At 39.6% G+C, this 115,343-nt stretch carries 99 protein-coding genes and 2 tRNA genes (2 of these 101 only partly in view); 58 read left to right on the top strand and 43 right to left on the bottom strand.

The genetic code is table 11. The annotated features are described in order from the left end of the window. The 5 genes from EL17_RS07150 to EL17_RS07140 form a co-directional block, all read left to right on the top strand. Positions 1-1,109 carry the final stretch of an ABC transporter permease gene (locus tag EL17_RS07150; RefSeq protein ID WP_035071892.1) on the top strand. 1,255 nt of this gene lie to the left of the window's left edge, so only the last 1,109 of its 2,364 coding nucleotides appear in the window; its start codon lies off the left edge, out of view; it ends in the stop codon at positions 1,107-1,109. A 226-nt stretch (positions 1,110-1,335) separates the two neighbouring features. Continuing rightward, positions 1,336-2,007 (top strand): ABC transporter permease, encoded by a 672-nt coding sequence (locus EL17_RS22565; protein WP_084166127.1) that lies wholly within the window; start codon positions 1,336-1,338, stop codon positions 2,005-2,007. Between the two features lie 24 nt (positions 2,008-2,031). Continuing rightward, the gene (locus tag EL17_RS22560; RefSeq protein ID WP_164674977.1) at positions 2,032-2,934 is read left to right on the top strand and encodes an ABC transporter permease; all 903 of its coding nucleotides are present in this window, start codon (positions 2,032-2,034) and stop codon (positions 2,932-2,934) included. Positions 2,935-3,262: 328 nt separating this feature from the next. Continuing rightward, entirely contained in the window at positions 3,263-3,646 is a 384-nt protein-coding gene (locus EL17_RS22555; protein ID WP_205623541.1) for an ABC transporter permease, read from the top strand. Between the two features lie 158 nt (positions 3,647-3,804). Next, positions 3,805-4,083 (top strand): hypothetical protein, encoded by a 279-nt coding sequence (locus EL17_RS07140; protein ID WP_051719844.1) that lies wholly within the window; start codon positions 3,805-3,807, stop codon positions 4,081-4,083. Positions 4,084-4,371: 288 nt separating this feature from the next. Here the strand turns inward: EL17_RS07140 and EL17_RS07135 are convergent, their stop codons facing one another. The 4 genes from EL17_RS07135 to bla all read right to left on the bottom strand — a co-directional run bounded on the left by EL17_RS07135 (position 4,372) and on the right by bla (position 8,577). Continuing rightward, positions 4,372-5,469: a type 1 glutamine amidotransferase domain-containing protein gene (locus EL17_RS07135; protein ID WP_035071887.1), complete on the bottom strand. Its 1,098-nt coding sequence runs from the start codon at positions 5,467-5,469 to the stop codon at positions 4,372-4,374. A gap of 80 nt (positions 5,470-5,549) precedes the next feature. Continuing rightward, entirely contained in the window at positions 5,550-6,593 is a 1,044-nt protein-coding gene (locus EL17_RS07130) for a helix-turn-helix domain-containing protein (RefSeq protein ID WP_035071880.1), read from the bottom strand. A gap of 233 nt (positions 6,594-6,826) precedes the next feature. Beyond that, positions 6,827-7,582, bottom strand: a complete 756-nt coding sequence (locus EL17_RS22550) for a hypothetical protein (RefSeq protein WP_164674976.1) — start codon at positions 7,580-7,582, stop codon at positions 6,827-6,829. Between the two features lie 74 nt (positions 7,583-7,656). Beyond that, on the bottom strand, positions 7,657-8,577 hold the full coding sequence (gene bla / locus EL17_RS07120) for a class A beta-lactamase, subclass A2 (RefSeq protein WP_035071875.1): 921 nt from the start codon (positions 8,575-8,577) through the stop codon (positions 7,657-7,659). A gap of 267 nt (positions 8,578-8,844) precedes the next feature. Here bla and EL17_RS07115 point away from each other — a divergent pair, with 267 nt between their 5' ends. From EL17_RS07115 to EL17_RS07105, 3 genes are all read left to right on the top strand, one after another. Next, the gene (locus EL17_RS07115; protein WP_164674975.1) at positions 8,845-10,080 is read left to right on the top strand and encodes a type I restriction-modification system subunit M; all 1,236 of its coding nucleotides are present in this window, start codon (positions 8,845-8,847) and stop codon (positions 10,078-10,080) included. Positions 10,081-10,436: 356 nt separating this feature from the next. Next, on the top strand, positions 10,437-11,135 hold the full coding sequence (locus tag EL17_RS07110; RefSeq protein WP_051719842.1) for a transposase: 699 nt from the start codon (positions 10,437-10,439) through the stop codon (positions 11,133-11,135). A 126-nt stretch (positions 11,136-11,261) separates the two neighbouring features. Further along, positions 11,262-11,987, top strand: coding sequence for a Fic family protein (locus EL17_RS07105; protein WP_240485944.1), 726 nt, complete (start codon positions 11,262-11,264; stop codon positions 11,985-11,987). A gap of 260 nt (positions 11,988-12,247) precedes the next feature. Here EL17_RS07105 and EL17_RS23440 read toward each other — a convergent pair whose 3' ends face one another. After that, the gene (locus EL17_RS23440) at positions 12,248-13,039 is read right to left on the bottom strand and encodes a carboxylesterase family protein (RefSeq protein ID WP_164674974.1); all 792 of its coding nucleotides are present in this window, start codon (positions 13,037-13,039) and stop codon (positions 12,248-12,250) included. Positions 13,040-14,304: 1,265 nt separating this feature from the next. After that, the gene (locus EL17_RS07095; RefSeq protein ID WP_035071869.1) at positions 14,305-14,715 is read right to left on the bottom strand and encodes a helix-turn-helix domain-containing protein; all 411 of its coding nucleotides are present in this window, start codon (positions 14,713-14,715) and stop codon (positions 14,305-14,307) included. 313 nt (positions 14,716-15,028) lie between these two features. Between EL17_RS07095 and EL17_RS07090 the strand changes: the two genes are divergently transcribed. Beyond that, positions 15,029-15,244: a hypothetical protein gene (locus EL17_RS07090; RefSeq protein WP_164674973.1), complete on the top strand. Its 216-nt coding sequence runs from the start codon at positions 15,029-15,031 to the stop codon at positions 15,242-15,244. 59 nt (positions 15,245-15,303) lie between these two features. Next, on the top strand, positions 15,304-16,578 hold the full coding sequence (locus tag EL17_RS07085; protein ID WP_035071860.1) for a hypothetical protein: 1,275 nt from the start codon (positions 15,304-15,306) through the stop codon (positions 16,576-16,578). A 343-nt stretch (positions 16,579-16,921) separates the two neighbouring features. On the opposite strand, the gene istB is transcribed toward EL17_RS07085, so the two are convergent. Together istB and istA are read right to left on the bottom strand one after the other, a co-directional pair. Then, positions 16,922-17,659: an IS21-like element helper ATPase IstB gene (gene istB, locus EL17_RS07080; RefSeq protein WP_035071854.1), complete on the bottom strand. Its 738-nt coding sequence runs from the start codon at positions 17,657-17,659 to the stop codon at positions 16,922-16,924. Between the two features lie 48 nt (positions 17,660-17,707). Beyond that, complete coding sequence (gene istA / locus EL17_RS07075) at positions 17,708-19,246, bottom strand: IS21 family transposase (protein ID WP_035071853.1); 1,539 nt, start codon at positions 19,244-19,246, stop codon at positions 17,708-17,710. Between the two features lie 465 nt (positions 19,247-19,711). Here istA and EL17_RS07070 point away from each other — a divergent pair, with 465 nt between their 5' ends. Beyond that, positions 19,712-19,975 (top strand): hypothetical protein, encoded by a 264-nt coding sequence (locus tag EL17_RS07070; protein WP_035071850.1) that lies wholly within the window; start codon positions 19,712-19,714, stop codon positions 19,973-19,975. A 167-nt stretch (positions 19,976-20,142) separates the two neighbouring features. Here the strand turns inward: EL17_RS07070 and EL17_RS07065 are convergent, their stop codons facing one another. Further along, positions 20,143-20,448: a hypothetical protein gene (locus EL17_RS07065; RefSeq protein ID WP_035071847.1), complete on the bottom strand. Its 306-nt coding sequence runs from the start codon at positions 20,446-20,448 to the stop codon at positions 20,143-20,145. A gap of 323 nt (positions 20,449-20,771) precedes the next feature. Between EL17_RS07065 and EL17_RS07060 the strand changes: the two genes are divergently transcribed. From EL17_RS07060 to EL17_RS07040, 5 genes are all read left to right on the top strand, one after another. Next, positions 20,772-21,395 carry a JAB domain-containing protein gene (locus EL17_RS07060; RefSeq protein WP_051719840.1) on the top strand — a complete coding sequence of 208 codons (624 nt, stop codon included), beginning with the start codon at positions 20,772-20,774 and terminating at the stop codon, positions 21,393-21,395. 259 nt (positions 21,396-21,654) lie between these two features. Further along, complete coding sequence (locus EL17_RS07055) at positions 21,655-22,170, top strand: hypothetical protein (protein WP_035071844.1); 516 nt, start codon at positions 21,655-21,657, stop codon at positions 22,168-22,170. 29 nt (positions 22,171-22,199) lie between these two features. Continuing rightward, positions 22,200-22,367, top strand: coding sequence for a hypothetical protein (locus EL17_RS23435; RefSeq protein ID WP_164674972.1), 168 nt, complete (start codon positions 22,200-22,202; stop codon positions 22,365-22,367). A 272-nt stretch (positions 22,368-22,639) separates the two neighbouring features. Next, complete coding sequence (locus EL17_RS07045; protein WP_035071841.1) at positions 22,640-22,825, top strand: hypothetical protein; 186 nt, start codon at positions 22,640-22,642, stop codon at positions 22,823-22,825. Positions 22,826-23,310: 485 nt separating this feature from the next. Beyond that, positions 23,311-23,700 (top strand): hypothetical protein, encoded by a 390-nt coding sequence (locus tag EL17_RS07040; RefSeq protein WP_035071838.1) that lies wholly within the window; start codon positions 23,311-23,313, stop codon positions 23,698-23,700. Between the two features lie 168 nt (positions 23,701-23,868). On the opposite strand, the gene EL17_RS07035 is transcribed toward EL17_RS07040, so the two are convergent. The 4 genes from EL17_RS07035 to mltG all read right to left on the bottom strand — a co-directional run bounded on the left by EL17_RS07035 (position 23,869) and on the right by mltG (position 26,493). Beyond that, positions 23,869-23,953, bottom strand: a tRNA-Ser gene (locus EL17_RS07035). A 118-nt stretch (positions 23,954-24,071) separates the two neighbouring features. Then, positions 24,072-25,016 (bottom strand): YihY/virulence factor BrkB family protein, encoded by a 945-nt coding sequence (locus EL17_RS07030; protein WP_035071835.1) that lies wholly within the window; start codon positions 25,014-25,016, stop codon positions 24,072-24,074. Positions 25,017-25,037: 21 nt separating this feature from the next. Further along, positions 25,038-25,448 carry an acyl-CoA thioesterase gene (locus EL17_RS07025; RefSeq protein ID WP_035071832.1) on the bottom strand — a complete coding sequence of 137 codons (411 nt, stop codon included), beginning with the start codon at positions 25,446-25,448 and terminating at the stop codon, positions 25,038-25,040. 4 nt (positions 25,449-25,452) lie between these two features. Next, positions 25,453-26,493: an endolytic transglycosylase MltG gene (gene mltG / locus EL17_RS07020; RefSeq protein WP_164674999.1), complete on the bottom strand. Its 1,041-nt coding sequence runs from the start codon at positions 26,491-26,493 to the stop codon at positions 25,453-25,455. Positions 26,494-26,956: 463 nt separating this feature from the next. On the opposite strand from mltG, the gene EL17_RS07015 reads away from it, so the two are divergent. The 7 genes from EL17_RS07015 (at position 26,957) to ctlX (ending at position 34,976) form a co-directional block, all read left to right on the top strand. Beyond that, a complete protein-coding gene (locus EL17_RS07015; RefSeq protein ID WP_035071826.1) occupies positions 26,957-27,586 on the top strand; it encodes an L-threonylcarbamoyladenylate synthase in 630 nt (209 codons plus the stop codon). 226 nt (positions 27,587-27,812) lie between these two features. Next, complete coding sequence (locus EL17_RS07010) at positions 27,813-28,478, top strand: WbqC family protein (RefSeq protein WP_051719864.1); 666 nt, start codon at positions 27,813-27,815, stop codon at positions 28,476-28,478. 68 nt (positions 28,479-28,546) lie between these two features. Further along, positions 28,547-31,075 carry an ATP-dependent Clp protease ATP-binding subunit gene (locus EL17_RS07005; protein ID WP_035071825.1) on the top strand — a complete coding sequence of 843 codons (2,529 nt, stop codon included), beginning with the start codon at positions 28,547-28,549 and terminating at the stop codon, positions 31,073-31,075. A gap of 415 nt (positions 31,076-31,490) precedes the next feature. Next, positions 31,491-31,721 carry a hypothetical protein gene (locus tag EL17_RS07000; protein ID WP_035071821.1) on the top strand — a complete coding sequence of 77 codons (231 nt, stop codon included), beginning with the start codon at positions 31,491-31,493 and terminating at the stop codon, positions 31,719-31,721. A 50-nt stretch (positions 31,722-31,771) separates the two neighbouring features. Then, on the top strand, positions 31,772-32,716 hold the full coding sequence (locus EL17_RS06995; protein WP_035071818.1) for a hypothetical protein: 945 nt from the start codon (positions 31,772-31,774) through the stop codon (positions 32,714-32,716). A 325-nt stretch (positions 32,717-33,041) separates the two neighbouring features. Then, positions 33,042-33,962 carry a hypothetical protein gene (locus EL17_RS06990; protein ID WP_035071815.1) on the top strand — a complete coding sequence of 307 codons (921 nt, stop codon included), beginning with the start codon at positions 33,042-33,044 and terminating at the stop codon, positions 33,960-33,962. A gap of 75 nt (positions 33,963-34,037) precedes the next feature. Further along, entirely contained in the window at positions 34,038-34,976 is a 939-nt protein-coding gene (ctlX, locus tag EL17_RS06985) for a citrulline utilization hydrolase CtlX (protein WP_035071812.1), read from the top strand. 34 nt (positions 34,977-35,010) lie between these two features. On the opposite strand, the gene purB is transcribed toward ctlX, so the two are convergent. Beyond that, positions 35,011-36,354 (bottom strand): adenylosuccinate lyase, encoded by a 1,344-nt coding sequence (gene purB / locus EL17_RS06980; protein ID WP_035071809.1) that lies wholly within the window; start codon positions 36,352-36,354, stop codon positions 35,011-35,013. Between the two features lie 141 nt (positions 36,355-36,495). Here purB and EL17_RS06975 point away from each other — a divergent pair, with 141 nt between their 5' ends. Further along, entirely contained in the window at positions 36,496-38,688 is a 2,193-nt protein-coding gene (locus EL17_RS06975) for a DUF5916 domain-containing protein (protein ID WP_035071807.1), read from the top strand. A 32-nt stretch (positions 38,689-38,720) separates the two neighbouring features. On the opposite strand, the gene EL17_RS06970 is transcribed toward EL17_RS06975, so the two are convergent. Beyond that, positions 38,721-39,608: a dienelactone hydrolase family protein gene (locus tag EL17_RS06970; RefSeq protein ID WP_035071804.1), complete on the bottom strand. Its 888-nt coding sequence runs from the start codon at positions 39,606-39,608 to the stop codon at positions 38,721-38,723. A 96-nt stretch (positions 39,609-39,704) separates the two neighbouring features. Beyond that, positions 39,705-40,427, bottom strand: a complete 723-nt coding sequence (locus EL17_RS06965; protein WP_035071802.1) for a class I SAM-dependent methyltransferase — start codon at positions 40,425-40,427, stop codon at positions 39,705-39,707. A gap of 578 nt (positions 40,428-41,005) precedes the next feature. Between EL17_RS06965 and EL17_RS06960 the strand changes: the two genes are divergently transcribed. Beyond that, positions 41,006-42,112 carry a ferredoxin--NADP reductase gene (locus EL17_RS06960; RefSeq protein ID WP_035071801.1) on the top strand — a complete coding sequence of 369 codons (1,107 nt, stop codon included), beginning with the start codon at positions 41,006-41,008 and terminating at the stop codon, positions 42,110-42,112. Positions 42,113-42,151: 39 nt separating this feature from the next. After that, a complete protein-coding gene (locus EL17_RS06955) occupies positions 42,152-42,646 on the top strand; it encodes a hypothetical protein (protein WP_035071799.1) in 495 nt (164 codons plus the stop codon). Between the two features lie 73 nt (positions 42,647-42,719). Here the strand turns inward: EL17_RS06955 and EL17_RS06950 are convergent, their stop codons facing one another. The 12 genes from EL17_RS06950 to EL17_RS06895 all read right to left on the bottom strand — a co-directional run bounded on the left by EL17_RS06950 (position 42,720) and on the right by EL17_RS06895 (position 58,241). Next, the gene (locus EL17_RS06950) at positions 42,720-44,357 is read right to left on the bottom strand and encodes a hypothetical protein (protein ID WP_035071797.1); all 1,638 of its coding nucleotides are present in this window, start codon (positions 44,355-44,357) and stop codon (positions 42,720-42,722) included. Beyond that, positions 44,357-46,546, bottom strand: a complete 2,190-nt coding sequence (locus tag EL17_RS06945) for a hypothetical protein (RefSeq protein ID WP_035071795.1) — start codon at positions 46,544-46,546, stop codon at positions 44,357-44,359. The genes EL17_RS06950 and EL17_RS06945 overlap by 1 nt, the downstream gene beginning before the upstream one ends. A 227-nt stretch (positions 46,547-46,773) precedes the next feature. Next, on the bottom strand, positions 46,774-47,946 hold the full coding sequence (locus EL17_RS06940) for a BatA domain-containing protein (RefSeq protein ID WP_035071792.1): 1,173 nt from the start codon (positions 47,944-47,946) through the stop codon (positions 46,774-46,776). After that, on the bottom strand, positions 47,946-48,815 hold the full coding sequence (locus EL17_RS06935; protein ID WP_035071790.1) for a DUF58 domain-containing protein: 870 nt from the start codon (positions 48,813-48,815) through the stop codon (positions 47,946-47,948). The genes EL17_RS06940 and EL17_RS06935 overlap by 1 nt, the downstream gene beginning before the upstream one ends. Beyond that, on the bottom strand, positions 48,812-49,801 hold the full coding sequence (locus EL17_RS06930; RefSeq protein WP_035071788.1) for an AAA family ATPase: 990 nt from the start codon (positions 49,799-49,801) through the stop codon (positions 48,812-48,814). Before EL17_RS06930 ends, EL17_RS06935 begins: the two co-directional genes overlap by 4 nt. Before the next feature lie 5 nt (positions 49,802-49,806). Further along, positions 49,807-50,424, bottom strand: a complete 618-nt coding sequence (locus EL17_RS06925) for a DUF4159 domain-containing protein (RefSeq protein ID WP_035071786.1) — start codon at positions 50,422-50,424, stop codon at positions 49,807-49,809. Between the two features lie 343 nt (positions 50,425-50,767). Beyond that, a complete protein-coding gene (locus EL17_RS06920; protein ID WP_035071783.1) occupies positions 50,768-52,084 on the bottom strand; it encodes a TldD/PmbA family protein in 1,317 nt (438 codons plus the stop codon). An 18-nt stretch (positions 52,085-52,102) separates the two neighbouring features. Beyond that, positions 52,103-53,746: a TldD/PmbA family protein gene (locus EL17_RS06915; RefSeq protein ID WP_035071781.1), complete on the bottom strand. Its 1,644-nt coding sequence runs from the start codon at positions 53,744-53,746 to the stop codon at positions 52,103-52,105. Positions 53,747-54,164: 418 nt separating this feature from the next. Further along, complete coding sequence (locus tag EL17_RS06910) at positions 54,165-54,926, bottom strand: TIGR03915 family putative DNA repair protein (RefSeq protein ID WP_035071780.1); 762 nt, start codon at positions 54,924-54,926, stop codon at positions 54,165-54,167. After that, positions 54,926-56,182, bottom strand: a complete 1,257-nt coding sequence (locus EL17_RS06905) for a putative DNA modification/repair radical SAM protein (protein WP_035071778.1) — start codon at positions 56,180-56,182, stop codon at positions 54,926-54,928. Before EL17_RS06905 ends, EL17_RS06910 begins: the two co-directional genes overlap by 1 nt. Before the next feature lie 173 nt (positions 56,183-56,355). Continuing rightward, on the bottom strand, positions 56,356-57,393 hold the full coding sequence (locus EL17_RS06900; RefSeq protein ID WP_035071776.1) for a glycosyltransferase family protein: 1,038 nt from the start codon (positions 57,391-57,393) through the stop codon (positions 56,356-56,358). Next, positions 57,390-58,241: a UDP-2,3-diacylglucosamine diphosphatase gene (locus EL17_RS06895; protein WP_035071774.1), complete on the bottom strand. Its 852-nt coding sequence runs from the start codon at positions 58,239-58,241 to the stop codon at positions 57,390-57,392. Before EL17_RS06895 ends, EL17_RS06900 begins: the two co-directional genes overlap by 4 nt. A 352-nt stretch (positions 58,242-58,593) precedes the next feature. On the opposite strand from EL17_RS06895, the gene EL17_RS06890 reads away from it, so the two are divergent. The 14 genes from EL17_RS06890 to EL17_RS06820 all read left to right on the top strand — a co-directional run bounded on the left by EL17_RS06890 (position 58,594) and on the right by EL17_RS06820 (position 73,510). Continuing rightward, the gene (locus EL17_RS06890; RefSeq protein WP_035071771.1) at positions 58,594-58,791 is read left to right on the top strand and encodes a hypothetical protein; all 198 of its coding nucleotides are present in this window, start codon (positions 58,594-58,596) and stop codon (positions 58,789-58,791) included. Between the two features lie 609 nt (positions 58,792-59,400). Next, a complete protein-coding gene (locus tag EL17_RS06880; RefSeq protein ID WP_035071766.1) occupies positions 59,401-59,769 on the top strand; it encodes an Hpt domain-containing protein in 369 nt (122 codons plus the stop codon). A gap of 173 nt (positions 59,770-59,942) precedes the next feature. After that, on the top strand, positions 59,943-60,320 hold the full coding sequence (locus tag EL17_RS06875) for a response regulator transcription factor (protein ID WP_035071764.1): 378 nt from the start codon (positions 59,943-59,945) through the stop codon (positions 60,318-60,320). Positions 60,321-60,332: 12 nt separating this feature from the next. After that, on the top strand, positions 60,333-61,496 hold the full coding sequence (locus tag EL17_RS06870) for a sugar transferase (RefSeq protein WP_035071761.1): 1,164 nt from the start codon (positions 60,333-60,335) through the stop codon (positions 61,494-61,496). 142 nt (positions 61,497-61,638) lie between these two features. Beyond that, positions 61,639-62,376 (top strand): TolC family protein, encoded by a 738-nt coding sequence (locus EL17_RS06865; RefSeq protein WP_205623540.1) that lies wholly within the window; start codon positions 61,639-61,641, stop codon positions 62,374-62,376. Beyond that, on the top strand, positions 62,377-64,503 hold the full coding sequence (locus tag EL17_RS06860; RefSeq protein WP_035071754.1) for a GumC family protein: 2,127 nt from the start codon (positions 62,377-62,379) through the stop codon (positions 64,501-64,503). Between the two features lie 6 nt (positions 64,504-64,509). Further along, complete coding sequence (locus EL17_RS06855) at positions 64,510-65,955, top strand: O-antigen ligase family protein (protein WP_051719839.1); 1,446 nt, start codon at positions 64,510-64,512, stop codon at positions 65,953-65,955. Next, the gene (locus EL17_RS06850; RefSeq protein ID WP_084166126.1) at positions 65,948-66,922 is read left to right on the top strand and encodes a glycosyltransferase family 2 protein; all 975 of its coding nucleotides are present in this window, start codon (positions 65,948-65,950) and stop codon (positions 66,920-66,922) included. Before EL17_RS06855 ends, EL17_RS06850 begins: the two co-directional genes overlap by 8 nt. Continuing rightward, positions 66,909-67,526: an acyltransferase gene (locus EL17_RS06845; protein WP_035071751.1), complete on the top strand. Its 618-nt coding sequence runs from the start codon at positions 66,909-66,911 to the stop codon at positions 67,524-67,526. Before EL17_RS06850 ends, EL17_RS06845 begins: the two co-directional genes overlap by 14 nt. After that, positions 67,523-68,722 (top strand): glycosyltransferase, encoded by a 1,200-nt coding sequence (locus EL17_RS06840; protein ID WP_051719838.1) that lies wholly within the window; start codon positions 67,523-67,525, stop codon positions 68,720-68,722. The genes EL17_RS06845 and EL17_RS06840 overlap by 4 nt, the downstream gene beginning before the upstream one ends. 111 nt (positions 68,723-68,833) lie before the next feature. Beyond that, positions 68,834-70,192, top strand: coding sequence for a lipopolysaccharide biosynthesis protein (locus EL17_RS06835; protein WP_051719837.1), 1,359 nt, complete (start codon positions 68,834-68,836; stop codon positions 70,190-70,192). Further along, a complete protein-coding gene (locus EL17_RS06830) occupies positions 70,193-71,050 on the top strand; it encodes a beta-1,6-N-acetylglucosaminyltransferase (RefSeq protein WP_035071747.1) in 858 nt (285 codons plus the stop codon). Between the two features lie 33 nt (positions 71,051-71,083). Further along, positions 71,084-72,307 carry a glycosyltransferase gene (locus EL17_RS06825; protein WP_240485943.1) on the top strand — a complete coding sequence of 408 codons (1,224 nt, stop codon included), beginning with the start codon at positions 71,084-71,086 and terminating at the stop codon, positions 72,305-72,307. 36 nt (positions 72,308-72,343) lie between these two features. Continuing rightward, the gene (locus tag EL17_RS06820; RefSeq protein ID WP_035071739.1) at positions 72,344-73,510 is read left to right on the top strand and encodes a glycosyltransferase family 2 protein; all 1,167 of its coding nucleotides are present in this window, start codon (positions 72,344-72,346) and stop codon (positions 73,508-73,510) included. Between the two features lie 83 nt (positions 73,511-73,593). On the opposite strand, the gene EL17_RS06815 is transcribed toward EL17_RS06820, so the two are convergent. The 5 genes from EL17_RS06815 to EL17_RS06795 form a co-directional block, all read right to left on the bottom strand. Further along, a complete protein-coding gene (locus EL17_RS06815; protein WP_035071736.1) occupies positions 73,594-74,529 on the bottom strand; it encodes a DUF4097 family beta strand repeat-containing protein in 936 nt (311 codons plus the stop codon). An 18-nt stretch (positions 74,530-74,547) separates the two neighbouring features. Beyond that, on the bottom strand, positions 74,548-75,360 hold the full coding sequence (locus EL17_RS06810; protein ID WP_164674971.1) for an outer membrane beta-barrel protein: 813 nt from the start codon (positions 75,358-75,360) through the stop codon (positions 74,548-74,550). A gap of 41 nt (positions 75,361-75,401) precedes the next feature. Beyond that, positions 75,402-76,418: a hypothetical protein gene (locus tag EL17_RS06805; protein WP_035071732.1), complete on the bottom strand. Its 1,017-nt coding sequence runs from the start codon at positions 76,416-76,418 to the stop codon at positions 75,402-75,404. A gap of 122 nt (positions 76,419-76,540) precedes the next feature. Beyond that, a complete protein-coding gene (locus tag EL17_RS06800; RefSeq protein WP_035071730.1) occupies positions 76,541-77,272 on the bottom strand; it encodes a hypothetical protein in 732 nt (243 codons plus the stop codon). Continuing rightward, complete coding sequence (locus tag EL17_RS06795; protein ID WP_035071728.1) at positions 77,250-77,819, bottom strand: RNA polymerase sigma factor; 570 nt, start codon at positions 77,817-77,819, stop codon at positions 77,250-77,252. The genes EL17_RS06800 and EL17_RS06795 overlap by 23 nt, the downstream gene beginning before the upstream one ends. An 829-nt stretch (positions 77,820-78,648) precedes the next feature. Here EL17_RS06795 and EL17_RS06790 point away from each other — a divergent pair. Together EL17_RS06790 and EL17_RS06785 are read left to right on the top strand one after the other, a co-directional pair. Then, positions 78,649-80,532, top strand: a complete 1,884-nt coding sequence (locus tag EL17_RS06790; RefSeq protein ID WP_035071726.1) for a CocE/NonD family hydrolase — start codon at positions 78,649-78,651, stop codon at positions 80,530-80,532. A 77-nt stretch (positions 80,533-80,609) separates the two neighbouring features. Beyond that, the gene (locus tag EL17_RS06785; RefSeq protein WP_051719835.1) at positions 80,610-81,071 is read left to right on the top strand and encodes a carboxypeptidase-like regulatory domain-containing protein; all 462 of its coding nucleotides are present in this window, start codon (positions 80,610-80,612) and stop codon (positions 81,069-81,071) included. Between the two features lie 120 nt (positions 81,072-81,191). Here EL17_RS06785 and EL17_RS06780 read toward each other — a convergent pair whose 3' ends face one another. Together EL17_RS06780 and EL17_RS06775 are read right to left on the bottom strand one after the other, a co-directional pair. Beyond that, positions 81,192-83,126 carry a PspC domain-containing protein gene (locus EL17_RS06780; RefSeq protein ID WP_035071722.1) on the bottom strand — a complete coding sequence of 645 codons (1,935 nt, stop codon included), beginning with the start codon at positions 83,124-83,126 and terminating at the stop codon, positions 81,192-81,194. A gap of 117 nt (positions 83,127-83,243) precedes the next feature. After that, entirely contained in the window at positions 83,244-83,573 is a 330-nt protein-coding gene (locus tag EL17_RS06775; RefSeq protein WP_035072158.1) for a PadR family transcriptional regulator, read from the bottom strand. A gap of 699 nt (positions 83,574-84,272) precedes the next feature. Between EL17_RS06775 and EL17_RS06770 the strand changes: the two genes are divergently transcribed. The 3 genes from EL17_RS06770 (at position 84,273) to EL17_RS06760 (ending at position 90,845) form a co-directional block, all read left to right on the top strand. After that, positions 84,273-85,412 (top strand): putative type IX sorting system protein PorV2, encoded by a 1,140-nt coding sequence (locus tag EL17_RS06770; RefSeq protein ID WP_035071718.1) that lies wholly within the window; start codon positions 84,273-84,275, stop codon positions 85,410-85,412. Then, complete coding sequence (porU2, locus tag EL17_RS06765) at positions 85,409-90,454, top strand: putative type IX secretion system sortase PorU2 (RefSeq protein WP_035071714.1); 5,046 nt, start codon at positions 85,409-85,411, stop codon at positions 90,452-90,454. The genes EL17_RS06770 and porU2 overlap by 4 nt, the downstream gene beginning before the upstream one ends. Positions 90,455-90,545: 91 nt before the next feature. After that, entirely contained in the window at positions 90,546-90,845 is a 300-nt protein-coding gene (locus tag EL17_RS06760) for a hypothetical protein (protein ID WP_035071710.1), read from the top strand. 147 nt (positions 90,846-90,992) lie between these two features. On the opposite strand, the gene EL17_RS06755 is transcribed toward EL17_RS06760, so the two are convergent. Next, positions 90,993-91,271, bottom strand: a complete 279-nt coding sequence (locus EL17_RS06755) for a hypothetical protein (protein WP_051719834.1) — start codon at positions 91,269-91,271, stop codon at positions 90,993-90,995. A 441-nt stretch (positions 91,272-91,712) separates the two neighbouring features. Here EL17_RS06755 and EL17_RS06750 point away from each other — a divergent pair, with 441 nt between their 5' ends. Next, complete coding sequence (locus EL17_RS06750) at positions 91,713-92,687, top strand: endonuclease/exonuclease/phosphatase family protein (RefSeq protein ID WP_051719833.1); 975 nt, start codon at positions 91,713-91,715, stop codon at positions 92,685-92,687. 61 nt (positions 92,688-92,748) lie between these two features. Here the strand turns inward: EL17_RS06750 and EL17_RS06745 are convergent. The 3 genes from EL17_RS06745 to EL17_RS06735 all read right to left on the bottom strand — a co-directional run bounded on the left by EL17_RS06745 (position 92,749) and on the right by EL17_RS06735 (position 93,985). Continuing rightward, positions 92,749-92,833 (bottom strand) — tRNA-Leu (locus EL17_RS06745). A 66-nt stretch (positions 92,834-92,899) separates the two neighbouring features. Continuing rightward, complete coding sequence (locus EL17_RS06740; protein ID WP_035071704.1) at positions 92,900-93,199, bottom strand: putative quinol monooxygenase; 300 nt, start codon at positions 93,197-93,199, stop codon at positions 92,900-92,902. Between the two features lie 9 nt (positions 93,200-93,208). Continuing rightward, on the bottom strand, positions 93,209-93,985 hold the full coding sequence (locus EL17_RS06735) for an SAM hydrolase/SAM-dependent halogenase family protein (RefSeq protein WP_035071701.1): 777 nt from the start codon (positions 93,983-93,985) through the stop codon (positions 93,209-93,211). A 106-nt stretch (positions 93,986-94,091) separates the two neighbouring features. Between EL17_RS06735 and EL17_RS06730 the strand changes: the two genes are divergently transcribed. The 12 genes from EL17_RS06730 (at position 94,092) to EL17_RS06675 (ending at position 106,249) form a co-directional block, all read left to right on the top strand. Continuing rightward, complete coding sequence (locus tag EL17_RS06730; RefSeq protein WP_035071697.1) at positions 94,092-95,105, top strand: PhoH family protein; 1,014 nt, start codon at positions 94,092-94,094, stop codon at positions 95,103-95,105. Further along, entirely contained in the window at positions 95,050-95,487 is a 438-nt protein-coding gene (locus EL17_RS06725) for a GNAT family N-acetyltransferase (protein WP_035072151.1), read from the top strand. The genes EL17_RS06730 and EL17_RS06725 overlap by 56 nt, the downstream gene beginning before the upstream one ends. 186 nt (positions 95,488-95,673) lie before the next feature. Then, positions 95,674-97,614 carry a ComEC/Rec2 family competence protein gene (locus tag EL17_RS06720; RefSeq protein ID WP_035071695.1) on the top strand — a complete coding sequence of 647 codons (1,941 nt, stop codon included), beginning with the start codon at positions 95,674-95,676 and terminating at the stop codon, positions 97,612-97,614. A gap of 144 nt (positions 97,615-97,758) precedes the next feature. Then, positions 97,759-98,535 (top strand): enoyl-CoA hydratase/isomerase family protein, encoded by a 777-nt coding sequence (locus tag EL17_RS06715; protein WP_035071693.1) that lies wholly within the window; start codon positions 97,759-97,761, stop codon positions 98,533-98,535. Positions 98,536-98,653: 118 nt separating this feature from the next. Then, positions 98,654-100,573 carry a RecQ family ATP-dependent DNA helicase gene (locus EL17_RS06710; RefSeq protein ID WP_035071691.1) on the top strand — a complete coding sequence of 640 codons (1,920 nt, stop codon included), beginning with the start codon at positions 98,654-98,656 and terminating at the stop codon, positions 100,571-100,573. Then, positions 100,570-101,163 (top strand): hypothetical protein, encoded by a 594-nt coding sequence (locus tag EL17_RS06705; protein WP_035071689.1) that lies wholly within the window; start codon positions 100,570-100,572, stop codon positions 101,161-101,163. Before EL17_RS06710 ends, EL17_RS06705 begins: the two co-directional genes overlap by 4 nt. After that, positions 101,156-101,707, top strand: a complete 552-nt coding sequence (locus EL17_RS06700) for an NUDIX hydrolase (protein ID WP_035071687.1) — start codon at positions 101,156-101,158, stop codon at positions 101,705-101,707. Before EL17_RS06705 ends, EL17_RS06700 begins: the two co-directional genes overlap by 8 nt. 206 nt (positions 101,708-101,913) lie before the next feature. Next, complete coding sequence (locus tag EL17_RS06695) at positions 101,914-102,363, top strand: acyl-CoA thioesterase (RefSeq protein WP_035071684.1); 450 nt, start codon at positions 101,914-101,916, stop codon at positions 102,361-102,363. Positions 102,364-102,398: 35 nt separating this feature from the next. Next, positions 102,399-103,109: a tetratricopeptide repeat protein gene (locus EL17_RS06690; protein WP_051719832.1), complete on the top strand. Its 711-nt coding sequence runs from the start codon at positions 102,399-102,401 to the stop codon at positions 103,107-103,109. After that, positions 103,110-104,060 (top strand): L-threonylcarbamoyladenylate synthase, encoded by a 951-nt coding sequence (locus EL17_RS06685; protein WP_035071682.1) that lies wholly within the window; start codon positions 103,110-103,112, stop codon positions 104,058-104,060. Between the two features lie 45 nt (positions 104,061-104,105). After that, positions 104,106-105,305, top strand: coding sequence for a phosphoglycerate kinase (locus EL17_RS06680; RefSeq protein WP_035071680.1), 1,200 nt, complete (start codon positions 104,106-104,108; stop codon positions 105,303-105,305). Positions 105,306-105,598: 293 nt separating this feature from the next. Next, the gene (locus EL17_RS06675) at positions 105,599-106,249 is read left to right on the top strand and encodes a flavodoxin family protein (RefSeq protein ID WP_035071677.1); all 651 of its coding nucleotides are present in this window, start codon (positions 105,599-105,601) and stop codon (positions 106,247-106,249) included. A 369-nt stretch (positions 106,250-106,618) separates the two neighbouring features. On the opposite strand, the gene EL17_RS06670 is transcribed toward EL17_RS06675, so the two are convergent. From EL17_RS06670 to EL17_RS06655, 4 genes are all read right to left on the bottom strand, one after another. Then, a complete protein-coding gene (locus EL17_RS06670) occupies positions 106,619-106,966 on the bottom strand; it encodes a septal ring lytic transglycosylase RlpA family protein (protein ID WP_035071675.1) in 348 nt (115 codons plus the stop codon). Continuing rightward, positions 106,966-109,641 carry a hypothetical protein gene (locus EL17_RS06665; protein WP_035071673.1) on the bottom strand — a complete coding sequence of 892 codons (2,676 nt, stop codon included), beginning with the start codon at positions 109,639-109,641 and terminating at the stop codon, positions 106,966-106,968. The genes EL17_RS06670 and EL17_RS06665 overlap by 1 nt, the downstream gene beginning before the upstream one ends. A gap of 105 nt (positions 109,642-109,746) precedes the next feature. After that, positions 109,747-110,496, bottom strand: coding sequence for a peroxide stress protein YaaA (gene yaaA / locus EL17_RS06660; protein WP_035072145.1), 750 nt, complete (start codon positions 110,494-110,496; stop codon positions 109,747-109,749). Positions 110,497-110,587: 91 nt separating this feature from the next. Continuing rightward, positions 110,588-115,343 carry the 3' portion of a gliding motility-associated C-terminal domain-containing protein gene (locus EL17_RS06655; protein ID WP_035071672.1) on the bottom strand. It continues 671 nt past the right edge of the window, so 4,756 of the gene's 5,427 nt are visible here — the last part of the coding sequence; its start codon lies beyond the right edge, outside the window — the gene reads right to left on this strand; the stop codon is at positions 110,588-110,590.

Here is a 115,343-nt window from a genome sequence, read left to right as displayed (position 1 = left end):
TTGTGGTCCTACAATTTGCCATTGTGGCCATTTTGATTTCAAGTGTATGGATAGTCAGAGATCAGATGAGTTTTGTCCAGAACAGGGACTTGGGCCTGGACAAAGAAAACATGATCTATCATCCCGTCACAGAACCCATGAAGAAAAGTATTTTGGCTTTAAGGGCGGAACTTTTGGCTATGAAAGAGGTGGAGTCAGTCACCTATACCTTTTCTCCTCTGACAGAGATTTATAGCAATACCAGTTCGATGGAATGGCATGGGAAAATTGAAGATAACCGGGAAAATATAGCCAGAATGGGATCAGATGCCAATTTGGTAGAAACTGCAGGGATGAAACTGATTGCGGGGAGGGATATTGATGTGTACACCTTTCCCAGCGACAGCAGTGCCGCGATCATCAATGAAAAAGCTTTGGAAATCATGGGGTTTGAAGAACCTTTGGGTCAGGTAATCAAAGATGGTAACCTCAGTTTCACAGTCGTGGGAGTTGCCAAAGATTTTATCATGGAATCCCCTTTTGATGAAGTGCTGCCCATTGTGGTTTTTGGACCAATCCGTCAGCCAAATCCAAATTTTATACATATCCGGATAAATCCCGAGAATGGATTGCAAAGTACCATGACAAATCTTGAAACTTTGTTCAATAAGTTCAATCCGGATGCTCCCTTTGAATATAGTTTTGTAGATCAGGTTCATGCACACAAGTTTGAAACCCATGAGCTGACATCCAAATTGATGGGATTGTTCACGGGCTTGGCCATCATCATTTCCTGTTTGGGACTTTTCGGATTGGCAGCTTTTATAGCCGAACAAAGAAGAAAGGAAATATCAGTCAGGAAAGTATTGGGAGCTTCGGTGCTGGGCTTGGTTAGGCTGATATCATCAGAATTTACAAAACTGGTCCTGATAGCGGTGGTATTGGGAATTCCTGTTGCTTGGTATTTTATAGATTCATGGCTGCAAAGTTTTGCTTACCGGACTTCCATTGACTGGAAAATATTTCTTTGGACGTCAGTGTTGGCTTTGCTTATAGCCTTTTTGACCGTCAGTTCACAGGCGATCAAAACTGCTTTGATCAATCCTGCAAAGATATTGAAAGATGAGTGAATCTGTTGGCCCTACAACGGATGATATTGTCCGAAAAACTGCCGTTAGGAATCTGGGCTTTCTTGTCTCACCAGTTATAATATCCGCCGGCTTACTTGCCAATAAGGTGACCATATGAATTCAGTTTACATCCTTCATTCAGATTGAACAAAACAACAACTTTGTCATGATCAAAATCTATTTAAAAATAGCTTGGAGAAATCTTACAAAAAATAAATTATATTAAATTATTAATATTACAGGCTTATCTGTAGGAGTGGCCTGTACACTGATTATCTTATTGTTTGTATCAAATGAGATGAGCTATGATGATTTTCATGAGAATTCTGAAAACATCTATAAAGCCACCAGACATGGAAAATTAGGTGAAAATCAATTTGATTATTCATTTACACCCGCACCACTTGCCGCTGCATTGATAAATGAGATACCTGAAGTTGCAAAAGCCATCCGTTTTAGAGGTTCCGGATCCTGGCTCGTGAGATCTCCTGAAATGGAAAAGAATTATAAAGAATATAATTTGATATATGCCGACTCGAATGTTTTTGATTTTTTTACTTTTCCTTTACTGGAAGGGGATATTAAGACAGCGCTAAATGCTCCCAATAAAATTGCAATAAGTAAAAAATCAGCCGATAAATACTTCCCGAATCAAAGTGCGCTGAATCAGATACTGATTCTTGATGGTAAAGAAACATTTAATGTTTCAGCTGTATATGAAGATATGCCTGCAAATAGCCACATCAATTATGATTTTATGATGTCAATGGCTACTATTCCTGGGCAGGCTGGCAGAACTTCATTTGTAAGTAATAATTTCTATACCTATTTCAGTCTTAGAGCCGATGCCGATCCCAATGAAGTGGAAAGGAAAATAAATGATATGGTCAAAGGTTAAGTGAGTCCTGAACTGCAAAAAAATATGGGAAGAACTTTAGATGAAATCGAGGCACAGGGAGGTTACTTAAAAGTTAATATCATGCCTCTTTCCACTGTTTACCTTGATTCGGATTTTAATTGGGATATAGGGTTGATGGGAAGCCGGGACCATGTATACATATTTTCTGCTATCGGCCTATTTATCATAGTACTTGCCTGTATTAATTTTATGAATTTATCTACCGACCGCTCTGTCAATAGAGCAAAGGAGGTAGGAGTAAGAAAATCTTTGGGCTCCCATAAAGTTCAATTGGTCAATCAATTTCTTACTGAATCAATCATTATAAGTATATTCTCTTTTGCGCTAGGGCTTATCCTTATGTATTTAGCTTTGCCTTTTTTCAATCAGATTACGGATAATAGTTTAATACTTCCTGTTACTGATCCTTATTTTATAATTCTATTTATTTTATCATCAGTATTTGTAGGGATTTTGGCTGGCCTGTATCCTGCATTTTATTTAAGTTTATATACACCTGTCCATACGCTGAAAGGTAAAATGATTGGCGGTTCGGGTAACTCAACAGTCAGAAGTAGCTTAGTAGTATTTCAATTTATGATTGGAATTTTATTGATTATTGGTACGCTGGCGATTGACAAACAGCTTAAATATATCCAAAATAAGGATATAGGTTTTAATAAAGAGCAGGTTATAATTATCAACGATTTATATATGCTCGGAGATAAGTCTGAAGCTTTTAAAAATGAATTGGACCAGTTGAATAATGTGTCATCCTCTTCAATCAGTGGCTACTTACCGGTTACTGGCTATAATAGATCTGAACATTCTTTTTGGAGGGGAGGTGAAGAAGCCAGTGCACAGAATACCGTTAGTATGCAGGTATGGAATGTAGATGAAGATTATATCGAAACCATGGGAATGTAATTAATATCCGGCAGAAATCTGAACAAAGAACTGGCTTCAGACTCTAATGCCATTATTTTAAATGAAACCGCTTTAAGAAGACATGGTTTTGATGTAGAAAATCCAGAACCTATAATCCAACAACAGGCATTTGACCCTGTTACTTTTGTTCCTGTTGAGGGTGTATTTAATGATTTCCGAGTAGTGGGTGTAGTAAAAGATTTTCATTTTGAATCCATCAAGAATAATGTAGGTCCTGTCATGCTCACCTTAGGTAATAATCTAGGAGATATTTCAGTAAGGGTGCAGACACGATGAGTTTGGACAAATGTACATAGCAGAGACAAAAATGAGTACTGCATTTTCAATTTTTGCCGGATTGGCCATTTTTATAGCATGTTTGGGTCTTTTTGCACTGGCCTCTTTTATGACAGAGCAACGCAAAAAAGAGATCGGCATTCGAAAAGTACTCGGAGCATCTGTTAGAGGAGTAGTAGGCATGCTTTCAAAAGAATTTTCCCGACTTGTACTATTATCCTTTCTATTGGCAATTCCGATAGGGTGGTGGGGTATTTCCCAGTGGCTTAACAGCTATAACTATAAAGTAGATATAGGATGGGAAATGTTTATAATCGCAGGGTTATCAGCTTTTGGTATAGCATGGATTACCGTGGCTTCTCATTCCGTAAAAGTAGCTATCAGTAACCCTGTTAATTCATTGAAAAGTGAGTAGTTAATTACTTATTCTTCTTTAAATTCTCTTTCAAGAGAAGATTTAAAAAATTATTATCTTGAATTGATGCAAGCTTTACATTTCGGTTGTCATCTGATATAATGGAGCTGAAGTGCCTTTCAATAGATAAAACATAAAAATAATTAGCTATAGATTTCTTGTTAGATGAGCCAGGATCATTGAATGACCTGATCAATAAACTCAGCATCAACCCTGACGGCTGTTTGACCAAGGAAGGGATTTATAAGGTAATAGGTGAAATTTTATCAGCGTCTCCTGATAATATTAAGAAAGAAATTACCAAAGGGATCAAAGATATCCGCATTGGTGAGAAGCTATCGACCAAAAGGATGGAGCAACTAAGAAAGGTAAAAACTATTTTTTGCAAGGCTAAATTAGTGTTAAAGGCCAATGAAGTAGAAAAATTACTGTCTTAACAGACTTGGTAACCCATACAAGTAAGTTCTTTTTTTAGGTGGATGAATGGATAAATAAAAATTAGTTTAAGTTTAGATAATTTAAAAATATACGCAACTGTTGCGCTATGTATGCCATATGGAAGAAATAGCGAAATTGCGTGAAGCAAATGTTTGAAAAATCTTACATCGGAAAAGGCAGCAAAGTAAAGGACCTTGATATCATCAGGGTATCCATCGCAAGAAAACCTGGAAGAAATCCTGAAAAACTATCTGGTGGACTTTGGGAAATACTTCACCCATATCACATTACGCTAAAGACTTGGCATGCTTTAAAAGTCCGATGATTTTTATCGCCTTTGTAATGTTCCATTGCATGACTGCCACTATACTGTGCATGGCGATAAGCTCTCTGTTCAGCTGTAATTGTTTTACCGCTCGCAATTCAGTCATTGATTCTTTGGCTTTATCATAACCATGGTCCTCTAATATATTCAGAACAACGATTGAATTTTCTTCTCCGGTTATTATTCTCGCCTTTGGTTTATATCCTAACCTGTTAACTACCGCTTCGGCCACTGCCCATGTAGACCATGGGTTTTGCCCTGTAATGAGATTTCCATCCTCACTTATCTTCTCCAGGTACATATGTCCTTCATTAAATATTGCCCCATTTTCTATCAGTTTATCTTGGAGTAAAAATGGAAATATTGACCTCGCATCTTTAATCAGTAAAAGCTCTTCTTTATTGGTAAAGGAGCTTACCTGCTTTCCATCTAATAATTGGCTTCCATCACGAAGGGTTACATTCACAAAAGCGGCTGGACCATGACATACTGCACCAATTACTTTTCCTTCCTCATAATACTCACGGACAAGCGATTGGATATGCTGATTTTGAGGAAAATCAAACATGGTACCTTTTCCACCAACAAAGTAAACAGCCACATAATCATCCGGTACTACATCCTTCATGGCTATAGTATTATTAACTTTAGATTGTGCTTCACTATCATTTAAAAAAGCAAAATCAAATTCTCCCACATCGTCACCATCGATAATTACGGATGGTTTGCCGCCCGCGGGACTTGCTACATCTACCTCGAATCCATTTGCAACGAATACATAATACGCCCTTGAAAGTTCAGTAAGCTCGTATCCCGTAGGCTTCTTGCTTTCACCCATTTCAGAACAACTTGTGACTACTGCCAAAATTTTACCGCGGTATTTAGGCACATCTTCAGTAAGATAGGGTAAGTCGTTGATAGTAATTTCTTTGACATTTGCTGCTGCAGGATCTTTAGCGGGCAGGAGACTTATAAACCAGTATCCAAAACCTGCGGTAAATACAATGAAACTAACGAATGCAATTAATGCCCACTTGATGATTTTTCTCTTCCTTGACATAGTATTTAAATTTATAATACAAATGAAGGAGTTTACCGGTAGAAAGTCATTCGAAATGATCATTACGAAAGACTAAAAGATCATTTGACAGCTTCCTTTCGATAGGACAAAGGGGTTTTACCGATTTGCTTTTTAAAAGCCGTATTAAAACTTGAAATACTATTGAAACCCACTTCGAAAGCTATTGCAGCAATTGTCCGGTGATTGTATTTCTCTTCTTTTAAAAGGTGAGTGGCTTCGGTAATCCTGAAATTATTGATAAAAGTGTTGAAGTTTTGCTGACTCTTTTGATTGATTACCATGGATAAAACCTGCGTACTTACATTTAAAGACGAGCATATGGATTGTAATGTGAGGGTCGGGTTTCTATACTCCTTTTCTTCACTCATCATATGCAATACCTTTACATATAGCTGATCAGACTGGTGATCACTGACAGGCGTGTTTTTATATTTTGTGTGATTTATTTTTTTGAGGTAACCGTTTTTAATCACAATAAAACTAGTCACATACGCTACTATTGAATATAATATCGGACCAACGATATAGGGCACTTCATCATCAAACAGGTTAAGCACATAAACAATCCATATCACCAGCAAGCCAAAGAACAACAATCTTAAAAACCGATAAATATCGGCTTCTAACCCTTCCTTTTTTTTCTTTAAAGCTTCATAGTAACCTTTTACCAGATAGATTAGAAAATGCAGGTAATAGACAGCAAATAAGGAGATAAAGAATTCAATAGGAATAGCATATAAGTGGTTTTCTTCAATCCAAAGACCAAAAGCCAGTGCAAAAGGTAATGGAAGAAAATGCAGCAAATGCTTTTTTTCCAGGTGAAAGCTTTTATTGCTGCTTGCAGCTACAAATAGATAGTAAAGCGGCCCAAGTGCTAAGATGGAGCCCAATCCTGTAAAAATAAATTTAACATCCAGGTTTGTAGTATATTCAAGAAAGACGGATTTTCCAATCCTGAATGACAAGACTATTAAAAGCAGACTAAGTAATTTGTTAGCTACAGAATTTCCTTTGGTGTAGGTCCATAAATATAGGGCAAGAAATACACCATGGACAACTCCTAAACTACTTAAAACAACCAATATGATATTCTGAAAAGACATGGCTGCAAATTACTAAGAAAATTATTCTATTTCTCTATCTTTTTTTCCAGTACCTGTAGTGACAAAATGTTGTTGTTGAATTTTTAAATTTTTGCACTTTACCTCATAGCTTTTTAGCTTCATTCTGAAAATCTCAAATTGATCCTTAAGGGCATTCTTCCCATCCGCATTTCAAATACATCAATATTGAATTACATATAAGAAATAATTAATTTTTTCAAAAATCATCCCCGCTATTTATTTTTATAAAATACAGCATGGAACGATTTCCCACTTTTGATTCGATCAAGGTCTTCATAGAAACTTTCTTTTCGGATCAAAGGAATCACTGCCATCCTGGCACTTTGATAGTTCTCACGGATTTTTCCAGAAAAGAAAGCTTTGTGAGTATCGAAAGTCATCACGTTAAGAATTTTTTCATCAGAAAGTTCGATATTCTCAGGAAGAAATGGTTCTCTATTATCAAGCGTCAAAGCAGCTCCTTCATCAAACCAAACAGGGACTTCATTGAGTATTTTCAATAAACCAACTCGCCGCTGAAGCTCAGCATGGAGCATTTCATGGGCAATAACATCTACATTTTGGCCTTCAGGGCCTAATACAATACAAGAACACCACGGCATCCGGTGCATCGCGCCTGTTTCATTACTACCCCATTTTGCAGCCACAGCAACATCTGAAGTAATCACTATCCGAGGTGTAGCAATAGGGACACCATAAGTTTCGGTTAGGCGTTTAACTGCCAAGTCAATCATTTCGGTGAGTTCATCAATTCGGTCCGAAGAGACGTCAGAAGCCAAAAAAACATTCCGATTCAATTCCTCATACCCCATAAATGGCAGCAGCTCACAGGCCAAAGAATGACGTTGAAAAAATGCGCCAGTCAACATGAAAATCATGATGACTGACAGCAAAATAATCGAAATTCTTCTTTTGACTTGGGTTTTTATCTTAATTGTCTTGTTATTAATGGCTGATATTATCTTCAAAGCTTATTTCCTTTTTATCATCAGTCCAATTTAGAGGACAGTCGATCTTCAAGCAGTGACCCACAAGTCTGATGTTAGTTTTTCTTTATTGTCGTAGTATTGTAAAAGTCATAAGTTGCTTTTGCAATTTCCGATATGATTTTCTCGTTGGTTTCAAAATTCTCCTTTGATTCCGTTACAAACACAGAGAGGATAAAATGCGCTCCACTGGGAAAAAAAACAATTCCGATATTGTTCACAGCAGCAGTGATTCCTGTTTCTTTATTTGTACCTGACCAACCTGTCTTGTGCGCTACAATTGTTTCTTCAGGCAATTGTCCTTTTATCCTGTTTTTTCCAGTTGTAGTATCCTTCATTACGTCCCAAATAAAGTCATAACTTTCCTTGGTTAGTAAGTTGCTGTCATTGTCATAAAACCTTTTAAGTGTCATGCTTGCAGCTTTAGGGGTCGTCCAATTTTGGAACATATTTTCCCACTTTGTTTGCATATCTTCCTCGTTGAAAGTTATTCCAATATCTTGAATACCATTCTTTTTTATATATTCTTCAACTGTATAAGGAATACCAATAACCCTTATTAACACATCACAAGCCGTATTATCACTTTGTGAAATAGAATATTGAATTAACTTGGCTATTGTAAAACTTCCACCATCTGGATTTTCGTCTCTAAGTGGACTCCAAAAATCTTTAGGTAAAAGATCCTCTTTACTTAATACAATTTCTTGGTTCAACGAAAGTTTTCCTTTATCTATCTCAGACAATACGGCAAGGGCAATGTGAAATTTAAAAACACTTTGCATGGGGAAATGCTTATCTCCATTTAGAGAAACAAGATCTTTTCCATTATTGGCAATAATTGAAACTCCCACAATTGCGTCCTTGTCTGAAACTATTCGCTCTATTTCTTTTAACAATAAATCTGTACGTTTAGTAGTAGTTTCACAACTTATCATTACAAATAATAATGTGGTCGCAATTAGTATTCTAATCATATTCTTTGGTTAAATAGGAAAAACTCGTTTGCATTTAATTGATGGGAAATGAAGCTTTTTGGTCAATTTGTATTGGTAAAAGTGAAACCAAATCAATGTATTACTTTAGACTTTGCATCCGACAATAGATCCTGAAACTTAAGAATTCCACTAATCTTATATCGAAAGACAAATTTATTTGTAGTAGATTTTTTAATCGTTAACTTAAGTTAAATTCAGAAAACATTTTTATCACAAGATCAATACTTTGTTTGGTCTGATAAAGCTTTGAATCCCCATAAAGCATTCGCTAATTCTTTCCAAGGGCTATTTTCAGAAATCAATCTAAATTCTGAAAAACTTGGAAAAACCAGTACAGAACGAAATAAAAAGCTCTGTATCATCATTCAGAAAATTTCTGAAGGAATAGCGGATTTTTCTACTGATTCAGATACCCTTGGCGATGCATACGAATATTTAATAGGTCAATTTGCCGCAGGATCAGGAAAGAAGGCTGGGGAATTTTATACCCCACAGCAGATATCCACCATCCTCTCTGAAATAGTAACTTTAGATAGTCAAGACCCTGCTACAGGTAAGAAGAAGAGGCTTGATAGAATATTGGATTTCGCCTGTGGATCTGGATCATTATTGCTAAACGTAAGAACAAGAATAAAAGAAAACGGAGGCAGTGTAAGTAAAATTTACGGTCAGGAAAAGAACATTACCACCTATAACCTTGCCCGTATGAATATGCTCTTACATGGAATGAAAGATTCCGAGTTTGAGATTTTTCACGGTGATACCTTGCTTAATCAATGGGATGAATTAAATCAACTTAATCCCAGTAAGAAGCTTGAATTTGATGGAATTGTAGCCAATCCCCCATTTAGTTTACGTTGGGAACCTAACGACACCTTAGCAGAAGATTTTAGATTTAAAAGTTATGGCCTAGCTCCAAAATCAGCAGCAGACTTTGCATTTCTTTTACATGGATTTCATTTTTTATCCAAAGAAGGTACAATGGCTATCATCTTGCCACATGGTGTGTTATTCCGTGGAGGAGCAGAAGAAAGAATCCGAACCAAACTTTTAAAGGATAATCATATTGATACAGTCATTGGATTGCCATCCAATCTTTTTTACAGTACTGGTATACCTGTTTGTATATTGGTTTTAAAAAAGTGTAAGAAGCAAGATGATGTACTGTTTATCAATGCCAGCGAACAATTTGAAAAAGGCAAAAGACAGAATAGCATTAGTCAAGGTCATTTAGATGAAATTATAAGCACCTACCAATACAGAACGGAGAAAGACCGCTATTCCCGTAAAGTGTCGATGGAAGAAATCGAAAAGAATGGCTATAACCTCAACATTTCACGCTATGTAAGCACTTCTGAAGATGAGGTCCAAATCGATCTCAAAGAAGTAAATGCTAAATTGATATCTATCAATAAAACCATCAAAGAAAGTACTGACATGCACAATGAATTTTTGAAGGAGTTGGGGTTGGATTTGATTTGAGATAAACAGAACAAAGTAAATTGAGAAAATGAGTTTAAATATCTATAATGAATTGAACTAAATGTTTTTTGATGGTGTATATTTCGCTTTTGATTGGACTCATTCGTTATTGTATATTCCGATCCATCTTGACCACCTGTTCCGTTGATGCTGACCACTTTTTTCCGACGATGTTGACCATCCCTTAATGGGGATTTCTCATTAATCCACTGGTTGTTTTCCGGTGATCTTGACCACTGACATTCCGGCAATGCTGACCACCCCAGATGAGTGGTCAAGATAGTCAGAATGCCAGTATTGACCACGGAATTTCTTTCAGTTATCGTTTGCTTTACGGTGTATTTAAACCGTAAAGTATGGCCGGAAAAACGATAACCATGAGTAAACTAAAACAGATAATCCGCCACCGTGACAACGGTATGGCATTGCAGACAATTTCCAAGACCGTGGGGATTGCCCGCAACACAGTCAAAAAATATCTTCAGCTTATTGAGTCCAAAGGGATGGGTTATGGCGATCTACTCGATATGGGTGATGAAGATCTTGACGCCCTGCTTGCCGATCCAGGCCATACTTCGGAACAAAGATACGTGGACCTCGAGGACTTTTTTCCCTATATGGAGGAGGAGCTCAGGAGAACCGGGGTCAACCGCTGGTTTCTGTGGGGCGAATACAGGCAGAAGCATCCCGACGGCTACAGTTACTCCCAGTTCTGTGAGAGCTTCAGGCAATGGCGAATAGGCAGGGCTGTAAGCATGAGGATGGAGCATCTCCCGGGAGACAAGCTTTTCATTGACTTTACAGGTGACAAAATCCCTATTGTGGATGCCCTTACAGGAGAGATAACTGAGGCAGAGGTGTATGTGGCAACCCTGGGATACAGCCAGTATTCCTTTGTTGAAGCCGTAGAATCGCAGAAAAAAGATGATTTTATTGCCTCAAGCGAAAACGCGCTACACTATTTTGGCGGTGCCCCCAAGGCACTTGTTCCCGACAACCTGAAGGGGAATTATTGGACAGAAATTCCGTTCAGTCATCCATACGCGGACAACTAGGATTACAAATTGATGGAAGACGATCAGGTCCCAAGGAAACTGGTGCTTCCCGAATGATGGTGGATCTCTAAAAGTTACAGTTAACCCCTTGAAAAAGAGCGTCTTTTCACCTAGTATCAGATGATCATGAATGGAAGAATTGATTTGGAAATTGTTGGAGGCTACCGAGTTCATGAAGATTCGATGCAGATTGTATCTGGGAGGTTAGATTTGCCCCAAGGTTTCTATGAGGCTCCACCATCTCCCAGAGTGCCAAAAGAGATGGAAAATTATCTCCTTTGGTTCAATCTAGCATACAGCGAAGGCATACCTACTTTAGTTCATTCAGGGTTGGCACACCTATATTTTGAATTAATTCACCTTTTTGAAGACGGAAATGGAAGAATCGGACGTGCCATTGCAGAAAAGGCCTTGGCTATGGGAGCCAAACATTCCTTGATAACTTCTCTGTATAGTACCATAAAGAGAAATAAAAAGGCATATTATCAAGCATTGGAGCGTGCAAATGGCTCTTTAGAGGTTACATTGTGGTTAGTATATTTTTCTGAAAAGGTATTGGAAGCCCAAATCCATGTGCAGAAATTGATTCAATTTATAGTGCAAAAAGCTCGATACTTTGAGGACTTCCGCAATAAGTTAAATGAAAGGCAGTCTAAGGTAGTCCTACGTTTGTTTCTAGAAGGACCAGAAGGGTTCAAAGGGGGGCTGAGTGCCAAGAACTACATTCGCATAAGCAAAACTTCTCCTGCTACTACAACAAGAGATCTAGCGGAAATGGTCTCCTTAGGAGCACTAAAAAAGACTGGAAAACTTAGACATACACGCTACTATCTTACGATGGTGGACATCTAATATTTATTTTTCTTCATTTTAGGATATTGACCAGAAAAAAAGTTTTCGATATGAAGTAAAGGGCGAGATTAGTAATTTGTTTGATTTTGGTGAGTCGGAATTTCCGACTCACCATCTTGCTACGTATAACTAATACTATGACATTAAGTAGGTCTGCTAAAAAAGTCAAAAATGACAATAACAGAATCCTGAAAACAAATTATTGATGTTATTTACGAATATTTAAATGGAAATATATCTGGAACGTAATAATTCAATCCTCAGTAGGTGAATGGAAAGGTAGTGCTTTTCATTAAAGTCAGCGTATCCATCCCATTATCCCCATGAATCTTTTGATCAAAAAGCCAGTCAAATAATTCGGGAGCATTTTCCTCCAGTTCTGCTATTATATTATGACCTTTTTCCGGGAATTCTGAATAACGGGGGCTTCCGCCTGCATCTAAAAGGGCCTTAATCATACTGTGGGAACCTTCTACCGGCACCAATTGATCACCACTTCCATGAAATGCCCAAATTGGTGTATCTATCAGGTTAGGGGTTATGGAAGGATTCCCTGCCCCTGCAATAGGAACAGCCGCGGCAAAAAAACCAGGATGTTTACCTACAAAATTCCAGGTTCCATACCCTCCCATAGAATACCCTACTATATATACCCTGTTTTTATCTATGTTATATTCTGCCGTTAGTGAGGATATGGTTTCGAAAACCAAGGTTTCAATATTGGGAAAACCTTCAATTCCTCCCCAATTGTAGCCTACAGGACATTGTGGAACAAAAACATAAGAAGGATGTTTTATCCTAATTTCTGGTTTGGATAAGTAGTTTGCGGACCATGTTGCGGCAAATTGTTTAAGATTGTCAGATCCTTCCCCGCCGGATCCATGAAGACATATCACCAATGGATATCTCTGTAGGGAGTCAAAATCAACAGGTTCCAACAATCGATAATTCAAAGACTTTTCATCCTTATCAATAAAAGTTTTTGGCATGAAAATTTGCGCCTGTTCACCAGACCATGTTTCAGCAGCATAACTTAAATTAATCCATTTCATTCCCAAGAAGATAGCAAAAACAATGGCTCCAAGACACAAGGAACCTAAATACAGAGAGGCACTTTTTGGGATAGAGAGGCTATCACCCTTAGCAGTGGTAAAGTTAAATTCTTTGTAAAAATAAATTATATAAAATACAGGAACTAAGCTTTTACATATACTAATTCCTTGTAGTATTTCTTCCAAATCTAACCCTTGTATAGTTGTATCATTGATAAATATATAAAAAAATAATCCGGTAAGAATACTAAGGATAACCAGGCAAATGCCCAACGTTTTCAGCCAGATATTTTTTCCAGTCTTAGAGAAAATAAGACTGATGGCAAATAAAATCTCTATGATAACAATACTGTAAGTGGAAAATAAAACAAAATTCACATACCCATTAATTTGAATTATTTCTGACAATCTCAAATAGGTCATCATCGTATGAAAGGAAATGGACAGTGCATATAACAAGCCTGCCCATAGACTAATCCAGTATCTTCGGCGGTAAAAATGATACAGAATGAAGTAATTGGTTATTAGAAAAACAGAAAATTTTAATAGTAGCCAATTCAGGTGTGTTGGCATCGTGATAGCTCCACTACCATATTTTATATGAACAAAAATAGTCCATAATTCCATTGAAATAGTTATCCCGATAAAAATGATTGCATATAAAAAATATCTACCTTTCATAATTTTAGGGATCTTATAAGTTCATGTTGCGCCTAACGGTTGGGCTAAAAAACTGTGGCGGATTAAAAGCCCAAAATTTCAGCGTTGGATAAAGCTAACAAAAAGAAATAAAATTACAATTAACGGCAAAATCGTCAGTATTTTTAGCCTCGTATTATAGCCAGTTATCTCTCTTTTGGCGATAAACAAATTCTATCCATTTATCTTTTTCCGAATAAAATTCATTGTCAAAGGTCATAAATTGTTTTGCTATTTTATCAGAACCAAAATTATTCTTACTAACATAAGCAACAATTTCATGAATTAGCCCCCTTTTCCCGATAATAGGGAGGCATACCTCCGAGGATGCTGGAATAATTTAAGGCCAGTTTTCAAAAAGTGTGTTTTATGAATGTGGTTATTTGAGTTATTGAATCCATCCTTAAATTCTTCATTATCCATAATTTTGTAATCATACTGATTCCGTATTTATATTTTTTTGTTAAGCAATGGTTTTCTGATTTAGAAAATCTACATAATTAATATTTACGAAAGGGCTATTTAATAAGGGACTACCAGAAGCATATCCTAACTATGCCTTAAGCTTATTTGTCTAACATCTTTTTCAAAAGTTCTACTTTCTCCTTTTCGGATTCCAGCAATCGCTCATAAAGCTTTTTGTTATCTTCCAATGATTCAATCAACTTATCAATGGGATTGAAAGTTGGATTGTGATTGTAAATTAAGCCTGTTGCATTATCGTGAGAAGTAAATGAATTGGAAATAATATTTACAACTTTTTCTTCATTAAAATTTTTAATCGCCTCAGCAGGCACTTTTAAAATCTCCGCCACCTGATTTAATATTTCATCCTCAATTTCTTCTTTTTGCTCAAGTAGGCTGATTTTCTTTTGGGACCAGTCTTCACCAAGCTCGAAAGCCAGAACTTCCTGCTTGATCCCCATCATTTCCCTAAAGCGTTTGATATTTCTGCCGTGATGGATTTTTTCGTTCATAGTCTAATATATTGTATAAGGCAAATTAACCATTTATCCCCAAATTATTGGCAAATAGAATGATTTTCTGTTGCTCAATTTCCCCTAGCACCGGGAAATGGAATGTAAATCAGCAAGAATAATTTATTCCCTTCATTGCCTAGAATATCCAAATATGGAATAGTTCATCCCGGCGAAAATTATGAATTTGCTTCAACAATAAACCACCTGATTCATGGGCCTAAGTTAAAATTCCTACTCACAATTCAAGCGCATAACTTGATCGATGTTCCATCCCGTGGATAGGTATTTAAAAAATATAATATTTACCCCTATGGAAGTTTCAGGCTCAATATCCGGACATGCTGCAGCAGATCACTTCAAAAGCATGCTGCAGCAGTTGGATGGGAAATATCAACCTATTAGGATCATTTCTTTTGGCAAACATACCCTGCAACATTTTCTGTATCCCAAAATGATGCATAAGCGCTATATGAAAAGGTTTCCTGCTTTATTTCATTGTGTAGAACCCATGTATAGGAAAAAATAAAAGCACTGGCAGCAGTAAAGATTTCTGAATAAAGACTTAAACTTTAAATACTAAAAAACATGGAAAATCAGACACAACCGCTGGAAGCAAAAACATATTATAGACTGCCATTGGAAATAGGCACATTTTGCCTTCTGGAAGAAACCCTCAATGCCCATTCAAAATATAGGAAACCTCTTTCTCATTATCGTATTGAAACAAAAAAATTACACTTTAGAAATGAAATACTTACCCTATCTGTCAAGCTTCAGGATGAACCAAAAATGCTTGTTTATTTAAAAGTAACTGAGAAGGAACTGCTGGTCAGCTGTAATTTTGATACAGATCAAAACTACCTAAGCCGGTATGCCTATTTTACTTTGCTGGATAGGATGAGATATGATAGGAAAGTTTGTTTTGAGGAATATTATTGGCCTGATTTTTTTGATTCTAATACAGGAAGAAGTAAATATTTGAAAATCATCAATGATAGGAGAGGGTTAGATATAGAATTGAAGCCAAAATATCCCACCTTCTACAAGCCTGGTGATCCTTTGCTTCACTTAAAAAATGACGGGAAAGTACCCATAGCTAAAACTAACAACAAAATCTTTATAGAAGACCTTCCCCATACTGACTATGCCGTAGGATTTTGCCTGGCAGATACTAATTTGGAGTCTTTTCATTCCAATCATTATCCATTTTTAGTACCCTTCCATGGCATACTTTCTAAAGACAGGAAAAATATAAAATCTTTTACTTCTTTCCATAACGATGAAAGCGACATGGATAATTTAACTTTGAGTCAAAAACAAAATGAGCTCTCTAAAATCTGCTTTAAAATGCGGGAATTGGCTCCGATAAAAAATACAAGTCTGTGTAGGTTTAAATTCAAGGAAGACGTTATTGATAAAGGAAAGCAACTTTTTAAACTATGGCATGAAGCATATGAACTCATCCTTTCCCAAAAACATACTTATTTTTTTCATACTTGGGGAATGGTAAATGTTAAGGGAAAACCAAGCCGATCTTGGATGAAGCCATGTGAATTTAAGAATGAAGTACCACAACTGGCTATTAGAAAAATTGATAAAGGAGAATATTACCAAATAGAATTACTTTTTAGGATCAACGGGAAATTGCAAGCCCCCGAGTATCCAAACCTAGCCTTTTTTATTAGGCCCAAAGACAATTGGTTAAAAATATACCTTTTGGGGGACTTCAACGACTATTTGCTTATTTCCTTTTTTGCTAAGACTTATTTCAAACTGGCAGTTTTAAAATGTCATTACAGAGGTGAATTTAAAAATTTTATGGAAAGCTTATCAGCGCAATGTGAAATCATTGAACCATAGATTTTTACAGCAAAACGTTCTAAAGCGAATAGTGAATCCTTTATTAAACCCTTAACAATCAACATTCTGTAAGCCCTGACCACTCAGATATAAAGTGCAGACATCCGGAAATTGGTTAAGATCACTCAACAATATGAAGAAATACAGGACCCATACCTGTTTTTTAATTCGATTTCTATCAAAAGCCTTTTATAAAATGGATCAAACACTGGAAAGTCTTATTGGAGTTCAGCATAAGTAATGTCTATTACGGCGATGGTGGGCCAGTGTTTACGGAGTATGCTGGGCCAGTCATTACGGGAATCACTGGGCCACTTTCCATGTGCAATTATAGGATTTAATTTTAAATGTCCAACTTTTTTTTCTTACGCATGGATTCGCCCTCCAAAGTTATCCTGTGTGAGGAGTATACGACCCTATCGAGTACTGCATCTGCGATGCTATTATCCCCTATTGTCGCATGCCATTGGGCCACCGGGATCTGGGAGGCTATGATGGTAGAGCTTTTCCCGTACCTGTCCTCCATTACGTCCATCAGGGCATGCCTGGCCTGGATGTCCATGGGTGCCAGGCCAAAGTCATCCAGGATCAATACCGGGGTTTTTTCCAGCTTTTTTAGCAGCTTGTGATAGGTGCCCTCCAGCTTTGCAAGCCTGACCGTGTCAAAAAACCTCGAGGTATTGTAATAGAGCGTTTTGTAACCGAACTGGCATGCCTTTACCCCGAGACTCTGGCAAAGATGGCTTTTACCGCACCCGGTGGCCCCTGTAACAATGATATTCTCCCGGTTGCGGATGAAGCCAAGCCCCAAAAGCCTTTCAAACACCGACCTGTCCAGATTACGTGTGGCATGGTAGTCGATATCAGTGGCGGCGGAGGCCTGCTTGAAACCGGCCTGGCGGATAAGGTTGTCAATTGTCCTGTTCTGCCTTTGTTCCCATTCGCTGTCGACCAAAAAGGTCAACAGCTCATCGGCAGAAAACTCTTTGTAAAGGTTTTCGGTGAGCCGTTTGTGGTAAAGTTCGGCCATGGCCCCCATGCGCATCTGTTTCATTTTTTCGATTGTGTTGTATTCGTTCATAGTGTATATGGATTGGTTTTTAATTTAATATATGTGGGTGAAAGGCGCTTAGCTGTAAATCCCCCTGATGTTTTTGTGATCAGGGGTCAGGTGGTCTTCGGGAAAGGGGATCTCCTCCATATCCATTTTGTTCTGCAGTACCCGTTCAAGGGTATGGTATGAGGCTTTTTCGAACCGCAGGGCCCTTTTACAGGCGCTTTCAATGCGTTCCGGTTCATAGCTTTTCAAAAAGGCAAGGATACCCTGGGCCTGCTTGTAGCCGATTTCAGGGTAGTCATACTGCCCGATCAGCCTGCCGATGTATTCCCCTGTGTGTGGGCCGATCTTACCGGCCCTGCGTTGAAAAAACTCGGGGCTCCACTCTTTGTAGTATTGGTGGCTGCTCGGCATGTGGTCGCCGACGGTGATGTAGTGGCCGGCTTTGAAGCTTCTTTTATGGAAAGCTATCCTTTCCTGCCGGTGGAAGATCTCCACTATGTCCCCGTTGTACTGCAGTTCCACGGACATACCGATATAGCGGTGGGGACAGCTATAATAGTTCTTGTCCTCACCAAAGTAGACGTGGGAGCTTTTCTGGACGGTGGCCTTTTTGTAGTTCCTGATACTGTAAATGCCCCTTGGCAGCGGTTGCAGGAACTCTTTCTCAATATCGATGAACTGACTCCTTCTGCTGCTCTCTCCGTGGCTGAACAGGTAATCGTTGAACTCTTCCAATCTGTCGGCAATGGCATTGTTGAGATCGGCCGGACTGAAAAAGGTATGTTTGCTTAAAGGATAGTATATCCGTTGATAGACAATGGTCACCGTCCGCTCTACAAGCGCCTTATCCTGAGCTGAATAAGGGCGTGTTGGATCCAGTGCACAGCCATAATGCTGCCCAAAATCGGCAAAGGTCTTGTTGAGTATGGGGGCATATTTTGAGCTTTTGGTTACCGCCGACTTCAGGTTGTCAGGTATTACCGCATATGGGACACCGCCTATCCAGCCGAGGCAATGGACAAGGCAGCTGATAAAATCTTCACGTTTTTGGCTGGCCACGGCCCTTATGTATGTGTATTGGCTACAGGGCAAAATACCCACAAAAACCTCTACTTCTATCTGCTCACCGGTCTCCCGGTTTACATAAAAGGGTTTCTTGCCGCAAAAGTCCACAAAAAGCTTCTCACCTGCCCGGTGGGTCAGTTTGCCGCTGACATGGTGGCGTTTGCTCCATTGCCTGTAATGCCAGGTAAACTGGCTGTATTTATAGCCCCCGGGGCATTTTTCGATATATTCATTCCAGAGTTCCTGAAGGGTGCAGCCGGGCTTTTTCATCTCTTTCTGGAAGTAAGGGAACTGTCCGGAAAGCTGTTCGTACCGCTCCTTTTCCTTCTGGCTGTTTTGGGTGAAAAGCTCCGCAAGGTCCTTTCCGTCAAGGGTAAGGAGCTTCCCATACCCCAACCCCAGTTCACTGAACCGCTTGATATACTCGTCTACGGTATTCCGGTTGATGCCCATAAGGGCGGCAATCTTACGGTTACTCAGGCCTTTTTGCTTGAATGTTATCAAACTTCTTAATTCCATGATATCTATTCTTTGTCCTGCCATATAGCTTGTTTTTGGTAAACTACAAGGCTAATAATTTTCATGGAAAGTGGCCCAATGACCTCCGTAATCAGCGACTGATTTTTGGCCCGTTGATTCCCGGAATGGCTGGCCCGGTATCAGCGTAAACACTGGCCCAGTGACGTCCGTTTTAGACAACCTTCAACAAGGTGTTTTATTTTCCATCATAATCTTTAATTGGTATCTCTATTAATATCATATATTTATTCCCTTACCGAAAATTTTTAGCGCCATTTTCTATTTCTGTTCTAGCTCATGAAACTATGATCTATGCAAAGATGGTGGCTGCTGTTCACATGCCAAGGGTATGCTACGCCCATCTAAAAAATTTGGGTTTTCCAGAGGAAGCCTTCCACAAATTTTATTTTATGGCCCTTGTCTTTTGTGTCCATGCACTCACCAGTTTCTTGGGCATAATCAAATTTCAACCTTAAACAAAAAAACACAATGGCAACGTTTGAAAAAAATTACATCGGAAAAGGAATCAAAGTAAAAGACCTCGATATCATCAGGGTATCCATTTCCAGAGAAACTCTAGAGGAAATAATCAAGAGCCACCTGGTGGATTATGAAGGTCACGAATTTATGGTCTTCGAAGTAGCGGCGCTCAAAGAAGCTGACCAATACGGCAAAACCCATACTGCCTACATCAGCAAAAAAGTCCCTGCACCAAAAGGATCAGGTAAAAAGAAAAAAGATCCTAAAAAGTAGATAAAAGCCCTTCGGGGCTTTTTTTATGCTTATACATTATTAAAGTGAAGACTAACAAATTTATGAAGCAAATCAACCCAAGTGATAAGGAATTGTCAGATGGTTTTTAAAATAATTTGGTGGCTGGTATAATCTTTCCAAAAAAGATATTATCCCATTTTGGTTAACTATTCTTTAAATTTATATGGGATACAACTCTCGGTACAAGGACCACATTTAAAATTCATTCCGATCCTTTTACCTGTTTCTCTCAAATCTGATTTATGCGTTGAATACCACCAGCATTTTGTGGCGTAGCATTCTTTTAAATCAAAATCTCCTTGAATTGCTTTGATAATTCCATTGGTATCTTTGCCTTCACAGAAATAATAAAAAATTCTCTCATCAATTTCCGTAGGAGGTCTAAATGAATCCCATTCTGCTTGGAGCTGCCTCAAAGCGTCTTCTTTATCTTTTTGTGTGAATGATTTCATTACAGACTTTAAATTACATTTTGAAGATACTTTATTATTATAAAACTAATCTAATTTTTTAAGGAAATATACTAGCACTAATCAATGACACAGCAAAGTTATGTGTCATTTTTCACATGCCTCCCAACTAATTATCTGAATTATTCCACGGAACTACGGCATAATAAGAGGGGAATGACTGAAGGTTTTTTATTCCGTTCCTCCTTGGGCTTAGTGAATAATAACACATGGGATAGGCTTATCATTAATTTTATCCTCCAGCACCAGGAGATGTAAAGTCGGTAAGCTTATCATGAAAAGATCAAATTTGTTATCTGAACCTTGTGAAGTTTTGTACAATACAGGAAGAGCCGGAATGGCAGATTATCACCTGTTGGCAGCCATTGGATGGAAATATCTGTGTAAATAAAGCCATAGAAATCCTTGCGACTGTATATTACAAGTTGAGTGAACTGGCAAAATGGGATCAGGAAAAGTGGTTAAGATTTAAAGGGGTTGGTATATCAAAAGCTACTGCTCTGGTCACTGCCTTTGAACTCGGAAAGAGAAGGATGTTTGAGCAGCCTAAAAAGAGATTTCGTATCACATCCTCTGCAGATGTATATGGATATATGAAACCTTACCTTTATGATGAGTCTGTTGAGCATCTTTATATCATACTTATCAATAGAAACAATCAAGTTCTAAAACTTCATAAGATGAGCACAGGAGGTACAGCGGGTACAGTAGTCGAGCCTAAGTTGATCTTCCAGAAAGCCATTGAATACCTGGCCAACGCTTTAATCCTGATCCATAATCACCCTTCAGGTAACCTTAAACCTTCGATCCAAGACAAAAATATAACCTGCCAATTAAAGGAAGCAGGTAAACACTTAGAAATACCAATTATGGATCTTATCATTTTCACAGATCAAGGTTATTTTATTTTTGTAGATTTGATGGGGTGAAGTGGACGACCGCTTTTTTTAATGGGTTAAGGAGAAATGATTGGACTCAATACCAAACTTTTCGTTATTTTATAAATTAGTCAATTCTTGTTATTTATATTTGTTAGAGATCATTACATTTATTAGATATCAATGCTTTTATAAATAAGTTTAAGATGAAAATAACTGTGTATATTTAATAAATAATCACGTGCATTATTTTAAATGGCATCTATAGTAATGTTTTAAACAGATGAACTTCAGCTAGTTGTATAGGGTTATGGATAAAATTTCAATTATTTTCATTTTGTTTTTTTTATTTGTGGTATCCAATGGGTTTTCACAAACTAGCTATTCATTTAAAATTGAAACCGGATTTTTAAATAGTCGGTATCATTATGTTGATATAGATCCGGGACCCAATTGGCAGGGATATTATTTAAATGGAGAAAATGGAATTGATTTAAATATTATCAATGGGATTAACTATAAGGATAAATTTTTGGTTGGGCTGGGTTTGGGCTATTTGAATTTTGAAGGAATAAATGGAATTTCTGTTTTTTCTGACTTTGAATACTTGCCCATTAAAACAAGAATTGGACCATTGATATACATGAAAGCAGGCTATAGTCACCTTTGGAATCAATATGAGAATGGAACAGGGGATGGATTAGTAGAAATTGGAGCTGGTTTAAATTTTCGTTTATCAAGCGATATACATATATATATTAAATCAGGCTTCATGATGACCCAGCAGTCTACGATAATACCATTTAGATTGGGTTTCAAATTATAACAAGTATTAGGATCACTTTAGAGCATATCATGCAGAGCCACCTGGTGGATTATGAAGGTCACGAATTTATGGTCTTCGAAGTAGCGGCGCTCAAAGAAGCTGACCAATACGGCAAAACCCATACTGCCTACATCGCAAAAAAGTCCCTGCACCTAAAGGATCAAGTAAAAATAAAAAAGATCCTAAAAAATAGATAAAAGCCCTTCGGGGCTTTTTTTCATGCCTTGAAAATATCTTAAGAGGGAATGAAGGGTCGGATAATGAACTCCTTTTTATATATAGATATATCTGTATATATGTGTATATATATATGTCTTTACACATATATAGAAATATACGTGTATCTCTATATACATATATATGAGATTGATAATGAAGTGAGTAAGCTGATAATATCTATTAGAAATTAACTGTGGATGGCTTTATTTTTGTTATTTTAGTAGAGTAATAGAAATTTAATCTCACTGCCATGCAAGTTTTAATAGTAGTCATACTTCTGATTTTGGGATGGATTCTTTCTGAAGTACAGAACCGTCACCTCACCAAACCTTTTTTAAGTAGGAGGGGGTTTGCCTTCGTAAGTTTTGCCTCTTTTTTCTTTTTTATGTTTGGGGCTTTTGTGTCTTTAAGAGTTTTATTTGAAAAATTATTTTAGAGACTTAATCTGAAATCAAATCCTGCAATCATTAGGGTATCAACTCCTATTAAGAATATAATCAAAAAAAAAGTACTTGACCATTTTTGAATAAATCGCCCCTGAAATCGCACCTGATATAAAAAAAATAACCATAATTATCTGGTTTACAGCTAATTGGTATTCTACAGTGCAGAGGAGGAGAGGACCGAGCGTTAAGAAAGGCTCCAGTGGAGCCTTTTAGAGAGGGGCCAGGCCGTGAGGGAGCCCCGACGACTCGAAATGCAAAAAGCCAAGTAGTATGCTTGGCTTTTAATTGCAGAAAAGGGATTGGCTGCGCCCATCCCTGATCCTGGGAATGAGGGAATGCACACCCAAATCCTCCTCACTTCGTTCGGTTGGGCTTTTTGCGTTTCACGGTCATCGGAGCGGAAAAGCTCCATTCCCTGAAATAATATTTTTTTATCGGGAGGAGGGATTGGCTGCGCCCATCCCTGATCCTGGGAATGAGGGAATGCACAAACAAAGCCTCCTCACTGCGTTCGGTAGGGCTTTTTGCGTTTCACGGTCATCGGAGCGGAAAAGCTCCATTCTCTGAAATAATATTTTTTTATCGGGAGGAGGGATTGGCTGCGCCCATCCCTGATCCTGGGAATGAGGGGATGCACACCCAAATCCTCCTCACTGCGTTCGGTAGGGCTTTTTGCGTTTCACGGTCATCGGAGCGGAAATGCGCTCCATTCCCTGAAATAATATTTTTTTATCGGGAGGAGGGATTGGCTGCGCCCATCCCTGATCCTGGGAATGAGGGAATGCACAACCAAAGCCTCCTCACTGCGTTCGGTTGGGCTTTTTGCATTTTCCGGTCATTGGAGCGGAAATGCTCCATTCCCTGAAAACGCAAAAAGCCCGGCGCAATGCGCCAGGCTTTGGTTGTGCAGAGGAGGAGAGGACCGAGCGTTAAGAAAGGCTCCGGGGGAGCCTTTTAGCGAGGGGCCAGGCTGTGGGGGAGCCCCGACGACTCGAAATGCAAAAAGCCAAGCAGAATGCTTGGCTTTTAAATGCAGAGGAGGAGGGATTCGAACCCCCGGTACCTCACGGTACAACGGTTTTCAAGACCGCCGCGATCGACCACTCTGCCACTCCTCTAGGTCTTTTCCGCGTTATAAGACTTTGTTTGTCTTACGGATGGCAAAGGTAAGGGATTGTTTTAAATTTACAATTATTCCTGCCGTAAAAAATTAATGAATATTGATAACTTTCTGATTTAGCGGTCCATAAATTTGGTGACAGGCTTCTTTTCAGCTACTTTGTCCAAGGCCACATTTACTTCAAAGCCTATCAATATAATAATACTGGTAATTAATAGCCACAGCATCACCGCGATCATGGTACCTATAGAGCCATATAATCTGTTATAGGTAGCAAAGTTGTTCAGATAAAAAGAAAACAAATAAAATCCGGCCGTGATGAGCAGTGATGAGGTGATGGACCCCGTGCTGAAAAACCGCCACCGGTCATGCACCGCCGGAGCAAAGCGGAAAATAAAGGAGGTGGCCATCATAAATAGGAACAATAATACCAAGAACCTCAAAAAGGCAACTAAATAATAGGCAAATGCATCGGTAACGATCCCCTGATCTATCAAAAGATCTAGTAATTGGCTCCCAAATATCATTACTAGGGCGGCCGCACAGAGATCCAACACCAGTACCAATACTACTGATATAGCAATGGCTCGGGTAGTAAAAAAACCCCTGTTTTCTCTGGTCCTATAGCAGGCATTGAATGCATTCATCATGGACACTACTCCGTTGGTAGAGAGAAACAGGGCCAGAAAAAAACCAAAAGACAGCAGCCCCTGTCTAGGGCGGCTGACGATATCCATGATCGTGCTTTCTGCTTCCAGATAAATGGTGGAGGGTATGATCTCCTGGATAAAACCAAGTATGTTTATAGTGGATACATCTGGAAAGAAAAACTGGATATAAGGGATGATGTTCAAGAGAAACAGCATGAGCGGAAACATGGCTACCGTAAAGTTGAAGGCTACCGCTGAAGCCCTCTCCACGATTTCATCCTTTTGGAGCTGGGTAATGAATACCTTGCCTACATCATATAAGTTTTGGTCTGGATTACCAAAGTGAACGGAACGAAGCTTCTGGGCCTGCTTGTCAAAACTGCTGATATATCCTTTGATCCGTGTTTTCACTGTTAATTTTTTATCCCAAAATTAGTCCTGGAAGTAAGGTTGTAATAAAGCTAATAAATCCTTGGGAGGCCTGCACGGTTTATGGCTGTCTTTTTTGACAAAGGTCAAAAGGGTGTGGCCCTCATTGATGATTTCACCGGCTTCGTTCAATATGGTACAATCAAACCTTATGCGTACCCCAGGCATTTCCCGAACAGTCACCTGTATGGTCAGCAGCTCATCATACCTTCCTGGTTTGAAATATTTACTGTAGTTTTCCAAAGCTGGCATCATGATACCATCCTCTTCCATTTTTTTATAAGAAAAACCGATGTTTCTCATGGCTTCCACTCTTCCTACTTCGTAATAAGCCGCATAATTTCCATAGTAGACATATCCCATCTGGTCCGTCTCGGCATACCTTACCCTTACCTGTGTTGCTGTTTTAAACATATCTTCAATAGTTAGCCTGGTTCAGTGCCTGCTGATACCTTCGCGCATTACGGAGGTGTTCATCATAATTTACGGCAAAGGCATGGTACCCTGAAAAATCCTCTTTGGCACAGAAGTACATATAATTATGGTCCTCGTATTTGAGCACCGCATCGATGGCGCTTATATCAGGGAGATTGATCGGACCGGGAGGAAGTCCTGCGTTTTTATAGGTGTTATACGGACTGTCTATTTCCTTATGAACGTTTAGCACCCGCTTTAATCCAAAATCCTGATGGGCAAAAACCAAAGTTGGATCTGCCTGTAGGGCCATACCCAGATTTAACCGGTTGAGGTAAACCCCTGCCACCCGGGGCCGCTCGTCCGCCTTTTGGGTTTCTGCCTGTACTATGGACGCCAGAGTGGATACTTCCTTGCGGTTAAGATTTAAATTTGCCAGCCTTTGGGTCCTTTCCTCATTCCAAAATTTTTCGTATTCCTTATGCATACGGTCAAACAGCCCCTCGGCAGTCACATTCCACCAGACTTCGTAAGTATTTGGGATAAACATACTCATGACCGTTTCAGGCTCAAACTCGAATTTTTTGACATACGTGGTGTCCGTCAGCAAAGCATAAAAATCTTCAGTGCTCATTTCAAGGTTCCGGGTGATTTTTTCAGCCAGCTCTTCTTTGGTTCTGATGTTATTGAAAGTAAGCTTTACAGGAGACTGTCTGCCGGACATAAGTAATTTTACAAGATCGTGGTTGTTCATTTTGGGTTCGACCTTGTATAATCCCGGTTTTATGTCTTCCTGATAACCGCTTACTTTGGCTACAAAACTGAATGTTAAGATGTCATTTAAGATATCGTTCTGTAACAGACTATCAGTGACCTGACGGAATGTTGCATTTCGTGGTATTTGTACATATGCCGGTTCGTCTTTATCTATCAGGGCATTTGGGCTGAAAAAACCCTGATAGAAATAGAATGAGAGGGTGATTGCCAGTATCGTAAAGGCAATGACCGCGACTATATATCTTTTAGTTTTTTTATCGTTCATTATATTTTTAACGGTATGACTTCGGTTTGTTTTCCAAAAGTAGGCAATTTTAATGAATCTGCTTTCTGCTCTCCAGCCAATAGGTGGAATCTTACGTACCCTTTAATATAGATGAGCTATAAAAAGTTTAATGACAAAATGATTTTTTTATAATTGTTTAATGGGATCAATGGTAGGAGGGACATCCTCATTTGAGCATCAATTGTTATTTTGTACTGTACGATGCTCCTCCTCTGCCTGTATATGGGGTTCTTGTCCATAATATACCAGCTCTTGGCTTACGCTCAAAATAATGAAATCCTAAAAACGTAAAGGGAGGAATCTATGGAACTATAGTGACCAAAGGCTTTTGCTAATGCTGATTTAGTGAGTTTGAGCCTATGATATAGTGTCCAGGCCATATATGCGTACGTTTTTTGCTTATATTTATGCTGTTCTTTTTTTTATCGAAAAAACCTGACCTATTATGCCTGCAGAATTTATTAAACTTTACCCCGAAAATCCAGATCCCAGAAGGATTCAACATATCGTAGATGTCTTACGGGACGGCGGGATAATCATATATCCTACCGATACCGTATATGGGATCGGATGCGATATATTTAACCAGAAGGCGATACAGCGAATCTGCCAGATCAAAGGGGTAAAGCCAAAAGACCAAAACTTTTCTTTTATATGCTATGATCTTAGTGATATTTCTGACTATACCAGGACGGTCAGTACACCAGTGTTCAAATTAATGAAAAAAGCACTTCCGGGACCGTTTACATTTATTCTTAATGCCAACAATAATGTCCCAAAACTGCTGAACAGTAAAAAGAAAACAGTCGGTATCAGGGTGCCTGACCATTCTATTCCCCGTATATTGGTTAAAGAACTGGGAGGTCCTATCGTGACCACCTCCATCCGCGATGAAGATGACGTGATCGAGTACAGCACGGATCCCGAACTGATTTATGAAAAATACAGGGATATGGTAGACGTAGTCATAGATGGTGGTTATGGCAATAATATTGGTTCTACCATTTTGGATTGTACGGGGGAGGAAATTGTGATCGTAAGAGAAGGTTTGGGAAATGTGGACGACATAGTTTAATAATGGAAGGAGCCAGGCACCAAAGATTGGTTTGATAGAATGTAGGGTCACTGACGATGATAGGAATATAAGTGTAATTTCATGAAAACTTTCTAATGGGACAGGGAGATAGGTTTAAGTTGGGTATAGGCAGCACATATGCCTTATCATATGCTTATTAGGTATAATTACATCTTTTTCGAAAAGGCCTTCATAACTGAAAGTATAGCATAAATGGATAATGAAAATGTCTGATAGTGAGAATGATGTTAAATTGAAAAAAATTGGGGTGGATTTGTTATATTTACCTCCGATAGAATTTTTTGTGGCGATTGATGGGTATGATACCCTGATCATTGAAAATCAGGACCACTATCAGAAACAGACGTACCGGAACAGGGCCTCGATATTGATGGCAAATAAGGTGGGTGATTTGAGTATTCCAGTACGGGGAGGGAACAGGAAAGTCTTTTATAAGGATATATTGATTGACGAGGACCAGAATTGGAAGAAATTACACCTTAGGGGAATACAGAGTGCCTATGGGAAAGCCCCTTTTTTCGAATATGTTTTCCCTGATTTGGAAGCCATCATAAGCGGACATTCAGACTACTTATTTGAGCTTAATTTAAAACTACTGACATATTGTCTCAAGTTTTTGCGTGTACCTGTCAATTTGGAATTGACTGATGTGTATAAGGAAAAAATTGAAATCAAAGATATTCGTGGGAAAATACATCCCAAGACGTCTTTTGATCGTAGAAATATCTATTATCCATCAGAATACATGCAATTGTTTGGCTTAGACTTTGTTCCTAACCTTAGCATCATCGATTTGATGTTTTGTGAAGGGCCTAATGCAAGAAAGATAATTGCTTCCTCTAATAAAAAGTTATTGAACAATACGAGGTAGGATTGTGTTTTTACAGCAAAATCCATTACATTAAACGAAAGAACGACAATATTTAAGAAATCAAATAAATGGAAGCAAAATTTTCAAATAGAGTTAAAGAGGTGATCTCTCTCAGCCGTGAGGAAGCTTTGCGGTTAGGGCATGATTACATCGGTACAGAACACCTCTTACTCGGAATGATTCGAGAAGGTGAAGGTGTTGCTGTTTCCATATTAAAGAAGTTGGGTGTTCCGTTAGAAGATTTACGTAACGCCATAGAGCGGGCCGTAAAAGGTACAGCCAACCACAATGTAAAAAACCTGGCCAACATTCCACTTACCAGGCAATCAGAAAAAGTATTAAAGATCACTTATCTGGAAGCAAAAATCTTCAAGAGTCAACTAATAGGCACAGAGCACCTTCTGCTGTCCATATTAAGAGACGAAGATAATATAGCTACCCAGATACTTCAAAAATTTGATACCAATTATGATGCAGTAAAGGAAATGCTGGAATATCAGACGGATCAGAATCCAAGATCAAGGGCTGAAGCTGATGATCCGGATGAGGACAGCAGCAAGCTGTTTGGTTCTTCTAGCAGCTCCACGAGCTCTTCTAAAGGCAGTGCAGAAAAATCCCGAACGCCTGTTTTGGATAATTTCGGACGTGACCTTACCCGGATGGGGGAAGATGATAAACTTGACCCTATCATAGGCAGGGAAAAGGAGATCGAACGTGTAGCCCAGATTCTATCCAGAAGAAAGAAAAATAATCCTATACTGATCGGTGAGCCCGGAGTAGGTAAAACAGCCATCGCTGAAGGACTGGCTTTAAGAATCATCCAGAAAAAAGTATCCCGTGTGCTGTTTAACAAGCGTGTGGTAACTTTGGATCTAGCCTCTTTGGTAGCAGGAACAAAATATAGGGGTCAGTTTGAAGAGCGGATGAAAGCCGTCATGAACGAGCTGGAGAAATCACCAAACGTTATCCTATTCATAGATGAGCTACATACCATAGTAGGAGCTGGAGGGGCCAGCGGTTCGCTGGATGCTTCCAATATGTTCAAACCTGCATTGGCAAGGGGTGAAATCCAATGTATTGGTGCCACTACCTTGGATGAGTACCGTCAGTATATAGAAAAAGACGGTGCATTGGCCAGAAGATTTCAGATGGTGATGGTGGATGCCACCTCCCCAGAAGAAACAGTACAGATCCTAGAAAACATCAAGGATAAGTATGAGGATCACCATAATGTGAATTATACCAAAGAAGCCATAGAAGCCTGTGTGCATCTGTCAGATAGGTATATATCAGATAGATTCTTACCGGATAAAGCCATCGATATCTTAGATGAAGCGGGAGCCCGTGTCCATATCAATAATATCCACGTGCCTGATGACATCATCAAGTTAGAGGAAGAGGTAGAAGAGATCAAGGTTGAAAAAAACAAGGTCGTAAAAAGCCAAAAATATGAAGAGGCGGCTCAGCTAAGGGATCGGGAAAAGAAACTTTTGGAACAGCTCGAAAGTGCCAAGGCCAGATGGGAGGAAGAAAGCAAGACCAAACGCTATACCGTCGAGGAAGATAATGTAGCCGAGGTGATAGCCATGATGACCGGGATTCCTGCTAAGCGGATAGCACAAAATGAAGGTGCGAAGCTGCTTAATATGAACCAGGTATTGAAAGGTAGGGTAGTGGGCCAGGATGAGGCTATCAAAAAGCTTACTAAGGCCATACAAAGAACCAGGGTAGGTCTAAAGGATCCTAAAAAACCAATAGGAAGTTTCATATTCCTAGGACCAACAGGGGTAGGTAAAACAGAGTTGGCAAAAATGCTGGCTACCTATCTTTTTGATAAAGATGAAGCTTTGATCAGAATAGATATGTCTGAATACATGGAGAAATTCAGCGTATCGAGACTGGTAGGAGCCCCTCCAGGTTATGTAGGATATGAAGAGGGTGGCCAGCTTACAGAAAAAGTAAGAAGGAAGCCTTATAGTGTGGTGCTACTGGATGAGATAGAAAAAGCACATCCGGATGTATTCAATCTCCTGCTTCAGGTACTGGATGACGGTATTTTGACAGACGGATTGGGCAGACGTGTGGATTTCAGGAATACCATCATCATCATGACTTCCAATATTGGGGTGAGAGACCTGAAGGATTTTGGATCGGGGATCGGATTTGCTTCTAAAGCCAAGATAGAGAACCAGGATGATGTAATGAAATCTACTATCCAGAGTGCATTGAAAAAAGCATTCAGTCCTGAATTTCTTAACAGGTTGGATGATGTGGTGGTATTTAATTCACTTACAAAGGAAAACATCCATGAGATCATTGATATCAGCCTTGCCAAACTGTTCAAGAGGATTACAGATCTTGGATACAAGATAGAATTGACGGACAGGGCAAAAGATTTTCTATCAGAAAAGGGATATGATCAGCAGTATGGAGCAAGGCCACTCAACAGGGCCATTCAAAAATATCTTGAAGATGCCATAGCTGAAGAGATCCTAAAAGGAGAATTGGTAAGTGGAGATGTTATTATAGCAGATTATCCTGGAGAAGGGGATGCGCTTAGCATTACGGTTACCAAAAAAGAAAATGCAGATAAATAAGCAATCAAGTCTTTAATACCTAAAAAAAAGCCAGACATTTACCTGGCTTTTTTTGTTTTCTTCAAACGCTGTTTGAAAACGGATTACCTTATGTTATGATCATGTCCATACATAATATGTTGTTTATTTGGGGTCAGGAATCTGAGTGCATGATTATGGCTGTACCTTCAATACTCATACATCCAAACGTCATGTTAAAGGAATCAGAAGTTATATAGCAAAATCATGAATAATTTTTCACTTAAAATGATCTTAACAATTTTATAATCCTGAATAGGGTTTATTAGCTCCAGTTCATTGATCCAATACTAATGGATTAATAGAGTTTTATCCTTCCAATGGTACTTTAGGTAGAGATGGTGGGCAACCAAGACCTATCACTGATATAGCTGGGGGTGTAGGTGAGAATAATCCTATGTTCGTAAATTATCAGCTAGGATCAGGTTTCAATATTGAAGCCGCTAGAGAAGGTAGTTCTACAGCACCTATGGGTGAAGCAGATTTCAGACTAAGTCCAGGTTCTCCTGCATTAACTGGTGGAAACGCTAATTTCGAACCAAGATTTGCTTCATATGAAGTGAATGGAAAATCATACCTTACGCCTAGACCTGCTGCTCATTTTGGAGCATTCGGTCAAGGTAATTAATCATACTTTAAGGATTCCTCGAAAAGGGAATCCTTTTTACTTACTTCCTTATGTCCATTTTTAAATATCGGTATTTACTGCTGCTTTTGTTTTCCTGCTCTTCAAATGAAGAAAATCCTATGGACCAACGGCACACCCATATTCCATTTGAATCCACCTATCAGGAGAGCGATTTAATTTTTGCCGATCAGTTTATCTCAGAAGGAGAAAGCAAAGGCGCTTCTACACTATTAGAAGCTTCGGGACTTGTCTACAGCAGAAAAAATCCAGGCTATCTATGGTCGCATCAAGATAAAGGGAATGACAGCCGTTTGTTTTTATTGGATAGTAAAACAGGTAAGACAGTCGCTTCTTATAGAATAGCGGGTATAATAAACCGGGATTGGGAAGATATAGAAATAGGTCCAGGACCTGAAGCGGGGGTAAACTATATATATCTGGGTGATGTAGGAGATAATGATCAGGTATATCAAGAATATACTATATACAGGTTTAAAGAACCACTTTTTGAAGAGACACATAGAGGAAAAATTACTGACCTTTCTATGGATTTTGACAAGATCATTTTTAATTATCCAGACAAAAGTCATGATGTGGAAGCTTTAATGGTAGATCCTGGAACTAAAGATATCTATTTGGCTACCAAAAGGGATTTTTGGTCCATGCTTTTTGTCGCTCCATATCCTCAGCCTATAGATCAGAGATTTACTGTGTTGCATGCCGGAAATTTTTCTTTTAGAAGGGCGCTTGCGGGAAATGTGTCCCAAAATGGGGAGCATGTTCTTATCAAAAACGATGACAGAATTTTTTACTGGGAAAGAGAAAAGAATGAGAATTTTACAGAGATGTTATCAAGAGCACCAAAGTTGGCGCCTTATAATCCGGTAGAAGCACAGGGGGAGGCCATCTGTTTTGACCCTTTGGGAGGATATTATACTTTAAGTGAATTCAGTAATGGAATAATTCCTGAATTATATCATTATAAGAAGAAATAACTTTTATTTTGGTTTTTGTATTGATCTATATGAAATGGCACCAACATTAAAGTATAAAGCTTATCTATCACGTCTATTTAACAAGATCAATATGTTAAATATTGACTGAATAATACTTAAATTTTCCTAGGTCTTCGTTTGTTAGAGGGAAAATATTGTCAGTTACTAAAGTGATGAATAGGGCTTCAAATATAACATACAGGAAATATCCAAAAAATTAAATCAAGGTTACTCCCATTATCAATACATAATTTAACAAATTATCTTGCTGCTACTTGAACCAAATTCATAATTTGTGGCTTTCTTTTTGCAAAACCGCTTTTATATGCGACTATTGTTTTCAGATTTGATCTTTAAGCTCTTTTTTCTGATTTCCCTTATTCCGTTTATCATATCGGAAAGGGTGCAGGAAAAATTTGATTTGCGCTTAAACAGTAATATTGAAGATTCACTTTTTTCTTCTGGAAAAAAAGTAGCCGTGATGGAGAAAGCTTTTCTTTCTGAAACCAGTGGTATAGTGGTCTCCCGTAAGCACCCCGGAATCATGTACATCCATAATGACAGCGGGAATGACCCTGAAGTATACCTGCTGGACAGTTTAGGGGATTATGCAGGTAGGATTACACTAAAAAATACCATCAACAGGGATTTTGAAGACATAGCGATTGGTCCGGGACCGATAAAAAATAAGGATTATATCTATATAGGGGATATAGGGGATAATGCTTCCAATCATAAGGAGCTTTACCTGTATCGATTTGCGGAGCCTAACAAGCTGCAGAAAGATCTGGAAATAGAACCGGAAAAATTTACCATAAAATATCCAGATGGACCAAAAGATTCAGAAACCTTGATGGTAGATCCCTGGAACGGGGATGTGTTTCTGCTAAGTAAAAGAGATTCAAGTAATGTACTTTATAAAGCACCCGCGTCAGCATTTAATACAGAAGACCCTATTGTCCTGGAAAAGGTGATGACCTTGCCGATTACGATGTCTACTGCAGGGGACATCTCTGCTGACGGAACACAGGTTTTAATAAAAAATTACTGGACAGTTTACTATTGGACCAGAGAGGAAGGACAATCCTTAGAGGAAGCCTTGGCCAAAAAGCCTACCATGCTTCCCTACAAACCGGAACCACAGGGTGAAGCTATTGGTTTTGCCCCAGATGGCAACAGTTTCTTTACCCTGAGTGAACAACGGTTTCGAATCACCCCTGTCCTCTACAAATACACCAGAAAATGAAGTCTTCCAGTCGCCATTGTTTCATCAACATGGCAATTAAGGAGATTTTTAACATAATTATAAATTTTCGCATCTATGCCAGAAACCACCAGTAGTACTTTGCTTATGGTAAGGCCTGCGAATTTTGGATTTAACCCTGAAACGGCAGCTTCCAACTTTTATCAGCAACAGGATGAAAGACCTGTGGCTGACCTGCATGAAATCGCTCGGCAGGAATTTGACGGCTTTGTCGATATGCTCAGGTCATATGATATCAAGGTAATAGTGGTAGAAGATATACCTGTTCCTGTAAAATCCGATGCGGTTTTTCCAAACAACTGGTTTTCTACTCATGAGGATGGTAGACTGGTACTTTATCCCATGGCTTCGCCTTCCCGTAGACTGGAAAGGCGAAGCGATATAGTAAATATCTTAGCCGAAGCGAAATTTACCGTAGATGAAATTGTTGATCTCTCCTTTTTTGAAGACCATGATCAATTTCTAGAGGGTACAGGGAGCGTAATCTTGGACAGGGAAAACCAGGTCATGTATGCAGGATTATCTGAAAGAACACATAAAGTACCTTTGCAATACCTGAGTCAGTTGCTCGGTTACGAACTTGTGACCTTCCATACCTTGCAGACAGTACAGGGAGCTGAATCCCCTATCTACCATACCAATGTAATGATGCATGTGGGGACAGATATAGCCATAATATGTCTGGAGAGCATAGCAACTGAAAAGGAAAGATTAACCGTCAAAGATCATCTGATACGGTCTGGCAAACTCATTATCCCAATCACTGTTCATCAGAAATATGCCTTTGCCGGTAATATGCTGGAGGTAAAGAACGCAAGGGGAGAAAAATTTACCGTGATGTCCCGTACTGCATTTGATCATTTGAAAATCGCCCAAAAGCAGGCAATCATGAGGTTTACCAAAATAATAGCACCACCCCTACCGCTGATAGAAAAGCTCGGTGGGGGAAGTGCCAGGTGTATGCTCGCTGAGATATTCTTACCTTCAGCTTACTGAATGGGTGAATGTCTTTTTAAAGATTTCACATTTGCTATTTTCCGGTATAATTAAACGGGGTGATCACCCGAAGTTCTGTTTTGATCTGCTCGTTTACCTGAAGGGTCTCAATAAAATCCTTTATAGCATCTGCAGTAATTTTGGAATTGGTCCTCGTCAGTTCTTTGAGCGCTTCATATGGTTTGGGATACCCTTCTCTTCTTAGCACCGTCTGAATGGCTTCAGCTACCACTGCCCAGTTTTCTTCTAAATCGGCCTCTATAGCTGCATTGTTGAGTTCCAGTTTTCCCAGGCCTTTTTTCAGTGATTCAAAGGAAATAAGCATGTGGGCCAGAGGCACACCTATGATGCGCAATACTGTACTATCGGTGAGGTCTCGTTGCAGTCTGCTGATGGGGAGTTTGGCAGCAAGGTGCTCCAGCAGGGCATTTGCTATTCCTAAATTTCCTTCTGCATTTTCAAAATCAATTGGATTAACTTTATGCGGCATGGCTGAAGAGCCTACCTCACCTGCTTTGATTTTTTGTTTGAAATAATTCATCGCCACATACTGCCACACATCTTTAGAAAAATCAAGAAGGATGGTGTTGATCCGTTTTAAAGCATCAAATATGGCCGCAAGGTTATCATAGTGTTCTATCTGCGTGGTAGGAAAGCTTCTTTGGAGACCTAGATAATCAGAAACAAATTTCGCAGCAAAGGCATGCCAGTCATGATCCGGATAGGCTATATAATGGGCATTCATATTTCCCGTCGCCCCACCAAATTTAGCAGCATGCGGGATCTGAAGAAGTTGGTCCAATTGGTTTTGGAGGCGGATGACAAATACCTGCATTTCTTTTCCCAGACGGGTGGGAGAAGCAGGCTGCCCATGCGTTTTGGCCAGCATCGGAATATCTTGCCATGCTTCTGCATTGTGGGTCAGTTTCCCGATAATATCATTGAGGGCAGGAATAATCACCTCTTGCAAACCTTCTTTAAGCATAAGAGGGGTGGCGGTATTGTTGATGTCCTGGGAAGTTAATCCAAAGTGGATAAATTCTTTATAGGCTGATAGGTTCAGTTCCTCGAACTTGTCTTTAAGGAAATATTCTACCGCTTTGACATCATGATTGGTAGTTTGTTCTATTTCTTTGATCTGTTCTGCATCTTTTTCGCTGAATTGGGTCACAATTGACCTGAGTTTTGGGAATACCTCTTTGGAAATATGGTGGAGCTGGGGAAGACGGACCTCGGTTAAAGCGATAAAATATTCCACTTCTACATGAACACGATATTTTATAAGGGCATATTCGGAAAAGAAGGGGCGTAAAGATGCTGTTTTGTTTCCATACCTCCCGTCTATTGACGAAACTGCAGTCAGGGTATTTAAGATCATTGTTATTTAAATTGATGAAAGTTTTGCAAAGTTAATTTATACTGAGTAATATACCTTTTTGAATGAAAATAAATGTGACCAAACGTCTTTCTTTTTGATAAAAATAAGCAGACAGGTAGAAGAAGGATAGGTATACAGGGTATGAAATATAGATTGGTTTTTTTGTTATTTTTTGTTTCCATTGTAGCTAGGGGCCAAAATGGTAGGGCAGATTCGGACCATGAGGTAAATATTTTTAAAACAAATGAGTCTATCAAAATAGATGGGCGGCTGGATGAACCCGCTTGGAAGGAGGCCAAAAAGCTTACCTCCTTCAGGCAGCAGTTTCCCGATGAAGGAGATCTTGCCTCTCAGCAGACGGAAGTTAAAATCATGTATGACAAAAATTTCCTATATATCGGAGCCAGACTTCATGATACTACGGAAGGTCCACACATCATTTCTTCTCTTAGGAGAGATTATGAGTTTGATGATAATGATGCCTTTGCAGTCGCTATAGGTCCATTTGATGATGGAATGAACGGGTTTTATTTTTCTGTGAATCCATTAAACATTCAGACAGAAGCACTTATCACCAATGGCAATAATCTGGAGATAGTATGGGACAATTTTTGGTTTTCTGATGTACAGGTTTTCGAAGATTATTGGGAAGTAGAAATAGCCATTCCCTTCAAAACTTTAAGGTTTACCACAGGAACGGAATATTGGAAAATAAATTTTTTGAGGAATGATCTGAAGAATTTTGAAACCAGCTCATGGGTACCTGTGCCCATTAATCAGAGTATAGCCCATTTGGCCTTTACAGGATTTATGAACTGGGATAATCCTATTGAGCCTCAAGGTCCCAATATAGCTATCATCCCCTATACATCTGGGCAGACGGTTAAGAACCATGAAGCCGGGACACCCTCCCAACAGGATGGTTCCATCGGTTTTGATGCAAAGATAGCCATCACGCCCGCCCTCAACCTGGATCTGACCGTAAATCCTGATTTCTCTACCGTGGAAGTGGACCAGCAGCAGACAAATTTGGACCGGTTTGAATTGTTTTTCCCGGAGCGAAGGCAGTTTTTTCTAGAGAATGCGGATTTGTTTGGGGACTTTGGTTTTACTAATATAAGGCCCTTCTTTTCCAGAAGGATAGGTCTGGTCTCAGATACCCTTGGGAGAACCAGGGAAAATAGGATCCTGTATGGTGCCAGGCTGAATGGGAAAGTGGGTGATGATCTTAGAGTAGGACTGCTCAATATGCAAACAGAAAAGGAAGACGGAATAGGAGTGCCAGGCCAGAATTTTACAGTGGCCACCTTTCAGCAAAAGATGTTTACTAGGTCCAATATAGCTGGAATATTTGTCAATAGACAGACTACCAATGCTATAGAGGGCGGAAGCACTGCTCCAGCTTATAATAGACTGGTAGGGCTGGATTATAATCTTGCCTCACCAGATAATAAATGGAATGGTATATTTTTTGTCCACAGGACTTTTAGTCCTCATTTGGATGGGAATGAATACTCACATGCCAGCTATCTGAGGTATAATATTAGGAACTGGGAACTGAACTGGAATCATGAGTTTGTAGGAGAACATTTTAATGCAGAGGTGGGCTATGTACCCAGAGTGGGGTATTGGAGGTTTGAACCCAATGCTGAATTTCGAGTATTCCCACTTAAGTCTGGCATACTGGCACACAGGTTTAAAATTTATTATAACCTGTATAAAGATGTGAATTTTGACCTGAAAACGGATGAACAGATAACCTTTAACTATAGGCTGGAATTCAAAAACACCTCCTATTTGAATTTCCGGATCTATAATCAGTTCATCTATTTGTTCTTTCCGTTTGACCCTACCCGGACGGGAGGGGAGCAGCTAGCGGAGGGGTCTACCGTTAGTTACACCCGTGCGGGAATTACCTATGGATCAGATGCCCGGAAACAATTAAACCTGTATTCTTCGGCTTATTATGGAAGCTTTTATAATGGAAAAAGGTATTTTGCAAGGAATGAATTGATTTATCGTATTCAGCCTTATGGCTCAGTATCCCTATTTACTGAGTTCAATAGAATAGCACTACCTGATCCCTATAATACCGCCAATCTCTGGCTGGTAGGGCCCCGTGTCGAACTTTCCTTTACAGATCAGCTATTCCTCAGCACATTTATCCAATATAACAACCAGATCGATAACATTAACCTGAATGCCAGGTTTCAGTGGAGGTTCAGGCCTGTATCTGATTTATTTATAGTGTACACGGATAATTATTTTCCTGAAAATCTGCAGGTTAAAAACCGTTCATTGGTACTGAAATTCTCCTACTGGTTTAATATTTAGTGTGCGGTATAAAGCCTGATGTCTTTTAGATTTTAAACAAGCTTTTCTTTAAAAAACCGGATAGTTCTTTCCCATGCCAATTCAGCAGCTTCTTTATCATATCTAGGGGTAGAATGGTTATGGAACCCATGGTTTACTTCTGGGTAAAAATGGACGGTAAAATTTTTATTATTGGATATTAGCGCGGCTTCATATGCTTCCCAGCCGGCATTTACCCTGGTATCAAGCTCAGCAAAATGAATCAGCAGGGCAGCCTGAATGGATGGGACATCTTCGGATGAAGGTTGCCCTCCGTAAAAAGGTACGGCGGCGGGAAGGTCTTTCAGTCGAACAGCCATCATATTGGCAATCCATCCACCAAAACAAAACCCTACCACTCCTACTTTACCGGTACAGTTTTCATTTTTTTGAAGCATTTCATATCCTGCTATAAAATCCTCAAGCATTTCCCCTCTCTCTCGCTCAGCCTGCATGGTCCTGCCTTCATCATCAGTACCGGGGTAGCCACCAAACGGTGTGAGTGCATCTGGGGCAAAAGCGATAAATCCATCTAATGCTGCCTGGTGCGCCACATCTTCTATATAAGGGTTCAGCCCTCTATTTTCATGCACTACAATTACTCCCGGTAATTTACCGTTTTGTTCAGCAGGTCGGGTGAGAAGTCCTTTCATAATACCTGCCCCGATTGGAGAACTGTATTCAATATATTCAGCGATGACCCTCTGGTCGTCCTTTTTAAATAGGCGCGCACTTGCATAGTTGGGCAATAGGTAGGATAGTAAAGCAGAAACGGTCAAACCTCCTACGGCATATTTGGAAAGCTTATTGACAAAATCCCTCCGATTGATTTTGCTATGTACGTATTCGTCATATAAATCAAAAATATCCTGATTCAGATCATCTTTATTGATAGGTTCCATATGGTATTTTTTACTGAAGTTAAATATAATTCCACTCCCGCCAAATAGTTATACATAAGTCACTGATAATGCAGGATGGGTGGAGGTAGCGTGTTTCTAGTCTATTTCAAAAATCAGAAAATGTTGGATATTCATAAACTGACCGTTATGGCTTAATTTAAATCCATTAGCATTTAGTTCTTTAGTGATCTGATCTACAGACATTTTATGTAATTTTTTAATTTTGACCTTTGGGTCTTCTTCCCTGTACTCTATAAGTATTAATCTGCCATCGGGCTTCAGAGATGATTTAATATCCTGGAGTACTTCATGTGGAAACAATAACTCATGATAAACATCCACCATGATGGCCACATCCACCGATTGCTCAGGTAAATTGGTTGATTTTTCACTGCCTTTGATCACCTCTACATTACCATGTCCCCATTCGAGGCTGCGTTCTTTTAGGTATTTGATGGCAGCATCTTGGATTTCTACTGCATAGACTTGACCCTCCGGCACTGCTTCCGCTATCCTAAAGGTATAGTACCCCGATCCTGCACCGATGTCTGCTACAGTACTTCGATCCGTAACAGGGAGGTTTGAAATGGCTAAGGCGGTATTTTCTTCTTTTGGCCTGCTTGGCCGTTCCAGCCAGTCTTTGCCGCTAAAACTCATGACAGATGCTATTTCCCTGCCCATATACACTTTTCCAGTACCATCCTTATCTGGTTTCTTATAAGAATAGTACGTGGTATCCACTTCTTGCTTTACTGATTGACTAAACCCGGTAATCCAAATGCTGCAAAAAGAATAAAATAGAATCAGGGTGAACTTCATATCATAACTTATTAAAATTAAAGGAAATATGTATGGGAACTGCCTTTATAAGCTTTTGTTTACAAGATACAGGAACCCATCAAATTAGTAATTTATATTATATAGCTTTTGGGTTTTTATAGGTTATAACTTGTCCCGTAATAAAGCTAGGGATGGCCTCGACGTCATTCCCGTCTGCAATGCTACATAAAAGCTATGGGTACATCCCCGATGTGACCTTTCCGTCATGCATGATTTTATCCTATTAGCATTTCTGTATTTTACATCAACTTGTCTGTCAAAAAATGATGATAACATGTAAATGGGGTAGCGCTAAGCGGAGGCAACAAAAGCTGAATGGAAATACATACAGATATGAAGTTTTAAAGAAGTTGAACTGTTTTTAGGCACGAGTGTTCCATAATAATCAGCAAGTAAGCTTCAAATTAAGGGTCGATTTGGATCGGCAGTTTTAACTGTTTTTGGATTTATTTGGTAATTACACAGATAATTATCTTTTGGAAACCTTACTTATTAGAAACTGCTCGTTAATTTTGGAGTTGTGTTATGGAATCAATGTATAAAGGATAGTTATTATCATGTTCAACATATTTAAAAGAAAAAAAGAGGAGCCGAAAAAGAACAGTTATTATGCTTCCTTGAAGGTGAGAGAAGTAGTGAAGGAGACATCAGATACGGTGACAATTTTTTTTGAGCAGCCAGAACCATTTTTGGAATATAAACCTGGGCAGTTTCTTACCCTTATTCTGGAGATAAACGGTAAAGAAGAAAGAAGGTCCTACAGTTTATGCACCTCTCCATATGTGGACCCTTATCCAGGGGTAACGGTAAAGCGTATAAAAGGGGGAGTGGTGTCCAATTACCTCAATGATCACATCCATCCCGGAAAGACGGTCAATATTCTTAAACCAATGGGTAATTTTACAACAGATTTTCACTCCAAAAACAAAAACCATTTTGTGATGATCACGGGTGGCAGCGGTATTACCCCCATCATGGGGATTACAAAATCTGTGCTTATAAATGAACCCAATTCAAAGATCACCCTGCTCTATTGTAGTAGATCTGAGCATGAAATCATATTTGATAAGCAGCTAGATCAATTGGCAGCCGCCCATCCTGATCGGCTGGAGGTACTGATGAACATCACGAAACCTGGTCCGGACTGGACAGGACTGAAAGGAAGGATAGATGCAGCAAAAATCAAAGAAACTTTGGCCAAAAGTGCCAGTGCTGAAACCACTACGACCAAATACTTCATATGTGGTCCTGAAGGTTTGATGGACATAGCCAAAGAAACACTGCATGGCATGAATGTACCTCAAGAAGATATCATCAAAGAAAGTTTCTATACAGCAGCTTCCGAGAATGCAGGTGATCCTGATGCTCAGGGATCGGACAGGCCCTTTCTTACCAGAGAGGTGACGGTGATCCTGCAAGGACAGGAATATTCTTATGCTGTAAGTCCGGATAAAACCATTTTGGAAGCAGGCCTGGATGAAAATCTAGATATGCCGTATTCCTGTCAGAGTGGTTTGTGCACGGCCTGTATGGGGCGCCTCCTATCGGGGGAAGTAAAGATGGATGAAGACGCAGGTTTATCTGATAATGAGAAAAAAGAAGGATTTATCCTTTGCTGTGTATCCAGGCCGATGTCTGCTGATATTAAAATTAAAATCGAATAACCTGCCTCATGTTCAACATACCCTTATAGGATATCTCTAATGGAGAAACAACAAGATATTAAATCTAATTTTAGAAAGCTGGAAAGGAATGTGTTGATCCTTACCGGTCTTCCGCTACCTCTTTTTGCATTCGCTTATCTCTATACGACCAGTAGAAGTATGGAGATTGACCTGCCATCATTTCCAGGGATATTTGATGCGCTGATGATGGGTATGGTGGTAGGTCTATTGGTGGTACAATGGCTACAGTTTCATAGGGGGATAAAAAAAACCAGGATAAGTACCGCAAGCCTTGATGAAAAACTTAAAAATTATGAAGTCCTCACCATTTCGCGTTTTTGGAAACTTTTTGCTATAGGCATGATGTGTGCGGCGGGGCTTCTTTTTTATGAAAATCCAGGATATACCATAGCTTATGCCGTCACGCTTATATACGTCTCTTTAGGCAAGCCTACTCCAGATAGAATCGCAAAGCTTCTAAGGCTGAAAGGAGATGAAAAGGACCTGGTTTATACTATAAATCAAAGAGAATAATAAAGTTTAAGTGTAAAGATACTTTGCTTTTAAAGATCCATAATTCATCACTTTATTATGCAGTTTGATAATACTAAGCGTTGAACCGTGGTTCCATCCATAGTAGGGTGGCCGAAAATATGACTAATCCAAACCACCACCAGTGGGAAAGCTGCTGTATGTGGAAAATAGGATCTTTTGCCAATTTTCTCTGTTGCCGGTGGTATTGGATAAATTGATTTATCTGGTTTTTTTGGCGAATAGCGCTGAACCCATCTTCCTGGCCGTAAACATATACTTCTAGCGTATCGGCCAGCGTATTCCAACCTGATGAAAATGCTTTATAAACAGCTGTATGGTTTAGTGGGTTTATGGAAGAAGGTATCAAGAAAATAGAATCACTGGCTACAGTCAATAAATGCTCTATCTCCAACGGACTATTGACACTCCACTCCGGAGAACCAATACCTGTAAATAAGGGGTGTGGCACCTGAAAGGTAATACCTTCTGCAGGACGCATGGCATATAATATATTGTCCCATACATCTGCGTATCCTAAGCTGTCCCCCTGCAGTGCTATGGGAAAGGTGGCTTCTAATAGGCTCACACCAACATTAGCCCTTCCGACACGCTGAAATCCCACTGCATCATCTAAAAGTTTCCACTGGTGCGGCTGGGTGATGAATTTGTAAGGAAGTGCCGTTAGGGCCCCGTCTATAGTCCTATTGCTTTCGGCATTGGTTTTATTTACAGCCCAGTCCGTTTCTAAAGTCCTATTGACAAGCAGCAGTTCTTTTTCTACGTCGCTGAAATTTGTAAAAAGGACCGAAGCACCTGATTCAATAGCCGCTTTTACTTCACTACTGCCTGCATAAGCAGGTTCCGTAATGATAAATTGCAGTGTATCTGTTTTTTCTATATTCGTGCTTTGGTGAATGACAGAAGTGGAAGTATAGACATAAGTGGATATGCCTTGGCCTCTTTTGCCAAGCCATTCGGACAGATGTCTGATTTCCATGTCTGGATAAGAAAAGAGCATTTTATAATGGACAGGATTATTTTGGATTACATAAAACCTGATTTGACCCAGTTCCTTACCTTCAGAAAGGAGAGTAAGGTTATTTCGGCCTAAGGCTTTGGGTTGGACAGTGAAAGTGAAGGTAGTATGATGAGGCCCTACGTGGACAGTATCTAGCATTTCCTCTCCATATCGGATAGACAATATGGCATCTTCATCCCCCAGATAGGTTCCATATATTTTTTGGTTCTGACCCTGTCTGAGTACACCATTCCATCTTATATCAGAAATATTGATACCTGTCCTATTGGGGAGCCAGGTAATCTGTGAGGCATACTGTAATTTTGCCATTTGAACAGGCGTATAATGTTGCCCCACTAAGTGAATGTTGTCCGGACCGTTTTCGTAATGATCTATAGATAGGATTTCCGTTAGATTTAAGCTGTCTTTGATGAGGTTAAGATCATGTTGGGAAACTTGCCCATCATGGACCAGAATATTTTTCGGAGTATATGCCCTGATCCAATAGGGTCTGAATAGAAGCAATATTATGCTGAAAACAAACAGCAGGTTAAATGTAAACCTCACCGTTTTTCGCACAAGCGATAAGCCGTTATTTCTTATTATGAGGATGAGCTGTACAGCCAGAAGTAATGTAAGTAAGCAGGTAATGGCTACCGCCCATCCCATGGGCCATTGAAAGTCGATCTGCATTATCTGATTTTTTTCCAAAAGTTAGTTTCGAGTTCCTGGTGAGCAGCATAGGTAGATCCTAATTTCTGTTGGGTCTGTATCAATGGTAAGAGCTTAGTTTTCAGTTTTGTTTGGGTTTCTGAACTGATGGCTTCTCCTGTAGCCAACTTTTGAAGGTCCAAAAGGGTAGCCCAGTCCTGAAGGCCCGAATATTTTATTCTCTCTGTCCATATTGAGCCGAGTTGGTTTACCGTTTCTTGCTCGGAAGGGGAAGCTTTGCCTTTTTCTGTTATGCCCAACACTTTTGCCACCAGTTGCTGAAACTGGGCTGAAGAATAACTGACGTTACGCATTTCCTGTGTAGCCATGTCCTTAAACTCACCGGTCAGCCTTTTTTCTGCTTCTCGGATAGGAGGTGGGTCGAAGCCTGTTTTTCGGACATAGGCCCTGGATTTTTGTTGCACAGTTTTCAGATACTCCAGGGCTTTGTTTTGAAATGGGAGGGCCTTTTCAGGTTCAAAGAGGCGTAAGTGCAGCTCTGACTTCCACATTTGTTCCAATGCCATTTTTAACAATGAGCGGGTAGATGCTTCATAAAAGGTGTTGGCTTCGGCATCATCATGGTTGTGAAGGTATTGTTCCAGCAGTGCAGATAGCCCATCATCTTCATTTGGGGTCGTTGATTTATGGTCATGTTCATGGTCATGCTCATGATGATGGTCATGTCCTCCAGGTTCATGTTCACCTTCATGGTCATGCAGGTGCATAAAGCTTTCCAGCAGGTCTCCTCCCTCTTCTGTGCTCATATTACTCCCTCCGGCGCTGCTTTCAAATTCTTCCCCCAGATATTGTCCGTATCTCATCCGCAATAATTTCTGGTCAAAGCCGATTTCATTGGAAGTTTCATTAAACGTTTTTGGGGTTTGTTTGGCTTTTTCCTTAATCAATCTTTCAGTGTCTATGATGATCTGTCTTTGGCTTCGAAAGTATTCTGGCATCACCTGAATGGCCATGGCAGTCAGCTCGCCCTCACTCAGCTTGGTGGTATCCTGATATTTGATAAAATAGGTTTCTGATCGGGAAAAATTTGAATCAGGCTGACGGTTATCCCGCGCTGCCCAGTAATAATAAAGTTCATCGCCGGGCTTCATTTCAATCCTGTTCAGATCTATTTCTTTTCTTAAAGTTTTACTTTTAAAATTCTTCTGGTCAAAAGGCAGTTTGGTTTCCCTGAATTTTACATTTTCTCCTGAGCCTCTGGCCACAGTTGCCACGATGTAAGCTTCAGTCACCAAGAAGTCATCACTCACCATGGCTTCGAGCTGGATCTTTTTGTTGTCTTTTAAGAAATGATAGGTATAGAGGTCCTCCTGCTGTGGTTCGATGACAGGAGGGCTGTCCAGTAAGGCCTCCAATTTATAAAAAGGTGACCTGTAGATTTCCTCATCTCCTAAAAATGCCTTGATAGCATATATTCCTGAGGAAACCAATTTATCCGTTAAGGTGAAATAAATATCATCGGATTGAAAATTAATCTCTTGTCCGTTTGAATGTACTAAACTTACCCGCAGATTATCGGTATGTTCAAATGTAACCGTCCAGGTCAATCTGCTTCCGATCATCGCTGATATGTTCATGTCATTACTTTGGGTTGCCTTGATGCCGGTGTAGGATGGTGGCTGTATGTCGATTTCTGCCCCTACGAATTGGGGAACACGGCCTTCCGTGGCAGTTTCAGCTGTTATTTTCCCCTCCACAGTCCTCTGTGGTGGAGTAGTATGGTTAGCATTTGGCAGGAATGTGACGATCAAATAAACCGATATAGTGATGCATAATCCTATTACGTACGGATAAATTTTGTGATGAAGGATCAATGGTGTAGCTATAGGGGGGGACTGGCTTATCCTTTCTAGCTGTAGTTGTTCTGCCACCGAGAGGCGGGATTTATTCAGCAGCCCTAGGCTAAATTCCAAATCACTGGAAGACTTATGCAAGATCTGTACGGCTTGAGTCTGCCTGTTGGTAAAAGCACCAAACAATACCGAGGAGCCTATGAAGCCTACTGCTGCCACACCGGCAATGATCCAGAATGCGGATCCGAACAATAACAGCAGCAGGCAGATAGTCACTGCCAGTAGCATCGCCTTGATCAAGGCATTCAGCCTTAACTGCCAAGTGATTTGGGATATAGCAGATCTGATGTGGTTCATAGATTATCTTTGCAGGGCTATGGCTTATGTTGACTATCAACAATGAAGATTTGTCATTCCCTTCATTTATGAATTAAAGTTAATTCAATTCCCTAAAAAACAATAGTTATATAATAATAGGTATCTATTTATCTGAAGAACAGCGTCCAGCTAATTTGGTTGGTAAATTTGATGGGCTATAGACCTATATAAGCTTTTGGGCAAAATTACCGCTTTCATTTTCCTTTTTATATCCCCTTACGTAAAGCTAATACTCGCTCAGCTATAATAATGATTAGTAAAAGCACGATTATCAGTTCATTTAAAATTCCGGATTGGACTATTGTCTCCGTGGGGGTTGATATAAACTGACGTTCGATCTGCTGTCGGCTAACTTGTTTTTCGCTTATAGTTAAATTCTTTTGCCGGAGGATGTGGTCTAATAAATATTCGGGTAACCTGCCTGAAGCTACTATGTCTGATAATTCTTTTATAAATGGGTCAGGGGAGATCATGACATTGTGGGCATCATGATCCATATAACCTGAAATAAAGATCATTTGGTTCGAAGGCACTTCAGACGGTATTCTATAGCTAAAATACATGTCGGCTTCAGTAGGACGTTCTGATGCTTCAAAGGATATTGTGTAAATTTCACTGATGGCTTGTAGGGCAGCGATTACATTATCGTTTTCCTGCTGGTTTTTGAAATCTATCCAGTAAGTAATAGGTGCAGAATGGTCTAATGCTATTTTATTATCTGGGCGTGTGGTGGCTGCTTCCAACTGTCCTTCCTTATTAATATGTAAAAAACTTGATGTACCGGTTTGTAAATAATTACCAGTGGTAGTAAGGGGGGCATACTCGCTAAAATGTATGGTAGGTTTGGCCGGGGTGAGTAAAAAAGGAGGATCCATATACATGCTATGGGGACTTATATATAGATGCGGTTTGTGCTTTAGCCGGTCAACTTGGTTTAAGCCATTAATTAATGCCTGGGCATTATGTGGTTCTAAATGGCGAACTTCATCTAAAGAGGATATGGGCGCTAGATCAGCATTTAGCCAGAAAATTTCTTCGCCATTAGCTAAAGCCTGCTCTAGTTCAAATCTAAATTCATTTACCAAGGCTGGATTCACCTCAACCAAGTGCCAATTCGTTCTTTGGTCATTATCAGGGTTGTGTTTTAAATAGGGTTGGCTTAGGAAAAAAACAACCAGTAGTATGATAGCCATTCTTAGGAAAAGTAGGAGCAGGTGGTCAGGTTTCAATCCTTTTTTCGGTTGGTCTTCTTTGTCCATAAGCCAACGCATGGCAGCCCATGGAATCTTTTTTCCACGGCGCTTCTGCCAAAGGTGTATCAGTAGGGGGATGGAAACAGCCGCGGCACCCCACCATAATAAGGGTAGTAAAAATCCCATTAAGATAGCTTACGTTTGTTTAGATATTTTTTAATCAAATGCGGTATGGGTTGAGATAGTGTAGTCCGGAGGAGGTGTACCTGAGGCAAATGCAAGCTCCTGTCCAGTTCGTGAAGGTATTCATGTATGCGTTCGTTGTATTTTTTTCTGGCGGCCCGTGTTTCTAGTGCTAATGTTTTGCCTGATTCCAAATCTTCAAACTGGTAGAAGCCATCAAGGTCCAATGTCAACTCTTGGTCTCCCAATATCTGAAAGATGACTATTTCTCTTCGGGGATGGCTCATAGAAGCTATTAAATCCACCCATTCCCGGTCGGTCTGCAATAAGTCGGAAATAAATATTACCAATTCTTTTTCGCGGTACTGTAAATGGGGAAATTGGGGATGCCTATCCGGCCAGCTTCCCTCTGCTTTCACCTGATCCAATGTATAGAGGATTCTTTGGAAGGGTTTTCCCCTATTTGCCACCACCAGTTCAAGGTTTCCATTTTTTAAAGTATATAAGGACATTTTATCATGCTGTAGCATGCCTATGTAGGCAAGAGAGGCTATCAGGACATTGGCATATGCCAGTCTGCTCACGCCTTTTTCCTCATAATTCATAGAGCCTGAGAGATCCAATATAAACCTGATATTCAGATTGCTTTCTATTGTCGATTCCTTAACCAGATATTTATCTGATCTAGCGAATAATTTCCAGTCAATCCGCTTGGGGTCATCCCCCGGTTCGTAATGCCTATATTGTTCAAATGCAGTACCCGTGCCTATCTTTTTACCCAGGTGAACACCTTCCTGAAGTTCTTCACTTACTATTTTTGCAGCCAATTGCAGGTTTCCTAGGCGGATCAGTTCCAGAGGTGATTGGTTCATTTGAGTGGAATGGCTTTAATAATTTCTGAAATTACCTGGTCTGTATTGATATTTTCAGCTTCAGCCTTGAAATGCAAGGATAACCTATGCCTCATTATCGGAAAGATGAGCGTGGTAATGTCTTCGGGTATCACAGCATATCTTCCTTTGATTATAGCCCTGGCTTTTGCGGAGAGCACCAGTGCCTGGCCTGCTCTGGTCCCGGCTCCCCATTCTACATATTTTTGTACAAATGGAACCTTGCTCGTTGATCCGCGGGAGTTTCTAATCAATAGATTGATATGACTCAGAAGCTCTGGACTTATATGGACTTGGCGGGTCAGGTCCTGTAAAGCTTTGATTTCCCTGGCAGAGAAGACAGTGCTTTTTTCTGATGTATATGTGCCTGTAGTCCTTTCTAAAACCGCTAACTCTTCCTTCTCAGAGGGGTATCCTAATTTAATATAAAGTAAGAACCTATCCAGTTGGGCCTCCGGTAAGGGATAGGTACCGGATTGCTCTATTGGGTTTTGGGTGGCTATGATCAAAAAAGGATCTGGCAGCTTGTGGTCATTTCCAGCATAGGTTACCTTCTTCTCCTGCATGGCTTCCAAAAGGGCTGCCTGGGTTTTAGGCGGGGTCCTGTTGATTTCATCTGCCAGCACCACGTTTGCAAATATGGGGCCTTTGTTAAACTGGAAAAACTTCTTTCCAGTGTGATGGTCTTCTTCCAGCATTTCTGTGCCTATGATGTCCCCTGGCATCAGATCTGGCGTAAACTGGATCCTTTTAAAATCCATATCAAGGGTTTCAGCCACTGTTTTTACCATGAGCGTTTTGGCTAGACCTGGTACTCCCTCCAATAGACAATGGCCTCCGGCCAAAAGGGCAATCATAATTTCTTCTATGGCCTCTTCCTGACCGACAATTACCTTAGCGATTTCAGTCTTAAGTTGGGGCAGTTTAGCTACCAAAGTTTTATAATAATCCAATGAAGTCGTTTCCAAAATATTCAGACGGTTAATGCATAAACAATTATATTCACCCCAAATCGGGTGTTGTCTTCTCTTAGGAAGCGCTTGTTTCTAAAATCATAATCCCACTCGCAGCCATAATCTTTATTACTATACAGTACTCCTATCCTTCCATTTACCAAAATGGCTTTAAGGTAGTCATGTACCAGGTCGTCTCCCCAACCGTTTAGCTCAAATGAAGAGGTAGGAGGTCCATCTTCAAACTTGAAAAAACTGCTATAAATAGGATGGTTGTTAGGGATTTTATGTAATGCATCTTTGCCAAAAGTAGTGGCCATTTCCTCTTCGAAGCTTTTGGCAAAAAGGCCATCAATGTCATGGTTACAGTCATCAGCAAAGACAAAGCCTCCATTGTTTACATAAGTTTTAAAATTCTTTCTTTCCTGCTCTGAAAATTCGACCAGCTTATGTCCACTGATATAGCAAAATGGGCTTCTAAATATTTCCGGGCTGCCCAGTTCTACTACTTTTTCTTTTTCATCTATCGGTATAGTAGTATACTCCACCAGTGAATGCAGTAAATTTGAAGGCATTCTTTGGTCCGTATCCCAATTTCCTGAGTTATACTTTATCCTGGTGAAAAAGAATTTTCTCATCTTATGTTATCTTTATGCTATGCGCTGTATTTGTTATCGGTTTGATAGGTGTGTAAAGGTTCAGTACTAGGCGATTTTGTGATGTCCTAAAGTCGATCAGTGTTTATATGATTAAAATATTTACTGGCTTTTGATCAACAGGGCCTATGTAGGTCAAATGCTAATATCTATCTACCTTAACTTGTGGCATGAATGCTAGAAGTGTCTATTACCTGATAAGTTAACGCTATATAGGCATATTCTATTCTTTATCGGATCGGTTTTGAAGATCAAAACCAGGGGGATAAAAAACTCAGTACTGATCCAAATGGAAGAGTACTGAGTAAATTAAAAGCAGGTTTATTTATACAGCATCAGAGAGGCTGGTAAAAGTAAAGTCTCTGATTTTCATAGCAGGGATCATACTTCCCCCTACTCTTTGCTGTTGTCCGAGCTCCTCTATATTATTGAGCATGATGATGGGGCTTTCATTGAACCTGAAATTTTTGACCGGAAATTTGATCTCTCCGTTTTCTATATAGAAAGTACCATCTCTGGTTAATCCAGTATAGAGTAAAGTTTGAGGATCTACAGCTCTGATATACCAGAATCTAGTAACGAGTATTCCTCTTTCAGTACCCCGGATGAGATCAGCTAAGGTTTTGTCCCCTCCCTCTATGATGATACCACTAGGAGGTGCTACTGGTTTTACCCCTTGGCGCTCTGCCCAATACCGGCTGTAGTACATGTTTTTAACCACTCCGTTTTCTACCCATTGGGTTTTCTCAGCGGCAAGACCTTCATTGGTCCAAGGGGTGGCCGGGATCTCCGGATGGGTAGGGTCAGAATATATGTTTACCCGCTCATCAAAAAGTCTTTCTCCGACTCTGGTGCCTCCGCCTCTTTTACTAAGGAAGCTTCTGCCTTCATCTGCGCTTCTGGCATCCATACTTCTGGATATCAGTCTCAAAAGATCTCCTGCGGCTGTAGGTTCTAGGATCACCGTATACTTCCCAGGTTCCAATGCCTGGGCATTTTGGGAAGCCTGGGCTTTTTGCATGGCGATTTGTGTCACTTTGCCTGTGTCAAGTAGGGACACATCATTGAAATCCCGGATGGCATATCCCGAACCTGTGCCGTCTTCTGTCCTGACTGTAACGGAAAAATCTACAGAGGTGGTCTGATTATACCCAAACATGCCCTTGCTGTTTCCCATAGCGGTGAATCCGGAGAAATCTTCCAGATATCCTGCAGAGGAAAGGTTATTGGCTGAGGTAGGGTTGATGCTATCTGCAGCTGCCTGTGCTCTGAATTCAGGATCGATCTTATGTGTGCTTTCTGCATATGTTCTGGATTCAGCATACTGCTGCGGTCCAAGCATAGGCATATATTCTGGATTTTCGGGCGCCAACTCTGCGATTTCCTCAGCTCTACGAACGGCTTTTTCAAGTGATTCGTCATCGAGCTCATTGATAGTGGTAGATCCGGATCGTTTTCCGTAAACGGATGTCACTGATAGTGTTAATTCCTCTGACTCACCGCTGGTGTTTACCGTACTTCGGGCATATCGGATGTTTCCCGTTTTGCCTCCATATAGGGTCACACTCATTTCATCGGATTTTGAAAGGGCGAGTGTCTTATCTATTATTGATTTAGCTTCTTCTCTTGATAAAATTGCCATGTCTATGGGGTTTGATCATTAAATCCTTCTTCCTGTATTGATGACATTCACCCCATTAAATCGGGTGGTAGAACTGCCGTGTGATACCGCACTTACCTGTGAGGGCTGGCCTTTTCCGTCAAAGAAAGTTCCGAACAGGCGGTAATCATCCTCATCGCAAATCTGTACACAGGAGTTCCAGAATTCTTGGGTGTTTGATTGGTAGGCCACATCATCCAGCATCCCGACAATTTCACCATTTTTGATCTCGTAGAAAAGTTGACCGCCAAACTGGAAATTGTACCGCTGCTGGTCAATAGAGTATGATCCGCGACCTACAATGTAGATGCCTTTATCCACTCCTTTGATCATATCAAGGGCGCTCAGCTTTTCTTTTCCCGGTCGCAGGGATACATTGGGCATCCGCTGAAACTGCACTGAGTTCCAATTGTCTGCATAGGCACAGCCGTGTGATTCTGTTTCATTGATAATGGAGGCTTGGTCACGGATGGCCTGATAGTTGACCAGCACGCCATCTTTTATAAGATCCCATTCTTTGGTCTTTACCCCCTCATCATCGAAGGCTGTTTTTCCCAGGGAGTAAGGTTGTGTTTTATCCGCAAATATGTTGACCAGATCACTTCCATATTTGAAATCGCCTGATTGCCATTTGTCGAGCGTGGCAAAACTGGTTCCTGCATAATTGGCTTCATAACCCAGCACACGGTCCAGTTCCAGTGGGTGGCCCACAGATTCATGGATGGTAAGGCCTAGATGATCAGGATCTAATACCAGGTCATATTTCCCTGGATCCACTGATTTTGCTTTTAGTTTTTCATTGGCATGTTTGGCAGCAGCTGTAGCATCTTCTACCATATCATACGAATTTCTATAACTGATCAGCCCTGCTGGTCCACTTGTTTTTTCTGAGGCCAGTCCATCCAGGTATTCATATCCCATCCCCATAGGCGCACTGAGCGAATCCCGGGTTTTAAACTTTCCTTCTGCTTTATCTATGGCAGTGACTGAAAAAGTAGGCCAGATCCGGTGTATGTCCTGATCTATATATGATCCGTCTGTCGAGGCAAAGTATTTTTGCTCATTAACCATAAATAGGTTAGATGTGACAAATCCGGCACCGTTATCCAAAGCAGCATTATTTACTTTGAGCAATAGGTCAATTTTTTCCTTAACAGGAATGTTGAATGCATTTTTTTCTATAGGAGTCTCCCAATTCACTTCACCCGCACCGACTACAGGTGCGAGTATGACCGGTTCCTTTTGAATTTTTGCATTGGCTTTGGCTATGGCCACTGCTGTTTCGGCGCATTTGGAGATGCCTTCTTTCGTCACATCATGGGTAGCGGCAAATCCCCATGTGCCATCTGCTATTACGCGTATACCTACCCCGAATGATTCGGCATTGGTAATGTTCTGAACATTTTTTTCGCGTGTAAACAGGAACTGTCTAAGATATCTGCCTATCCGCACGTCAGTATAAGTAGCTCCTTTTGACCGTGCTGCCTGTAATGCGGCATCTGCCAGTTCTTTTTTGGCTGATCGCATTATTCCTGGGTTCATCAGTTCCTCCGCAGTCACTTCCCTGCCAAATGCTGCAAATCCCGGAATCATGAGCGCCCCCAGTCCTAGACCGGTAAGGTTAATAAATTCTCTTCTTTTCAATTGACCTCCTCTTTTTTAATTAGGGTTCGTATTTAATGCTTGGCTTTTTATCCCTTAGTATGGATGTGTAGCTAGTTCTAAATTTATATGTAAACGTCGAGTAAAGCAAATAGGCAACTTTACTCAGCGCTATAAATCTTTTGAACGGTGGACTAGAACCACTATAAGCCTAATAATAGGATAAAAGGAATGCACACCCTAAAAAAAATAATATATATATATAATAAAGATAAAATACAGGTCTGATAAAGGGGGGGATGTAGATATAGAAAGGGGGCGCCACACTATTTATTTGAATGGTTTAAAATTACATACATTGAATGTATTTTATGTAATCCTGAAATGATCGGATAGGTGAAGGCGGGTCCGAATAGAATTATTTTTATGGTTAAATGTAATGCTTACCATTATTTAAACTTCATTGTTTTTCTATTAAATATTTCCAGTATCTGCGTGGCACATGCTGGAGATGTAACTTGGTGTTTTTTCTGGATACAATATTTGTGGCTTTAAAATAATTTTTCCAGAGGTTCTGGAATTCTTTTTCGGTTTCATCCCAGTCAAGCCTCATCAGGGAAGGGCTATTATCAGGCAGGGTTTGATGGACTTCTACCGTAATGACTCTTTGGAGGTCATAAAATATTCCATAATTTCTTTTTAAATCAAATATCAGCCATTTCTGATCCGCATATCTTTTACGGAAATGATTTGAAATTAAGGGCAGCACATCAAAATCCGGTTCTATGGTGGCATAAAATACCCCGTCCTGAGCCAGTTCAAATCTTACAAAAGCCGTCATCCGGTGCTGCTCCCTCCCCAGTTTTTTGAGGGTTTCCTGAAGCGCCAACACAGCGGGATGTCCATAATCTTTGATCACATTCTTGCCCGTACTTATGGCGTACTTGACTACTGATAAGATGATATCGGCTGTTCCAGGGAGCTCAGACAGCATAGCTTTCCAAAGTGATCGGAATCCCGTACTGCCCAGTATATTGGTGATTTTTTTAGCTACCTTGTTTGCTTTGTCGTCATTGGTGGTGATCATCATTTCGGTAGAGAACAATTGACTGGATTCCTCTTTTTCTGTTATGATCCTTACATCGACTAATTTTAATGCATAAACTTCATATATGGCAGTAAGCAATCCTTCAAAAGATCCATCGTATATTAAAAAGGTCATCAGAACAGGGAAAGTTGGGGGGAAAAATTTGCTTTGAACTTACTGCTTCCCGCGTTAAGAATTAAATTTTTTAAGCGTAGACTATCTATATCCGTTGCTAGCAGGTGGCCATTGCAGGTAATAAAGTGTTGTGCACGGTTCATGGCTATACCCAGTTTTTTAAGTTTTTCTACATTGAGAGAACCGAATTTTCGGGCAGCTATAATTTTTTTAGCAGATTTCACTCCTACTCCAGGGATCCTTAAGATCATATGATAATCTGCCCTGTTAATGTCTATAGGGAAATAGTTACGATTGCGAAGGGCCCAGGATAACTTGGGGTCAATGTCCAGATCCAGGTTAGGGTGAACCTCATTGACTATTTCATAAGGATCAAATTCATAAAACCTCATCAGCCAGTCTGTCTGATAGAGCCTGTTTTCCCTAACTATGGGTACTGGAGTTCCCAGCACGGGCAAATTTTTATGTTCGAGTACAGGGACATATCCTGAGAAATAAACCCGTTTTAGGTTAAATTTAGAGTAAAGGTGTGTGCTGGTTTTAATGATGTCCAAATCCCGCTCTTGCGTAGCACCTATAATCATCTGACTAGATTGTCCTGCAGGAGCAAAAATTGGAGTAGATTTTATCAGTTTTTTCTCATCCTTATATTTAATGATATCTTGATGGATAGCACCCATAGGTTTTAACATGTCCTTATGGTCTTTATCAGGTGCCAATAATTTAAGTCCAGACTTGGTGGGCAGCTCCAAGTTTACACTGAGTCGGTCGGCATATAGTCCAGCTTCTCTCATCAACTCATCTGATGCACCTGGTATGGTTTTAAGATGTATGTACCCATTAAACTTATGCTCCTCACGAAGTTTTTTGGCTACCCTTACCAATCGCTCCATGGTATAATCCGAGTTTTTAAATATGCCAGACGATAGGAACAAACCCTCAATATAATTTCTCCTATAAAAATTAATGGTCAGTTCTACCACTTCTTCTACCGTAAAAGCGGCTCTTTTTATATCATTGCTTTTGCGGGATACACAATACAAACAATCAAAGATACAATGGTTGGTAAGAAGGATTTTTAAGAGGGATACGCATCTGCCGTCTTCTGTATAGGTATGGCATATCCCCATACCGGTGCTATCGCCCAATCCTTTATTATCATTGATACGGTTACTTCCGCTAGAAGAGCAGGACACATCGTACTTGGCTGCATCGGCTAGAATATTAAGTTTTTCTTGTAGTCTTTCCCAGTTCATCTGAGACTTACTAACATTGAAAAAGGGAAAATGATTTTAATTGAATAATTATTTTGGGACATATGGCATCAAAAGGTAATACTTGGATAGAAGTAATTTACTTTCAAACATATGATAATCCCACTTCCCTTTTAAAAATGTGACTTAAATTGTCTCGAAAATTTAATTATTGACTAAAGATTAATCCTGCTATAATATAGGGCTGGAATAGGTTTCATGATCGCTGGCTCTACTGATGTGAGCACTTTGTTAATTAAGGCATCTGTCTGCTCTGGGTAATTTATTTTAAGAGCCGGTGGACTGTTAAGCCATGAGAGTATGTCCTGATGGGCATCAGCAGTTAAGGTTTCGATTACCGTCACACCCAGTCCTCTCAGGGCAGCTGCATTGCAGGATTGCTCATATTGATGCTTTGTGGGAACCACAGCCAATCTTTTTCCCATATAAATAGCTTCTGCGGGAGTTTCAAATCCCGCGCCGCAGAGGACTGCATAGGAACTGCCCATGCTCTGGATAAATGAAGTTCTCTCTAGGGGTAAAAGCTTGATATGCTTATATTTTCGCACCACAGGACAGGTATTGGTAAATATTTCCCAATTTACCTGCGGGTAAGCTGCAAAGAAATTTAATAGGTATTCTTCAGAGTATGCTGAAAGATATACCGTTACATGATCTCCTTTGGTAATATTGGTTTCTCTAATTACCCGGCTGATGACTGGTGGGTGAATTTGGTTGTTGTATGATTGGAAGTGAAAACCAAAACCCATTTTACTGGGAGCATAATATTTTAACGCTACAATCCCTTTAAGGTCTTTTTGTTTAGGCTGAGGAGCTTCCGGTGAAAGTACCGCATACTGATGGCTCAGAGAAATGCAGAGCTTATTTCTCAAAGTGCAAGCCCATGCGGTTATAGGTTCAAAATCGTTGATAATCAGGTCATATTGGCCTATGGGTACTTTACGTATGTCGTGGTAAAGTGAGCTGAGCGAAGCCTGTTGTATTGTTTTTTTAAAATCAATTCCCCCATTATGCCCTAATTGGTAGCTTAGCCCCTCCATACGGTATTTGATTTTATGTGGAAGGCTGAGATCCGATTTTGTCCCACTGATAAGCAGGTCGGTAGTGGCATAAGATTGTAATGCCGGTATAATTTCTAATGCCCTACTGATATGGCCATTTCCGGTTCCTTGGAAAGCATACAGAATTTTCATAGGTTCATCTGGTTAAATTCTAATTGCATTAAGTTAAAAAGTTCAGTTTTGTTAAGTTCCACGAGAGGATCCTCCGATTCAGATAGGGTAGTAGCTATATGGTCTATTTCGTAGCTATATAGTTTCCAGACGCCCAGGTGATATTCCAAAGCCGTAAGATTTTCTATCCAATCACCTGAATTGAGATAGGTGGTTTCTCCGAGTTTGGTTTTGATTGATTTTATGGCTGGTTGGTGTATATGGCCGCAGACCACATAATCATACCCATTTAAGATGGCAATATCTGTAGCGGTCTTTTCAAAATCGTTGATGTAACTGACTGCACTTTTTACACTGTTTTTTATTTTTTTTGACATAGATATAGGTCCTTTTCCAGCCAGTTTCCCAACATAGTTTATTAACCTGTTTAAGAGAATCAAAAAATCATAGCCCTGGGAACCTAGTCTAGCCAGCCATTTGGAATGTTGCATGGTCACATCAAATACATCACCGTGAAAACACCATGCGCTTTTTCCGTCCAGATCCAATACTACTTTGTTTTCTATGCTGAAACTCCCTAGTTTAAATCCGACAAATTTTCTCAACACCTCATCATGATTGCCCGTGATATATACCACTTCTACCCCCTTGGCGATCAGCCCCAAAATATGCTTCACTACTTTCATATGGCTGGTAGGCCAGTATCTCTTACTGAACTGCCAGATATCTATAATGTCACCATTTAATATTAGTTTTTTAGGATGGACACTCTTCAGGTAACTCAGGAGTTCTTCAGCATGACACCCGTATGTACCCAAATGTAGATCTGAGATAATGATCAGGTCTACTTCACGTTTTGTTTGATGCATATAGTTTGCCTTAAAAATTGTTGAAAGCAATCTAATTCATTTGTACGTAAGTAAGATTAATTGGCTATTAGCAAATTATGATGATTAATAGTGGTATGTTAACAAAAAGTATTGGTTTGAACGCCAGTGCTTTGCTTCATTAGGAAATTTAAGGATGAAAAATGAGCATTGCTGTGGTGGATATTAGAATACGCTCTTATAACTGCATATTTTCCTTATTTATGGATTTTTTTAAAAATGAAGAAATCTTTAATTTCTTTCCTGTGCTTAATGATTGTTGTAAAGTAATTTTTTTGGGATTACTGTCTTTGCTCAGGTAGGTTTCGTATATTTGGCTCAGAACGAGAATTTTATGGAGACCCTATTTTCCCTGTTTTTGTTTACGGTATCGTATAGTTTATTGATCCTATCTACCTTTCCGGATGAATATTTTATGAGTGCAAATAAAAATGCCCCTCTTATTTCCAGATATGCCCATACCGTTCCCATTTTGATTTCATTTTTAGGAGGCTATAGTATAGCGGCTATAGTAGTAAACATATTTATTTGAAGTACTCTTTAGTAAGAATGCTATGTGAGGGGCCTTCCATTTTTGTTATATTCAATTGAGTATAAATTTAATCTAAATATTGGTCCATATCTTTGAAGATATCTTTTAAGATCCGGTGAAACTCTTCCCTGCAGTGCAGGAACATAAGCAACTTATTAATAAGTTGTATTTTTTAATACTATGAAGTTGATATGCCAAAACCTAATGCTGAAAGTCAAGTAAAATCTCACAATATTTTATAGCTATAAACTGTACCTTCTTAGGGCTGATTTCATAGTGTATTTGCATAGAAACAGTAATTAATAATATTATTTTTATGGGTTTATTATTGCTCAATAAAATAATGGTGCTACTATTGCATGTAACGGATAAAAAAACTGAATTATATTTTTTATCTTATACTTTAGTCTATTTATTTATCAACTTTAAAATGAATATAAATTACATTTTTTTATATATAATATTTTTTGTTCCAGTTGGATTTTTTATTTGTATAAATAATAAAAATTTATAATAAAAATTTTTATTAAATTGTATATAGTATTTAATATTGCGTCGCAAAAGACGGTGTGATGATCGTTTGTTTTATATATCATAAATATGTTCGCTATGGATGTTTTACCAACTGCTAATAAAAATGTATTTGATTTTGCAATGCTGGGAGGTTTGCAGGATGATGAGGAGTTTGTATTACTATTGAAAAATATCTTTGTTACCACAGTTCCTGATAAGCTTGACCAGCTATCAACGGCCATTCGGATGAAGGATTGGGATACTGTGACATCTGCTGCTCATTATTTAAAATCAAATTTTGGTAACATCCAATCTAAAGACGCCTATAAAGCGGTGAAGCTGATAGAAGAATATGCTATACAAAGAACCAATTTAGATCAATTGGAAGATTTATTCCTAAAAGTCACAGAATCAATCGATCCAGTGATGTCTTGCTTTCATAAGGATATAAACAATGATCAGTAATTTATTAAATGTATATAACAAATTGGTGGTGGTTTTTTTATAGTTAGGCCATTAAATGCTTTTTATGTATGTATTATTGGATTACATTATTTATTAACTATTTATTTTGTATTATTTTATAAAAAATGTCATTTTATAGATATTAAGTCAGCATATTTCAGTTAATTTGAACCATGAAAAAGAAATTATTAATAGTTGATGATGAGCCTTCTATAAGGTTAATATTAGAACACTATTTTAAAAAAGAATATGATGTAACCATTACATCAAATGGACAGGAGGGTATGGATTACCTTGAAAAAGGGTTTGTTATAGATGCCATCATAGCAGATTATGATATGCCAATAATGAACGGTCTAGATTTTATTAAGCAGCTGCGTGCTAGTACCTTATTCAAAAATCTTCCTCTCATTATGCTTTCAGGAAAAGATGAAACCAGTAATAAAATACTATGTCTAAAACATGGAGCGGATGATTATGTAAGCAAGCCATTCAATCCCGAGGAACTGGATCTGCGAATAAAAAATATTCTACGAAGAATAAATAGCTAAACTTTAATGTTTATGAAAATTATCTACCTTACTCCAGATGAAAATGAATTTCTAGATTTTCAGAGAGATTACATTGATGAATTTGATGTTATCCACTTTGATAATGCTGTTCATTTTTTAAATTATTTGTCATCAGGAGAATCATCTTTTGAGGCGATCATTTTCTCTCACAATATGGGGGCAGTAGGATTGAGCCTTATTCAATCCGTAAGAAGGGACATCGGCATTACCTGTCCGATCCTTTATTTTACTGATGGGGTACTTTCACCTAAAATACAGCAAACGATCATCAATTCTGGTGTTTCAGATATATTTATTATCCATTCTGATAAGGAGAAATTGATTACAAGATTAAAATATCTTGTAAACCCTAAAGTTGAACAAACACCGCAGCCTACCCATATCCGTCCATTATATGCCATTCCATTAGGAAAGCGTCTATTTGATATTGTTTTTTCGGGACTTGGGCTTTTGGTCTTATCTCCCTTCTTCTTGTTGATTGCACTTTTGGTCAAAATGGAATCAAAAGGTCCTGCTTTTTATTACTCCTATAGAGTAGGGACAAACTACAAAATTTTTAAATTCTGGAAATTCCGGTCTATGCGACAGGATGCCGAACATTTACTCGCGGGTATGAAAGACCTCAATCAGTATCAAGAGGTCAAAAAAGACACTTATCAATCTGAGAACGTTTTGTGTGACGAATGTAAAGCCTCTGGCCTTACCTGTCTAAATGTCCTATATGATAAAAAGGGAGAGGCAATATGTGAAAAGCAATATCAAATCATCAAAAAATCAGAGAGCTTACCTGCTTTTATCAAAATAGCAAATGATCCCCGGATCACCAGAATTGGTAAGATCCTTAGGAATACCAGTATTGATGAGCTTCCACAGCTATATAATGTATTGAGGGGAGATATGTCCATAGTAGGCAACAGACCGCTTCCTTTATATGAAGCTGAAAAACTTACGATGGATTACTATGCCACCCGGTTTTTAGCACCAGCTGGCATTACCGGTTTATGGCAGGTAGTCAAAAGGGGAAAAGGAGGGGATATGTCCGAAGAAGAACGAAAATCCTTGGATATAGAATATGCAGAAAATTTTTCAATCAAAAAGGATATAGATATAATTCTAAAAACGATACCTGCTCTATTTCAAAAAGAAAATGTCTGATGATCTATAGCGTGATTAAAGTCTTCACCCCGACAGATGCCCCCATAGGCCGGAAAATTTTCGGAAGGCCAATATGCGAGATTCCATCCTCTTTCCTTCCTCACAGGACAAGTTCCGGTTATTGAAAAACAATTATAGACAGATGAAAATCCTGTATTTAATTCCACTTGTTATATTACTCTCTGCTAGAAGTAGTTATGGTCAGACTTCTCAGATACCAGACCTGTCTGCTACGGAAAGATTCTTTCTTCAGCCTGATGTGGCCATAGCCAGACTTACGGAAGCTGCACTAGCTAGAAGCGCTTCAGTAGAAGCCCTTCGTATAGATAGAGATATTATTGGAGAAGACCTTCAAATAGCGCGAAAAGATATTTATAAAAATTTATCGCTTGCAGGGGATTATTTATATGGTAATCTGGGCCTTTTGTCCATTTCTGAGGGGTCTCAGATAGGGATAGGGACCGGGCTGGCATCTAGATACTCTGCAGGCTTCCGTCTGTCCCTTCCTTTGGACATGATCATCAGTCGCCCCAACCGCATTAACCGTGTACAGCTTCAGTTAAAACAGGCTGAATTTATTCAGAAATCAAGAGAAGAAGAAATCAGCCAATTTATCATAAACATGTATCAGGACGTAGTACTTGCCAGGCGCACGCTGAAGGTTCATACCGAAGCCAGAGAGTCGGCACGCATTAACAAACAGTTATCTGAAAAGTCCTTCCGAGAGGGTCAGGTTTCCCTGGCCGATATGAGTGTCGTTACTGAAGCATATACCAGGGCAGCTATAGATTATGAATCCAGCTATACAAATTATGAAACTGCAGTTAGGATTTTAGAAGAAATAGTAGGAATGAATATCATAGAATTAATGAATCCATAGATGGAACTAAAAGAAATCCGCCGTCTGCTGTTATTAAATTGGAAATGGCTCATAACTGTACCTTTTTTATTGGGTACATCTATACTGTTTTTTATGCTCCATGGGCAAAAAAGGATATATGAATCCGATACTACACTATATACGGGTATAGCTTCTGGATATTCGATAACGGGCAATGCCGAACTGGATTATTATGCTACAGGCACTGCTTTTGATAACTTGATCGCCCTAATTGATTCCAGGGAAACCAAAGAAGAGGTAGCTATTCAGCTATTGGCCACTCATTTAACTTTAAATAAAGAAGATGTACGCTATTTGAATGCCAGTTCTTTAGAAAACCTTAGAGAGATTTTACCGGAAGCATTACGAGTCTTCTTACAGGCTCATGATGTCAATACTACCTACAGAAATGTAATGTCGTATTATAAAGCTGATAATAGGAATGAAATCTATAAACTTCTAAATTCAGAGGAGGCATTTTATTCCTTTAATGCCTTATCTAATATACATCCAAGTAGAATAAAAGATAGTGATGTCATAAAAGTGGCATATGAAAGCTCAGATCCTGCTATCTGCAGGCATACGCTTGAGCTGCTGACTGAGGTGTTTATACAAAGAAATAGATTGTTAAGAGAAGGGCAGACCAATTCTGTGGTAGACTACTATGAATCCGAAGCTAAAAGTGCCTATGAGAAATTAGCAGATGCCGAACAACGTTTTTTAGCGTTCAACAATCAAAATCAGATAATTAATTTTGAGGAACAGTCCAAGAATATATCATCCCACCGAGAGTCGCTTTATACAGATTATACAGAAGTAGAGATGCTGTATGTAGCTGCTATTTCTGCCCTATCTGCTATAGAAGAAAAACTGTCCACCAGATCTATGACCACCTTGAGCAGCAACGAACTCTTAGACTTACGAAGTAGAGTCACAGGGCTTACTTCCCAGCTGGTAGACATAGAATTGTTAGGCAAATCGGATGCAAGTAAATCTCCATCTGCCCAATCAATCGACCTAAAAGCAGATTTGGAAAAAACGACCGGTAACATACGTCAAAAGTTAGGTGAATATTATGAGCAGACACATTCTATAGGAGGTATTCCCAGTCAAGGGCTATTAGACGAATGGGTGAAGAACGTGATCTTGGTAGAGGAAGGTGCTGCCAAACTTGAGGTCATGAACAAGCGAAAAAAAGATTTTTTAAACGAATATCAAAGGATGGCACCCTTAGGTGCAGCTTTAAAACAGATAGAAAGAGAAATTGAACTGGCTGAAAAAGAATATCTTTCCATTCTAAACAGCCTAAATTCCAGTAGGTTAAACCAGCAGAACATTGCCCTTACAGCTCCGCTGAAAATCATAGATCCTCCTTATTTGCCGGTCAAACCGAAAAGTTCAAAAATTGTTTTTCTGGTATTGTTGGGATCAATAGCGGGATTTATCTCTGTAGCCAGTGTGATACTGGGGAGGGAATTGATAGATGATACCATTAAAAACCCATCAAGGGCTGCCAAAAAAACAGGTTTAGCGGTGGCTGGTATCGTGCCTAACATTACAAAAAGACATAGCCTGACAGCCACTTCAGTAGAAGATCAGGCCTTGTCGGATCTGGCCAGTCAGCTTATTCTTAAATCTATTGATAGCCCACTTGACGGACCATTTGTTATAGGGTTTATAAGCCCCTTAAAGGGAGAGGGCAAGACCACTGTTATCAATAAGCTAAAGGCGAAATTTGGTTCTTTGAACATTCCAACTGTTTCCTATCATCCAAAAGATGCGTCTATGGCCAAAAGGCTTACATCATTGGATACGTTTTACTATAAACGTAGCCACTTTGCCGGAATGGGACTTAGCCAATCTGAAAAAAATCCCGTAGGAGGCCAGAGCAGTAAGATGGTTTTGGTAGAATTTCCACCGATAACCGATAATATTTTCCCTTTCAATATGATGGCCGGCCTACATCTGATAGTGGTTACAGTGAGGTCTAATAGAGAATGGTTACCTTCTGACAAGAGGGCTGTGGATGCCGTTCTGAAGGTGGCCAATGTACCCGTCGAAATCGTCGTCACGGGTGTTTCCGAGCATTATTGTGAGGATTATTTGGGTTATTCGCACGGTAGATAAGGGAGTATGAGATCCTCGGCATTTGAACCTACATATAGCTTTGCTAAATATTCACTTCCTTTAATCGGGCTCATAATATTGGGCCTGGGCTGGTTGACCGCTCAGGTAGGTATAATTGTACCGGGGGTTTTGATTGCTTTGCCTTTTATAGTGGCTTATGTTACCATAGTTTTTTATAAGCCAAAAGCCGGATTTGTCTCCTATATAATACTTTGCTTTTTTGTTGCTGGATTAAGCAAACATGTTCCTTCAGTACCATTTGGACTGGGATTGGAAGGTATACTTTTGCTGACGTGGCTGGCTGTAATCTTTCATAGGTCTGAAAAATACCAGCGTAGGTTTCTGAAAAATGATTTGTTCATTCTTTCTCTGGTATGGTTTGTCATTACAGTTTTGGAAATACTCAATCCTGCCGGTGCAAGTTTTATGGGGTGGGTGTTTGAGATGAGGTCCACTGCTTTGTATTGGATATTGACCGTGCCGCTGGCTTTTATGCTTTTGAGAGAAATTAGAGATATAAAGCTGTTTATATATGCGATTATAGTATTGTCATGCCTTGGTGCTATCTATGGTGCCAAACAATTATATTTTGGTGTAGACAGTATGGAGCAGTTGTGGCTTGATGCCGGGTCCAGTAAAACGCATGTATTATGGGGCAAACTCCGGGTTTTTTCATTTTATAGTGATGCAGGTCAGTTTGGAGCTTCTCAAGCACATGTGGGGTTAATCTGTTTAATATTGTCTTTGGGTCCTTATTTATGGTGGAAGCGCCTTTTGGTAGGTGCAGCAGGGTTGTTGATTTTATACGGGATGTTAATATCTGGGACTAGAGGATCGATGTTTGTACTGATAGCAGGTGGTTTTGTATATCTGGTTTTGAGTAAACAGGCAAAAATTCTGATACTCGGCTCAGTAATGGCCATCAGTGGCTTGTTTATATTAAAATATACCACATTGGGCGAATCAAATGCCCAAATAGCCAGAATGAGAACATCACTGGATCCAAAAGACCCTTCATTACAGGAAAGGTTTAAAAATCAGAATATTCTGAAAGATTATCTTTCCAGCCGACCCTTTGGAGGAGGGGTCGGGGTGATAGGGACTTGGGGAATGGAGCACAATCCGGATAAGTTTTTAGCAAACATTCCTCCGGATAGTTACTTTGTAAAAGTTTGGGCGATGTATGGTATTGTAGGATTTATCCTTTGGTTTGGTATAATCTTATACATTACGGGAAAGTGCTGTGGCATAGTATGGAACATCAGAAATGAAAAACTGAGGCAAGTGCTTATAGCCCTGGTGGCCGGAATATCAGGAATCATTCTCAGTAGCTATGGCAATGAGGTCATTAATACCATGCCTTCAGCCATGATCGTATACATATCCTGGGCATTGGTTTATCTGGGCCCCCACTTTGATCAGCAACTAGCAAATTCTCCTTCTCATGCATAATCCACTGGTATCTATCATATCCATTAATTACAATCAGGCTCAGCTTACTTGTGATATGGTTTCTTCGTTACAGAAAATTACTTATCCTACTATAGAGATAATAGTGATAGACAATGCTTCTCCAAGCGAAGATCCTCAAATAATATCAGATAAACATCCCCATATCACCCTGATCAGATCTGATAAAAACCTGGGTTTTTCCGGTGGCAATAATCTAGGAATAAAGGCTGCAAGAGGTAAGTATTTACTTTTTTTAAACAATGATACAGAAGTGGATCCAGGTTTTTTGGAGCCATTAGTAGAACATTTTGAAGATAATCCCAAAACGGGAATAGCTTCACCTAAAATTATCTTTTACGGGACTGACCAGCGCATACAATATGCCGGTTGCACAGGCATAAATGTATGGACCGGCAGGGGTAAAATTATAGGATATCTGGAAAAGGATCTGGGACAGCATAATGGATGCTTTAATACAGGACTTATACATGGGGCGGCCATGATGGTTTCCCGAAGTGTAATTGAGAAAGCTGGGTTAATGCCAGAACTCTATTTTTTATATTACGAAGAGCACGACTGGGCCCTTATGATCAAAAGGGCAGGCTTTGAGAGCCATTATATCGGCACTTCTACCATTTATCATAAGGAATCTATGTCAGTAGGTAAATCTTCAGTTTTGAAGACATTTTATATGAACAGAAACAGATTGGTATTCATCAGAAGAAATTATAAGGGGAAGCATTTGTTGGCGAGCAGTCTGTTTTTCTTTGGGTTGGCATTGCCCAAAAATATAATGAAACATATGGTAAAGGGTGATTTTAGTCATGCTAAGGCCATTCTAAAGGGGATTTTGTGGAATGTTAATACTAAGTCGGTGAATCAAAACCATTATTTACCTGTAGGGACAGAAACTGCTGCTCGTTATCCTATAGACAACATGAAAAATGAGCGATATGGATCGATTTAAAAGACTTTTGGCAGACAGGATCACTTTATTAAAGAAAGAAGACCCCACATTAGCAGGTACACCTTTATATACCCTGCTGGCTAAGGATCTGCTGGGTGGTGCATATAAAGTGGCCTATGCTAAATACAAACTTAAAGGTACGGATTTGGGGAAATTGGTTTCTGTAAATGGGAATATGCTATTCGAAAACAAAGGGGAAGTCACTATAGGAGACCATACTAAAATATGGTCCAGAATAGAAAGGACTAAAATATTTGTAGGAAAATCAGGGGTTTTGGAGATTGGCAAAAATACATTTATCAATGGGGCCCATATATCGGCCAGTACGCGTGTCAGTATAGGAGACCATGTGAACATAGCGCCGTATACCATTATCATAGATGATGATTTTCATGATGTCAATGCACATGATGCTCCCGGGACCAAAGCACCTATCACCATAGAAGACAATGTATGGATAGCTACCAGGGCCATAATACTTAAAGGAGTTAGAATCGGGGAAGGGTCCATCGTGGCTTCAGGGGCGGTAGTGACCAAGGATGTAGCTCCATATACATTGGTAGGTGGCGTACCGGCTATTCCCATTAAAAAATTAAAACCATGAATATGATTTTCGGAATTTTAAATGTAATCTTTTATTGTTTAGGGATCTACCTATTGGCGAACGTTCTCTACCTGCTTTATTTTGCTATAGCAGGGTTTTTCAAGATAAAGCTACCGTATGCTCCTACCCAAAATCATAGGAGAATATGTGTCTTAATCCCGGCGTATAAAGAAGATGCAGTAATTATTGAGTCTGCGCTGGATGCTAAACTGCATCAGTACGAAGGGGAATTTGATGTATGTGTCATAGCCGACAAGCTTATGCCGTCCACCATAGAAACCCTCAGTCTTCATAATGTCAAAGTCATAGAGGTAAGATTTGAGAAAAGTACTAAGGGAAAGGCATTATCTACTGCCCTTTCCGCTTTGCCATTAGATGCATATGACCTAGCGGTAGTATTGGATGCGGACAATATAATGGGGCCAGCTTTTTTAGAAAAAGTAAACAGTGCATTCGAAGCTGGATACAAAGTAATCCAGGGACATCGTACTGCTAAAAACCAGGATACTCCCTTTGCACTATTAGATGCTTGCAATGAAGAGATCAATAACCACCTATTTCGCAGAGGTCATCAGAGATCAGGTTTATCTGCTGCTCTGATTGGTTCGGGTATGGCTTTCGATTACCACTACTTAATAAAATTACTGAGCGGAATAGGAGAAACAGTGGGGGAGGACAAAGAAATTGATTTTAGGATCATCAAAGATGGGATAAAGATCGCTTACCTCGAAGACGCATGGGTCTACGATGAGAAAGTAGCTGATTCAGGTGTTTTTTTAAATCAAAGGACTCGCTGGATAGCCGCACAGATAGAGTTTTTGAAAAAATATTTTATAGAAGGATTTGTGCTCCTGTTCAGGAATGGAAATATAGAATTTTTCAACAAAATGATTCAGACGCTATTGCTTCCCAGGATTTTGCTCTTGGGGGTACTAAGTTTGTTTGTGGTCATTTCATTTGCCCTTCCGGTTGGTCCATCCCCCTTATTTTGGCTGGTCACTTTAATTTGCTGTGGGGCCGCACTTTTGCTATCGCTACCAAAGCGGCTGTATAATAAAGATTTAATCAAAGCTGTGGTCCGGTTACCCTTGGCTTTTATTACCATGTGTATAGCTTTATTGAGCATAAACAAAGCTAAAAAATCATTTATCCATACTCCGCATACCTCTAATTCAAAATTACCGATAAACAAATAAGTATGCCTTGGGAATATATTGCTCTACCAGCCATTATAGCCTTCTCAATAGGGATATTGAAAGGATTAAAAGCGGCAAAAAAAAATTAAACAGTACCTGCTCCAATCATAGATGATGCTTAATAATATACGTGCTAAACTTTCCAACAAGCATTTTCTCTCTCTGGCGGGAAATGGAGCTATGGCTATGTTTAGCGTGCTTACTTACATTATCCTTTTTAGGGTGCTTTCTCCTGAGGATATGGGAAACTGGGTGTTTTTTCAGTTTGCTATCATATTTATAGAGACTTTTCGGACAGGATTTCTTCAGAGTGCTTTAATCATATTTTATTCAGGCACCTCCCAAAAAATGGCAAACAATGTGGTAGGCTCTTCCTGGTATATTGGAATAGTCATCACAGGAGTATTCATAGCTCTGAACGTGGTAGGGGTTCTTATATTTGGATATATTGGGACTGAAGATCCCAGTGTGATTTTGCTGTTGAAATGGTTGGGAGTTAGCTTATTAACTACTTTGCCTTTCAATTTAGGCTCTTGGATTCAGCAGGCAAAAGATAGATTTGACCATATCTTGTATATACGGCTTATTAATCAGGGTTCGTTCATACTGTTTATCATCATTTTTTATGTTTGGGGGAATATTGACCTTAATACTATAGTTTACAGTTTTATAGCCAGTTCTGCACTCACGAGTATATTGACCCTGATTTTTGGGTGGAGCAGTTTTAGAAATTTAAAAGACAGGTCTAAGGAATGCATCCAGAAAATATTCGATTATGGGAAGTATAGCGTCGGGACTGTTTTAAGTTCTAATTTATTGAAAACTTCTGATTCCTTTATTATCAAGATAATGTTAGGCCCGGCTGCTCTGGCTATTTTCAATGTTTCTCAGCGCTTGCTGGATATTTTGGAAGTACCACTGAGAAGTTTTGTAGCGACTGCCATGCCTGAACTTTCAGCTGCTCATAATCAGGGAGATAAAAGTAAGGTCAGTACAATCATGCAAAAATATGCGGGGATGTTGACCATGCTCTTAATACCCTTATCCATCGGGTCTTTGATTTTTGCAGACTTTATCGTACTGATTATAGGTGGTGAGCAGTATGCGGGAACTGCGTCTGCCAATATTTTCAGGATATTTATGGTATTTGGAGTCTTTTTTCCAATAGATAGATTTTTAGGGATTACACTGGACATGGTCAATCAACCTAAACTCAACCTGATCAAAGTAATCATCATGCTCACCGTAAATGTAGTAGGGGATTATATTGGAATAGTACTGTTTGATAATTTATATGCAGTCGCAGTAGTTTCGGTTTTTACTTTTTTGGCAGGGGTAATATTTGGGTATAAAGCTTTGAGAAGATATCTGGTTTTTACCCTCCGAGATATAATAACCACCGGTTTCCGGGAATCTGTTTCACTGGTCAAAAACCTTTTGAATAAAAATAAATTACATACCAATTCTTAGATGAAAATAGCACATTTAATCATAGCGCACAACGCACCGCACCAATTAAAAAGATTAGTGCAAAGTTTGCAGCATAAGGATGTAGATATTTTTATTTCTATTGATTTAAAGACTGATATAAGCCCATTTTTGATTTTCGAAGAATTTGATAATGTTTTTTTTATTAAAAAAAGGATCAATGTTTATTGGGGAGATTATAGTCTGGTCCAGTCCACTTTGATAGGATTTGAAGAAATACTATCATCAGGTCGTGACTATGGATTTTTAAATTTTATAAGTGGAAGCGATTACCCGCTTACATCTCCAGATCTTTTTATAGAATTTCTTAAGAAAGAACCGAATACTGCCTTTATGGAATATTACCCTATAGAGGATGAATGGCAAGAGGCCATACCTAGAATCAGGAATTATCATTTGGGATACTTTAGGATAAAGGGAATGTACACAATCCAAAAATTAATGAATGCCGTTTTGCCAAAGAGGGTTATGCCCTATCAGATGATAGCAGTCGGCAGATCCCAATGGTTTACTTTACCTATGGCATGTGTGAGGTATATACTGGATTTCCTTAGACAAAACCCTAAAGTAGAAAGGTATTTTAAAATGGTATGGGGAAGTGATGAAATTATCTTTCAAACAATCCTGTATAATTCACCCTTTAAATCCATTCTGAAAAATGATAACCTTCGATATATAGATTGGACAGCAGGAGGGGTGAGTCCGAAGCAGCTGACCATGGAGGATAGGGATGATTTACAGCAATCCGGGAAATTTTTTGCACGCAAGTTTAATATGGACCTTGATGCAGTCATATTGGATGTCATAGACCGAGATATGCTTATCAAAAAGAAAATATAAACTAACAATAATCCAGAAGTATATTAAATAATATTGAAAGCAACCACTACTAATATGATCATAGGAAGGGATATAGTAATAGTAAGTATGCAATCTTGGGATGTAGAGATAGGCAGTAACTGTAAAAATATAGCGGCAGAGCTGGCTAAGGATAATCGTGTACTATACGTTAATTATCCCCTTGATCGTATCACCGTGCTTAGAGATAGAAAAGACCCTAAGGTGAAAAAAAGGTTATCTATTTTGGCTAAAAAGCAGAAAGACATTGAACACATAGGTCCGAACCTATGGAATCTTTATCCGCGTACTATTTTGGAATCCATCACCTGGCTACCGCCCGGTACGCTGTACCAAAAACTGAATTATCTAAACAACAGCAGGTTCTCCAAAAGGATAAAAGAGGCAGCAGATTATCTAGAATTTAAAGACATCATAATTTTTAATGACAACCTCATAGAAAGAGGACTTTATTTAAAAGAGCTTTTAAAACCAGCCAGTTATATCTACTATTTGCGAGATAACCTGAATTATAACCCTTACCACCGTAAGCACGGTGAAAAAGCAGAAAAGGAACTTATCTCAAAAGTGGATGTGGTAGTGGCCAATTCTGATTTTCTAGCCGATTATGCCAGGAAATACAACGGGCACAGTTACATGGTAGGTCAGGGATGTGAAATCGACTTGTTTAGGGATGAAGATGATTCGATACCTATTGCAGAAGAAATAGCTTCTATCCCCAGCCCGATCATAGGTTATATAGGAGCGCTGACTTCTTTGCGCCTGGATATTGCGCTGATGATCGGAATAGCAGCATCATTGCCTGAGATGAATCTGGTACTGGTGGGGCCAGAGGATGAGGCATTTGAAAAGAGTGCTTTACATGAATTAGAGAACGTTTATTTTCTGAACAAAAGGCCACCTGAGCAACTTCCCAATTTTCTCAAAGGATTTGATGTGGCGCTCAACCCACAGCTGGTAAATGACCTTACTATAGGAAATTACCCCCGGAAAATAGACGAATATTTGGCTATGGGTAAGCCTACTGTATCTACTAAAACACCTTTCATGGATTATTTTAAAGGGGATGTTTACCTGGCAGCCACCCTTTCAGAATATGTCCAAATGATCAAGAAGGCTTTGGCAGAAAACACCCCAGAGCGGATAGCCAGCAGAAAGAATACCGCTTCTCTTCATACCTGGGCAAAAAGCGTGGAAGCAATCGGTGAAAGTTATCTCAAATCGATAAAGAATAAATAATTCAATGAAACAGACAAAAATCCCAAGTATATCTATATGGAATTTATAAAAATTATCTTTTGGCTTTCTTTTTTCCTTATTTTCTATGCGTTTATCGGATATGGCATCGTGGCATATCTATTGGTAAAGATACGCAAGAAATTTTCAGAGACTGCTGTACCTTCCGATAGTGAACTGCCGTCCCTTACCCTTGTCATCCCGGCGTACAATGAAATGGATTGTCTTGCGGCCAAGGTAGAAAATTCATTATCACTGCTTTATCCTTCGGATAAGATCAGGATTCTTTTTGTAGTAGAAGGTTCTACAGATGGATCCACAGAGTATCTGAATACTATACCGGGTATAGATCAAATCAGTGGGCCAACGAGAAGGGGCAAAATAGAAGCCATCAATATGGCTATGACATCTATTACCACTCCTATAGTGGTCTTTTCCGACGCCAATACCCAATTGAATCCTGAAGCATTGAAAATGATTGTAAGGCACTACCAGGACCCTACTGTAGCTGCTGTGGCAGGGGAGAAGCGAGTGCTGATGAATAACGAAGCCAAAGCCACAGGGGCAGGAGAAGGGATATATTGGAAGTATGAATCTTTTTTGAAGAAAATGGATTCTCAGCTCCAGACGATAGTGGGGGCGGCTGGAGAATTGTTTTCCATTCGTACGGCTTTATTCGAACCGGTGGAGGCGGATACTATTTTAGATGATTTTATGATCTCCATGAGGTTTGCAGCCCAGGGTTATAGGGTGATCTATGAACCGGGTGCATATGCTTCTGAAAAGCCGTCTTTTTCTATGGGAGATGAGAAGAAGCGGAAAGTACGGATATCGGAAGGCGGGTTTCAAGCTATGGAAAGGATGAAGCATGTATTGAATCCCTTCCGCTACGGTTTGCTTACATTTCAGTACATATCTCACCGTGTATTGAGATGGGCGGTGACGCCTTTTTGTCTGCCTTTATTTTTCATAGCCAATTTCTTTTTATTGGGACAGCATTGGGTTTATGAGTTCCTCATGGCCGCCCAGTTTGGGTTTTATATGTTAGCTTTTGTGGGGGCTATACTATCAGATAGTAACTTGAAAATCAAAGTGTTTTTTGTTCCTTATTATTTTTGTTTCATGCATTATGCGGTTTTTTTAGGATTTATAAAATACCTCAAAGGAAATCCCTCCGGTATATGGGAAAAGGCCAGGAGGGCTTAATAAGAAAAAGAGGTTGTTGATATTTAACAGCCTCTTTTCCTTAAAGTTGAATGATATAGATGGGTGCATTTATCAGATAAATACTATTCGTTTACGATAGCTATCATTCCTGAACCGATATTACCCATAATTGTATTTTGGCTATAGTTGTTGATTTCAAGATGTTTAGCTTTAGACACATCTCCTACTCTTAAACTCCCGCTGCCGGCATTTAGATTATAATTATATAAGTTTAAGGCGGTTGGAGTTTTTATCCTTATAGATCCCGAGCTTCCGTTTAATCTGGTATTTGCTCCTATGCCTGCGTTTTCCGCTTTGATACTTCCTGAGCTTAAGGAGAGGTTTCCTAGTTCTGCTACATTTTCCAGACTTACAGACCCTGAGGACAGGCTTAAATCTACTTTTCCACGAATATCTTTTGCGGTAAGCCTGCCGCTGCTAGAGCTGAAATCTACAGGCCCATCTATATTATTTAAATCTACTGATCCTGAACTGATTTTACATTTTACAGCACCTGTGATATTGTGGGCTTTGATTCTACCTGATGATCCAGTAAGCGATACTTCACTCTTGATATTTGATAGGTTAAGATTTCCAGAAGATACTTTGAGGGAAGTCCGCTCTGAATGAATATTATTTAAAGATACCGTTCCCGAAGAGCTGGATAGCGTTATCTTCATATTTTCAGGCCCGGTCATATTGATATGCCCCTTTGTTTTTTGGTTTGAGTTATTGAAGTTCTGGGAGTTTGACTTGTATTTTATCTTCAGTGTATTTCCAATAGTGACAAAAACTATATCTTGTCCCTGGTCGTTATTGGATTCAAGAAATGCTTCAAGATCAATGGTGGCAGTGTTAGCTTTCCCTACGTAATTTACAGCAAGCATGCTATTTTCTATTTCTATGTGGGAAATACCGGAATATTCTTTTTTCATATCCACCAGTGTCTTTAACTGTGCGGATGACATGAGGGGCAAACAGATCAAAATGCTTAATGCCCATATAATTTTCTTGTTCATATTGACTTTGTTTATATGTTATAAAATAATACCGAAACTGAAGGCATTGACTTCCGGTCCCCTGCCATTTTCAAAAACATGGTTGAGATCATAATTGAAAAAGAAGTCAAACCAGCTGGCCCCTATTTCTCCTCTTAGTCCATACCGGAAGTTTTCCAAGTACATGTTACTGGTGTCAAAATCTTTGTTTCTTCCTCCATCTCTATACACAAATTTGCTTCTTCCTCCCAACCTGTATCCTGCATATGGTCCCGCACCGATCCGGAAACCATTATGTCCAGTGCTGATTTTCGGGATAATGGCCAGCGTAAGATAGGATGCCGCTACTTTTGATTTGATGCCATTATCTCTTTGGAGGAAGTCTACTCCCTGATCTCCTCTTACTGCCTGGATACTATTATCAGAAAATTTGAAGTTATGGAAGTGAAATCCTGCCAGTGATTTGATATAAAAATGGTTGGTGACTTTGCTCTGCCTCACAAAATTCAGCCCCACCATCCAGCTGCCCCATGCTCTTACATCTGGAGCGGCAGCATCTCCCTGCCAGATTCCCTTACCAAGATCCACATTAAAATATGATCTGGAGATCAGATTTTTTCCCTCTCTATAGATGGCTTCACTACTATGTTCGAATGAAAAGTCTATGTCTGTATTACTATTGTTATTGTTTTCTTTTTCATAGGATTTTGTGTTGATGTGAATTTTGCTTCTAAACATCCTCACATGCAAATCAGATTCATGTATCACGGAATCGGATGTGTCTGACTTGGCCCAAACATTGGTCATTATACCACATGATAGTAAAAGTACTATTAAAATTTTCGAGTTCATGTTGCTGTTATTTAAAGGCAGGTTATGCCTGTCTTATAGATTTAAAATACTAATCCAAAAGTAATAGGGGTAACACTTGGTCCCTGGCCAGACTGAAATAGTTCATTAAAGTCATATGTAGAGTAGAATGTAATGCTTCTAAAGCCTACTTCTCCTCTCAGGCCATACCTAAGGTTATTTAGGTAAGGTCCTGCACTTTCTTTTTCTTTACTTCTGCCTACGGAGTTGGGCTCACGGTATACGAATTTACTTCTGCCACCCAATCTATAGCCCGCATATGGACCTACTCCTATTCTCAGCCCATTCCTACCTGCATCATTCATTTTACCAAAATCTAATTTGAACATGGTCAGTGCCGTAAGGTAGGAGGCGGATATTTTACTTTTTATCCCGTTCACATCATCTCTGAGTATCCAATCTACACCTTCTTCTGTGTTCAGTGCCTGATAGTTGGTATTCTCAAATTTAAAGTTGTACCACTGTACCCCTAGGCCAAAATCCCAATAGGCACCTTTGGATACTCTTTGGCTGGCCATCCAGTTCAATCCCACATTCCAGCTGCCCCAGCCTCTGACCGCATGTGGTTCGCTCCCGGATGGAAAGCTACCGTCTTCTAAGTAATTATTTACCCCTATGTCAAAATTGAAATAGGTTCTGAATGAGGGTTCTACTCTCTTTTTTGGTTTGGAATCCACTTTTACTCTCGTACGGTCTCCTGATTCATCCACTAATACCCGGATTCTGCCGACAGTAACCTCGGTTTCTGGTCCATCTTCCCGTACCGTCACTAGATCACGTCCCCTTACTTCTACCACATGTAGTTTACCGGTAGACTCATCAAGTTCCAGATTCAGGTCTCTGATAATTTGGTTTACATCCAGGGATTTTAATCTTTCAAAATCTTCTTTATTGTCTATGGAAAGCAGGATTTTACCTGTTCTTCCAAACTCAACTATGATGCTGTCCCGCTGTACTTTGCGATCTGTCTGGCCTTCAGTCTGACCAAAAGCCAGTTGTACGATGGCCATAAAAATTACGGCTAAAAGATATTTTTTCATCTTGTTAAATTTTGTTTTTTAAAGGTCTTAACTTGTCCTGTACCGAGGTTTGGGAATGAATTTCTTTAGTTAATCAATCACCTATCTGGAGGCACTTTTTCTATGATCTATTAATGAACATATTAGTTACTGTTTCTTTCTCTTCTTGAAGTAATGGAGGCGAAAAGGTTGTTTTTTGCATCCTGCAGGTCTGCTAGTCCCTGGTCCACCTTATTGATAAGGCTTCCCACCTTTTCTATTTTTTCCCCCAGATCATCTATCAGATTTTCCTTTTGGGGCTTTTCTACTATGCCACTGGATATGATCTTTACCCTCACTTCGGGACGGTGCTCTGCTAGATACACCTCTCCGCTCGAAGGAAGCGATACCTCTGGCTGTACTCTTTCTATCGTTTCAATAGGAGTAATAGCAGATTTTTCTTTGATCACCGGCGCTTCATTTTCTGCTACCAAATTCGGTTTAGAGGTTTCAGTCTCTTTGACAGGTGCTGTAGCTGAAGGTTTCCTAGGAGCGGGGGCCGAAGCTTTTGGCTCTTCTGATATTTTCGGAGTCTCTTCTTCTATAGCCTTTTCAGAGGGGACATCGGCTGGGATGTCTTCTACCTGCGCCAAGGGGAGCTCTACCTTGGATTTGGTGAAATCTATGCTTAGCCATATAAGGCTTCCCATTGTGAGCAGGAGCATCACTGAGGCCGCCACTTTCATCCATGGATAGGCAGGTTTTTTATTTTGATCTAACTTCTTTTCCAGTCTTTCCCAAGCCAGTCCCGATGGTTTGATTTCATGGTTTTCCAGTTGGTCCCTGAATTGTTTGTCGATATTCTTATTTGAATTAGCCATTGATTCTCCTTTCATTTAAATTTTGATCGGCTATTTTTTGTTTTAGTATAGCCCTTGCCCTGCTGAGCTGGGATTTGGAGGTGTTTTCGGAGATGCCCAGCAGTTCTCCGATTTCCAGATGGTTAAATCCTTCTATGGCATAGAGATTAAAAACCGTCCGGTATCCTACTGATAGCTCCTGGATCATGTTCATCAGGTCGGCCGTTTCCATATCGGTAAATTCATAGCCCGATCGGTCAAATGCACTTTCGCTGTCAGCGTTCACCTCCATGATCAGACTTTTATTGTCCCGGAGTGCGAGCAGGGCTTTGGTGACGATGATCCTTTTCATCCATCCTTCAAAGCTCCCTTTGCCTTCAAATTGCGCCAGTTTTTCAAAGATCTTCATGAACCCCTCGATCATGATATCCTCTGCCAGATCGCGGTCCTTCACATACCGGATGGCGATGGCGAGAAACTTGCCGGCATAGGCATCATAGAGTGCCTGCTGAGCCTTCCGCTCACCTTTAAGGCAACCTTTGATGATGTCTGCTTCTTCGGTAAAAGTCTTTCGGATAAACATTACTATTGGTTTTCAAATAGGTAGATACAAAGAAAGGAAAAAGGGTTGCAAGGATATTGAAAAAAAATTAATAAATTTTAACAGGAAGGGTAGGGCACTGTGAAAAGGGAGGAACTCATCTGTTTTTTTTAATTCATTATTTGATAATCAGTGTTCTCCCTTTTGGCCATAGGGATCTAAATCATTGTACTGAAGGCAGAAGAGGAAGGTAGACAAAATTGGTATAGAAGAAGCTGTTTAATGTTTTGTGATTTATTGATTTTTAAATATTTATAATTGTTTTTCAAATGGCGGAACTTGTCCCGTACCGGAGGTCGGGATAGCCTGTCTCGAATTTATTCGGGACAATCTCACATGGTTATCATCATTCCGGTTTGTGAGGTTTTCCTCATGCCCGATTTCATATATAAAAAACGATAAAATGAAGAAGTTGAAAAATCGAATTACATACATGAAAGATTCTTCCAGATCTATTTTTTGGATTTGTAGGTCAAACGTACAATGCAATGGGGAGGGATAAGCCCTCCATTGACACCTTCCAAAAATTGATAAAACATTTCATGTAATATAAGGTAATCGGCATAGGAATATTTAACGCCATAGGAAAAGCATAGTTCTTTTGCCATGCATTCGTCTTCGTTCGTTTACATGATAAATTTTAACTATTGATGTTACAGTGAACTTTCAGCAAAATATATAAGATTTTCACTTTGGTAGATAGCATATAAGATATTAAAGCCATTCAAGTAATAAAAAAGTATCATTTACTTTTTTTATCTTAATTTACTTTTCTAAGTAGAAGGAGTATTTTATTAATTGTTTTATTATCATGGTACATTCCAAATATTATTTGCTGATCATCTTAATGATGATATATTCCGATCTATTTGCGCAAGACCAGGATATCCTCGGAAAACTGCAGGAAATAGCCATAGTAGACCAGAAGGTCATGATGCCAATGAGGGATGGTATAAGACTCGCCACTGATATCTATCGACCCAAAGGGGATCGGCCGGTACCCATTATTTTTTCAAGGACACCATATAACTTTAATCCTTACCGTGACGGGGAACTAAACACCAGGATGCTTCAAAGTGCCTATGATGCTGTGCAGAAAGGCTATGCCTATGTGGTGCAGAATGAAAGAGGCCGGTTCTTTTCTGAAGGGGAGTGGGATATTCTCGGCACGCCGCTGACTGATGGCTATGATGCCCTTACCTGGATGGCAGAGCAGGAATGGAGTAATGGAAAAGTGGGCACGCTGGGCTGTTCCTCCACGGCTGAGTGGCAGATGGCGGTGGCTGCCATGAATCATCCTGCACATGCTGCCATGGTTCCTCAGGGTTATGGAGCAGGCGTAGGGCGCATCGGTGATTATTATGAGCAGGGCAATTGGTACCGTGGAGGTGCCGGGCAGATGCTTTTTACTACCTGGCTCTATGGTACCCAGCATGATCCCATGGCACCCAAGCTAGCGGAAGGCATCGGACAGCAGGACCTTCAGCGCATACAGCGTTTCTATGACATGGCTCCCCGCTATCCCAAAGTAGACTGGAAAGAAGGACTGGCCCACCTGCCGGTGATGGATATCATCAAAAATGTAAACGGCCCCCAAGGGATCTATGAAGAAATGATTACCAGGAAACCCAATGATCCAAAGTGGTATAAGGGCGGGCTGTATCACGATGATATGGATTTTGGTGTTCCCAGTTTTTGGTTTGTTTCCTGGTATGATGTAGCCAGCAGTCCCAATCTGGCTCTTTATAATCATATAAAATCAAATGCCTCGGATGAATCGATAAGAAACAACCAGTTTCTATTGATAGCGCCCACTTTGCACTGTGCCTATACACGTGCTACTGAAAACACCATAGTAGGAGAAAGAAGCATGGGTGATGCAAGGCTTGCCTATGATGATATGATATTTGCCTGGTTTGATTATTGGCTCAAAGGAGAAAATAACAATGTCACTGCCGAAATGCCCAAGGTTAGATATTATACTATGGGAGCTAACCAATGGCAGACTGCTGATGCCTGGCCTCCAAAAGAAGCAAGAATGACTACGTATTATCTGAACAGTAACGGCAATGCCAATACCAGAAAAGGGGATGGAAAGTTAAGCACCAAAAAAGCCGGCAAAGACAATCCAGACACTTTCCGATATGACCCTATGAATCCTGTTGGCTCTTACGGCGGTAATGTCTGCTGTACAGGCAATGCGATTAATGGCGGTGCATTTGACCAACAGGAAATGGAGCTACGGGAAGATATTCTGGTTTATACCTCAGAGCCATTTCAAGAAGGCACAGAGATCAGTGGGTTTATTAATTCTCGACTTTATTTATCCTCCGATGTAAAAGATACCGATCTGACCATCAAGATTATCGATGTCTACCCTGATGGCAGGGCCTATAATCTGGATGAAACCATACAGCGGGTAAGGTACCGGGAGGGTTATGAAAAAGAAGTGTTTATGGAAGCAGGCAAAGTTTATGAAGTAAACTTGACACCAATGTCCACCAGTAATTATTTTGATAAAGGTCACAGTGTAAGGATAGAAATATCCAGTTCTAATTTCCCTCGTTTTGACAGAAATATGAATACCGGAGGGAACAATTATGATGAAACTGAAGGTGTAATAGCAACCAATAAAATCCACCACTCCAATCAATACCCTAGTCATTTAACATTACCGGTCATCCAAAAGAAGTAAATCGACTAATATATTAAACTAAATCATGGTTTATGGATATGATGGAGTACATTTGTGTAGGATAATCCCAAAATAATATGTTAAGGTTAACTCTTTTTATAATGGTGACAGTGCTGTCACTGAGTGGGTGTAAAACAGTACAGTTGGAACAGGATCAGGGGATCATCGGGCAGTTATATTGGCTGGAAGGAAACCACATGCCCCAGGTAATAGAAGATGACAATCCAGCCGGGAGGTCTTCTGAACGCAATATTCAACGCACATTACTCATTTATGAACTAACCCGGCTAAACCAGCTGGAACAAACTAACGGTTTGTTTTCTGAACCACCTACACCATTGGTAGCCCGGGTGACCTCCGATAAAAGTGGGCAGTTTAAGGTCGGACTTCCTCCTGGAAACTATTCGGTTTTTACCCTAGAAAAAGAAGGTCTGTTTGCCAATATCTTTGATGGGGAAATGAATGTAAACCCCGTAGCAATAACTTCAGAAGAATGGGTGATCATAAATATAAAAATTGATTATAAGGCATTTTATTAAGAATGATAGAAATCTGGTTCTAGATTTTCCGTTATGAGGAAGATAATGTGAGGAGCCTATCCGATTTTTATTGATATCAATTATGAAAGCCTTCTGGAATTTCCAGAAGGCTTTGTAAATTTATCTTATGGTCAGATTTTGAAACAATTCTCTACTTTCAATGTCTGCTTCCGTGTTTTTATGATCGCTGGTACAGGTAAGACACAACAATCCGTTTTCATTAAAAACCCAGATGTTTCTTGAATTGACATCTTTAAGTTTATATCCGTTTCTATACAGGGTATGTTGTAGTACAGACAGAACTGATTTTTCTATGATGAAAGGCCTATTGTAGGGAATCAGCAACTCTTGATCTAAGCTTTGCGCCCTGAATTTTCCCCATGAAGTCAGCTGTATGTTTTTATCTATAAGAAGGATGCTGTCCTGAATTTCATAAGCATATTCTATTTCACGTAGGTTAGCTCTGGCATCTTCCTGACTTTTTCCTCTGGAAGTGAATTTCTGGATTAACTTCACTTTATCTTCATTATGACCTGATAGTTTTAAACTTATGGTATTGTTAAAAATGACTTCATCATCTCCAAATTTTTTAGCTGATATATTTATTTCTTGTTGGGTGTCCCTTGCCCTTATCACCATGGTGCCTTCACCCATTGCCAGTTCTGTGGTTTCATTGATTTCTGCCTCAGAAGAGAATTGGCTGATGGTATGGGGCAGTGAAAAGCCTACTATGGCTATACTGATAAGCCAGATGACCAAAGCGAACAACCCTATCCTGCCATTTATCAGATTCCTCCGCACCCAGATGCTTACCCCCATGATCGTGATTATCAAGGCAGGAATAACTATGGTCATGACTACTGCTACTGCCAGCCAAAAAGGCACCGTTTCAGTTATAAAATCCATAGGAATATCGCCGGAATGAAGACCAAAGGTTTCCCCATGGATGATATGAAAATACGTACCTAGGAAGATCATGCAGGTGAATATGAGCGAAATCCCAATGAGAAAGATAAGTGCGCCAAACAGAACCCTGAATATGGTCAGGAGAAACTTCCCAAAAGGACCTAATGCTTTACCTATTTCATCAATAGCATTGCCCATCACCCTAAATGGAGCAAGGACCATTTTCCTTCCTTTGGATTCTTCTTTTGCATATGGAGGGTGCTGATTCTCTAAAATTGTATTTTCTATGTTACTCAAAGTAATAGCCCCACCCTTCATTTCTATCCTTTCCGTAATGGATTTAGCTACTGGGGTAATTATCCAAAGAATAAGATAAATCACCAATCCAGATCCTCCCGCAAATAACAAGGCAAGGAATAATATCCGTACCCAGATGATTTCAATGTTAAAGTATGCCGCCAATCCGCTTCCTACACCCCCTATTACCCGGTCATCCGGATTGCGGTATAGCTTTTTTATATTTTTGTCTTCTATATCTTCATAGCTTACCGGTAATATCGCCCATAACACTACATAGGCTAGTACTGCCCATCCAGCGAGAGAGATTTTAAACAACCAGTCACCCGGAAACCAGTCCAGGCCCGGGAAATTAATCCGGCCACTAAATAGCAATAGGATGGCTATCAAACGGGTCCACAAGGGGTCTATAGCAAGATAGTGAGCGATTCCGGCACAAACACCACCTAAAATTTTGCGGTTTTCTAGTCTGCTTAATCGTTTGTATCCTTTTCCAGCTTCGGTCATGGGGGGAGTTATGTTTTTATAAAAATCATACTCGCTATCGACTTTTTCATCTTTGTTATCCGTGTCATTCAAAGTTTCTTCGGAAGCTTGAAAATCTGCTATAGTGCCCATTTTTTCAATCAGCATTTCCACGTTTTCACTGGTAATGACCTGTTTGTTGTTCTTTAGCGTACTTAGGAATATTTCAGCTATGCGGTTCTCTATATCATTGATGATTTCCTGGTTCCCTTCATAATTTGAAAAATGGGTATTGATCGCTTCTAGATATTTCTTGAGTGCTGTATACCCATCTTCTTCTATATGAAAAAGGATTCCGCTAATATTTATACTTATAGTCTTTTTCATGTGTTTATAATTAGTTTTTCAAAGTTCACACGGAATCTTGCATATTTGTCCATAATAGTTATCGGGGCTTTTGGGCAGAACACCATGGGACGTAAATCATGTACAATTTCATTGTGCTTATCTTTTAGAGGTAATCAACTGTGTGGAATGGATTAAGGAATGCCAGGTTTGGTCCAATAATTCCAGAAAGCTTAAGCCTTCAGGCGTGATAGAATAATATTTCCTAGGAGGGCCAGTTTCTGACTCCACCCACTTATAAGAAACCAATGAGGCATTTTTCAGTCTATTAAGTAAGGGATAAAGGGTTCCTTCTTTTACTATTAATTCCACACCTTTTAACTCTACCAACATATCAGAAGCATAAACTTCCCCCCTAGATATAATATGGAGGATGCAGAATTCCAAAATCCCTTTCCGCATTTGTATTTGAGTATTAGTAGCCTTCATGTTAAACCTTTTTAGAAAGTAATATGAGCATATTTTAGGTATGCTTTCCATATCACTATCAAAATTTAATACCAAAGTAAAAAAAGCTACCTTGCAATACCTATTACATGCTTTGATTTGTAAGGTGGACTATCAAAAAATGCCTTCTAATAGGTCTGAAGTGCTGTTTTATCAGTTAAGACTTTATTTTAAGTAAATTGGATCTACTTTAAATCTTGGTCTTTACCAGAAGGCACCTGTCTTTCGAACGGACGCATGAGTGTCCAAATCCGTGCAGGTCAAATGGTGTTTTTTCATGCGCGTTAGAGCATGAAAACCATGGCTTTTGTAAAGAGTTTTGATGTAGTGGGAGTGACAAGGATTATGTCAGATATTTAGGGCAGTATTAAGTATTTAATTTTACAAAATATATTTACTTATTTTATATATTTCTGAGGTAAACATGGATATGGTTTATGAAATGCTTACAAAATGTTTTATAATTATTTTTATTCTTTCATCTGATTAAATTTTGTCTTTTAAAGCTCAGGTGGAATTTTACATGATTTTCCCGATAATTATAGGGGCATGTAATCGGGCGCAGCCTAGGGTTGTGCCCTGTTTCATCTGAAAAGGAGACAGGTGAGGCTTATTAAAAATAATCTGTATAAACCGAAGTAGGTAAGGTTCGAAGATTTTTTAATTACTCTTATCATCGATATGTGGAAGACAAGTACTGGAAAGATCAGCTGCCTTTCTTTTTTGGCAGGGGTACTGATAGGTAGCTCCGTAAATGGACAAACGTTGACACCTAAGTATTCAAATGAATTTTTGAATATAGGGATCGGGGCACGTGCCCTGGGAATGGGCGGGGCCCAGGTTTCATCAGTGAATGATGTAACTGCAGCCTATTGGAATCCTGCGGGTATATCGGGGATCCAGTTTGAGCATGAATTTTCATTGATGCATGCCGAATATTTTGCCGGTATAGCCAAATTTGATTATGCCGGATATTCTACTGCTATAGACGGAAAGAATCAGGTTGCGTTGACACTTATACGTTTTGGTGTAGATGATATTCCAGATACCAGATTTTTATATGATGCCAACGGCGCATTGAATTATAACCATATTCAGTTTTTCAGTGCGGCTGATTATGCGATGATCCTTTCTTACGCCAAAGCTTTAAGCGATAAGTTGAAAATAGGCATTAATACCAAAGTTATTCATCGCAATGTAGGGAAATTTGCCAGTGCATGGGGATTTGGATTAGACTTAGGTACTATTTTTCAATTGGAGGAATGGAGATTTGGATTGATGTTAAGAGACATTACCACCACATTTAATAGCTGGTCCCACCATCCAGATATGGTGAGAGATATATATGTCCGGACCAATAATCCTGTACCTTTAAATACTACAGAACTTACCATGCCCAGAGCAACTTTCAGTGTTGCTAAATTTATAAATGTGAGTGACATGATAAGTTTTCAGCCTGTAATCGATATAGATATGACCTTTGACGGGAAAAGGAATTCACTGCTGAAAAGTAACCTAGTGAGCATAGACCCAAGGATGGGGATCGAGATGGGATATAGAAAACTCGTCTATCTCAGGGGAGGGGTAGGCAATATTCAGAAAATTAAAAGTTTTGATGCTGATTACCTCACTTTTCGTCCCAGCTTTGGTATTGGAGTTTTTTTGCATGAAACTGTAAATATAGATTATGCGCTTTCAGATATAGGGAGTATATCTGAAACTCCATATTCACATGTGTTTAGTTTAAAGGTGGGGTTGAACGCCCACAAGGATGAATTTAGGACTCATAACTGGGAGGGAAATAATGTCCAAAAACCATGAAAAAATACTGTATCTGGTTATTTATAATAGTGGATTTTCTTGTTTTTGAAGCAGTTGCTCAACATGAATGGATAGATTTTTCGAATAGCTATTACAGAATAACTACTGCTGAGGATGGTGTTTACCGGGTGGGTTATGCCACTTTATCTGTTTCGGGAATTGATGTAACTACTATAGATCCAAGGGATATCCGCTTATATCATAGGGGTAAGGAAGTCCCTATATACGCATATGGTCAGGAAGATGGTCGGTTCGATCCTGAGGATTACATAGAATTCGTAGGAAAAAAGAACGATGCCACTCTGGACTATGATCTTTATAAAAATTCGGAAGATCTTCCCAATCCATATTTTAATACACACAGTGATACCACAGCCTATTATCTTACGGTTAATCCCGGCGTAAGAGGGCTGCGCATGTCTACGGTTGATTTCGTTTCGCCCGCTCTGCCAGGTGCAAGTGTTTTTCATGCAGAAAGTTTGATGGTATTCAGTGATCAGTATCATCTGGGGCAGATGTATGATCTAGGGGTGCGGCTACCCATTTATGACAAAGGGCAGGGATGGATGGGACCTGTTATTTCTAAAGGGAATCAGAGAGATTTCGTATTTACTTCATTGGGAATGGTAATGAATTCAGGAGCGTTTTCAGTAGATATAGGGTTGGTAGGAAGAGCTGGAGCTACCCATACTACAGCAATATTAGCAGGTCCAAGAGTCGGCACCATGCGACAGATAGAGGTGGCATCCTATGGTGAATATGACGTAAAAAAAATAAGCTTAAAACTTCAATATGCAGATTTCAATGGGGATGGAAGTATAATCATCCGTGTAAGATCTTTGGGAAACGAAACCACTACAGATAATATTTCTGTCAGTTTTATCAAAATCCACTATCCATCTAAAGTTACCAATGGGGATTTTTTGAAAAAAGTTATAAGCTATAATTTACAGGGGAATGATTTTGAAATCCCTGACATACATGCAGTGTATGCTGGATATGATATTACGGATTATGATATGCCTAAGCGGCTAGATTTATCAGTAGAAGGTGGTGTACTTAGGCTTCCTGGAGGGTCAGGGAATGGTCAAGCCCGTATCATCCTCCAACAGGCGCAGTCCATAACCCAAATAAGCAATATACAAAAGGTAAGGTTTAGGGATATACTGAACCAACCGGCTAGTTATGTCTTCATCACTCATGAATCTCTCCGTAAAGCCAGTGCCCGCTACCGTGATCCTGTGGGTGCTTATGCCGCATACCGGAAAAGTACTGAGGGAGGTAGCTTTGATACATTGGTCGTAAATATGGATCAGCTTTATGACCAGTTTTCATATGGAGAGAAAACCCCCTTGGCCATTTATAATTTTATTAAAGCTTATTACCTCAGGTATCAGCCAGAATACCTTTTATTGGTAGGTAGGGCCTTGGGCATCTTATCTTCGGTAAGGCAAAATAATGTGAGTTTAAATTACAGACATCATCCGACCGCTTTTCCTTTCCAGGAACTGGTACCATCTGCAGGCTATCCTTATTCTGATGCAGCTTTTGTACATGGATTGGATACGGAATTTCCTGAACTGGAAAGCCTACCGCTCGGTCGGATCCCTGCTCGTACTCCTGATGAGGTAGAGGCTTATCTGAATAAAATCAAAGAAAAAGATGCTATGGGGGTAAAGGAAGAATGGCAAAAAAACCTCATACACCTGAGTGGTGGATTGTCTGCATTAGAGCTCAACAGGTATTATATTTTTATGAACGGGTTCAAAGATATAGCAGAAGAGGTGTATATGGGCGGGCATGTAAAAACATTTCGCAAAAGGTCCAATGCTACTGTGGAACTTATAGATATCTCTAAAGAGATTAACCAAGGAGCCTCATTGGTTACTTTTTTTGGCCATGCGGCACCATCACTGATAGATATAGAAATAGGGTTTGCGTCAGATCCTCAGATGGATTATATCAATAAGGGGAAATATCCAGTGCTCTTGCTAAACGGTTGTGATGCAGGTAATGCCTTTGGCACCGCTTATACATTTGGTGAAGACTGGGTACTTACGCCTGACAAAGGTGCATCCCATTTCATCGCCCATACCAATGTGGGTGTTGATGTTATCCTAAGAAGATATTCAGAAAATTTTTACCTGAAGGCTTTTGCAGATTCATCCATGATCCATCAGTCCATAGGAAAAGTAAGGAGGGCAGCAGAGCAGGAGTTTTACCGGAGATATGGGACAGATCCTTTATATACCTCTCTCCCTTCTATGATGGTGATGCTAGGCGATCCTGCAGGTAAGATTTTTCCAGCACCTCATGCTGATTATGAAATAAAAAGTACGGATGTAACATTGGAAGGACCGAATGGGGAAGTTTTAAATGCCTTTCTTGATACCCTACATCTTAAAATGGTAGTAAGGAATCTGGGTAAAGTAAACCTTGATTCCTTTGATATCAGTGTGAGCAGAAGACTTCCTGATGGGGTATCTATAGATTATGAAAATAAGCGTTTCAGACCCGTCTATAGAAGGGATACTATCATATTTACCATTCCAAATAGAGCAGTAAATGCCTATGGTGAAAATACATTTACTATTGAGATAAATAAAGACAAAAACATACAGGAATTGAATTATTTTAACAACAGCATTACTACATCGCATTTTATACAGATGAACGGTGTGTTTAATTTATTCCCCCTTAATTTTTCTATAGTTCCTAATACCAAAGTAGATTTGATAAGCCAAACTAGCGGAACTGATGCCGAGAGCAGCGTTTTATGGATTCAGGTGGATACTACACACCAATTTTCCAGTGCTGCTCGAAAAGAAATACAGATTACCTCAAATGGATTGACTACATGGTCTTTAGATTACTCTGATATAGTGGGATTAAAGGATACAGTAACCATATATTGGAGAACAAAGATTTTGGAGCCAAAAGAGGGAGAAGCGGAAGCATGGTCAGTTTCTAGTTTTTCGTATATTAAAAATGGCTCAGAAGGCTGGACTCAGAGGGAATTATCTCAGTTTATTGAAAATACCAAGCATCAACTTTTCCAAGATCTAGTTAAAAATGAATGGAAGTTTGAAAGCCTAGGCATGGATCTCGACATATTTACTTTTGGCAGGTCTGCTCCTAGCCTTACTTATCAAAACACTCAATTATTAATGGACGGTATTCCATATATTTTGAACAATGTCAATAATGTGAACAGCAGAATGTGTCCAAATGGGTCTTTGGGATTATTGTCTTTTCAAAAAAAAGATTTGACACCTTACCTGGTCTTTCCACCGGATGGGTTTGATGTATTGGATGGAAACACCTGTGGTAGGGTGCCGCAGATCATCCAGTCTATCAGGAACACGGCGATCTTAAACAATACACAGTATTTAATAGACTACGTGAATGGTGTAGGAGAGGGAGATTATGTACTGATATTTTCTGTGGGTAACGTGAATTTCAGTAATTGGCCAGATATAGCTTACCAGAAACTGACAGAGTTTGGCGCCAATGAAAGTACATTAAGAAAATTGAAAACAGGAGACCCCTATATACTTTTTGGCAAGAAAGGAATGAAAGCTGGTGAGGCTATAGAAATGGTAGCAGATTCAGAGCTGCCTGAACCTACAGACCGTCAGGTGCTCCAGTTCAATACGCGATTAGAAGGTCATTTTACATCTGGGAGCATAATTTCACCAATGATAGGGCCTGCAAGTGAATGGAAGGAGTTTTTTAGCTATTTGATAAAAAAGGATGTTTTTAATAATAATAATTTGGGGCAAATGGATATAATAGGCATTGCACGAGATGGGAATGAGACTTTACTGGTGGAAAATGCTAGACCAGAGCATTTTTCGCTTGAGTTCATCAATTCTATACAGTATCCATACATAAGGTTGAGATATGCTATGGATGATCCAGAAGCTGAACTCCCCGGCCAGCTGATGAAATGGCAGGTTAATTATACAGGAGTGCCAGAGGGGGTTCTGATCTATAACCAGGCCGAAAGAGCTATACAGCTGAGAGAAGGTGAGGAGCGTGGCTTTAAATTTGAATTTGCTAATATTTCCCCGCATGATTTTACCGATTCTTTGGTGATAGAGTGGATATGGAGGAACAGGGACAAAAGTAAAGCAGACAGGTTTTTTAAAAAAATAGCACCGGTTCCTGCAGGGAAGTCGACTGAGTTTCTTATAGGCTTTAACTCTATTGGTATGTCAGGTTTGAATAACCTGCATGTTTTTGCTAACCCCAGAATCGCATTAGAGCAGACTTATCAAAACAATATTATAGATATTAAAGAGTATGTCTCTGTGCTTCCAGCTGAGCATAATCCTGTTTTAGATGTGCATTTTGACGGGATTTATATCATGGATGGTGATCTTGTCTCCCCCACAGTGATGATTTCAGCAGTCCTAAGGGATGCAGGGTCCTTGATACGGAAGAAGGATACTGTCGGAGTGGAGATTGCCATACGCTCAAACTGCGTAACGTGTATTTACAAAAGGGTCTATTTCAATGAGCCCAAATTAAAATGGTATCCTGCCACGGACACCCAAGATTTTAAAGTTGAGTTTCAGCCAGGGCCTTTGGAAGATGGCAAATATAGTTTAATGATTACTGCCACAGATGCTTCAGGAAATAAAGCTAGTGATAAGCCATATGAAATCACTTTTGAAGTAGTAAATGATTCCCAGATCACTCATTTTTACCCATATCCGAATCCATTCAGCAGCAGTGTAAGATTTGTTTTTACTGTCACGGGTTCTCAGGTGCCGGATCAGATAAAAATTCAGATTATGACCGTAACGGGTAAAGTGGTGAGGGAGATCTTTCAGGATGAGCTGGGTCCCATACGGATAGGGCATAACCTTTCAGATTATGCCTGGGACGGAAGAGATGAATTTGGGGGTCAGCTGGCAAACGGGGTTTATATCTATAGGGTTTTGGTACTTAAAAACGGTCACTTTATGGAGCATAGGTCCACTGCCGGTGATAAAGCCTTTAAGAAAGGGTATGGGAAAATGTATCTGTTAAGGTGATGTGGCATAATGGATTTTATAGTATGTTACATTTTTTAGAGGCACAGGAATTGCTTAAATCAATACATAAAGCGACCAAATTTTTATAAATATGAGATCATTGACTGCTAATGAAATATCCAAACTGATCCAAAATCAAAAACAAACTGAATCAGATTTTAAAAATCAATTTCCTGATAGAGAAATGCATCCTTTTATATATTATGTGCCGCAAGATTATATGGCATTTTTAATGGAAGACAATAAGGGGATTCCTCCAAAAATAAATGGAGATTTTCCATTTATTGATGATTTACTACCCCTCCCAGAGGCCCAGCATAAAGGCCAATATATAATAGTGGTAAATGGGGAAAAATACTTTTATAAGCTACCTTTTGAAGGAAGGCCTTGAAAATCGTTATATATAGAAAAATAATCATTTAGATGTAAATTCTATTTATTAATGATTAATAAAAAAGGGATACCAGTTCTTTCGAATTGGTATCCCTTTTTTATATCAGATCTTGGTCTAAATTGGTCTTAGATAAACCAGTATCATTTAATGCTTCTTATCGTGGCCTAGTTGTTTTACCAGTTTATTATAAATACCTAACAATAGGAAAGATGGAGCCCATTGGCCGACAAATAATGCGGTTTTATCATTACCTGTTATCTTTAAAGCCAACGATGCTGCCATAGAACCTAAAGATGCCCATAAAAACACATCAGATGGAACTTTGGCGGTTTGCTCTTCGATCATACTGGCCACTCGACCTTCTTCTTTGTCAGGATTAGAATTCTGCATTTTCGATTTCAATTCTTTTTCAATGTTTTCCATAATTATATAGGTTTAGTTTTGTGGTTATAATACTATTGAAACACAGGTAAGTTATTAATGTTTATAAATGTTCTACAAAAATTTAAAAAATTGGCTTAAATGTTATTAAATAAGGAAATAACTCTGACATCTTAAAAAATGAAATGGCAGTAGGAGTTTCATGGTATACTTTAAAAGCATAGCCATTTTGGCAAATGATGTATTAGGGTATGACTGCCCATATCCTAAATGGAATTTTATAAATCGAATACGGATAAATCATGGTGCATGCATTTAAGCCTTCTTTTAGGTGATTTATAATCAAATTCTAATATATTTGGCACAGTTTTGTAAACTTTTGCTGGACATAGGATTTATTTATACAGTAATTATTGCGGTATATATTCACCCATTTAATAATTGGCTTAATTTTTATACGCATCAGCACATATATTTATTTTCATGCGTATATTCTTACATATTCTCATTTTTATAGTGGTAATCACTACTGCATTACCTATTATCAATACAGATCACTGGTGGATCAGAATATGGGATTTTCCCCGAGCACAGATTACTGTATTCACTTTATTGGCTTTGGTTTTGACCATTTATCATTATCGCGGAGATAGGTTTCGTCTAGTCGGTATTTCTATATTTCTAGTGGCCGCTATAATCTACCAGTCCAGGATGATGGTGAGGTATATATCTTTATATCCCACAGTGGCCAGAGATGCTGTGGATCCAGTGAAGGAAAACAGTTTGTCTATATTAATGTATAATGTAAAAATGGACAATGATAGGTATGGTGATTTTTTAAAATTGGTGGAGGAGTCGGATCCTGATGTCATATTGCTGACAGAGCCTGACCAAAAATGGGCGGATGAAGTATCTATGCTGGATAAATCATATCCTTATAATGTAATATATCCATTAGACAATACATACGGGATGATAGTGTACTCAAGGCTGGAGTTAATGGACACAGAACTTAATTTTTTAGTAAAAGATGATATTCCTTCTATATATGCTAAGGTAAAGTTACCTTCTGGTGAATTTGCAAAAATCCATTGTCTTCATCCTGAACCTCCTAAGCCAGGTACTGATACCTATGAAAGGGATACTGAGATATTAAGAGTGGGCCAAAGAATCATGGACGATGGCGGTGCTGTAATTATAGCCGGAGATCTAAATGATGTAGCATGGTCCAGGACCTCAGAGCAATTCCAAAGGAAAACAAATATGCTGGATCCCAGAGAAGGTAGAGGCTTTTTCAATACCTATAATGTGTTTGTACCGCTTTTTCGATATCCTTTGGACCATTTTTTTTATACCAAAGATTTTTATCTTATTTCACTGGAAAAACTTAAACCCATCGGGTCGGATCACTTTCCGCTGATGATCCGTTTGGAATTATCAGCTAAGGATGAAAATTGAGGGCTGTAGGTTTTGGATTTACCCATATATAATAAAAAAAGCCCGCTTTTCAGCGGGCTTTTGGTACCCAGAGCCGGAGTCGAACCGGCACGCCTTGCGGCATTGGTGTTTGAGACCAACGCGTCTACCGATTCCGCCATCTGGGCAATTCGACAGGCCATTAATCGCTTATCGGGATGCAAATATGGTTAAAGAATTTTTTTCCTGCAATTTTAAAGGCCTACTTCTTCAATTTTTTTTTGGCTAAGAGCGCGTGGTTTTTCAGCAAACAATACCTTGGTTTGTCCCCATACTTCCTTAAATAGCTCTGATTCACGGTATTGGTCCAATGCTGCTTCATCCTCCCAATAACTGAAGGTTGTAAAAATATTTGTTTGGCAATGGTCCTGCCACAATTCAAGGTGATGGCATCCTTTGAATCCACGTATCTTAGTTTTGCTATTATTGAAAATTTCTAAAAAACCTTCTACATTTTCTGGCTGAAAGGTCATTCTTACTGTCCTGATTAACATAGCTGTTGATTAAGATTCCAATTCGAAATTGATAAATACAGGGCTATCATATCTTAAGCCTAATAGATTGGCACCATCACCATGGTTTATACCAATTTCAAGTAGCCCTAGGCTGTTAAAAAAAGCAAAACAATCTCCCGGTTCTACATGGTCATAGCAGGTATTGAGTTCTGTGAGCACTTCTCTGCTAAACTCCAAAGTAAATTGGCCTGGGTTTAAAGTTTCAAATACTTCCTGCCTGATGTTTGTGATCAGGTTGCCATAATTATCTACACGAACTACATAGCCTACAATCTGTTTTTTGGTTGCTTTGAACTGTCTTGGCAGCATTTTACGTATATTTGCCAGAGGACCTCCAAAATCATGTATGGCAGCTCCGCTGGCCACCTTGGCACAAATTGGCCCAAGTATATCTTTGGCAGGGAATGTGCTGTGCTTTATGTGGATATCGGCAAATTGTACCACTATCCCCGGATCGTAGTCTGAAAGCATGCTAAGCACCCCGTTATTTGGTCCTACAAAGATGTGTTCTTCCAGTTTGATGCCGATGAAGCCATCAGTAATGGTACTGGTGCTGTTAATGGCCACGAGATGAACGGTTCCTTTTGGAAAGTCTTTATAGACAGATCTTAGAACAAATGCTGCATGGGCTATATCATAAGGTTCTATCTTGTGGGATATATCTATGATGTTCAGCTGAGGGTTTATGGATAGCATCTTCGCTTTGACCGCAGGTACGTAATAATCTGCATCACCAAAATCAGAAGTGAATGTTACTAAAGCCATAAGTGGATATATTAATTATTTTGTATTTTTGTTATGAGATATAGACAAAAATAGCGTATTATTCTTGAAGATTTAAGCAACTCAACAGTAAATAGAGACAAAAGGATTGGTAGAAAAAATAATTACATTAGAAAACATACCGCTACTGGAATTTCTGGGGACAGAAAATGAGAATATACGCCAGATAGCAGCAGCTTTTCCCCAAAGTAAGATTGTATCACGTGGGAATGAAATCAGAATTCAGGGAAGGGCACCGGAGATCCTGAGGATAAATGATATCCTTAATATGCTCCTTCAGCATTTTAATAAATTTGGTCAAGTGACACCTGATCATGTCAAAGAGTACATTGATATGGAGGGTGTGCCTTTTGAGACGGACAAAAGAAACGATATAATAGTATTTGGGAATAAAGGTTTGGTCATTAAACCCAAGTCCGAAAACCAGAGGGCACTTGTAGAGTCAGCATATAAAAACGATTTGGTTTTCGCTCTGGGGCCAGCCGGTACAGGCAAAACTTATATTGCCGTAGCCCTAGCGGTGAGGGCACTAAAAAATAGAGAAGTCAAAAGAATTATCATCACCCGTCCGGCTGTAGAGGCGGGAGAAAATTTGGGTTTTCTTCCTGGTGACCTTCAGGAAAAATTGGACCCATATTTGCGACCAATATATGATGCATTAGGTGATATGGTGCCTGCAGAGAAATTAAAATATTATCAAGAGACCAGAGTTATTGAAATAGCACCTCTGGCATATATGAGAGGTAGGACACTTCATGATGCATTTGTTCTGCTAGATGAAGCACAGAATACGACGAGTGAACAGATAAAAATGTTTTTGACCCGTATGGGGCCAAATTCTAAAGTAATCGTAACAGGTGACCAGTCCCAAGTGGATCTGCCGACCAGACAGAAGTCAGGTCTCAGTGTAGCTTTGGGGGTACTACGAGATGTAAAAGGTATAGGCGTGGTCAAGTTGAGTGGCAAAGATGTCATCCGCCACAGATTGGTGAAGTCTATAATAGAAGCGTACGATAAGGATGACCTAGAAAATGAAAGGAGAAAAAATGAATATAGAGGTAACAAAAATAAGGACAGAGGAAGCACTGACAGCACTGTTTAATATAAGGCAAGAAGTTTTTGTGATAGAACAAAACGTGGCACCGGATGAAGAATATGATGAATATGAAGAGACATCCACCCATTTCTTAGCCTTATATGACGGTATTCCTGCAGGTACCGCCAGGTGGAGGTATACTGATAATGGCGTGAAGTTGGAAAGGTTTGCTGTACTGAAGGAGTATAGGGGCTTTGGTATAGGAAAAGCGCTAGTAGAAGCCGTGATTGAGGATATCGCTAGGGAAGAAACGGCCAAAGGTCAACTGCTCTATATGCACGCCCAATTACCGGCCGTTCCGCTATATGAACGGTTCGATTTTAAAAAAGATGGTGAAAAGTTTTCAGAATGTAATATTGAACATTATAAGATGAAACGATATCTATAAAAATTTACTTTTATCATCTATATAAATTAAATTAGAAAAGATTCCGAATTTGGTATCTATGGTAAAACTGTCCACCTTAAATGTGGGCAGTTTTAAGTTTAAAAGTATTTTTTATATATTGGCTTTATCAGTACTCAATCAGTATAGTATTGATTCAGTGAGCGGGTGTAAATAATTGTCTATCTTATGGCATTTAACGAATTCCCTTTTTTAAGATATGCCGTATTTTTCATATTAGGCATTATTATTTACCCCTTTCTAGAAGCCCCATTTATAGAGAGGCTATTCTTCTTTTTTATATTCATATTCTTGATATACAATTTACTGACCCTATATACGAGTAGGCTCCGCGAATTTAAAAATAGAGGGTTAATTTCATGTTTAGGTCTGACATTATGGGTGGCATTAGGTGTTTTGGTTAGTTATGTGAAAGATGTGAAAAATGACCCTTTGCATCTTATGTACCATCATGATTATGATGGCTACATGGGAATCGTACAGCACCATGATGAAGTTAAGCCCAAATCCTTTAGAAATACCATTTTCCTTACCCATATTATGGCAAATGATAAGATTCAAAAGGTAAAAGGTGAAGTGATTATTTATCATCAGTCCAAACTATCACCCGGTCAGGTGATTGCCGTTATAGGTAGACCCAATCGCATAGCACCACCAGAAAATCCAAACGAATTCAATTATGCCCAATTTCTTTCCCGTTATCAGATTTACCATACCCATTTTGTGGGGAAAGACATTGAGATTATAGGCTGGACAAACCACCGGCCATTAAATTTTTTCTTCCTTTCGCTCAGAAAATCTATCCAGCATCATATGGACCGAACGATCTTGGATCCTCGTGCCAGGCAAATAGCACAGGCATTGTTACTGGGGCAGAAACAAAATTTAGACGCGGAAGTGAGTGAAGCCTACAGTACAGCAGGCGCTATGCATATACTAGCGGTCTCAGGGCTTCATGTCGGCATAATTTATGGTTTTTTCTTTCTTTTTTTTAAACCATATCAGTTGCCCCCCTATAAAAGAATGGCATATTTATCCATAGTAATTTCGATCATTTGGATTTATGCTTTTCTAACAGGAATGTCTCCATCCGTGATGAGATCAGCCACCATGTTTACGATAGTTTCGATGGCCCAGATGAGATCCAGCAGTCCCTCTATATATAATGGGCTGGCAATATCCGCTATTCTTTTATTGCTTTTTGATCCTAACTTGATTTATTCGGTGGGTTTTCAGCTTTCTTATGCCGCCCTTACTGGGATATTGGTTTTACAGCCTGCGATAGTTAATGTGTGGTTGCCTCAAAATAGAATTATATATCGGTGCTGGGAAATCACATCAGTAGGTATAGCTGCCCAATTGGCTACCTTTCCTATTTCTGCCTATTATTTTCATTCCTTTCCTTCCTATTTTTTCATGTCAAATTTGATCGCCATTCCAGGTGCTTTTGTGGTTATGGCGATAGGCATTCCCTATATGTTGCTTGCGTTCCTGCCATATGTGGGTATCGGTTTAGGTCTGGTGTTGAATCATATTATCATCATTCTCAATAGGGTTATTTTTATTTTACAAGATCTGCCCTTTGCAAAAATTTCCGATATTAAAATAGAGCCATGGGAGGTGATATGGTATTACGGGGTATTGATTCTTATATTTATCATGCTTACATCAAGAATTAAAAAATTGGCCCAGCCGCTGATATTGGTTATGGTAATGGGGGTATGTATCATTTGGATTGATTTTCTGGGGGGATATCATAAAAATGAAATATATCTATATACTGGTCCATCAGGTAGGGCTGTAGATTACTTTTACCGTCATAACATTTATTCATGGAATGAAGGGTGGGAAGATCAGGATGTCAAATATAAATTAAGTCCAAATAGAATTGCGCATGGTATTCATTCAGATGTGAAAGAACTTCATTATGCTGATGGTCAACTGATTCTTCCAAAAGGTTATATAATTTCCACAGAAGGGAGGTTCCTTTCATTTATAAATTTTATCCCAAAAGAAGTGGCGCGATATAACGGAACGAAATGGCTGGCCGTTTCATCCGATAGCCTGACTTGGAAGGATAATACAGCCTACAGAATACTTTTGGAGTAAATAATCTTTATTTTTGATAAGTAAGCTTCAGTGTAATTATAAACTAATGCTGGGCGGTAAAGGTTGTGATGGCATATAGCTTAAAATCCTTGATTGCTTTTCGAAAAAGGGATATATTCATATGAACTTTCAACCCTAATAATTATGACTGAACAAATCCTGACTGAGATCCGAGATAGGATAGGGTATATTACCTTAAATCGACCCGAAAAGAGAAATGCCCTAAACGCGGAGATGGTCCGGGAGCTGAAAGCTGCTCTTATTTCAATGTTAGAAGAAGAAACCGCTAAAGTAATAGTAATAAAAGCTGAGGGCAAAATTTTTTGTTCAGGAGCAGATTTGGAATATTTAAGGTCCTTACAGCTTTATACTTTTGAAGAAAATTTGGAAGATAGCAGAAATTTAAAAGACCTTTTTTATCTGATATATACTGCTCCTAAGATCATTATAGCCCAGGTTCAGGGACATGCATTAGCTGGTGGATGTGGGCTGGCCACGGTTTGTGATTTCTCATATAGTGTAAAGGAAGCAAAATTTGGGTATACAGAAGTTAAAATAGGATTTGTACCCGCTATTGTGAATGTATTTTTACTCAGAAAATTAGGTGAGGGCAAAGCTAAAGAACTTTTATTAGAGGCGGATTTATTGGATGCAGAAAGGGCCAAGGATATGGGGCTTATTAATAAAGTAGTGGCAGGGGACTCGCTGGATCGTGAAGTATATGAGCTGGCCCAAAGGCTGATTGACCAAAATTCTGGACAATCTATGGCCTTGACTAAAGAGATGATTGCAAAGGTACCAGAAAAATCTTTGGAAGAGGGTTTGGAATATGCTGCTATGATGAATGCCAAAGCAAGAGGAACCTCTGACTGTCTAAAAGGGATAAACGCATTTTTAAATAAAGAAAAAATAAATTGGTAATTTGAAATCGAGCACGAGGATAACCCCCCACGAAAGGATGATTATCGATTGCGAGTATCCATATCGTTTCCCTAGTCGTGGGACAAGGTCAGGCCTCTAAAAAAACAATTATAAACAGATGAAATCTCTCGCATTACAAGTACTAAAGACCGTGTATGGGTTTGATGATTTCAGGCCACAGCAGCTGGATATTGTTTTATCTGTTGCAGAAGGAAAAGATACCTTGGTGCTTTTACCTACCGGTGGGGGGAAATCAATCTGTTTTCAGGTACCTGCATTGATGATGGAGGGGATTTGTCTGGTGGTGACTCCACTGATAGCTCTGATGAAAGATCAAGTGGATGCGCTCAGAAAAAAAAGGGTGCTGGCAGCAGCTGTGTATTCCGGGATGCGTAAAAGGGAGATAGATACCGTTTTGGACAATTGCATTTATGGTAATTATAAATTTTTATACGTCTCACCGGAGAGATTGAAAACTGATCTGTTTCTTACACGGTTTGCTAAAATGAAGGTCTCGATGATAGCTGTAGATGAAGCACACTGTATCTCTCAGTGGGGATATGATTTTAGGCCGCCTTATTTGGAAATAGCCAAACTCAGGGAAATACATCCCCAGGTACCGATAGTGGCACTTACTGCTTCAGCTACCAAAGAGGTGCGGGAGGATATTGTAGACAAGCTGGGAATGAATGGTCCGGCTTTGTTTACCCAATCTTTTGCCAGGGTGAACCTATCATATGCTGTCCGAGAGGTGGAAAACAAAATAGAAAAAGCAATGGAGATCCTACATAAAATACCAGGGAGTTCTATTGTTTATGTCCGTAACAGGAAGGGTACAAAAGAAATAAGCCAAACTTTAAATTCCCTGGGCATCTCGGCTACGTTTTATCATGCAGGTCTGGATAATGAGACGCGGGATGTACGGCAGTCGGATTGGAAAACGGGGAAAGTAAGGGTCATGGTAGCTACTAATGCATTTGGTATGGGTATAGATAAACCAGATGTACGTACTGTGATACATCTGGATCTGCCTGAAAACCTAGAGTATTATTACCAAGAGGCCGGAAGGGCCGGTAGAGATGAAAAAAAAGCTTTTGCCGTGCTCCTGGTAAATAAAAAAGATATAGAAATACTTGAGGACCGATCTGAGAAAAGCTATCCTCCAATAGATTTTTTGAAAAAAGTGTATCAATGCTTGGCTAATAATTTCAGGATAGCCGTAGGCAGCAGTATGATGAGCAGTTATGATTTTGATATCAATCACTTCACTTCAAATTATCAGCTTGATTTATTGTTGACTTATAATGCACTCAAAGTTTTACAGGAAGAGGCGCTTCTGGAACTTTCTGAAAGTTTTTATGTGCCATCTACAATCAGACTGCTGGTAGACCAGAGTAAGCTTTATGAGTTTCAGATATCATCTCGAAAGTTGGATCCTTTCATTAAAATTTTACTGAGAACATTTGGAGGTGAACTTTTCGTAGAGTATCTAAAAATTCAGGAAAAGAAGCTGGCTAATACTATGCAGCTCAGCGAGCAGGAAATTATTGACTATTTGGAACAGTTAGATAAAATGGGTATTTTAGCCTATAATAAAAGGAAAGATCAGCCCCAGGTAACCTTTTTAACACCAAGAATGGATGCAGGAAAGCTGCCCCTGAACCTAAAAAGGATCGAAGAAAGAAGGCAGGTAACCGTTTCCAAAGCTAAAGCCATTATTGCTTATATTCAAAATGGGCACTTGTGCCGAACTATCCAGATATTATATTATTTTGGAGAGGAATCAGATAATCCCTGTGGAGTATGCGATGTTTGTATTAACAACCGGAAAAATGATGCATTACCCGATAAAGCAGTAACACTTAAATCGGCTTTAGAAAATATCCTTCTTACATATGGGCCTATATCAATAGAAGCACTTACAACTCATATGGGTAAAAAAAATGACCACTTAACAGTAGGTTTTTTAAGGTCTTTAGAGGATGAAGGGTTTATAAGGACAATGGATGATGGGAAAATTAAACTGAATAAAGCATGACCTATTGGGATGATATATATAATAAATTATTTGGTCATAAAAATAGACACATATCCCATAAAGAAAACTTTTCCCAGACTGATGACAATGACGCTAATGTAAAAGCATGGTTGAGCTCACCACAAGGAGTAGAGTATTTGGAGCTGGTCTATAAAAATTACCATTTTAAAAAAGCTAATATCAATGCAAGCCCACGTGTTCAGATCATGAATACTCCTTATGCCAATGGATTTGTAGTATATTTTAATCATCCATTTACCGAAAAATCCTTTTCAAATCTATTTTTTGCGTTGGGCTTTCGGATACTTGATTTGGGATATCAAAAAATAAGTCTGGACCGGAGGATGCAGGAAATCAATGAACAGGTAAAGACAACAGAAAAACAATATTTCAAACCTCCTTTCAATAAAAAAGAAGAAAATGATAAAATAGACCAACTTTATGGTAATATCAGTGTGGAGAATGTATACTTTGATAATAAACCAAGTTATATTACCGTTTTAGTTACGGTCTACTCAGATAGGCTTTACCAGAAAGCCAAATCATTTGACGAGCTTATTGAGTTAATATTTAACCCCCTATATGGATAGACATCAATTAAAAAAATTGCTGAAGAATTACAGAACCCCTTTTGATGAGGAACAAAGTTTCATCAACGATTTTATAGAGCTTGCCGATCACGAATTGGCTTTTTATAGGCAAAAATTGGATAGCCATTTTACTGCGTCCGCCTGGATCGTAAATAAAAGGAGGACCCATACCTTAATGACCCTTCACAGCAAACTCAACCGTTGGTTACAGCTTGGTGGCCATGCAGATGGGAATGAAAACCTTGTAGAAGTGGCGATGAGAGAAGCTATAGAAGAAAGCGGTTTGGCGTCACTTCGGATAGTGGATATATCTATATTTGATATAGACAAACATATTATACCCGGTAATACTAAAGAGCCTGAACATTTTCATTACGATGTAAGGTTTCTGCTAGAAGCCTCATTGGATGAGCCGTTAGTCATATCCCATGAAAGTCAGGATTTAGCCTGGATTCCTTTTGATTCAGTGGAAGAAATGGTAGGTGGGGATGATTCTATCATGCGGATGTGGGAAAAGACAAGCAAGTCTGGTATCCTTTTATAATATGATACCATCCTACTATTAAGGTGTTTATACGGGCTTCATCCTGTCCGGTCAAGACATAGCTATGGTGGTCAATTAGAATCATAAACCATCAAACACTGAAGATGTCAAACCCTCAAAATTATCGGGGGTAAATGCAACTGTTCCAGCTCTCGCCAGTAATTGGTAAGGTTTAATTTGGGGCCTGCAAAAAAAAAGAATAACAGATGAAAAAATACAGCGTAGAAGAGGTGAAAACCTTATTCAAATTTAATATATCCATACAGGTAAAGTTTTCTGATATAGACGGGTATCTCCATGTAAACAATGGGATATATTTTAATTATTTAGAACATGCCCGGGCGATATATTTATCTAAGATATGTGACTGGGATATCATGTCCACCGGAGCAGTGGTAGCCAATTTAAATATAGATTTTCTTCGGCCGATCCATTTGGAAGATGCTCCCCAAGCTTATGTAAGGTGCATCCATTTGGGTAAGTCATCTATAGTACTGGAGCAGATCATCATGGGGAGCACAGCCAATGGAGAAGAAATCATCTTTGCTTCAGGTACCACCACGATGGTGACAGTAGATATGAAAAATATGCGTCCTACCCACGTCCCTGAAACCTACCGAGTAAAGATGCAGCAATTTGATCAGGTAAATCAGTAGATTTCCTATATTTGTCAAAAAAATCTTAGGTAATTGTGAAAAAAATCTGGAGTATTAGCCTTCTTATTGCTGTTTTATTTTCTTGTGCACCGTCTGATGAAGAGCTTTTTCAGGCTGGTGTAGATCGGATAGAATCCGGAAATTATAATGATGCCATAGACTATTTTGATAGGGCCATAGAAAAAAATCCTGACCATACAGCAGCTCGAAATGCTAAAGGTGTGGCCTATTTTAACATGGAGCAGTATGATGAGGCTATTGCAGCTTTTAATTCATCTATACAGATAGATTCAACTTCATATAAACCTTTTTTCAACAGAGGTAACGCCTATCTGGAAAAGGGAGAATTTACCAAGGCTATCATAGATTATAACTATGCAAACAGCCTGGACCCCCAGCAAGTGGATATTTATTATAACAGGGGAGTAGCACTTTTGGCCATGGAAGAATATGAAGATGCCATCTTGGATTTTGATATGACCCTACAGGCTAATCAGACTCATGCACAGGCATATTTTAATAAAGGCAAAGCCGAACTGGGCAATAATATGCCTATGGCGGCACTGGAATCACTTAACTATGCAGTGGAGCATGACAACAGAAACGGAGCTGCCTTTTACTTATTGGGTGTTACTGAAATGAGTGCTCTGGGCAAAACTGAGGAAGGTTGTGCTAATTTAAAGATTTCACTCTCCCTTGGTTATACTGATGCCAAGGAGTGGTTGGATGAATTTTGTGGAGAATAGATGGCGGAGATAGGTAAGGATATAGCTAAGGCCAAAGCCATTTTAGAAGCAGGCGGTCTGGTAGGTATTCCTACAGAGACGGTCTATGGATTGGCGGCAAATGCACTTGACGCGGAAGCTGTTGCCAAAATATTTGAGGTTAAAAACCGTCCGGAATTTGACCCACTGATCATACACGTCAGCAGTATGCAGCAGGTAGTCAAATATACGGAAGGTATACATCCAATATTAGAATCTTTGGGCACTATATTTTGGCCAGGTCCCCTGACTTTATTGCTGCCAAGAAAATCGATCATCCCTGATCTGGTGACCAGTGGTCTGGATCATGTGGCCGTCCGTGTACCCCAGCACCCTCTGACACTTGGTCTTTTGGCCAATCTGGATTTCCCCCTTGCTGCCCCCAGTGCCAATCCATTCGGATACATCAGCCCTACTACTGCTGCACATGTAGATGACCAGCTTGGAGATATGATCCCCTATGTATTGGATGGAGGCAATAGTGAGGTAGGGCTTGAAAGTACAATCATTGGGTTAGAAGAAGAACAAATAACGATATATAGGTTAGGGGGAGTAGATGTAGGGGATATAGAAAAAATAGTAGGCCCTGTCACCATCATGTCCCACTCCAGCAGCAATCCCAAATCTCCCGGAATGCTTAAAAGCCATTATGCTCCAAGAAAGAAAGTTATCCTTGGAGATATTGCGAAAAATTTGGGAGTATATAAAAATGAAAAAATAGGGATTTTGTCATTTACTTCCCAATATACAGGCGGTCAGGAAAGCTTTGTGCTAAGTGAGCGGGGGAGTTATGCTGAAGCTGCGAAAAATTTATTTACTGCCTTAAGATTTTTGGATCAAGCTGATGTTTCACTTATTTTAGCAGAACTTTTGCCAGAAGAAAATTTAGGGAGAGCTATTAATGACCGCCTACGTAGGGCATCTGTTAAATAAAATGCTCACCTTTCACTATAAGTTTTAAATTTTAAAACCATCAATATGAGCACTAACATCACCACTGTAGACCAAGTAGATTTTAAGGGCAGAAAAGCCTTGATCAGAGTAGATTTCAATGTTCCATTGAATGATCAATTTGAGGTAACCGACGATACTCGGATTCAGGCTGCTTTGCCTACGATTAAAAAAATATTAGCTGATGGAGGATCGGCCATTTTAATGTCTCATCTGGGAAGACCTAAAGGGGGCAAAGAAGATAAATATTCTCTCCGGCATATAGTTTCAGCCTTGGAATCTGCAGTAGGTACCACGGTAAAATTCGCTGATGACTGCATAGGCAGTGAAGCCGAAGATAAAGCTGACAGTTTGGTGGAAGGAGAGGTTTTATTGCTCGAAAACCTAAGGTTTTATAAGGAAGAAACAGCTGGGGACGAAGCCTTTGCGGAGAAACTTTCCAAGTTAGGTGACATTTATGTAAACGATGCATTTGGTACAGCACACCGTGCACATGCCAGCACATCTATCATAGCCCAGTTTTTTAAAGAAAAAGTGAGCGGGTACCTCATGCAGGCTGAGTTGGAAAATGCTGATAAAGTGATGGAAAAGGCGGATAAGCCTTACACGGCCATCATGGGAGGAGCCAAAATTTCTGATAAGATACTTATCATAGAAAGGCTTTTGGATAAGGTGGACAATCTGATTATAGGGGGAGGTATGTCCTACACTTTTGCCAAAGCACAAGGGGGGAAAATAGGGGATTCCCTAGTAGAAAACGATAACCTAAATCTTGCTCTTAAGCTGATTGAAAAGGCCAAAAACAATGGGGTGAACCTATTATTACCTTCAGATTCAGTGATAGCGGATAAATTTGATAATGAAGCCAATATCAAAACCGCACCCAACAATGATATCCCTGATGACTGGATGGGGTTGGACATTGCGGAAGAATCTAGAAAAGAATTTTCTAAAGTAATCAGTGCTTCAAAAACCATTCTTTGGAACGGACCTATGGGTGTTTTCGAAATGAGCAATTTTGAAGGAGGTACCAAAGCCATTGCAGAGGCAGTGGTAGAGGCTACCAAAAATGGTGCTTTCTCCCTTATAGGGGGCGGAGACTCTGCTGCAGCCGTAAATAAATTTGGATATGGTGATGATGTTTCTTTTGTTTCTACCGGTGGAGGTGCATTGTTGGAATATATGGAAGGCAAGGAATTACCGGGTGTAAAAGCTTTGTCTGAATAATAAAAAAAGAGCCATAATCTTAAAAAGGGGAATAAGCCAATCTGTGCTGTTCCTCTTTTTTTGTGCCTTTTTTTACGATACGGTTTAATGGCAGGCTTTTAAGTTTGATAATGATAGACATTTTGAAATTTATTTTTTTCTGATAAAAAAGTAAGGGCTTAAGTAATTTGAAAAGTAAGTTTTACCAGATTGTTTTTTGGGGATGGGGATTTTTATGCGAATATATTCTTTGACCTATAACAAAAAATATTCTCGTCAGGTTAATCATTCAGACTAACTCAACCACACCAACGATGAAAATAAAAGCCATTATTATTAACTGTACACTTAAGCCGTCTCCGGCAGAATCAAATACTGAAGCTCTAATCAATAAAGCGGTAAGGCTTTATAATGAGCAAATGGTAGAGTGCCAGGTCATCCGGGCCATAGATCATAATATAGCATTTGGGACGACCTCAGATGAAGGAGGTGATGACGCATGGCCTTCCATTTTGGCAGAAATAAAAAAGTCACACATAATTATATTGGCTTCTCCTGTATGGTTAGGTGATAAATCATCCATCTGTAAAATGGTCATCGAAAGGATAGATGGTAGTACCAGTGAGCAGGATGAGCAAACAGGTCAGTATCCCCTATATAACAAGGTAGGTGCGGCCCTGGTTACGGGTAATGAAGATGGGGGCAAAAAGGTATGCTCGGAAATTCTTTTTAGTTTAAATCATTCAGGGTGTACACTGCCTCCAGCTCCTATGGCATATTGGGTAGGAGATGCAGGGCCAGGCCCCAGTTATATAGAGGGTGGGGGAGACAATCATCTGTTTACCAATCAGAATCTCCGATACCTGATTCATAACACTGCCTATATGGCGAAATTATTAAATGACAATCCTATCCCTACCAATCTCCATAAGCTATCAGAGGCTGCCGAAAAGGAGAGTGAATAGGCTTTATCAGTTATAAATATATAGGGATTTTGGTCTTTATACATCTTTTAGCCTAAAGACTGAATTCCCTTCCATACCAACGTCCAAAGGTAACCACTTTGAAATAAAGCCGGTATTAAATCCTGAGTCACAATTTCAATTTACCAATCATGCAGAAAATGAAGAAGGTGCATTAAAATAAAGGGAACTCCTCCCCCAAATGACAGCCATTTTTGCTTGGCCAGGGCTCCTCTAAGCTTCTATGGTATCTTTGAGCCCAGGATTACCGAAAAAATCCTAATCTATTAGTACGGCAATATGATAGGATAAAAAATCTTTAAAGCTAATATGAGATGCGAAATAGCGGCTTTTAGACATAGATTGGTGTTTCTACTTTCTATATTTAACTTCCACTGATACTACACCATCATTTACCATATCTAACCGCCTGGCAGCCTTTTTAGATAGGTCGATGATCCTACCTGATACAAAAGGGCCGCGGTCATTGATCCTCACTTTTACTTTTCTGCCATTTTTAACATTGGTGACCACTACTCTGGTACCAAAAGGGAGTGTTCTATGGGCAGCGGTCATTTTACGATGTCTATAAGTTTCACCGCTGGATGTTTTCCTGCCTTTGTATTTATCAGCATAATAACTAGCCTTACCATGTTCTATCACTGGTTTACTACACGAAATTAGAAACAGGCACAATAGTACAGCAAGTAGTTTATACATTATTTTGGGACTACAATAAATTTATTGACCTGATCAGATAGGGTTGTACCAGGTATTTTATATTTGATGGTGACCGGATAAGTACCTACCATAAGTTTTGTGCCGTTTACAAATCCATCCCATATGCAGATGGCATCAGAGTTGGGATTATTTGGAGATTGGCAGTAATAAATGAGTTCACCTAGTTTATTGAAAACAAACACTTCTATCTCAGATATCGCCGGATTGGCAAATATACGAAAATCCCTTTCAGGATCTCCTGATACCATGGCATTGGGCATAGAAATTAATTGGGCACATATATCTTCCACCTCAAAAGTAGTAGATACTTCACATCCATTAAAATCAACAATGTATAGTCCATATTGCCCGGGTGCTCTTGGGGTGAAAATGGGATCAGTACTTATTACATTCCCATCTCTGCTCCACTCATATATTTCAAATTCTCCAGGGTTGAGTGTATTGTATTGATTTTCTTCTATACAAATAAACTGTTTTGCACTTATGCCTAGACGAATATCCAAAATCCGGCCGACATCATATGTGGCCCTACCTAATTCACAATAGATATCACTTCTTACTACTACTTCATAAGTACCCTCAAATGGCACATCTATGGTAGCTTGATTACCAGGATTATTCAGTAGCAAACTAAACCCGTCTTCATCTATATAATACCATTCAATAGATTCTACTGCATCAAAATCAGTATTTACACTTAATGTGGTTAAGGGATCGTTGAGGCCGCAAAATGGCGAGCCTTCAATCACTACATCTACTGAAGTCTGTACCGACATGACTTCAAAAGGAATAGGGGCAGCAGGACACTGGGAACTGGCCCTTGGCTGTACGTCCAGGTAATAGGTTTTGTTTTCAGTAGGGAAAAATACCAAATCTCTACCTAAAATAGTGCTTTGATCAGAATCTAACCACCGTATAAATACAGTGGAAGGATCTAAATCATTAAGTTCTGCTGTATAAAGTTGATTGCCCAGACAATCTATCTGCCGCATAGAATACTCAAACTCTATCTGTTCATTAATTTCTACTTCAAATACTTTTAAATTAGGACAAAGAGGTGAATCCGAATCCTGAGAAAACCCCAGAATTTCATAAGTGCCTGATGTGGTTAAAGTAAAACCGCCGTTTTCAAAGGGAATATTCTGTCCATTTGGCCCTGTAAGGGTATATTGAAGTGATTGGGTACTTATAGGTAGCAAGTTATAAGACTCACATGCCCTTATGGAAGGAGGGATTGAAAAATTCACCTGGGCCGCGCCTCCTACACTATAGGGCTGCGAACTTATACTCACACAATTATCTGCATCACTTACTTCTATGAGGTAATCCCCGGCAGGGGCATTGAGGGTAACAACAGGTTCATTGACAAATGAAGCCCTTATAGCTCCTCCAGCAACATTGATAAGGCTAACATTCATATCAGGAGAGAATTCCTCTAGAGTGATGGTAACCATCCCTGGATTTATTCCAGTATCGGAGCAGGTTTGATCATTCGGAGACACTGTGAAAGGTACTGCATCATCAGGGTTTAAGTTGTCAATTGATACAGTAGTACTTGTAATACATCCAGTAGATTCTGCTATCACTGTATATATTCCTGGCCATAAGTTTTCTACAAAAGTGTCATCAGCAATAGGTCCATCATTAAAAATGGAACCTTGAGGACCAAATACTTGTATGGACTGTAACCCTGTACCTCCATTTATTTTAAATGATCCATTGGGATTGTCACAACTTTCAGCATTGGTAATGTCCGATATAATTAGATTGACAGCTTCTGTTACAGTCAGGTTTCGCTGTTCTTCTACTGAACAACCCGGCCTTTCCCTATCTTCTACGGAAAAATAAATGGTATACTCTCCTGGACCATCCAATGCATCTGTATCAAGTGTAAGTTCAAAAAATTCTCCAATTTCTGTTCTTACCAATTGATCCGATTTTTGGTAAGCCCACATACCATTTACGGGTACATCAGGTGTAAAAGTTACATTTTGACCCAAACAAACATTATTTTCCGTCTGGTTTAATTCTACTTCTATGGAAGGGCCTACAAAGGTGAAACCATCTATACTGCATGCTGCTGAAGTAATGGTAACCTGGTATCTCCCCTTTATATTAGTAAGAATGGTATTGCCTGTACCTACTGCATTGCCGGCTTCATCAAACCATTCAATCGTCACATTCCCAAGCTGTGGATCATCTGGATCCAAAGCAGTCAGGGAAACATTTTCACTGCCACACAATATTACATCTGGAGGTAAGATAAAAGTTGGTCCTCTCTCTACTAATACATTAATGGACTTAGTGTCAAAATTCGGGTTCTCACCTCTTGCTACCCTTAGGGTTATGGTAAAATTTCCTTCTGAAGTGTATGGGATAGAGACTGTAGCTCCTCTTTGATTTGAAATTTCAAATCCTGTTTCATCCCGCATGCTCCAAAAAAATGTGTCACCTGGCGCTCCTGATGTAGAATATTCTTCAAAAACAAAGGCACTATTTAAACATACAGCTTCAGGGCCCTCTATTTGGTGTTCTACCAAAGCGGCATTTGGTTTGTTTAGATAGTATAGTGTTTCTCCTACTACCTCACCTATATAAAGGGAAAGTAATATGATCAGAAAACTGAAAGTCAGTAATTTAACGGGCGGTTTCATCTAGTCCCCATGGGTGATAGTATAAAAATTTAATGTGGATAGCTAGTAAGTTTAAAATTCCATACAATATGTATTCCAAATTATATACAGACAGCATTCCTGATATTACCGGATAAAAACATATTCATCTTCAGTGCTTAGCTTTTCTGAATATTCATATCCCTCTTCGTTGAATATTTTTAGTTTATCGGGGAGGTCTATTTTATTTTCTATAATATAATTGGTCATCATGCCCCTGGCTTTTTTAGCAAATATGCCCACGATTTTATATTTACCATCTTTATATTCCTTAAAATTTGGGGTTATGATCTTAGGCTGAAGCGATTTTTGATCTATAGACTTAAAATATTCCTGAGAAGCGAGATTTACAAGTGTATCTGCACCCGTATCATTTAGAGCTTTGGCTATCTTGGATCCCCAAAATTCATATAGGTTTTTACCTTTTTTGTTTTCCAGTTTTATCCCCATTTCTAACCTATATGGTTGGATAAGGTCCAGGGGACGCAAAAGACCATAAAGGCCTGAAAGTATGCGTACATGTTCCTGAGCAAATTCAAATTCTTTTTCAGAATATTGATCAACACTGAGCTGCTGGTATACATCTCCTTTAAATGCCAGCAGGGCCTGTTTGGAGTTATCTGGAGTAAATTCTTTTTCAAAAGATTTGAATCTTTCTTCATTGAGTTCTGCCAGATTATCACTGACCCCCATTAAAGCTTTAATGGATGAAGCTGATTTTTTTTTCATGATGCCTACCAGTTCTAATATATCCTTTTGAAAAACAGGTGTAGTGGACGTAGTGTATTCAGGAGTATTTAAGTCTAATGTTTTAGCAGGTGATATAAGCGTAATCATCATATTACATTCTCGGGGTTTTAATGATAGGGTAAAAATGTGTTATGTTTTTAACCCATATCAGTGGAGAATTTGTTCCCAGCGGCTTCAGTTATTCTAATATTAGAAGAGCTCGTTTTATTTCCCTATCAAGGTTTTGGCTGTCACTTCTGTACCTGATGATGACAGGATATGTACCTATAGGTACATTTTTGCCTCTTACAGAGCCATTCCATGGAAGTAATGGTGTATTGGGGGCGACTTCATTAGTTTCATCCACATGGATAAGTTCACCCCATCGGTTATAGATCAATACCTGCACATAGGATACAAATTCATTGACATATATCACAAATAATTGGTCGTTCCTACCCAGCTTCATTGCTGTGGGAAACCGGACAGCAGGTTCGCAGTCTTCAATGATCATAAAGGCTTCTGTAAGCTCACAGCCAAAACTATCCCTGACCCTCAGTTGATACTCTCCAGGTTGGGTAGGGCTGTACATTCGTTCTGTACTGACTATATTTCCGTCAAATATCCATGCATAGTTGTCATATTCCCCAGGATCCAATGGAGTGGTAATGCCCTCTAAAGCACAGATGGTATAGCTTTCTTCCAGTACAATGGGAGCCAAATCAGATTCATATAGTTGATAACTATCTTCGCCTAAAATACAACCGTTTATATTTAAGATTTGAACGGAATAAATCCCATCCGCCACAGATGTAATTTCAGTTAGTCCTTCAAAAGCGACCAGTTCTATTCCATCTAAAAACCAAGAAATGGTTAATTCTTCATTAAAATTTCCATTGGCTGTTATATATGCTCCATCAAATGCACACGAACTTGGTGAACTCAATTCTACAGGAACACGTGTGGGCAGGGTAGGGACTGTAAAGGCTATTGGAGTAGCTGCACAATTGGATGATCCCCTTAAGGTTACTTCTAAAGAATAGTTGCCTGCCGCTCTCGGATTGAAGTGTTGCCCTCTGCTCACAATTTCTCCTACTTCATTTCTCCATCGTATAATAAATTCTTCTGATGGCCTTCCATTAAGATTTGCTATATAAGCAAAGGGGCCTTCACAGACGTTGATCGGTTCCTGTAAATCAAATGGAACAGCTGGTTGAATAGTCACTGTAATCAGTCTTTCGCGAGGGCAAAAGTCAGTGGCTTCACCTATTACAGTAAAGGTCCCTGCTTCCAATAGGTAGCCCCCGTTCTGTAGGTTTATATTATTCCCGTTAGCATCAAGTACGGTGTAGACTGGGTTTTGATTACTACTTGGTATAAGCTGAAACGGTCCGCAGGAAGTTACTGATGAAGGTATACTGAAATCAACCTGATCAAATGCTATTGGATAGAGATCAGGATCAGGTATGGAACAGCCATCTTCAGTGAAAATCTCTACGGAATACTCTCCTTCTTCCAGATCAGGAACAGTGACTACGGCGAGGTTGGCAAATGTTTCTCTGATGGTAATACCGTTACTCCCTTGCCGGGTGATTTCATATGCACCGGTAACAGGTCCATTGGTAAACGTTATTACGAGGCTTCCTCCACCCATTTCACAGTCCTGAATAACTGCCGCCTGGTATTCATAAGCTTCAGGTATATTGGCATTGGGGATGGTTACCGTTCTGCTATAGGTACAGCCCCCGTTGGAGGCAATTAGGGTATAATTACCTGGAGCCAGTTCTGTAATCTGGACCGACTGACCAGCAGTAAAATTATAGGTCCGTCCGGTCTCTTCTATCAGCAATTCTTCTATGTCTTCAAAAGCCTCAATTTCCAGTAAACCATCATTGGTTTCACAATCTACATTGTCATTCAAACTCCGGGCTTCAAAAGCTGGTAAAGAATTTACTATAAGAGCAAAGGTTTTTTCTATGGGACAGTCAGTGATAATAGGGTCTTCAGTCACTAAAATTATGGTATATATCCCCGGTCCGGCCAGCTCATCCGTATCCAGCTCCAGTTCATAAAATTCCCCTATCAGCACCCTGTCATCTTCTCCCTCCAGAATATAATACCAGTTACCCAGAATAGGGGTGTCTGGGATAAATGTGACTTCTTCACCCAAACAGATTTCCTCTGCTCCCTGATCTACATTAAATTCAAACTCAGGGCCTACGAATATAGAAGCTGTGGTCGGGCAGGATGAAAATGATTCTTCATCCTCAGCTGCTGATACCGCAAATGAAACGGTAACGGTATAGATACTTTCGGTGATAACTTCTATCGTATTATCTTCACCCAAAATTTCTCCTGCAGCATTTACCCATTGAAAAATATATTCTTCTATCCGCGGATCGTCTGGATCTACTGCTGTAAGGGTAATGGGCTGTCCTGCACACAAAGCTGCATCTTCCGGTAAGATTATAGTAGGTGGGGATATCACAAGCACCTGCATTTCTTCTACATAATAATCCATTTCTGTACAGCGGTCCACATTGAGTCTTACGGTATATGTTCCCTCGAGCTGGAAGCTGTATTCTATCTCTTGGGCATCTTCACTGCCCTGCTGGCTGTAAACTTCTTCACCTGATGGATTTAAAATTATCCATCTATAAAAGTCTATATCCGGCTCACCTCCACCTCCGAATAAACCAGCAGTATTGCCTTCCTCATCGAGACAAAATATTTCTGGACCTTCCAAGGATGGTTCTGGTATGGAGCTGCCATCATTATTGACAAAAGCAGGAAGTCCAAGTCTGGAAGGTCCAGGCATAGCATCATGGGCTTGATCATTGTAGTTGCTTTCTTCACAATCCTGCCCTACCTGGAGTTGGCCAACTACCGTTTGGCCTGGTCTGGCGACATAAATCTGGCCATCCGGACCGATTTGCAGGGCACCAAATGGCCCGGCTGATGAGAGGATATCCTTTGTGTTAAGGATACATTCTTCACGTTCTGCCTGACTGCTGCTGTCGTCAAAGCATTCGAAGCAGTCTTCAACAGGTTCTATCTTGAATTCTTCCACTCTTGAATTATTATCCGTATAGGATACGAAGACGCGGGAGCCATCATTAGAAAACTCTAAACCGTAAATATTACCCTCTGCACCCACGTCCAGTAAAGCATATTCAGTAAGGGCTCCTGTGGAAGGGTCAAAATCAAATATTTCCAACCTGTTTGCCCCCCCATCATTGATGGTAACGGCCAGCTTGGTACCGTCAGGGCTAAATTTCATGGCACCGACTTCTCCTGTTCCAAAATTGTGGTTACTGCCCAATGAGCTGAGCACCGGTGGACCTATGCCTTGTGCTGTCACAGGATAAAACCGGAAGGTATTGTTTCCTAATTCATGGAATGCCACCCAAGTGGTATCACCGGCACCTACGGCCGCCACTTTATCAGTAGTAGGACTGAAAAGGAAATTGTTTGAAGTAGTAACATTTCCAAAACCAGCCCCACCATCACTTCCTTTAATGTCTACTACTGTAAATTTAGCTTCGCCGCCTCCTAAAGTAAATAGGTAAAACAATGTTTCATCCTGCGGAACTGGGACAGCCAATACACTCTGAGAAGCATCTCTATCTCCTCCTATACCGGTAGCTAACTCCGTATGGTTGGCATCCCATACGGTCTCACCATCCGAATAAAACAGTACCTGCCCGGAAGCATCTGAAATAGTGGTCACACCGGCAGGGATCTGTTGGGGATGTGGTTCCTCGATTGGTCTAGGTACAGGAAGGTCTTCCCCATCTGGCCCTATACCTGGGTTAAAGTCTAGCCCCGCGCCGTCACCAAAGTACCAGATGTTGTTTCTTGGATCATCTATGTCCCAGACATTGATCCTAATGCTCGCATAGGCTGTACATCCCGGGTTTTGGGGGTCTCTTACCAATACCCAGTATAATCCTGGTTTGTCTAAAACACATGGCCTTTCTTTAGGGCCCCAGGTACGTATGTCGGACCATAAATATTCTAAATTGTCAGGCTGTTGGCCACCACCCATTCCTCCGCCTTGGGCATCCCCCGTGCTGGCTTCCAATAAAGAAGCAATATCTAAACAGGTGCCTTCACATACTGTAGTATCCTGGGGAGTAAAATTCGCCTGCAATTCATTTTGGGTTAAGTTAATGGTTTTAGGGACAGTTTTAGTAGTGCCATCAGCAAAGGTCACCGTGAGCGTAACCTGTATGGACTCCTGGGCGGTAGCGCCTTCTGGCAAAAGAAAATGTTCCTGGTTATAGTCCGCTTCGATCTCTTCACCATCTTCGTCGGTAAGTGCAGGTTCAAAGGACCATTCAAAGCTCACCGGCCTGTAGTTCTGTGGTGTGATACTGCTGGTCAGCTGAATGGGATTGTTCTGACAGGGCATATCAGGCTCCCAAGTAAAATCTACCTCAGGATCTATGGTAGCATTAGGTGCAAACTGCGGAAATATTCTACCGCAAAAATCAGTACCATCAAAAGGGTCTTCGTCCACTTCTAACGCTTCAATATCCTCCTCATCAGGATTTTCGATTCTCCCTACCAACTGAGGACCTCCTTCAGTCTCCTCATATATATAATAGGTGTTTCCATCCGGCCCAGTTTTTAAATCATAAATACGATAAATGTTATTTTCTAATGCTATTAGCTCAGGTTCAGCGTTCAAATCTGACATCGGAATGCGGAAGAGTTGATTGCCACGGGAATAGTACAGGTATTCACGATCGGGAGAGATGGCGACTCCTTCCACGCCGGTGCCTCCACCAGTACCTTCTATGTACGTAATAGCACCCAGCGTACCTGAAGCGGTATCAAAAGCTACTATGGCAATGTCCGAAGAAGGGTCTTCCGGTATCAGTATCAGCTGTCCTGAATCTTCATCAAAAACAATGGATTTTGGAACAAAAGGGAAGGCTGCACTTGAGGTT

This window comes from Anditalea andensis (assembly GCF_000714815.1).
In the GTDB taxonomy this organism is placed as follows: domain Bacteria; phylum Bacteroidota; class Bacteroidia; order Cytophagales; family Cyclobacteriaceae; genus Anditalea; species Anditalea andensis.
Note: the sequence above shows the minus strand (reverse complement) of the source record. Positions and strands in the feature narration are given on the sequence as shown.

Bases quoted from the DNA above. Each gene is read 5' to 3' on its own strand.
- EL17_RS07130 (WP_035071880.1), bottom strand. From the start codon at position 6,593: ATGTCTTTTCAGAATATCATATTGGTTGTTTTAAGTAGTTTAGGAGTT.
- EL17_RS06700 (WP_035071687.1), top strand. From the start codon at position 101,156: ATGGATAGACATCAATTAAAAAAATTGCTGAAGAATTACAGAACCCCT.
- EL17_RS06695 (WP_035071684.1), top strand. From the start codon at position 101,914: ATGAAAAAATACAGCGTAGAAGAGGTGAAAACCTTATTCAAATTTAAT.
- EL17_RS06905 (WP_035071778.1), bottom strand. From the start codon at position 56,182: ATGAACTGGGAAAGACTACAAGAAAAACTTAATATTCTAGCCGATGCA.
- EL17_RS06975 (WP_035071807.1), top strand. From the start codon at position 36,496: ATGAAATATAGATTGGTTTTTTTGTTATTTTTTGTTTCCATTGTAGCT.
- EL17_RS06670 (WP_035071675.1), bottom strand. From the start codon at position 106,966: ATGTATAAACTACTTGCTGTACTATTGTGCCTGTTTCTAATTTCGTGT.
- EL17_RS06970 (WP_035071804.1), bottom strand. From the start codon at position 39,608: ATGGAACCTATCAATAAAGATGATCTGAATCAGGATATTTTTGATTTA.
- EL17_RS07005 (WP_035071825.1), top strand. From the start codon at position 28,547: ATGGAAGCAAAATTTTCAAATAGAGTTAAAGAGGTGATCTCTCTCAGC.
- EL17_RS06820 (WP_035071739.1), top strand. From the start codon at position 72,344: ATGGAATTTATAAAAATTATCTTTTGGCTTTCTTTTTTCCTTATTTTC.
- EL17_RS06895 (WP_035071774.1), bottom strand. From the start codon at position 58,241: ATGCATCAAACAAAACGTGAAGTAGACCTGATCATTATCTCAGATCTA.
- EL17_RS06720 (WP_035071695.1), top strand. From the start codon at position 95,674: ATGGCATTTAACGAATTCCCTTTTTTAAGATATGCCGTATTTTTCATA.
- EL17_RS22560 (WP_164674977.1), top strand. From the start codon at position 2,032: ATGGGAAGAACTTTAGATGAAATCGAGGCACAGGGAGGTTACTTAAAA.
- EL17_RS06910 (WP_035071780.1), bottom strand. From the start codon at position 54,926: ATGACCTTTTTAATATACGATGGATCTTTTGAAGGATTGCTTACTGCC.
- EL17_RS07105 (WP_240485944.1), top strand. From the start codon at position 11,262: ATGAATGGAAGAATTGATTTGGAAATTGTTGGAGGCTACCGAGTTCAT.
- EL17_RS06675 (WP_035071677.1), top strand. From the start codon at position 105,599: ATGAAAATAAAAGCCATTATTATTAACTGTACACTTAAGCCGTCTCCG.
- EL17_RS06880 (WP_035071766.1), top strand. From the start codon at position 59,401: ATGGATGTTTTACCAACTGCTAATAAAAATGTATTTGATTTTGCAATG.
- EL17_RS23440 (WP_164674974.1), bottom strand. From the start codon at position 13,039: ATGAAATGGATTAATTTAAGTTATGCTGCTGAAACATGGTCTGGTGAA.
- EL17_RS07095 (WP_035071869.1), bottom strand. From the start codon at position 14,715: ATGAACGAAAAAATCCATCACGGCAGAAATATCAAACGCTTTAGGGAA.
- EL17_RS07000 (WP_035071821.1), top strand. From the start codon at position 31,491: ATGTTCGTAAATTATCAGCTAGGATCAGGTTTCAATATTGAAGCCGCT.
- EL17_RS06995 (WP_035071818.1), top strand. From the start codon at position 31,772: ATGTCCATTTTTAAATATCGGTATTTACTGCTGCTTTTGTTTTCCTGC.
- EL17_RS06875 (WP_035071764.1), top strand. From the start codon at position 59,943: ATGAAAAAGAAATTATTAATAGTTGATGATGAGCCTTCTATAAGGTTA.
- EL17_RS06870 (WP_035071761.1), top strand. From the start codon at position 60,333: ATGAAAATTATCTACCTTACTCCAGATGAAAATGAATTTCTAGATTTT.
- purB (WP_035071809.1), bottom strand. From the start codon at position 36,354: ATGATCTTAAATACCCTGACTGCAGTTTCGTCAATAGACGGGAGGTAT.
- EL17_RS07135 (WP_035071887.1), bottom strand. From the start codon at position 5,469: ATGTCAAGGAAGAGAAAAATCATCAAGTGGGCATTAATTGCATTCGTT.
- EL17_RS06665 (WP_035071673.1), bottom strand. From the start codon at position 109,641: ATGAAACCGCCCGTTAAATTACTGACTTTCAGTTTTCTGATCATATTA.
- EL17_RS06710 (WP_035071691.1), top strand. From the start codon at position 98,654: ATGAAATCTCTCGCATTACAAGTACTAAAGACCGTGTATGGGTTTGAT.
- EL17_RS06950 (WP_035071797.1), bottom strand. From the start codon at position 44,357: ATGCAGATCGACTTTCAATGGCCCATGGGATGGGCGGTAGCCATTACC.
- EL17_RS06775 (WP_035072158.1), bottom strand. From the start codon at position 83,573: ATGAAGGCTACTAATACTCAAATACAAATGCGGAAAGGGATTTTGGAA.
- EL17_RS06755 (WP_051719834.1), bottom strand. From the start codon at position 91,271: ATGGAAAACATTGAAAAAGAATTGAAATCGAAAATGCAGAATTCTAAT.
- EL17_RS06735 (WP_035071701.1), bottom strand. From the start codon at position 93,985: ATGGCTTTAGTAACATTCACTTCTGATTTTGGTGATGCAGATTATTAC.
- EL17_RS06835 (WP_051719837.1), top strand. From the start codon at position 68,834: ATGATGCTTAATAATATACGTGCTAAACTTTCCAACAAGCATTTTCTC.
- EL17_RS06840 (WP_051719838.1), top strand. From the start codon at position 67,523: ATGAATATGATTTTCGGAATTTTAAATGTAATCTTTTATTGTTTAGGG.
- EL17_RS06955 (WP_035071799.1), top strand. From the start codon at position 42,152: ATGGAGAAACAACAAGATATTAAATCTAATTTTAGAAAGCTGGAAAGG.
- EL17_RS06990 (WP_035071815.1), top strand. From the start codon at position 33,042: ATGCGACTATTGTTTTCAGATTTGATCTTTAAGCTCTTTTTTCTGATT.
- EL17_RS07090 (WP_164674973.1), top strand. From the start codon at position 15,029: ATGGAAGTTTCAGGCTCAATATCCGGACATGCTGCAGCAGATCACTTC.
- EL17_RS06830 (WP_035071747.1), top strand. From the start codon at position 70,193: ATGAAAATAGCACATTTAATCATAGCGCACAACGCACCGCACCAATTA.
- EL17_RS06760 (WP_035071710.1), top strand. From the start codon at position 90,546: ATGAGATCATTGACTGCTAATGAAATATCCAAACTGATCCAAAATCAA.
- porU2 (WP_035071714.1), top strand. From the start codon at position 85,409: ATGAAAAAATACTGTATCTGGTTATTTATAATAGTGGATTTTCTTGTT.
- EL17_RS06790 (WP_035071726.1), top strand. From the start codon at position 78,649: ATGGTACATTCCAAATATTATTTGCTGATCATCTTAATGATGATATAT.
- EL17_RS06715 (WP_035071693.1), top strand. From the start codon at position 97,759: ATGACTGAACAAATCCTGACTGAGATCCGAGATAGGATAGGGTATATT.
- EL17_RS06900 (WP_035071776.1), bottom strand. From the start codon at position 57,393: ATGAAAATTCTGTATGCTTTCCAAGGAACCGGAAATGGCCATATCAGT.
- istA (WP_035071853.1), bottom strand. From the start codon at position 19,246: ATGGCAGGACAAAGAATAGATATCATGGAATTAAGAAGTTTGATAACA.
- EL17_RS06795 (WP_035071728.1), bottom strand. From the start codon at position 77,819: ATGTTTATCCGAAAGACTTTTACCGAAGAAGCAGACATCATCAAAGGT.
- EL17_RS07110 (WP_051719842.1), top strand. From the start codon at position 10,437: ATGGCCGGAAAAACGATAACCATGAGTAAACTAAAACAGATAATCCGC.
- EL17_RS06850 (WP_084166126.1), top strand. From the start codon at position 65,948: ATGCATAATCCACTGGTATCTATCATATCCATTAATTACAATCAGGCT.
- EL17_RS06680 (WP_035071680.1), top strand. From the start codon at position 104,106: ATGAGCACTAACATCACCACTGTAGACCAAGTAGATTTTAAGGGCAGA.
- EL17_RS06945 (WP_035071795.1), bottom strand. From the start codon at position 46,546: ATGAACCACATCAGATCTGCTATATCCCAAATCACTTGGCAGTTAAGG.
- EL17_RS06815 (WP_035071736.1), bottom strand. From the start codon at position 74,529: ATGAACAAGAAAATTATATGGGCATTAAGCATTTTGATCTGTTTGCCC.
- yaaA (WP_035072145.1), bottom strand. From the start codon at position 110,496: ATGATTACGCTTATATCACCTGCTAAAACATTAGACTTAAATACTCCT.
- EL17_RS06780 (WP_035071722.1), bottom strand. From the start codon at position 83,126: ATGAAAAAGACTATAAGTATAAATATTAGCGGAATCCTTTTTCATATA.
- EL17_RS06785 (WP_051719835.1), top strand. From the start codon at position 80,610: ATGTTAAGGTTAACTCTTTTTATAATGGTGACAGTGCTGTCACTGAGT.
- EL17_RS06685 (WP_035071682.1), top strand. From the start codon at position 103,110: ATGGCGGAGATAGGTAAGGATATAGCTAAGGCCAAAGCCATTTTAGAA.
- EL17_RS06845 (WP_035071751.1), top strand. From the start codon at position 66,909: ATGGATCGATTTAAAAGACTTTTGGCAGACAGGATCACTTTATTAAAG.
- EL17_RS07015 (WP_035071826.1), top strand. From the start codon at position 26,957: ATGCCTGCAGAATTTATTAAACTTTACCCCGAAAATCCAGATCCCAGA.
- EL17_RS06920 (WP_035071783.1), bottom strand. From the start codon at position 52,084: ATGGCAATTTTATCAAGAGAAGAAGCTAAATCAATAATAGATAAGACA.
- EL17_RS06855 (WP_051719839.1), top strand. From the start codon at position 64,510: ATGAGATCCTCGGCATTTGAACCTACATATAGCTTTGCTAAATATTCA.
- EL17_RS06965 (WP_035071802.1), bottom strand. From the start codon at position 40,427: ATGAAGTTCACCCTGATTCTATTTTATTCTTTTTGCAGCATTTGGATT.
- EL17_RS06925 (WP_035071786.1), bottom strand. From the start codon at position 50,424: ATGAGAAAATTCTTTTTCACCAGGATAAAGTATAACTCAGGAAATTGG.
- ctlX (WP_035071812.1), top strand. From the start codon at position 34,038: ATGCCAGAAACCACCAGTAGTACTTTGCTTATGGTAAGGCCTGCGAAT.
- EL17_RS06705 (WP_035071689.1), top strand. From the start codon at position 100,570: ATGACCTATTGGGATGATATATATAATAAATTATTTGGTCATAAAAAT.
- EL17_RS06940 (WP_035071792.1), bottom strand. From the start codon at position 47,946: ATGGGATTTTTACTACCCTTATTATGGTGGGGTGCCGCGGCTGTTTCC.
- EL17_RS06800 (WP_035071730.1), bottom strand. From the start codon at position 77,272: ATGAAAGGAGAATCAATGGCTAATTCAAATAAGAATATCGACAAACAA.
- EL17_RS06770 (WP_035071718.1), top strand. From the start codon at position 84,273: ATGTGGAAGACAAGTACTGGAAAGATCAGCTGCCTTTCTTTTTTGGCA.
- EL17_RS06935 (WP_035071790.1), bottom strand. From the start codon at position 48,815: ATGAACCAATCACCTCTGGAACTGATCCGCCTAGGAAACCTGCAATTG.
- EL17_RS07040 (WP_035071838.1), top strand. From the start codon at position 23,311: ATGAGGGAATGCACAAACAAAGCCTCCTCACTGCGTTCGGTAGGGCTT.
- EL17_RS06890 (WP_035071771.1), top strand. From the start codon at position 58,594: ATGGAGACCCTATTTTCCCTGTTTTTGTTTACGGTATCGTATAGTTTA.
- istB (WP_035071854.1), bottom strand. From the start codon at position 17,659: ATGAACGAATACAACACAATCGAAAAAATGAAACAGATGCGCATGGGG.
- EL17_RS06750 (WP_051719833.1), top strand. From the start codon at position 91,713: ATGCGTATATTCTTACATATTCTCATTTTTATAGTGGTAATCACTACT.
- EL17_RS07010 (WP_051719864.1), top strand. From the start codon at position 27,813: ATGTCTGATAGTGAGAATGATGTTAAATTGAAAAAAATTGGGGTGGAT.
- EL17_RS06960 (WP_035071801.1), top strand. From the start codon at position 41,006: ATGTTCAACATATTTAAAAGAAAAAAAGAGGAGCCGAAAAAGAACAGT.
- EL17_RS06740 (WP_035071704.1), bottom strand. From the start codon at position 93,199: ATGTTAATCAGGACAGTAAGAATGACCTTTCAGCCAGAAAATGTAGAA.
- EL17_RS06725 (WP_035072151.1), top strand. From the start codon at position 95,050: ATGAATATAGAGGTAACAAAAATAAGGACAGAGGAAGCACTGACAGCA.
- EL17_RS07055 (WP_035071844.1), top strand. From the start codon at position 21,655: ATGGATAAAATTTCAATTATTTTCATTTTGTTTTTTTTATTTGTGGTA.
- EL17_RS22555 (WP_205623541.1), top strand. From the start codon at position 3,263: ATGAGTACTGCATTTTCAATTTTTGCCGGATTGGCCATTTTTATAGCA.
- bla (WP_035071875.1), bottom strand. From the start codon at position 8,577: ATGATTAGAATACTAATTGCGACCACATTATTATTTGTAATGATAAGT.
- EL17_RS06860 (WP_035071754.1), top strand. From the start codon at position 62,377: ATGGAACTAAAAGAAATCCGCCGTCTGCTGTTATTAAATTGGAAATGG.
- EL17_RS06810 (WP_164674971.1), bottom strand. From the start codon at position 75,360: ATGAACTCGAAAATTTTAATAGTACTTTTACTATCATGTGGTATAATG.
- EL17_RS07045 (WP_035071841.1), top strand. From the start codon at position 22,640: ATGCAAGTTTTAATAGTAGTCATACTTCTGATTTTGGGATGGATTCTT.
- EL17_RS07065 (WP_035071847.1), bottom strand. From the start codon at position 20,448: ATGAAATCATTCACACAAAAAGATAAAGAAGACGCTTTGAGGCAGCTC.
- EL17_RS07025 (WP_035071832.1), bottom strand. From the start codon at position 25,448: ATGTTTAAAACAGCAACACAGGTAAGGGTAAGGTATGCCGAGACGGAC.
- EL17_RS07085 (WP_035071860.1), top strand. From the start codon at position 15,304: ATGGAAAATCAGACACAACCGCTGGAAGCAAAAACATATTATAGACTG.
- EL17_RS07070 (WP_035071850.1), top strand. From the start codon at position 19,712: ATGGCAACGTTTGAAAAAAATTACATCGGAAAAGGAATCAAAGTAAAA.
- EL17_RS06865 (WP_205623540.1), top strand. From the start codon at position 61,639: ATGAAAATCCTGTATTTAATTCCACTTGTTATATTACTCTCTGCTAGA.
- EL17_RS23435 (WP_164674972.1), top strand. From the start codon at position 22,200: ATGCAGAGCCACCTGGTGGATTATGAAGGTCACGAATTTATGGTCTTC.
- EL17_RS06805 (WP_035071732.1), bottom strand. From the start codon at position 76,418: ATGAAAAAATATCTTTTAGCCGTAATTTTTATGGCCATCGTACAACTG.